The 114,819-nt window shown below is 63.5% G+C and carries 95 protein-coding genes and 14 tRNA genes (2 of these 109 only partly in view); 66 read left to right on the forward strand and 43 right to left on the reverse strand.

What is annotated here, in order from left to right; all coding sequences use genetic code 11:
• The 5 genes from SKZ59_RS18715 to cheY all read left to right on the forward strand — a co-directional run.
• On the forward strand, nt 1-1,031 hold the 3' portion of the coding sequence (locus SKZ59_RS18715) for a methyl-accepting chemotaxis protein (protein ID WP_319992603.1). Its footprint begins 697 nt before the window's first position; only the last 1,031 of its 1,728 coding nucleotides appear in the window; its start codon lies beyond the left edge, outside the window; the stop codon is at nt 1,029-1,031.
• 70 nt (nt 1,032-1,101) lie between these two features.
• Nucleotides 1,102-1,974 (forward strand): CheR family methyltransferase, encoded by an 873-nt coding sequence (locus SKZ59_RS18720; protein WP_319992604.1) that lies wholly within the window; start codon nt 1,102-1,104, stop codon nt 1,972-1,974.
• A gap of 9 nt (nt 1,975-1,983) precedes the next feature.
• Nucleotides 1,984-2,592 carry a chemoreceptor glutamine deamidase CheD gene (gene cheD, locus SKZ59_RS18725; RefSeq protein WP_034758343.1) on the forward strand — a complete coding sequence of 203 codons (609 nt, stop codon included), beginning with the start codon at nt 1,984-1,986 and terminating at the stop codon, nt 2,590-2,592.
• 108 nt (nt 2,593-2,700) lie between these two features.
• Nucleotides 2,701-3,771, forward strand: coding sequence for a protein-glutamate methylesterase/protein-glutamine glutaminase (locus tag SKZ59_RS18730; RefSeq protein ID WP_035826603.1), 1,071 nt, complete (start codon nt 2,701-2,703; stop codon nt 3,769-3,771).
• A gap of 147 nt (nt 3,772-3,918) precedes the next feature.
• Nucleotides 3,919-4,317: a chemotaxis response regulator CheY gene (cheY, locus tag SKZ59_RS18735; RefSeq protein WP_026132837.1), complete on the forward strand. Its 399-nt coding sequence runs from the start codon at nt 3,919-3,921 to the stop codon at nt 4,315-4,317.
• A gap of 75 nt (nt 4,318-4,392) precedes the next feature.
• Here cheY and SKZ59_RS18740 read toward each other — a convergent pair whose 3' ends face one another.
• Nucleotides 4,393-5,145 carry an SDR family oxidoreductase gene (locus SKZ59_RS18740; protein ID WP_319992605.1) on the reverse strand — a complete coding sequence of 251 codons (753 nt, stop codon included), beginning with the start codon at nt 5,143-5,145 and terminating at the stop codon, nt 4,393-4,395.
• Between the two features lie 12 nt (nt 5,146-5,157).
• On the opposite strand from SKZ59_RS18740, the gene SKZ59_RS18745 reads away from it, so the two are divergent.
• Nucleotides 5,158-5,340, forward strand: a complete 183-nt coding sequence (locus SKZ59_RS18745; protein ID WP_319992606.1) for a hypothetical protein — start codon at nt 5,158-5,160, stop codon at nt 5,338-5,340.
• 98 nt (nt 5,341-5,438) lie between these two features.
• Complete coding sequence (locus SKZ59_RS18750; protein ID WP_139248389.1) at nt 5,439-5,891, forward strand: hypothetical protein; 453 nt, start codon at nt 5,439-5,441, stop codon at nt 5,889-5,891.
• A 39-nt stretch (nt 5,892-5,930) separates the two neighbouring features.
• On the opposite strand, the gene panC is transcribed toward SKZ59_RS18750, so the two are convergent.
• From panC to metG, 5 genes are all read right to left on the reverse strand, one after another.
• The gene (gene panC, locus SKZ59_RS18755) at nt 5,931-6,770 is read right to left on the reverse strand and encodes a pantoate--beta-alanine ligase (protein ID WP_219329834.1); all 840 of its coding nucleotides are present in this window, start codon (nt 6,768-6,770) and stop codon (nt 5,931-5,933) included.
• Between the two features lie 54 nt (nt 6,771-6,824).
• The gene (locus SKZ59_RS18760) at nt 6,825-7,757 is read right to left on the reverse strand and encodes a ScpA family protein (RefSeq protein WP_319992607.1); all 933 of its coding nucleotides are present in this window, start codon (nt 7,755-7,757) and stop codon (nt 6,825-6,827) included.
• A 17-nt stretch (nt 7,758-7,774) separates the two neighbouring features.
• On the reverse strand, nt 7,775-7,984 hold the full coding sequence (locus SKZ59_RS18765; protein WP_035826611.1) for a DUF3460 family protein: 210 nt from the start codon (nt 7,982-7,984) through the stop codon (nt 7,775-7,777).
• A gap of 107 nt (nt 7,985-8,091) precedes the next feature.
• Nucleotides 8,092-8,571: a GNAT family N-acetyltransferase gene (locus SKZ59_RS18770; protein WP_034758490.1), complete on the reverse strand. Its 480-nt coding sequence runs from the start codon at nt 8,569-8,571 to the stop codon at nt 8,092-8,094.
• 19 nt (nt 8,572-8,590) lie between these two features.
• Nucleotides 8,591-10,747, reverse strand: a complete 2,157-nt coding sequence (gene metG / locus SKZ59_RS18775; RefSeq protein ID WP_072454786.1) for a methionine--tRNA ligase — start codon at nt 10,745-10,747, stop codon at nt 8,591-8,593.
• Nucleotides 10,748-10,907: 160 nt separating this feature from the next.
• Here metG and apbC point away from each other — a divergent pair, with 160 nt between their 5' ends.
• The 3 genes from apbC (at nt 10,908) to SKZ59_RS18790 (ending at nt 14,307) form a co-directional block, all read left to right on the forward strand.
• Nucleotides 10,908-11,996 (forward strand): iron-sulfur cluster carrier protein ApbC, encoded by a 1,089-nt coding sequence (gene apbC, locus SKZ59_RS18780; RefSeq protein ID WP_034758315.1) that lies wholly within the window; start codon nt 10,908-10,910, stop codon nt 11,994-11,996.
• 87 nt (nt 11,997-12,083) lie between these two features.
• Nucleotides 12,084-12,491, forward strand: coding sequence for a DUF4399 domain-containing protein (locus SKZ59_RS18785; RefSeq protein WP_319992608.1), 408 nt, complete (start codon nt 12,084-12,086; stop codon nt 12,489-12,491).
• 139 nt (nt 12,492-12,630) lie between these two features.
• Nucleotides 12,631-14,307: an alkaline phosphatase family protein gene (locus tag SKZ59_RS18790; RefSeq protein ID WP_319992609.1), complete on the forward strand. Its 1,677-nt coding sequence runs from the start codon at nt 12,631-12,633 to the stop codon at nt 14,305-14,307.
• A gap of 208 nt (nt 14,308-14,515) precedes the next feature.
• Here SKZ59_RS18790 and SKZ59_RS18795 read toward each other — a convergent pair whose 3' ends face one another.
• A complete protein-coding gene (locus SKZ59_RS18795) occupies nt 14,516-16,090 on the reverse strand; it encodes a phospholipase D family protein (protein ID WP_319992610.1) in 1,575 nt (524 codons plus the stop codon).
• Between the two features lie 62 nt (nt 16,091-16,152).
• Nucleotides 16,153-17,397 carry a diaminopimelate decarboxylase gene (lysA, locus tag SKZ59_RS18800; RefSeq protein WP_034758299.1) on the reverse strand — a complete coding sequence of 415 codons (1,245 nt, stop codon included), beginning with the start codon at nt 17,395-17,397 and terminating at the stop codon, nt 16,153-16,155.
• A 148-nt stretch (nt 17,398-17,545) separates the two neighbouring features.
• On the opposite strand from lysA, the gene SKZ59_RS18805 reads away from it, so the two are divergent.
• From SKZ59_RS18805 to aqpZ, 17 genes are all read left to right on the forward strand, one after another.
• Nucleotides 17,546-18,457: a LysR family transcriptional regulator gene (locus tag SKZ59_RS18805; RefSeq protein WP_319992611.1), complete on the forward strand. Its 912-nt coding sequence runs from the start codon at nt 17,546-17,548 to the stop codon at nt 18,455-18,457.
• Nucleotides 18,458-18,612: 155 nt separating this feature from the next.
• The gene (gene gltX, locus SKZ59_RS18810) at nt 18,613-20,019 is read left to right on the forward strand and encodes a glutamate--tRNA ligase (RefSeq protein WP_319992612.1); all 1,407 of its coding nucleotides are present in this window, start codon (nt 18,613-18,615) and stop codon (nt 20,017-20,019) included.
• A 124-nt stretch (nt 20,020-20,143) separates the two neighbouring features.
• Nucleotides 20,144-20,219: transfer RNA gene (locus SKZ59_RS18815), tRNA-Ala, on the forward strand.
• 67 nt (nt 20,220-20,286) lie between these two features.
• Nucleotides 20,287-20,362, forward strand: a tRNA-Glu gene (locus SKZ59_RS18820).
• A 132-nt stretch (nt 20,363-20,494) separates the two neighbouring features.
• Nucleotides 20,495-20,570: transfer RNA gene (locus tag SKZ59_RS18825), tRNA-Ala, on the forward strand.
• Nucleotides 20,571-20,606: 36 nt separating this feature from the next.
• Nucleotides 20,607-20,682 (forward strand) — tRNA-Glu (locus tag SKZ59_RS18830).
• Between the two features lie 47 nt (nt 20,683-20,729).
• Nucleotides 20,730-20,805, forward strand: a tRNA-Ala gene (locus tag SKZ59_RS18835).
• Nucleotides 20,806-21,133: 328 nt separating this feature from the next.
• Nucleotides 21,134-21,209 (forward strand) — tRNA-Glu (locus SKZ59_RS18840).
• A gap of 124 nt (nt 21,210-21,333) precedes the next feature.
• Nucleotides 21,334-21,409 (forward strand) — tRNA-Glu (locus tag SKZ59_RS18845).
• Between the two features lie 66 nt (nt 21,410-21,475).
• A tRNA-Glu gene (locus SKZ59_RS18850) sits at nt 21,476-21,551 on the forward strand.
• A gap of 94 nt (nt 21,552-21,645) precedes the next feature.
• The gene (earP, locus tag SKZ59_RS18855) at nt 21,646-22,815 is read left to right on the forward strand and encodes an elongation factor P maturation arginine rhamnosyltransferase EarP (protein WP_319992613.1); all 1,170 of its coding nucleotides are present in this window, start codon (nt 21,646-21,648) and stop codon (nt 22,813-22,815) included.
• A gap of 135 nt (nt 22,816-22,950) precedes the next feature.
• Nucleotides 22,951-23,526 (forward strand): elongation factor P, encoded by a 576-nt coding sequence (locus SKZ59_RS18860; RefSeq protein WP_034758247.1) that lies wholly within the window; start codon nt 22,951-22,953, stop codon nt 23,524-23,526.
• Nucleotides 23,527-23,725: 199 nt separating this feature from the next.
• A complete protein-coding gene (locus SKZ59_RS18865) occupies nt 23,726-24,832 on the forward strand; it encodes an amidase family protein (RefSeq protein ID WP_319992614.1) in 1,107 nt (368 codons plus the stop codon).
• Nucleotides 24,833-24,861: 29 nt separating this feature from the next.
• On the forward strand, nt 24,862-25,272 hold the full coding sequence (locus tag SKZ59_RS18870; protein ID WP_139143284.1) for a hypothetical protein: 411 nt from the start codon (nt 24,862-24,864) through the stop codon (nt 25,270-25,272).
• A gap of 65 nt (nt 25,273-25,337) precedes the next feature.
• Entirely contained in the window at nt 25,338-25,796 is a 459-nt protein-coding gene (locus tag SKZ59_RS18875; RefSeq protein ID WP_319992615.1) for an Ivy family c-type lysozyme inhibitor, read from the forward strand.
• Nucleotides 25,796-26,224 (forward strand): GNAT family N-acetyltransferase, encoded by a 429-nt coding sequence (locus tag SKZ59_RS18880; protein WP_319992616.1) that lies wholly within the window; start codon nt 25,796-25,798, stop codon nt 26,222-26,224. The genes SKZ59_RS18875 and SKZ59_RS18880 overlap by 1 nt, the downstream gene beginning before the upstream one ends.
• A 211-nt stretch (nt 26,225-26,435) precedes the next feature.
• The gene (aqpZ, locus tag SKZ59_RS18885) at nt 26,436-27,125 is read left to right on the forward strand and encodes an aquaporin Z (protein ID WP_058048505.1); all 690 of its coding nucleotides are present in this window, start codon (nt 26,436-26,438) and stop codon (nt 27,123-27,125) included.
• A 177-nt stretch (nt 27,126-27,302) separates the two neighbouring features.
• Here the strand turns inward: aqpZ and SKZ59_RS18890 are convergent, their stop codons facing one another.
• Complete coding sequence (locus SKZ59_RS18890) at nt 27,303-28,133, reverse strand: AraC family transcriptional regulator (protein WP_072454776.1); 831 nt, start codon at nt 28,131-28,133, stop codon at nt 27,303-27,305.
• Nucleotides 28,134-28,361: 228 nt separating this feature from the next.
• On the opposite strand from SKZ59_RS18890, the gene SKZ59_RS18895 reads away from it, so the two are divergent.
• The 4 genes from SKZ59_RS18895 (at nt 28,362) to SKZ59_RS18910 (ending at nt 32,275) form a co-directional block, all read left to right on the forward strand.
• Entirely contained in the window at nt 28,362-29,513 is a 1,152-nt protein-coding gene (locus SKZ59_RS18895) for an MFS transporter (RefSeq protein WP_319992617.1), read from the forward strand.
• A gap of 238 nt (nt 29,514-29,751) precedes the next feature.
• A complete protein-coding gene (gene cysS / locus SKZ59_RS18900; RefSeq protein ID WP_319992618.1) occupies nt 29,752-31,128 on the forward strand; it encodes a cysteine--tRNA ligase in 1,377 nt (458 codons plus the stop codon).
• A 42-nt stretch (nt 31,129-31,170) separates the two neighbouring features.
• Nucleotides 31,171-31,740 (forward strand): hypothetical protein, encoded by a 570-nt coding sequence (locus SKZ59_RS18905; RefSeq protein WP_319992619.1) that lies wholly within the window; start codon nt 31,171-31,173, stop codon nt 31,738-31,740.
• Nucleotides 31,733-32,275, forward strand: a complete 543-nt coding sequence (locus SKZ59_RS18910) for a hypothetical protein (RefSeq protein ID WP_319992620.1) — start codon at nt 31,733-31,735, stop codon at nt 32,273-32,275. Before SKZ59_RS18905 ends, SKZ59_RS18910 begins: the two co-directional genes overlap by 8 nt.
• Here the strand turns inward: SKZ59_RS18910 and dbpA are convergent.
• The 6 genes from dbpA to SKZ59_RS18940 all read right to left on the reverse strand — a co-directional run bounded on the left by dbpA (nt 32,262) and on the right by SKZ59_RS18940 (nt 40,136).
• Nucleotides 32,262-33,686 (reverse strand): ATP-dependent RNA helicase DbpA, encoded by a 1,425-nt coding sequence (gene dbpA, locus SKZ59_RS18915; protein WP_034758226.1) that lies wholly within the window; start codon nt 33,684-33,686, stop codon nt 32,262-32,264. The genes SKZ59_RS18910 and dbpA overlap by 14 nt on opposite strands.
• Nucleotides 33,687-33,796: 110 nt before the next feature.
• Complete coding sequence (locus SKZ59_RS18920) at nt 33,797-34,033, reverse strand: hypothetical protein (protein WP_034758223.1); 237 nt, start codon at nt 34,031-34,033, stop codon at nt 33,797-33,799.
• A gap of 205 nt (nt 34,034-34,238) precedes the next feature.
• Entirely contained in the window at nt 34,239-35,903 is a 1,665-nt protein-coding gene (locus SKZ59_RS18925; protein ID WP_319992621.1) for an acid phosphatase, read from the reverse strand.
• A gap of 105 nt (nt 35,904-36,008) precedes the next feature.
• Nucleotides 36,009-38,504, reverse strand: a complete 2,496-nt coding sequence (locus SKZ59_RS18930; RefSeq protein ID WP_319992622.1) for a TonB-dependent siderophore receptor — start codon at nt 38,502-38,504, stop codon at nt 36,009-36,011.
• Nucleotides 38,505-38,605: 101 nt separating this feature from the next.
• The gene (locus SKZ59_RS18935) at nt 38,606-39,616 is read right to left on the reverse strand and encodes a FecR domain-containing protein (protein ID WP_319992623.1); all 1,011 of its coding nucleotides are present in this window, start codon (nt 39,614-39,616) and stop codon (nt 38,606-38,608) included.
• A 1-nt stretch (nt 39,617) separates the two neighbouring features.
• On the reverse strand, nt 39,618-40,136 hold the full coding sequence (locus tag SKZ59_RS18940) for a sigma-70 family RNA polymerase sigma factor (protein WP_319992624.1): 519 nt from the start codon (nt 40,134-40,136) through the stop codon (nt 39,618-39,620).
• 228 nt (nt 40,137-40,364) lie between these two features.
• Between SKZ59_RS18940 and SKZ59_RS18945 the strand changes: the two genes are divergently transcribed.
• Nucleotides 40,365-41,033, forward strand: a complete 669-nt coding sequence (locus tag SKZ59_RS18945; RefSeq protein ID WP_319992625.1) for a hypothetical protein — start codon at nt 40,365-40,367, stop codon at nt 41,031-41,033.
• A 68-nt stretch (nt 41,034-41,101) separates the two neighbouring features.
• Here the strand turns inward: SKZ59_RS18945 and SKZ59_RS18950 are convergent.
• From SKZ59_RS18950 to SKZ59_RS18970, 5 genes are all read right to left on the reverse strand, one after another.
• A tRNA-Met gene (locus tag SKZ59_RS18950) sits at nt 41,102-41,178 on the reverse strand.
• 145 nt (nt 41,179-41,323) lie between these two features.
• Nucleotides 41,324-41,400, reverse strand: a tRNA-Met gene (locus tag SKZ59_RS18955).
• A gap of 56 nt (nt 41,401-41,456) precedes the next feature.
• Complete coding sequence (locus SKZ59_RS18960; RefSeq protein ID WP_319992626.1) at nt 41,457-42,635, reverse strand: class I SAM-dependent methyltransferase; 1,179 nt, start codon at nt 42,633-42,635, stop codon at nt 41,457-41,459.
• Between the two features lie 58 nt (nt 42,636-42,693).
• Complete coding sequence (locus tag SKZ59_RS18965; protein ID WP_319992627.1) at nt 42,694-43,557, reverse strand: hypothetical protein; 864 nt, start codon at nt 43,555-43,557, stop codon at nt 42,694-42,696.
• Nucleotides 43,558-43,618: 61 nt separating this feature from the next.
• Nucleotides 43,619-43,828, reverse strand: coding sequence for a hypothetical protein (locus tag SKZ59_RS18970; RefSeq protein WP_034755039.1), 210 nt, complete (start codon nt 43,826-43,828; stop codon nt 43,619-43,621).
• Nucleotides 43,829-44,005: 177 nt separating this feature from the next.
• Between SKZ59_RS18970 and SKZ59_RS18975 the strand changes: the two genes are divergently transcribed.
• Nucleotides 44,006-44,173: a hypothetical protein gene (locus SKZ59_RS18975; protein WP_166449232.1), complete on the forward strand. Its 168-nt coding sequence runs from the start codon at nt 44,006-44,008 to the stop codon at nt 44,171-44,173.
• Between the two features lie 4 nt (nt 44,174-44,177).
• Here the strand turns inward: SKZ59_RS18975 and SKZ59_RS18980 are convergent, their stop codons facing one another.
• The 3 genes from SKZ59_RS18980 to SKZ59_RS18990 all read right to left on the reverse strand — a co-directional run bounded on the left by SKZ59_RS18980 (nt 44,178) and on the right by SKZ59_RS18990 (nt 52,342).
• On the reverse strand, nt 44,178-47,936 hold the full coding sequence (locus SKZ59_RS18980; RefSeq protein ID WP_319992628.1) for an AAA family ATPase: 3,759 nt from the start codon (nt 47,934-47,936) through the stop codon (nt 44,178-44,180).
• Between the two features lie 16 nt (nt 47,937-47,952).
• Complete coding sequence (locus SKZ59_RS18985) at nt 47,953-49,179, reverse strand: exonuclease SbcCD subunit D C-terminal domain-containing protein (protein WP_319992629.1); 1,227 nt, start codon at nt 49,177-49,179, stop codon at nt 47,953-47,955.
• Nucleotides 49,180-49,321: 142 nt separating this feature from the next.
• Nucleotides 49,322-52,342: a PAS domain-containing protein gene (locus SKZ59_RS18990; RefSeq protein ID WP_319992630.1), complete on the reverse strand. Its 3,021-nt coding sequence runs from the start codon at nt 52,340-52,342 to the stop codon at nt 49,322-49,324.
• Nucleotides 52,343-52,624: 282 nt separating this feature from the next.
• On the opposite strand from SKZ59_RS18990, the gene SKZ59_RS18995 reads away from it, so the two are divergent.
• Nucleotides 52,625-52,996 carry a YajD family HNH nuclease gene (locus SKZ59_RS18995; RefSeq protein WP_034755042.1) on the forward strand — a complete coding sequence of 124 codons (372 nt, stop codon included), beginning with the start codon at nt 52,625-52,627 and terminating at the stop codon, nt 52,994-52,996.
• A gap of 20 nt (nt 52,997-53,016) precedes the next feature.
• Entirely contained in the window at nt 53,017-53,685 is a 669-nt protein-coding gene (locus SKZ59_RS19000; protein WP_319992631.1) for a response regulator, read from the forward strand.
• A gap of 63 nt (nt 53,686-53,748) precedes the next feature.
• Here the strand turns inward: SKZ59_RS19000 and SKZ59_RS19005 are convergent, their stop codons facing one another.
• Nucleotides 53,749-55,893 carry a TonB-dependent receptor domain-containing protein gene (locus SKZ59_RS19005; RefSeq protein WP_319992632.1) on the reverse strand — a complete coding sequence of 715 codons (2,145 nt, stop codon included), beginning with the start codon at nt 55,891-55,893 and terminating at the stop codon, nt 53,749-53,751.
• A gap of 184 nt (nt 55,894-56,077) precedes the next feature.
• Here SKZ59_RS19005 and SKZ59_RS19010 point away from each other — a divergent pair, with 184 nt between their 5' ends.
• Nucleotides 56,078-57,418: a sensor histidine kinase gene (locus tag SKZ59_RS19010; protein ID WP_319992633.1), complete on the forward strand. Its 1,341-nt coding sequence runs from the start codon at nt 56,078-56,080 to the stop codon at nt 57,416-57,418.
• 27 nt (nt 57,419-57,445) lie between these two features.
• Here the strand turns inward: SKZ59_RS19010 and SKZ59_RS19015 are convergent, their stop codons facing one another.
• Nucleotides 57,446-60,658 carry a di-heme oxidoredictase family protein gene (locus SKZ59_RS19015; RefSeq protein ID WP_319992634.1) on the reverse strand — a complete coding sequence of 1,071 codons (3,213 nt, stop codon included), beginning with the start codon at nt 60,656-60,658 and terminating at the stop codon, nt 57,446-57,448.
• Nucleotides 60,659-60,975: 317 nt separating this feature from the next.
• On the opposite strand from SKZ59_RS19015, the gene SKZ59_RS19020 reads away from it, so the two are divergent.
• From SKZ59_RS19020 to SKZ59_RS19055, 8 genes are all read left to right on the forward strand, one after another.
• The gene (locus SKZ59_RS19020) at nt 60,976-62,316 is read left to right on the forward strand and encodes a winged helix-turn-helix domain-containing protein (protein ID WP_413774574.1); all 1,341 of its coding nucleotides are present in this window, start codon (nt 60,976-60,978) and stop codon (nt 62,314-62,316) included.
• Entirely contained in the window at nt 62,313-63,305 is a 993-nt protein-coding gene (locus SKZ59_RS19025; protein WP_072454758.1) for a DUF2804 domain-containing protein, read from the forward strand. Before SKZ59_RS19020 ends, SKZ59_RS19025 begins: the two co-directional genes overlap by 4 nt.
• 106 nt (nt 63,306-63,411) lie before the next feature.
• Nucleotides 63,412-66,078: a bifunctional acetate--CoA ligase family protein/GNAT family N-acetyltransferase gene (locus tag SKZ59_RS19030; protein ID WP_319992635.1), complete on the forward strand. Its 2,667-nt coding sequence runs from the start codon at nt 63,412-63,414 to the stop codon at nt 66,076-66,078.
• 115 nt (nt 66,079-66,193) lie between these two features.
• Nucleotides 66,194-66,826 (forward strand): hypothetical protein, encoded by a 633-nt coding sequence (locus SKZ59_RS19035; RefSeq protein WP_319992636.1) that lies wholly within the window; start codon nt 66,194-66,196, stop codon nt 66,824-66,826.
• A 157-nt stretch (nt 66,827-66,983) separates the two neighbouring features.
• Nucleotides 66,984-69,596, forward strand: coding sequence for a DUF349 domain-containing protein (locus SKZ59_RS19040; RefSeq protein WP_319992637.1), 2,613 nt, complete (start codon nt 66,984-66,986; stop codon nt 69,594-69,596).
• Nucleotides 69,593-70,066 carry a molybdopterin synthase catalytic subunit MoaE gene (gene moaE / locus SKZ59_RS19045; protein WP_070304178.1) on the forward strand — a complete coding sequence of 158 codons (474 nt, stop codon included), beginning with the start codon at nt 69,593-69,595 and terminating at the stop codon, nt 70,064-70,066. Before SKZ59_RS19040 ends, moaE begins: the two co-directional genes overlap by 4 nt.
• Before the next feature lie 121 nt (nt 70,067-70,187).
• On the forward strand, nt 70,188-72,794 hold the full coding sequence (gene clpB / locus SKZ59_RS19050) for an ATP-dependent chaperone ClpB (RefSeq protein WP_034755055.1): 2,607 nt from the start codon (nt 70,188-70,190) through the stop codon (nt 72,792-72,794).
• Between the two features lie 170 nt (nt 72,795-72,964).
• Complete coding sequence (locus tag SKZ59_RS19055; RefSeq protein ID WP_139091292.1) at nt 72,965-74,080, forward strand: polyamine ABC transporter substrate-binding protein; 1,116 nt, start codon at nt 72,965-72,967, stop codon at nt 74,078-74,080.
• An 84-nt stretch (nt 74,081-74,164) separates the two neighbouring features.
• On the opposite strand, the gene SKZ59_RS19060 is transcribed toward SKZ59_RS19055, so the two are convergent.
• The 3 genes from SKZ59_RS19060 to ppk1 all read right to left on the reverse strand — a co-directional run bounded on the left by SKZ59_RS19060 (nt 74,165) and on the right by ppk1 (nt 77,069).
• Nucleotides 74,165-74,293, reverse strand: a complete 129-nt coding sequence (locus SKZ59_RS19060; RefSeq protein WP_256267160.1) for a hypothetical protein — start codon at nt 74,291-74,293, stop codon at nt 74,165-74,167.
• Nucleotides 74,294-74,491: 198 nt separating this feature from the next.
• A complete protein-coding gene (sixA, locus tag SKZ59_RS19065) occupies nt 74,492-74,950 on the reverse strand; it encodes a phosphohistidine phosphatase SixA (protein WP_319992638.1) in 459 nt (152 codons plus the stop codon).
• 25 nt (nt 74,951-74,975) lie between these two features.
• Nucleotides 74,976-77,069, reverse strand: coding sequence for a polyphosphate kinase 1 (ppk1, locus tag SKZ59_RS19070; protein ID WP_319992639.1), 2,094 nt, complete (start codon nt 77,067-77,069; stop codon nt 74,976-74,978).
• A 286-nt stretch (nt 77,070-77,355) separates the two neighbouring features.
• Here ppk1 and pstS point away from each other — a divergent pair, with 286 nt between their 5' ends.
• From pstS to SKZ59_RS19145, 15 genes are all read left to right on the forward strand, one after another.
• Nucleotides 77,356-78,390 carry a phosphate ABC transporter substrate-binding protein PstS gene (pstS, locus tag SKZ59_RS19075; RefSeq protein WP_413774575.1) on the forward strand — a complete coding sequence of 345 codons (1,035 nt, stop codon included), beginning with the start codon at nt 77,356-77,358 and terminating at the stop codon, nt 78,388-78,390.
• 199 nt (nt 78,391-78,589) lie between these two features.
• Nucleotides 78,590-79,561, forward strand: coding sequence for a phosphate ABC transporter permease subunit PstC (pstC, locus tag SKZ59_RS19080; protein ID WP_223278949.1), 972 nt, complete (start codon nt 78,590-78,592; stop codon nt 79,559-79,561).
• Nucleotides 79,558-80,445, forward strand: coding sequence for a phosphate ABC transporter permease PstA (pstA, locus tag SKZ59_RS19085; RefSeq protein ID WP_034755067.1), 888 nt, complete (start codon nt 79,558-79,560; stop codon nt 80,443-80,445). The genes pstC and pstA overlap by 4 nt, the downstream gene beginning before the upstream one ends.
• A gap of 38 nt (nt 80,446-80,483) precedes the next feature.
• Nucleotides 80,484-81,266 (forward strand): phosphate ABC transporter ATP-binding protein PstB, encoded by a 783-nt coding sequence (gene pstB / locus SKZ59_RS19090; RefSeq protein ID WP_373631409.1) that lies wholly within the window; start codon nt 80,484-80,486, stop codon nt 81,264-81,266.
• 42 nt (nt 81,267-81,308) lie between these two features.
• Nucleotides 81,309-82,019 (forward strand): phosphate signaling complex protein PhoU, encoded by a 711-nt coding sequence (gene phoU / locus SKZ59_RS19095; RefSeq protein ID WP_034755071.1) that lies wholly within the window; start codon nt 81,309-81,311, stop codon nt 82,017-82,019.
• Nucleotides 82,020-82,024: 5 nt separating this feature from the next.
• A complete protein-coding gene (locus SKZ59_RS19100; protein ID WP_034755074.1) occupies nt 82,025-82,714 on the forward strand; it encodes a response regulator in 690 nt (229 codons plus the stop codon).
• A gap of 11 nt (nt 82,715-82,725) precedes the next feature.
• Nucleotides 82,726-84,042: a phosphate regulon sensor histidine kinase PhoR gene (gene phoR, locus SKZ59_RS19105; RefSeq protein ID WP_034755076.1), complete on the forward strand. Its 1,317-nt coding sequence runs from the start codon at nt 82,726-82,728 to the stop codon at nt 84,040-84,042.
• Between the two features lie 77 nt (nt 84,043-84,119).
• Nucleotides 84,120-85,316, forward strand: a complete 1,197-nt coding sequence (senA, locus tag SKZ59_RS19110) for a selenoneine synthase SenA (protein WP_319992640.1) — start codon at nt 84,120-84,122, stop codon at nt 85,314-85,316.
• 35 nt (nt 85,317-85,351) lie between these two features.
• Nucleotides 85,352-87,298: a UvrD-helicase domain-containing protein gene (locus SKZ59_RS19115; protein ID WP_034755079.1), complete on the forward strand. Its 1,947-nt coding sequence runs from the start codon at nt 85,352-85,354 to the stop codon at nt 87,296-87,298.
• A gap of 93 nt (nt 87,299-87,391) precedes the next feature.
• Nucleotides 87,392-88,306, forward strand: coding sequence for an NAD-dependent epimerase/dehydratase family protein (locus SKZ59_RS19120; RefSeq protein WP_319992641.1), 915 nt, complete (start codon nt 87,392-87,394; stop codon nt 88,304-88,306).
• A 108-nt stretch (nt 88,307-88,414) separates the two neighbouring features.
• Nucleotides 88,415-88,696 carry a hypothetical protein gene (locus SKZ59_RS19125; protein ID WP_175560504.1) on the forward strand — a complete coding sequence of 94 codons (282 nt, stop codon included), beginning with the start codon at nt 88,415-88,417 and terminating at the stop codon, nt 88,694-88,696.
• A 2-nt stretch (nt 88,697-88,698) separates the two neighbouring features.
• A complete protein-coding gene (locus SKZ59_RS19130; protein WP_034755139.1) occupies nt 88,699-89,082 on the forward strand; it encodes a LiaF transmembrane domain-containing protein in 384 nt (127 codons plus the stop codon).
• The gene (locus SKZ59_RS19135; protein WP_319992642.1) at nt 89,072-89,887 is read left to right on the forward strand and encodes a LiaI-LiaF-like domain-containing protein; all 816 of its coding nucleotides are present in this window, start codon (nt 89,072-89,074) and stop codon (nt 89,885-89,887) included. The genes SKZ59_RS19130 and SKZ59_RS19135 overlap by 11 nt, the downstream gene beginning before the upstream one ends.
• Nucleotides 89,888-89,893: 6 nt before the next feature.
• A complete protein-coding gene (locus SKZ59_RS19140) occupies nt 89,894-90,970 on the forward strand; it encodes a sensor histidine kinase (protein WP_319992643.1) in 1,077 nt (358 codons plus the stop codon).
• A gap of 11 nt (nt 90,971-90,981) precedes the next feature.
• Entirely contained in the window at nt 90,982-91,719 is a 738-nt protein-coding gene (locus tag SKZ59_RS19145; RefSeq protein WP_319992794.1) for a LytR/AlgR family response regulator transcription factor, read from the forward strand.
• On the opposite strand, the gene SKZ59_RS19150 is transcribed toward SKZ59_RS19145, so the two are convergent.
• The 3 genes from SKZ59_RS19150 to SKZ59_RS19160 form a co-directional block, all read right to left on the reverse strand.
• Entirely contained in the window at nt 91,705-93,969 is a 2,265-nt protein-coding gene (locus SKZ59_RS19150; RefSeq protein WP_319992644.1) for an ATP-dependent DNA helicase, read from the reverse strand. The genes SKZ59_RS19145 and SKZ59_RS19150 overlap by 15 nt on opposite strands.
• Complete coding sequence (locus SKZ59_RS19155; RefSeq protein WP_319992645.1) at nt 93,966-95,618, reverse strand: VRR-NUC domain-containing protein; 1,653 nt, start codon at nt 95,616-95,618, stop codon at nt 93,966-93,968. The genes SKZ59_RS19150 and SKZ59_RS19155 overlap by 4 nt, the downstream gene beginning before the upstream one ends.
• A 90-nt stretch (nt 95,619-95,708) precedes the next feature.
• Nucleotides 95,709-96,413 (reverse strand): SMI1/KNR4 family protein, encoded by a 705-nt coding sequence (locus SKZ59_RS19160; protein ID WP_070304190.1) that lies wholly within the window; start codon nt 96,411-96,413, stop codon nt 95,709-95,711.
• Nucleotides 96,414-96,569: 156 nt separating this feature from the next.
• Here SKZ59_RS19160 and SKZ59_RS19165 point away from each other — a divergent pair, with 156 nt between their 5' ends.
• Nucleotides 96,570-97,799, forward strand: coding sequence for an MFS transporter (locus SKZ59_RS19165; RefSeq protein ID WP_219329798.1), 1,230 nt, complete (start codon nt 96,570-96,572; stop codon nt 97,797-97,799).
• A gap of 132 nt (nt 97,800-97,931) precedes the next feature.
• Here SKZ59_RS19165 and phaP read toward each other — a convergent pair whose 3' ends face one another.
• From phaP to SKZ59_RS19185, 4 genes are all read right to left on the reverse strand, one after another.
• On the reverse strand, nt 97,932-98,543 hold the full coding sequence (gene phaP, locus SKZ59_RS19170) for a TIGR01841 family phasin (protein WP_319992646.1): 612 nt from the start codon (nt 98,541-98,543) through the stop codon (nt 97,932-97,934).
• Nucleotides 98,544-98,651: 108 nt separating this feature from the next.
• Nucleotides 98,652-98,846, reverse strand: coding sequence for a hypothetical protein (locus tag SKZ59_RS19175; RefSeq protein ID WP_034755105.1), 195 nt, complete (start codon nt 98,844-98,846; stop codon nt 98,652-98,654).
• A gap of 46 nt (nt 98,847-98,892) precedes the next feature.
• Nucleotides 98,893-101,133: an ATP-binding protein gene (locus tag SKZ59_RS19180; RefSeq protein ID WP_319992647.1), complete on the reverse strand. Its 2,241-nt coding sequence runs from the start codon at nt 101,131-101,133 to the stop codon at nt 98,893-98,895.
• 102 nt (nt 101,134-101,235) lie between these two features.
• Nucleotides 101,236-101,664: a winged helix-turn-helix transcriptional regulator gene (locus SKZ59_RS19185; protein ID WP_070304194.1), complete on the reverse strand. Its 429-nt coding sequence runs from the start codon at nt 101,662-101,664 to the stop codon at nt 101,236-101,238.
• Between the two features lie 116 nt (nt 101,665-101,780).
• Between SKZ59_RS19185 and SKZ59_RS19190 the strand changes: the two genes are divergently transcribed.
• Nucleotides 101,781-102,632 (forward strand): SDR family oxidoreductase, encoded by an 852-nt coding sequence (locus SKZ59_RS19190; protein ID WP_319992648.1) that lies wholly within the window; start codon nt 101,781-101,783, stop codon nt 102,630-102,632.
• A gap of 91 nt (nt 102,633-102,723) precedes the next feature.
• Here SKZ59_RS19190 and SKZ59_RS19195 read toward each other — a convergent pair.
• From SKZ59_RS19195 to SKZ59_RS19210, 4 genes are all read right to left on the reverse strand, one after another.
• A tRNA-Leu gene (locus SKZ59_RS19195) sits at nt 102,724-102,808 on the reverse strand.
• A gap of 75 nt (nt 102,809-102,883) precedes the next feature.
• Nucleotides 102,884-102,968, reverse strand: a tRNA-Leu gene (locus SKZ59_RS19200).
• 69 nt (nt 102,969-103,037) lie between these two features.
• A tRNA-Leu gene (locus SKZ59_RS19205) sits at nt 103,038-103,122 on the reverse strand.
• A gap of 300 nt (nt 103,123-103,422) precedes the next feature.
• Nucleotides 103,423-103,507, reverse strand: a tRNA-Leu gene (locus SKZ59_RS19210).
• A 408-nt stretch (nt 103,508-103,915) separates the two neighbouring features.
• On the opposite strand from SKZ59_RS19210, the gene rnr reads away from it, so the two are divergent.
• From rnr to SKZ59_RS19230, 4 genes are all read left to right on the forward strand, one after another.
• Nucleotides 103,916-106,477, forward strand: coding sequence for a ribonuclease R (rnr, locus tag SKZ59_RS19215; protein ID WP_319992649.1), 2,562 nt, complete (start codon nt 103,916-103,918; stop codon nt 106,475-106,477).
• Nucleotides 106,478-106,491: 14 nt separating this feature from the next.
• Nucleotides 106,492-107,235, forward strand: a complete 744-nt coding sequence (rlmB, locus tag SKZ59_RS19220) for a 23S rRNA (guanosine(2251)-2'-O)-methyltransferase RlmB (protein WP_058048541.1) — start codon at nt 106,492-106,494, stop codon at nt 107,233-107,235.
• Nucleotides 107,236-107,427: 192 nt separating this feature from the next.
• Nucleotides 107,428-108,177: a serine O-acetyltransferase gene (gene cysE, locus SKZ59_RS19225; protein WP_034756915.1), complete on the forward strand. Its 750-nt coding sequence runs from the start codon at nt 107,428-107,430 to the stop codon at nt 108,175-108,177.
• Nucleotides 108,178-108,187: 10 nt separating this feature from the next.
• Complete coding sequence (locus SKZ59_RS19230) at nt 108,188-108,898, forward strand: YceH family protein (RefSeq protein WP_319992650.1); 711 nt, start codon at nt 108,188-108,190, stop codon at nt 108,896-108,898.
• A 15-nt stretch (nt 108,899-108,913) separates the two neighbouring features.
• Here SKZ59_RS19230 and SKZ59_RS19235 read toward each other — a convergent pair whose 3' ends face one another.
• Complete coding sequence (locus SKZ59_RS19235; protein WP_319992651.1) at nt 108,914-109,294, reverse strand: tetratricopeptide repeat protein; 381 nt, start codon at nt 109,292-109,294, stop codon at nt 108,914-108,916.
• Between the two features lie 315 nt (nt 109,295-109,609).
• Between SKZ59_RS19235 and udk the strand changes: the two genes are divergently transcribed.
• Entirely contained in the window at nt 109,610-110,254 is a 645-nt protein-coding gene (gene udk / locus SKZ59_RS19240) for a uridine kinase (protein ID WP_319992652.1), read from the forward strand.
• 12 nt (nt 110,255-110,266) lie between these two features.
• Here udk and SKZ59_RS19245 read toward each other — a convergent pair whose 3' ends face one another.
• The 3 genes in view from SKZ59_RS19245 to SKZ59_RS19255 are tightly spaced (at most 28 nt apart) and all read right to left on the reverse strand, a layout consistent with a single transcriptional unit that may run on beyond the window.
• Complete coding sequence (locus SKZ59_RS19245; protein ID WP_219329792.1) at nt 110,267-111,436, reverse strand: HlyD family type I secretion periplasmic adaptor subunit; 1,170 nt, start codon at nt 111,434-111,436, stop codon at nt 110,267-110,269.
• Entirely contained in the window at nt 111,433-113,565 is a 2,133-nt protein-coding gene (locus SKZ59_RS19250; RefSeq protein WP_200873061.1) for an ATP-binding cassette domain-containing protein, read from the reverse strand. Before SKZ59_RS19250 ends, SKZ59_RS19245 begins: the two co-directional genes overlap by 4 nt.
• 28 nt (nt 113,566-113,593) lie before the next feature.
• A protein-coding gene (locus tag SKZ59_RS19255; RefSeq protein ID WP_319992653.1) for a TolC family protein crosses the window boundary here: on the reverse strand, nt 113,594-114,819 show its 3' portion. 46 nt of this gene lie beyond the right edge of the window; the window shows 1,226 of its 1,272 coding nt (coding positions 47-1,272); the start codon falls outside the window, past its right edge — the gene reads right to left on this strand; the stop codon is at nt 113,594-113,596.

Consider the following 114,819-nt stretch of genomic DNA (forward strand, 5'->3'; position numbering starts at 1 on the left):
TGACGTCGCGCGTGGTGGTCGAAGGCAAGGATGAAACGAGCGCGCTGCAGCAGGCATTGAAGGACATGAACGAGAGCCTGGTGCAGACGGTCAGCGACGTACGCAAGGGAACGGAAACCATCACCGTGGCCTCGCGCGAGATCGCCAGCGGCAATGCGGACCTGTCGGCGCGCACGGAAACGCAGGCCAGTTCGCTCGAAGAGACGGCGTCGTCGATGGAAGAGCTGACGTCGACCGTGAAGCAGAACGCGGACAACGCGCGCCAGGCCAACCAGCTGGCCGTGTCAGCATCGTCGGTGGCGGAGCAGGGCGGCAAGGTGGTGGCGCAAGTGGTCGATACCATGGGTTCCATCAAGGACAGCTCGCGCAAGATCGTCGACATCATCGGCGTCATCGACGGCATTGCGTTCCAGACGAATATCCTGGCATTGAATGCGGCCGTCGAAGCGGCGCGCGCAGGCGAGCAGGGGCGCGGTTTTGCGGTGGTGGCGTCGGAAGTGCGCAATCTGGCGCAACGATCGGCCGGCGCAGCCAAGGAAATCAAGGGCCTGATCGGCGACTCGGTCGACAAGGTCGATGCCGGCAGCCGCCTGGTGGACGAGGCGGGGCAGACCATGGGCCTGATCGTCACGTCGATCCGGCAGGTGGCCGACATCATGGGCGAGATCACGGCGGCGACGCAGGAACAGAGCCACGGTATCGAGGAAGTGAACCAGGCCATCGCGCAGATGGACCAGATGACGCAGCAAAATGCGGCGCTGGTCGAGGAAGCGGCGGCGGCCGCCGAAAGCATGCAGGAGCAGGCGCAGAATCTCGGCGACGCCGTCAGCATCTTCAAGCTCGACGGCGAGAGCGCGGCGCAGGCGGCCATGCCCGCGCCCGCGCTGGTGCCGGTAGTAAAAGCGGCGGCACGGCCGGCACCGAGTGTGGCGGCAAATACACGGCGGTTGGCACAGACGGCGCAAGCCGGCTCGCCACCGCCCGCAAAAAAGCTGGCGGCGGCCGGCGGCGACGATTGGGAAGAGTTCTAACGCCAACCCGGTCCCGCTAGTTATACTTGCAAAGGCATTGGTCAGAGTAGTCATAGAGAGGTAAAAACAAATGCCGCAAACTAAAACGGATTCGGTCAAGGAATTTGATTTCACTGGCAAGGACTTCGAACGGGTCCGCGCCATGATTTACAAGCGGGCCGGCATCGCGCTGGCCGACAGCAAGCAGGAAATGGTCTACAGCCGCCTGGCCAGGCGATTGCGCGCGACCGGCATCTCCTCGTTCGTCCGCTACCTGGACGACCTGGAAGCGGGCCGCATGGGCGACGAGTGGGAAGCGTTCACGAATGCGCTGACGACCAACCTGACGTCGTTCTTCCGCGAGGCGCATCACTTCCCGCTGCTGGCCGAGCATGTGAAAAAATTGAGCGGGCCGATCACCATCTGGTGTTCGGCCAGTTCCACCGGCGAGGAGCCGTACTCGATCGCCATGACGGTGTGCGAGGCGTTCAATACGCTCACGCCGCCCGTCACCATCATCGCCACGGACATCGACACGAACGTGCTGGCCACGGCCGCCAATGGCGTCTACAACCTGGACCGGCTCGACAAGATGCCGGCCGACCGTGCGCGGCGCTTTTTCTTGCGCGGCAAGGGCGACCGCGAAGGACAGGTGCGGGTGCGCCCGGAACTGCGCCAGATGATCACCTTCAAGCCGCTCAACCTGCTGGCCGATGGCTGGCCATTGACGGGGCAGTTCGACGTCATCTTTTGCCGCAACGTGATGATTTATTTTGACAAGGCGACGCAGCGCAAGATCCTGTCGCGCTTTGTGCCACTGATGAAGCCTGATGCCCTGCTGTTTGCGGGCCATTCGGAGAATTTTCTGTACGTGTCGGATTCATTGAAGCTGCGCGGTAAAACAGTCTATGAGCTCGACCAGCCCCGGGGCGCCGCGCCCAAGGCAACGTCGCATCGTACATGAGAGTGAAATATGAGCCTGGAATCCAAAGAGCAATTCGCCACTAACGTCTATTACGACAGGACGTTCAACTGTGACGCCGCCAAGATCTTGCCTGGTGAGTATTACTTTACCAACAAGGACATGCTGATCGTCACCGTGCTCGGCTCCTGCGTCTCGGCCTGCATCCGTGACCGCGTCACGGGCCTGGGCGGCATGAACCATTTCATGCTGCCCGATGGCGGCAGCGATCCGAACAGCCCGATTTCCGCGTCGATGCGCTATGGCACCTACGCCATGGAAATCCTGATCAACGATTTGCTGAAGGCGGGCGCGCGGCGCGAGAACATGGAAGCGAAAGTGTTCGGCGGCGGCGCCGTGCTGCGCGGCTTCACGGCGATCAACGTCGGTGAACGCAATGCGGCCTTCGTCATCAACTACCTGAAAGCGGAAAAGATGCGCGTGGTGGCCGAAGACCTCAACGACATCCACCCTCGCAAGGTCTACTTCTTCCCCCGCAGCGGCAAGGTGCTGGTGAAAAAGCTGATGCAGACGCATAACGATACGCTGGTGCGCCGCGAACTCGATTACGCCAGCCGCCTCAAGGTCGCGCCGGTGGGCGGCGAAGTCGAACTGTTCTGACAAACACCCGACCAAACCTGCTGCGCGTCGCGCTGTGCGGCTTGCGGCGGTTTGTCCGGTGTACTAATTTAATAAAGAATACGGGCCGCAAGGCCTGGAAGGATAACTATGAAGATCAAGGTATTGATCGTGGATGACTCGGCGCTGATCCGCAGCGTCATGACGGAAATCGTAAACAGCCAGCCCGACATGGAAGTGGTGGGCGCGGCGCCCGATCCGCTGGTGGCGCGCGAGATGATCAAGCAGACCAATCCCGACGTGCTGACCCTCGACGTCGAGATGCCGAAGATGGATGGCCTGGACTTCCTGGAAAAACTGATGCGCTTGCGCCCGATGCCGGTACTGATGGTGTCGTCCTTGACCGAGCGCGGCTCGGAAATCACCATGCGCGCGCTGGAACTGGGCGCCGTCGATTTCGTCACCAAGCCGAAGATTTCGATCCAGAGTGGCATGCGCGAGTACACGGACATGATCGCCGACAAGATCCGCGCCGCCTCGAAGGCGCGCATCCGCGCGCGCACCCTGCCGTCGGCCGGCGACAAGGTGGCCGCGCCGCTGCCTGCCCTGCGCAGTCCATTGACGTCGAGCGAAAAGCTGATCATCGTGGGCGCCTCGACGGGCGGCACGGAAGCGATCCGCGAATTCCTCATGCAGATGCCGTCCGATTGCCCCGGCATCCTGATCACGCAGCACATGCCGGAAGGCTTTACGCGCTCGTTCGCGCGCCGCCTCGATTCGCTGTGCAAGATTTCGGTGCAGGAAGCGGCAGGCGGCGAACGCGTGCTGCCCGGCCACGCCTACATCGCGCCCGGCCATTCGCACCTGACCCTGACGCGCAGCGGCGCCAACTACATGACCAAGATCGACCAGGGCGAACCGGTGAACCGCCACCGCCCGTCCGTCGATGTGCTGTTCCGTTCGGCCGCGCAATCGGCCGGTAAAAATGCCGTCGGCGTGATCCTCACCGGCATGGGCAAGGATGGCGCACAAGGCATGTTGGAGATGAAGGCCGCAGGAGCGTATAATTTTGCGCAGGATGAAGCCAGTTGCGTGGTGTTCGGCATGCCGCGCGAGGCGATCGCTGTCGGTGCTACGCATGAGGTCGGCGCTTTGACGGCGCTGCCTGGCATGGTGCTGGGACACCTGGCGGCGCATGGTATGCGTGCTTTGCGCGTGTAAGCCACGTTTTATATGATCTGAGGCAAGTTTGTTCGCCTAAAAGCAACGAAAATGCTATCCTACAACTTGCTGCCGTAGTGTCGACCATAATGTCGGCATTCATGTCGATATTATTAACAAACCGCTACAGAAACAACGGAGTTATTCATGGCTGATCCAAAGATGAAATTTTTAGTCGTTGACGATTTTTCGACGATGCGCCGCATTGTCCGGAATCTGTTGAAGGAACTGGGTTACGCCAACGTCGATGAGGCGGAAGACGGCGTGATGGGCCTGGCCAAGCTGCGCGCGGAATCGTTTGATTTCGTCGTGTCGGACTGGAACATGCCAAACATGGATGGCCTGACGATGCTGCAGCATATCCGCGCCGATCCCGCACTGGCCAAGCTGCCCGTGCTGATGGTCACCGCCGAAGCGAAAAAAGAAAACATCATCGCCGCCGCGCAAGCTGGCGCCAGCGGTTATGTCGTCAAGCCGTTCACGGCCGCGACCCTCGATGAAAAGCTGAACAAGATTTTCGAGAAGCTGGAAAAAGCCGGCGCCTGATCCAGGCTTGACCGTTATCAAGAAAACGCTGCCCGTGCAAACCGGCAGCGTTTTTTTCGTCAGTTCGCGCCTTGCTTACACCACGCCGCCATTCGCACGTAACGTTTGTCCATTCACCCAGCGGCCATCCGGCCCGGCCAAAAAAGCCACGGCTGCGGCGATATCGTCCGGCGTACCCAGGCGTTCCAGGGGCGCCATCTTGGCCATGCGCGCTATCGTTTCTTCCGTCTTGCCGTTCAAGAACAGGGCCGTGGCCGTGGGGCCGGGGGCGATGGCATTGACGGTGATGTTCTTGCCGCGCAGTTCCTTGGCAAAGATATTCGTCATCGTCTCGATGGCCGCCTTGGTGGCGGCGTAGACGGCATAGCCGGGCAGGGCCAGGCCGATCACGCTGGTCGAGAAATTGACGACGCTGCCGCCGTGGCGCAAGCGCGTCGCCGCCTGGCGCATGGTGTTGAAGCTGCCCTTGACGTTGATGGCGAACAGGCTGTCGAAGGTGGCGTCGTCGGTCTCGGCCAGGGTGGGCAGTGCGGGCGGCATGATGCCGGCGTTGTTGACCAGCACATCGACGCCGCCGTAAGCCGCTTCGGCCGCATCGAACAGCGCTTGCACCTCGCCCGCATCGGCCACGTTGGCCTTGACGGCGATGGCGGCACCGCCTTCCGCGACGATGGCTGCCACCAGCTCGTCCGCCGCATCCTTGCCGCTGGCGTAGTTGACAACGACCTGGATGCCGTCGCGTGCCAGGCGGCGGGCGATGGCCGCGCCGATGCCGCGCGAGGCGCCCGTGACGATGGCTACCTTGGCAGAGTTGGATGTTGTGTTCATGGATGTTCTCCTGTGATGGTGGGAGGTCCGCATGCTGTTGCCGCGAGCCAGTGCCATCATTTTGATCTTTATTCATGGCTGGATAAAGATGGCGGTTTTGATTTCAATGTGCAAATTGCATTAACAATGATGCCTGGCCTGCCTGGCGGGACAGGCAAGATTCCGCAGGTTTTAGGAGATTGCGCAAAGGAATGAAATATTTCCTAAAGTTAACTTTACACGTCAAATAATTTGGCCCATGATCGCTGCAGTATTCCACCTCTGTCCCCGACCCCGACACGAAGGAGCGCACGATGCGTCGAGCACCCGTATTATTTTTCGCCCTGAGCACGGCCCTGTTGGCGGCCTGTGGCGTGAGCCTTGAGCAAACCACCGCTGCACCTGTCGCTTCTGTCGAGATGCAGGAGCCGGCCGCGCAGCCGCCTGCCGAAGGCGATGGCCGGCATGCCTATTTGCACCGTGTGGGCGGCCAGGATTATGTCAGCCTGAGCCAGAGCGGCCCCGAGGGCGGCTTGCCCATCCTCACGGGTACGCAGCGCCATGCGCGCGCCATTCGCCTGCTGGCGGCCGATCCTGCCCAGGTACGTGCCATTCTGCGCAGCCTGAGGCTGCCTGCGAACCAGCGCAAGCTGTGGGCGGGAGAGGAAATCGTGCTCGATGCGGCCAGCTACGACATGTTGCAAGCGGCGCGCGGCAGCAACAAGCCGCTGTTTGCCGAACTCAAGCTGGTGGGGATGGAGAAGTAGAGAAAGAAACGGGGCCGAATGGCCCCGTTGTGATTGCGCTTAGATTTCCAGGTTGTCGATCAATCTGGTTTGTCCCAGCTTGGCGGCGGCCAGCACCACCAGTGGCTCGCCGGCGGCCAGTTCGGCGGCGCTCGGTGCTTGCAGGTTGGCGCGCTTGCGCACGGCGATGTAGTCCGATTTCCAGCCGCGGCTGTTCAACAGCTGCATGCTGGCCTGTTCCAGTTCGCCCACGGCCAGATTGCCCTTGCGCACTTCCTCGGCCACGAAATTAAGTCCCTTGTACAGTTCCGGCGCTTCCGCGCGTTCGCTTTCCGATAAATACATATTGCGCGACGATAAGGCCAGGCCATCTTCCGCGCGGTAGGTTTCCGCAGCGATGATTTCCGTCGGCAGCGCGAACTGGCGCGCCATGTTGCGGATGATCATCAGCTGCTGGTAATCCTTCTTGCCGAACACGGCCACGCGCGGACCCACGCACGAGAACAGCTTGGTGACGACCGTGCACACGCCTTCGAAGAAGCCGGGGCGGAATTCCCCTTCCAGGGTATTGCCCAGGTCATCGGGCGGGCGCACGCGGTATTCCTGCGGCTCCGGGTACAGTTCCTTTTCCGTCGGCGCGAACAGCACGTACACGCCTTCCTTTTCCAGCTTGGCGATGTCGGCCGCCATGGTGCGCGGATATTTCTCGAAGTCTTCGTTCGGGCCGAATTGCAGGCGGTTCACGAAGATCGAGGCGACGACGGGGTCGCCATGCTTGCGCGCCAAACGCATCAGCGACAGATGGCCTTCGTGCAGGTTGCCCATGGTGGGGACGAACGCCGTGCGCAGCTGTCCGCTGAGCTGGTCGCGCAATTCTTCGATGTCGGAAATAATTTTCATGGATTGCTTTCGCTAAAACCCCGTTGTACGGTGGTCAGTGACAAAGGGAAGGGGTCAGGCGGGCGAATAGGCCAGCCGGACGTAGATGGGGGCAAACGGTTCTGCCTGCGTGATTTCGATCAGGGTTTCCTTGGCCAGTTCCAGCAGGGCCACGAAGTTGACCACCACCACGGGCACGCCGCCGGCAATGTCGAACAGCTCGCTGAACTCGACGAAACGCGACGATTGCAAGTGGCGCAGGATGCTCGACATGTGCTCGCGCACGGACAGTTCCTGGCGGCTGATGCGGTGATGCTGGGTCAGCTTGGCCCGCTTCAGCACGTCGAGCCACGCCTGCTGCAAGTCCACCGGTTCCACGTCGGGCCAGGTGGGCGTCAGGCTTTGCTCGATGAAAATCTGCGTGCGCACGAAATCGCGCTCGAACTGGGGGATGGCGTTCAGGTCGTAGGCGGCCAGCTTGATCTGCTCGTATTCGAGCAGCCGGCGCACCAGTTCGGCACGGGGGTCGCCGCCATCTTCCTCGACGTCGCTCTTGCGCGAAGGCAAGAGCATGCGCGACTTGATCTCGATTAGCATGGCGGCCATCAACAGATACTCGGCGGCCAGTTCCAGGTTGCGCACGCGGATCTGGTCGACATATTTCAGATATTGCAGGGTCACCTGCGCCATCGGAATATCGAGAATGTTGAAGTTTTGCTTGCGGATCAGGTAGAGCAGCAAGTCGAGTGGGCCTTCGAAGGCTTCGAGGAAGATTTCCAGCGCGTCCGGCGGAATGTACAAATCCGTCGGCATGCGCATCATCGGCTCGCCATACAGGCGGGCGATGCCCAGCGGGTCGGCGGCGGGCGCCGCGTCCGTTACCGTTGTTGCAGATGCTGCAGGGTCGCCGCTGCCGTCGCCGTCTGCGACAGGTGGGGGCGACTCGATGACTGCGCTGGCGCCGGAGGTGTCGGCTTCCGGCGTGACTGCAGAATCTTCAGGCAACATCGTGCCGGTTCCAGATCTTAGTTCTTGTTCTGGTAAACGTAAGCCTGTTGCTTGACGGCCGACGCCAGCTGGCGTTCCTGCTCATCGATGCTGACGGCCGGCTTGTCCCACAGCAGGGCGCGGCCCGCTTGCTGGCCCGCTTCCATGCCAGGGTTCTTGGCCTTCAGTTCGGCGATGAACAAGGTGTGGTCGGATACGTAGTTGGTGTGTTTTGCAGGCAGTTTCATATTCTCTTCTGAGTGTCTTATGGGTAAGGTCAGCCGGCCGTATTTTACCGCGCCGTGCGGCTTGGCGGGTTGTTGTATCGGCAAGTCCGGGGCGAAATTGCTAAAAATCAATAACGCAGCAAACGCCGCATCACCATCGGTGCCGGTTCTGCGGGGTTGGCGTGCGAATATTCCAGTTCTTCGGCCAGGTCGAATTCGAAGGCCGCATAAAAATCGATCAGCTTGCGCTGGTCGCGCCGCACTGCCAGGCGCAATTCCTCGGCCTGGCACGACAGGCCGTGATGAATGATGGCTTCGAGCAAGTGCTGCGAGACGTGGCTGCCCCGGTAGGCGGGCAGCACGCCCATGCGTGAAATCTTCCAGATGGCGGGGTCGCTGTCGAGCGGCATCCAGCGCAGCGAACCGGCTGGAATGTCGTCGATCAGCAACAGAAAACCGCCGCCGTGGCGCAATTGCTCCGCCACTTGCTCGGCCGTCTCGTGGTGTCCACTGGACGAGGCTGCCACCTTGCCGGCCCATGCGGCGCGGGTCAGCTCGGCCATCAGCTGTGCATCGGCATTTGTTGCTTCGCGCACCACGATATTCATCATCGGTCCTTGTGGGCGCTTAGCGGATGCGCATGCCAGGTTCGGCGCCCGGCCACGGGTTCAGGATGTAGATGCCCGGATTCGCTTTCTCGTCGGCGGCGGACGCGGCCATGACCATGCCTTCGGAAATGCCGAACTTCATCTTGCGCGGAGCCAGGTTGGCCACCAGCACCGTCAGCTTGCCGACCAGTTCTTCCGGCTGGTAAGCCGAGCGGATGCCGGAGAACACATTGCGCAAGCGGCCTTCGCCCGCATCCAGGGTCAGGCGCAGCAGCTTGTCCGAGCCGTCGACCAGTTCGCAGTTGACGATTTTCGCGATGCGCAGGTCGACCTTGAGGAAGTCGTCGATCTTGATCTCGGGCGCCAGTTCTTCGATGGCGGCAGCGGCTGCCACTGGAGCTGCGGCGTCATTCGCGGCGTCGCCGGCCGGCGCGGCAATGGCGGCGGCCGCTTGTGGCGCGTCGAACAGCGCTTCGATCATCTTCGCATCCATGCGCGTCATCAAATGGCTGTAGGCGCCGATGGTGCGGCCCAGCATGCTGTTCGAGACGGCGTCGCCGAACACCTGCGTGTCGGCCCAAGTAAACTCGGCGTCGTTGAGGAACGATGCCACGTTCTTCGCCACGCCCGGCAGGACCGGCGACAGCAGGATCGTCAGCTGGCGGAACAGGATCAGGGCCGTCGTGCACACGTCGTGCAGCTCCGCGGTCTTGTCCGCGTCCTTGGCCAGAATCCACGGCTTGTTTTCATCGACATACTGGTTGGTGATGTCGGCGATTTCCATGATTTCGCGCAAGGCCTTGCCGAATTCGCGGTTTTCGAAGTGCGCGGCGATGCTGGCCTGGCGCTCGACGATCACGCCGTTGGCGTCCACCGTCAGCGCGCGGTTGATCCAGCTTTGCGCGCCTTCCGATAGCGTCGATGCCAGCTTGCCGTCGAAACGCTTGGCGATGAAGCCGGCGCAGCGGCTGGCGATGTTCACGTACTTGCCGATCAGGTCGCTGTTCACGCGGGCGACAAAATCTTCGCCGTTGAAGTCCAGGTCTTCCACTTTCGAGTTCAGCTTGAAGGCGATGTAGTAGCGCAGCCATTCCGGGTTCATGCCCAGGTCCAGGTAGCGCAGCGGCGAGATGCCCGTGCCGCGCGACTTCGACATTTTTTCGTTGTTGACCGTCAGGAAGCCGTGCACATTGACTTTCAGTTTGTCGATCACCGGGTGATTGGCGAACTTCAGCATGGCGGGCCAGAACAGCAAGTGGAAGGAAACGATGTCCTTGCCGATGAAGTGGATCTGTTCCGTCGACGGGTCATTCAGGAAGGCGTCGAAATCGATGCCCTTCTTGTCGCAATAGTTTTTCAGGCTGGCCAGGTAACCGACGGGCGCATCCATCCACACATAGAAGAATTTACCTGGTGCATCGGGAATCGGGATGCCGAAATAGGGCGCATCGCGCGAGATATCCCAGTCGGCCAGCTTTTCACCGGCTTCGCCCAGCCATTCGCTGACCTTGTTGACCATTTCCGGCTGCAAGCGGCCTGGGGTATTGAGCCAATCCTTGAGGAATTCGAAGCAGCGCGGGTCGGACAGCTTGAAGAAATACTGTTCCGACGGCTTCATCACGGGCGTCGCGTTGGTAAACACGGAGAACGGGTTGACCAGGTCGGTCGGCTGGTAGGCGGCGCCGCACACTTCGCAATTGTCGCCGTACTGGTTCTTGGCGCCGCATTTCGGGCATTCGCCCTTGATGTTGCGGTCGGCCAGGAACATGCCTTTGACCGGGTCGAAGAAGCGGTCGACGGTTTTCGTGACGATCAGGCCCGTATCGCGCAGCTTGCGGTAGATCGATTGCGACAGGTCGACGTTTTCCGGCGAATCGGTCGAATACCAGTTATCGAAGGCGATATGGAAGCCATCGAGATACTGGGCGCGGCCGGCCGCGATGTTGGCGACGAATTGCTGCGGCGTGATGCCTTCCTTTTCGGCGGCGATCATGATGGGCGTGCCATGCGTATCGTCGGCGCCCACAAAGTGCACTTCACGGCCGGCTGCGCCATCGCGTTGCATTCGCTGGAACCGGACCCAGATATCGGCCTGGATGTATTCCATGATGTGGCCAATGTGAAAAGCGGCGTTTGCGTAAGGCAGGGCAGTGGTGACGAACAGCTTGCGAGTCATGATTGATGCACTTTTGGGATGGATAATAGGACATTTTAACAGCGGAAAGGCAATATGAGCAGATGCAGGGCCGGCAAGTGATGCTTTTGCCGCCATCGCACCATGCAAATTTGCGCTAGACTGCGCGTATTGCACATATGTAGTACACACGGAGATTTACATGAGCATCACAGTAGAAGACGTCAAGGCCGCGCTGGCCCAGGTTATTGATCCAAATACACATAAAGATTTCGTTTCCAGTAAAACCGTCAAGAATCTGAAGGTCGACGGCGATGATATTTCCCTCGACATCGAGCTCGGCTACCCCGCCAAAAGCCAGATCGACCTGATCCGCAAATCCGTGCTGGCCGCCTTGCGCGTGCTGCCGGGCGTGGGCAACGTCAGCGTGGGCGTGTCGTCGAAAATCATTTCGCACACGGTGCAGCGCGGCTTGAAGCCGATGAGCAACGTGAAAAACATCATTGCCGTCGCTTCCGGCAAGGGCGGTGTTGGCAAATCGACCACGGCCGTCAACCTGGCCCTGGCTCTGGCGGCTGAAGGCGCCACCGTCGGCATGCTCGACGCCGATATCTACGGCCCGTCGCAACCGATGATGCTGGGCATCAGCGGCCAGCCGAAGACCCTCGACGGCAAGAGCATGGAACCGATGGAAAACCACGGCCTGCAAGTGTCCTCGATCGGCTTCATGATCGATCCGGACGAGCCGATGGTGTGGCGCGGCCCGATGGTCACGCAAGCCTTGCAGCAATTGCTCGACCAGACCAACTGGCGCGACCTCGATTATTTGATCGTCGACATGCCGCCAGGCACGGGCGACATCCAGCTGACCCTGTCGCAGAAAGTGCCCGTCACGGGCGCCGTGATTGTCACGACGCCGCAGGATATCGCGCTGCTCGACGCGCGCAAGGGCTTGAAAATGTTCGAGAAGGTCGGCATTCCTATCCTCGGCGTGGTGGAAAACATGAGCACGCACATCTGCTCGAACTGCGGCCATGCGGAAGAAATCTTCGGCGCCGGCGGTGGCGCGAAGATGTGCGCGGACTTCGGCGTGGAATTCCTCGGCGCCTTGCCGTTGACCATGGCGATTCGCCAGCAAACGGATTCGGGCACGCCCACCGTCGTGGCCGAGCCGGAAGGCCCCGTCGCCGTGATCTACAAGCAGATCGCCCGCACCATCGCGATCAAGGTGGCGGAAAAGGCGAAGGATATGACGAGCAAGTTCCCAAGCATCGTCATCAAGAACGACTAATTGTTGTGCTTGGCGCTCCCATGCGCCAAGGTCAGCAGGAATATGGTTTCATGCAGTCCGTGTTGTTATTTAACAAGAGGAGACATCATGCAATTGAACACCGTATTCCTGCGTCAAGCAGCCGCCGTGATCGCCGGCAGCCTGCTGGCCGCCAGCGCGTTGGCGCAATCCGTTTCTTTCGTCGAGCCAGCCGATGGCGCGACAGTGACGAGCCCGTTCAAGGTCAAGTTTGCCGTCAGTGGCATGGACGTCAAGCCGGCCGGCGACATGACGGCCAAGACGGGCCACCATCATCTGCTCATCAATACGGGGCCGATGAAGGCGGGCGAAATGATACCCATGGACGAAAAGCATTTGCATTTCGGCAAAGGACAAACGGAAACGGACGTCACCTTGCCGCCGGGCCAGTACACCCTGACGATGCAGTTCGCCAACGGCGCACACCAGTCGTATGGTCCGGAGCTTGCCAAAAGCATCAAGGTGACGGTCAAGTAAGCCAGGCAAATTCATCTGTTTCGGCATCGGGCCGGGTTCCAGCAATGGGCCCCGGCCTTTTTCTTGTTATTGCTTCTGTCATCATTGCGTCATATAGTCGGCGTATGCTGCCCGGTGGCCTAACTTTTGATGAGCGGATATGACGAAACCTTTCTCCCTTTCCCGGCAGCTGGCACAGGCGCTGCTGCTGGCCGCTGGCGTGGCGGCGTGCCACGTGCATGCGGCCAAGGCGATGCCCAATACTGCGGCGCAGCCGAAGCTGGTCGTGGTGCTGGTGGTGGACGGCTTGCCGCAAGAGCAGGTGACGCGCTACCGCGACCAGTTCGGCCAGGGCGGTTTCCGCCGCCTGCTGGAACAGGGCGCGTGGTTCAGCGATGCGCACCAGGCGCATGGCATCACGGTCACAGCCATCGGCCACTCGGCCGTGCTGTCGGGCGCCTACCCGTACCAGCATGGCGTGATCGGCAATAACTGGATCGATCCCGTCACGAAGAAATCCGTGTACTGCACCGAGGATGGCAATTTCCATTACATCGGCGAAGAAACGCAACCCGACGACGGCACGGCGCCGACCAGGCTGCGCGTGAGCACCCTGGGCGACGAACTGCGTTATTCGACGGGTGACAAGGCCAAGGTCGTCACCGTGTCGGGCAAGGACCGGGGCGCCATCCTGCTGGCCGGGAAAACGGGCACGGCCTATATGTACATGGAAAAGACGGGCAACTTCGCCAGCAGCACCTACTATATGCAGCAGCACCCGCAATGGGTGCAGCGCTACCAGGCCTCCAAACCGCAGGACCGCTATTACGGCAAGAGCTGGACGCCGCTACTGGCCGATTCGGCCTATGCGCGCGACGCCCGTGATGATCTTGTTGCTGCCAAGCCGGGCACGCGCAACACCTTCCCGTTTGCCTACTACAGCGACAGCGGCAAGCTCGATGGCGAGTACTACAGCCGCCTGAAATCCGGCCCCTTCCTCGACGAGCTGACCCTGGAATTCGCCCGCGCCGCCATCGATGGCGAAAACCTGGGCCGCAACCCGGCCGGCGTGCCTGATATCCTCGGCGTGAGCTTGTCCGCGCACGACTACGTGAACCATGCCTACGGCCCGGAAAGCAAAATGTCGCATGATCACCTGCAGCGCCTGGACCGCATGCTGGCCGGCTTCTTTGCCGACCTGGATAAAAAAGTCGGCATGGATAACGTGCTCGTGGTGCTGACGGCCGACCATGGTTTCGCCAACGTGCCGGAATTTTCCGAAACGCGCGGCTTCTCCGCCAAGCGCATCGACGGCGCCAAACTGGTCTATGCGCTGAACCAGCACCTGGCCGCAACCTTGGGCATCGACAAGCTGGTGACGGCGTCGTCGCTGCCGAATATCTACCTCGATTACGCGCTGGCGGAAAAGAGCGGCGTCCATCGCGCCGCCCTGGAAGACGCGGCGGCCCGCTTTCTGATGCAGCAGGACGGCCTGGCTCAAGTCTACACGCGCACGCAGATGGAAACGGGAGCCGTCGCCACGCGCATGGACACCTTGATGCGTCGCGCCTGGAACCGCCAGCTGTCGGGCGACCTGATGGTCGTCACAAAGCCGGCCTGGTACTTCGGCAAGGGCAGTGGCGGCACCTCGCACGGCACGCCATACACCTATGACACCAACGTGCCGCTGATGGTCTTCGGCCCCCGCTGGATCAAGCCGGGCGCCTATGGCCAGTACGCGGAAGTGGTCGACATCGCACCGACCTTGGCCCATCTGCTGCGCATACGCCAGCCGTCGGCGTCGGAAGGGCGGATTTTGACGGAAGCGGTGCGCTAAGGCTCTTGGGCAGTGGTGTTGTCGGCTTACGCGCTGCGCGCTAAGCCGACCTACGGGGTTTGCATGTCGGCGCCGCCGCCAATTTGACCGGCGTTGTTTGCGTTTCGGTGCCGCCACCAACACGACCGGCCTTGGCCTTGTGAAGAGCGTAGGTCGGATTAGCGGGGCAAAGCCCCGCGTAATCCGACAACAACGTTGGCAAAACCGCTTACAACAACCAATCGATCGGCAGCACCGACAGAATCGCTACGCCCATGCGCTTCCACACGCTGGTGCCCGGTTCCGTGTCGTAGCGCGTGGTGGCGCCGCTGGCGTCGCGGGCGATCCAGTACAGTGCGCCGTCGTCGCCCAACAGTACCTGGTAGGCGCGCTGCGGGATCGTGGTGCGCATGGCTAGACCCAGCTGGCTGGCCAGCGCGGGGCTGTCGATGACGAGGCCCATTTCCGTATTCAGCTCGATCGAGCGCGGGTCGAAGTTGAACGAGCCGACAAAGATGCGCTGGTCGTCGACGGCAAAGGTCTTCGCATGCAGGCTCGATGCGGAGCTGCCGAAGCGGCCCGTCTGCTCGCGCGCATCGCCTGCTTCCCACGAGCGGCGCGATTCGTACAGCAGCACGCCCGCTTCCAGCAGCGGTTTCCTCCACTTCGCATAACCGGCATGCACGGCCGCCACGTCGGTCGCTTCCAGCGCATTCGTCAGGATGCGCACGCCCACGCCTTTTTTCGCCAGGTCGGCAAAGGCTTGCGTGCCCGATTTGCCGGGCACGAAATACGGCGATACCAGGTCCACTTCCTTTTTTGGCACGCCCAGCAGGTTTTGCAGGTTTTCCGCTACGCCCGTGCCTGGCCTGGCCTTGTCCAGCACCTTGGCCGGGTCGTCGCTGACCATGCGCGTCCTGGCCCATTCGAAGGGCAGGGTGCGTTCCATCATCTGCTTGACGAAGGGCGAGGTGCGCAGCGCCTGCACGTATTCCTCGGCCGCCTTGGTGTCGTCGATGCGGTCCGCCTCGGCGGCGATGGTGGCCGCGTCGCCTTCGACTGGGCTGGTCAGCAGCAGCCTGGCCGGGTAGGCCGAGGCGCTATTCCAGTAGCGGTCGAAATCGTGCGAGACGTCATCGACAACGGGGCCGATGGCCAGCACGTCCAGGTCGGCAAACAGCACGTCGCCGGCCGCGCCAAAATATTCGTCGCCCACATTGCGCCCGCCGACGATGGTGGCCTGGTTATCGGCCGTGAACGATTTGTTGTGCATGCGCCGGTTGAGGCGGGAAAAATCCGTGGCAAAGGCCAGCGCGCGCGGAGCGCGGGGCAGGAAGGGATTGAACAGGCGGATTTCCAGATTCTGCTGCTTGCCCAGCATGGTCAGGATCTGGTCCAGGCCCGCCGTGTTGTTATCGTCGAGCAGCAGGCGCACGCGCACGCCCCGTTCGGCCGCCTGGCGCAGGGCGTCGAACAGCAGGGTGCCCGTGATGTCCTTGTGCCAGATGTAGTACTGCACGTCCAGGCTGCGCTGGGCGGCGGCGGCCAGCAGGGCGCGCGCGGCAAAGGCGTCGCGCCCGTCGACCAGCGGATAGATGCCGGACACGCCCGGATGCTGCGCCACCATGGGCGCAATGGCCGTGGCCAGTTGGGTGTGCGCGGTATCGGTGACGACTTGGGAAGGGACGCGGCCTTCCAGCGAGGGCAGTGAAGCGCAGCCGGCGAGGACGGCGGACAGCAGCAGGGGCAGCAGAGGCAGCAGCCGCAGGCTGGCGCTGCGTGAGGGTAGTGCGGGAACGGGCATGGCGGGCTTTCATCGAGTTGCACGATGTTAGCAGATGCGCATGCCCGCACGCGGGCGCGGTTTTACAGTTGTTCCAGCGCGATCAGTTCGGCCACCGTCTGGCGGCGGCGGATCAGGCGGGATTGCTCCCCATCGACCAGGTATTCGGCCGCATGGGGGCGGCTGTTGTAGTTCGACGACATGGACGCGCCATACGCGCCCGCGCCTTCGAAGACCACGTAGTCGCCCACCTGCGCTGCTGGCAGCAGACGTGTTTCGACCACGCCGCCATCACGCTGGGTAAACACGTCGCCCGATTCGCACAAGGGGCCGCCGACGACGGTGGCGCATGCGGGGCTGGCGTCCAGCGCGCGGCCGTCATGCGCGATCACCGACATTTCATGGTAGCTGCCGTACATGGCGGGGCGCATCAGTTCATTGAAGCCCGTGTCGAGCAGGGTGAAGTGGTTGCCGCCCATTTGCTTGGTGGCGCGCACTTCGGCCACCAGCAAGCCCGCGTCGGCCACGAGGAAGCGGCCCGGTTCGATTTCCAGGTGCACGGGATGGCCCAGGTGCGCCTCGATCTGCTTGCGCGCCGCATCCCACAGCTGGAAGTAGTGGTCCGTGTCGACCGGCTGTTCGCCTTCGCGGTAAGGCACGGACAGGCCGCCGCCCGTGGAAATGGCTTCGATGTCGTGGCCCATGTTCTTGACCAGGTCGACCATGGTGCCGCAGACGGTTTCCAGGTGGCTGTAGTCGACGCCCGAGCCGATGTGCATGTGCAGGCCCACCAGGTGCAGGCCATGCGCGCGGATGACGGCCAGCGCCTCCGGCAGCTCTTCATGCCAGATACCGTGCTTGCTGTTTTCGCCGCCCGTGTTGGTCTTGTTGCTGTGGCCATGGCCATAACCGGGATTGATGCGCAGCCAGACGCGGTGGCCGGGCGACACGGGGCCCAGCTGGCGCAGCATGTCGACGGAGCCGCAATTGACTTCGATTTTTGCCGCCGCCACGCGCGCCAGCGTGGCGCGGTCGAACAGGTCGCAGGTGAACACCACGCCGGCGGCGCCATGCGTTTGCGCCGGCGTAAAGCCTGCCTGCAGCGCGCGTTCGATTTCGCCCAGCGAGACGGCATCCACGTGCACGCCCGCTTCACGCATCAGGGTGAGAAGATGGATGTTCGAATTGGCCTTTTGCGCGAAGCGCACGGTGTCGAACTGCGCCAGTTGGGCGATGCGCGCGCGGATGGTGGCCGCGTCATACACCCACAATGGCGTGCCGTGTTCCTGGGCGAGTTGGGCGAGGGTGGCGTCTGGCACTGGTTTCATGGTGGCTGTCTTTGTCATGTTGTGGGGTGGTGTCGGATTACGCGGGCTTTGCCCGCCAATCCGACCTACGATGCTGGCCATGATGCGGGTTTTTTCGCTAAACATAAAATATCCATTTAAGCTGACCTTATTCATTTATGATATGGACATGACTATCTCCCTGCGCCATATCGAAGTCTTTCGCGCCATCATGACGACGGGCAGCGTGACGGCCGCCGCCGCCATGCTGCACACGTCGCAGCCCACCGTCAGCCGCGAGCTGGCGCGCCTCGAGCATTTGACGGGCTTGACCCTGTTCGAACGCGAGCGGGGGCGGCTGCGTCCGACGGCCCAGGCGCTGCAGCTGTTCGAGGAAGTGCAGCGCGCGTACTTCGGCCTCGAACGCATCGTCAGCACGGCGGCGGCCCTGCGCCAGTTCGACCAGGGGCAGTTGTCGATCGCCTGCCTGCCCGTGTTTTCCCAGTCCTTGCTGCCGCAGGCGTGCAAGCGCTTCGTCGCCGATTTTCCCAAGGTGAGCATCAGCATCACGCCGCAGGAGTCGCCGCTGCTGGAAGAGTGGTTGTCGGCGCAGCGCCACGATATCGGCCTGACGGAAGTGGACAATGCCCCGCCGGGTACGGCGCTCGCCACCCTGATGTCCGTCGATGAAGTGTGCGTGCTGCCCGACGGCCATTCGCTCGCCGGCAAGGCCGTGCTGCAGCCGGCGGACTTCGCGGGCCAGCCTTTCATCAGCCTGGCCGCCGTCGACCCGTATCGCCAGCAGATCGACGCCATCTTCGCGCAGGCCGGCGTGGAGCGGCGCCTGGCGCTCGACACGCACAGCGCCGCTTCCGTCTGCGCGATGGTGCGCGAAGGCGTGGGGCTGGCCATCGTCAATCCGCTCACGGCCCTCGATTATGCTGGGCAGGGCTTGCAGATTCGCCGCTTTGCCGTGTCCTTGCCGTTCACCGTGAATCTGGTCAAGCCTTTGCACCGGCCCTTGTCGCAACTGGTGGCCCTGTTCGAGCAGGCGCTGCATGCGCAGGCGGACGAGGTGAAAAGGCGGCTGCTGGCACTATAAGACAAGCCCCTTGAAGGACCGGGGTCAGACCCTCAGGGGAAATGGGACCCAGTGGGCCCCATTTCGATCACGAAGTGACTGACCCCCGGGGTTTGCCTTAGGGCTTTGCTTAGGTAGTAAAATGGCGTTTTACTTATTCAAGCCTGATTACTTCGATGACCACAACCGCTACTCCCGTCCGTACCCGTTTCGCTCCCAGCCCGACCGGCTATCTGCACCTGGGCGGCGCCCGCACTGCTTTATACAGCTGGGCGTATGCCCGTCACTTCGGCGGCACCTTCGTGCTGCGCATCGAAGACACGGACGTGGAGCGCTCCACGCCGGAAGCCGTGCAAGCCATCATCGAAGGCATGAAGTGGCTGGGCCTGGACCACGACGAAGGCCCGTTCTACCAGATGCAGCGCATGGACCGCTACCGTGAAGTGGTGGCGCAGATGCTGGCCGAAGGCACTGCATACCACTGCTACTCGTCGCCGGAAGAAGTCGAAGCGATGCGCGAACGCATGCGCGCCGCTGGCGAAAAGCCGCGCTACGACGGCACCTGGCGCCCGGAACCGGGCAAGACGCTGCCTGCCATTCCTGCCGACCGCAAGCCCGTCGTGCGCTTCAAGAATCCGCTCGATGGCGATGTGAGCTGGGACGACGTGGTCAAGGGCACGATCACGATCTCGAACCGCGAGCTGGACGACCTGGTGATCGCCCGTCCGGATGGCACGCCGACGTACAACTTCTGCGTGGCCGTCGATGACTGGGACATGCAGATCACCCACGTGATCCGCGGCGACGACCATGTCAATAACACCCCGCGCCAGATCAATATCCTGCGCGCCATCGGCGCACCGCTGCCGCTGTACGGCCACCTGCCGATGATCTTGGGTGCGGATGGCGAAAAGCTGTCGAAGCGCCACGGCGCCGTCAGCGTGATGGATTACCCGGCGCAGGGCTTTCTGCCGGAAGCGATGCTGAACTACCTGGCGCGCCTGGGCTGGAGCCATGGCGACGATGAAGTTTTCTCGACCGAGCAGTTCTGCGAGTGGTTCAACCTGAACCACCTGTCGAAATCGGCGGCCCAGTTCAACAATGAAAAACTGGCCTGGCTGAACAACCACTATATCAAGCAGGCCGACAACAGCCGCCTGGCTGACCTGGCCCGTCCGCAAATGGTCGCTGCCGGCGCCGTCTTCGAAGGCGCGCCGGACCTGGCACAAGTGCTGGGCATGATGAAAGAGCGCGCCAACACGGTTAATGAACTGGCTGCCGCCTCGATGCTGTTCTTCCGCGAGCCGCAGCCGGAAGCGGAACTGGTGGCGCAGCACATCACGGATGCCATCAAGCCCGTGCTGGCGCAATTCGCCGAGCGCATCGCCATGGTGGAGTGGAGCAAGGAAGCCGTCGCCGCCATGATCAAGGAAGTGCTGGCCGCCAATACCATCAAGATGCCGCTGCTGGCCATGCCTTTGCGCTTGATCTTGACGGGCCAGTTGCAGACCCCGGCCATCGACCAGGTAGTGGTGATCTTCGGCCGCGACACCGTGCTGGCGCGCCTGGCAAAGTGGCTGTAATCGCCGCTCTTAAATACGCGTAAAAATACGGTGCGGAAACCGCCCCTATGAAAAGTTGCTCATAGACGAAAAAGGGTATTTGCAGAGTGAAACTTCTTTGCTATACTCTTGTTTCTGCACCAACGGGGGTATAGCTCAGCTGGGAGAGCGCTTGCATGGCATGCAAGAGGTCAGCGGTTCGATCCCGCTTACCTCCACCAGCAGCAAAATCGCAGTCAGGTTTTGTTAGTTGTTGAAGTGGTGCAGATGTTGTTTGGAAGTTCCGCGGTCCCCATCGTCTAGAGGCCTAGGACATCACCCTTTCACGGTGAGTACAGGGGTTCGAATCCCCTTGGGGACGCCAGGTTGTTGTGGTATAGTAGTGGCAGTTGTTTGTACTGATTGTTGTAAGTTCAGGCCCGTAAAAACGGAACCTGGATGGAAAGCAAGTAGTGGAACAAAGTCGCCAAGTGCGGCTTTTATTATTTCTGCGCCCGGGGGTATAGCTCAGCTGGGAGAGCGCTTGCATGGCATGCAAGAGGTCAGCGGTTCGATCCCGCTTACCTCCACCAACAGCGCAGAGGTAAAGAAGTAAATGTAGTGCCGAGGTCCCCATCGTCTAGAGGCCTAGGACATCACCCTTTCACGGTGAGTACAGGGGTTCGAATCCCCTTGGGGACGCCAGTTCAGTCTGGTGTTGTAGTAAAGAAGTAGCAGTGTTTCTGCGCCCGGGGGGTATAGCTCAGCTGGGAGAGCGCTTGCATGGCATGCAAGAGGTCAGCGGTTCGATCCCGCTTACCTCCACCAACAGCGCAGAAACAGGTAGTGAATAAATCAAAGTCGCCTCGAGCGGCTTTTTTATTTTGGCGAAGTATTTCCACCATACCCTCGGGGGAATATGGCGTAGGTCGGATTAGCGCAGCGTAATCCGACAACACCGTCGACCCAAATCAACATCCATATATATCGCACGAGCATCTTCTGCCTCATAGCGGGATCCCTGCAAATAAGATGGAAAATAAAACCCCCGGCAGTTGATTTCGTGAATCACCCCATGCTATACTTCGCGCACGCTTTTTTGAGGGGCTAAGCAAAGCCTTCAACGAAGAGTCCGCTGAGAGTAAAGCCAGCACAGGTCCCCATCGTCTAGAGGCCTAGGACATCACCCTTTCACGGTGAGTACAGGGGTTCGAATCCCCTTGGGGACGCCAGGATTTCGTTGTAAAGTAAGAGTGCAGTGCTGAACGGGCCTGACAAGTCAGGCTTTTTTTGTTTCTGCAATATTGCTGCAGTACCGGGTCAGGATGCAAAGTAGCGCATTCAGGACAGATTTCTGTCCCCATCGTCTAGAGGCCTAGGACATCACCCTTTCACGGTGAGTACAGGGGTTCGAATCCCCTTGGGGACGCCAGATTCGCAAGCAGTAAGACAAGCAACAGGTCGGGATGCAAAGCAGCGCATTCAGGACAGATTTTCTGTCCCCATCGTCTAGAGGCCTAGGACATCACCCTTTCACGGTGAGTACAGGGGTTCGAATCCCCTTGGGGACGCCAGACCGGCTGAATCAGCCAACAACAAAGCCGCCTGGTAACAGTGCGGCTTTTTTGTTATGGGTTGCCATGTCACCTTTTCTCTTCTCCTTTGAATATGCCATTAGCTACCGATCGCGCGCCATCCCTGGCCATTTTCTGCAAAGTCGTCGACAACTACGGCGATATCGGCATTTGCTGGCGCCTCGCGCGGCAGTTGCAGCGCGAGCACGGCGTGGCCGTCACCCTGTGGGTCGACGATCTTGTCAGCTTTCAGCGCATTTGCCCCGCGATCGACGTGGCAGTTGAGGCGCAGCAGGTGTCCGGCGTCACGATACGCCACTGGCGCGGCCAGGATGGCGTGTTTGCGCCCGCCGATATCGCCGATATCGTCATCGAGTTCTTTGCCTGCGACATTCCGCCCGGCTATATCGCCGCCATGGCGCAGTGTTCGCCGCAGCCCGTGTGGCTGAACCTGGAAGGCTTGACGGCCGAAGAGTGGGTCGAGGGCTGCCATGCGCTGACGTCGCCGCGCCACGGCATGATCAAGCATTTCTTCTTCCCCGGCTTCACGGATAAAACGGGTGGCTTGCTGCGCGAAGCGGCGCTCGACGAGCAGCGGCTGGCGTTCCAGGCCGATGCCGCCGCCATGGCGGCATTCCTCGGGCAATTCGGCGTGACGGCGGCGGACATGCGCGCCTTGAAAGTGTCGCTGTTCTGCTATCCATCGGCTCCCGTCGCCGAGCTGTTTGCTGCCTGGCAGGCGGGCAGCGAGCCCATCACGTGCCTGGTGCCGGAAGGCGTCGCGCTCGATGCCGTTCAAGCGTTTATCGGCGACGATGCGGCGGTGCCCGGTGCGGCGCGCACGCGCGGCGCGCTTACCGTGCGCGTGCTGCCTTTCGTGCCGCAAGACGATTACGACCGCCTGCTATGGGCCTGCGACGTGAACCTGGTGCGCGGCGAGGACTCGTTCGTGCGCGCGCAATGGGCCGGTCAGCCGTTTCTCTGGCATATCTATTTGCAGGATGAAAACTTGCATCACGTGAAATTGCGCGCCTTCCTGCAGGGCTATGCGGCGGATGCGGACGGTCCCATCGACAGCCTGGTGCAGGCGGCGCTGGCCTGGAATGGCGCCAGCGCGGACGCCTTGCCGTGGGCGCAGCTGTGGCCTGCATTGCAGGCCGATCTGCCACGCATCCGGGCGCGCGCGCATTCCTGGCAGCGGCAGATGCAGGCTAATGGCGATCTGGCAAGTAACCTGCTGGCGTTCGCTGGCGCGACGAGATAGGCGCTTGCCCAAAATTAAGGTAAAATGCCCGGTTATTTCTAACGTATTTTTAACCGATCAAACGCAAGCTTGCGGCGCTGATGGCGCACAGGCGGCAGATGGTCTTCATGCAACCCACTTTTTACGTACATTCCTATGAAACCCGCAAAAGAAATTCGTGTTGGCAATATCATCATGGTCGACAGCAAGCCAATGATCGTGTTGCGTTCTGATGTCAACGGTTCGAGCCGCACGGGCTTCACCTACAAATGGAAGATGAAAAATCTTCTGACGAACACCCCGATGGAAAACGTGTTCCGCGGCGACGACAAGTTCGACGTTGTTGTTCTGGATAAAAAGCCAGTGACGTATTCGTACTTCGCCGACCCGCTGTTCGTGTTCATGGACACCGAGTACAACCAGTACGAAATCGAAGAAGAAAACCTGGGCGAAGCGCTGAACTACCTGAAAGATGGCATGGAATGCGAAGCCATTTTCTACGACGGCAAAGCTATCTCCGTTGAACTGCCTACGACCATCGCCCGTCAAGTGGTGTACTCGGAGCCAGCGGTCAAGGGCAACACCTCGGGCAACGTCCTGAAAGAAGCCAAGATCGAAAACGCCATCGACGCGCACCGCCACACCGTGCAAGTGCCGCTGTTCGTGGCACAGGACGACGTCATCGAAATCGACACCCGCACCAACGAATACAAGCGTGTCGTACGCAACTGATTTGCTCCAGTACTGGACCATCAAGAAACGCTGCCTTCGGGCGGCGTTTTTTTTGCTTGGAAAATAATTCCTTATCACAACTATTAGCTTGCAAGGACTGCTATGCTATGGCTAGCACATTATTGCGTTAGAAACATTGAGGTTTCCTGGAGATACGATGCAGCGCAGTCAGATGTTACGCAGTGGCGCGTCCCGGAGCGTGCCGCGCTCCGTACTGGCCCGTGCCACGGCGCCGGCCAGTCCCATGGCCCATCTGCTCGACGCCGGCGTCTTGCCGCAACAGCAGATGATGCAGGCAGGCAAACTCAGTTCCCATGCGCTGACGTCGCAGTACCTGGCCCGCATCCGCTCCCTGTGCAGTATCGGCGCGCGCGCCTATCCCGGCATTGAAATCAATCCCGACGCCTTGAAAATCGCCCTGGAAATGGACCGCGAGCGGCAAGTGCACAAGGTGCGCGGCCCCTTGCACGGCATCCCCGTCGTCTTGCGCGACAACATCGCCACGGGCGACCGCATGAAGACGCGCACGCAGGCGCCCCTGGCCACGCATGCCAGCTGCGATTCCTTCGTGGCGGCGCGCTTGCGCGCGGCCGGCGCCGTCATCATCGGCAAAAGCAATTTGCGCCAGTGGGCCGCCGTCAGCGTGCCGCACGCCAGTACCAGCTGGGCCGGGCTCACCATCCTGGCCGTCGACAGCGCGGTGGACGGCTCCATCGTCGCGCCTGCTTCAAACTGCGGCCTGGTTGCCATCAAGCCCACAGGCAGGGCCGCAGGCGGGCAGGGGGGCGAGCCGGCCACTGCCGGACCGATGGCGCCCAGCGTGCGCGAGGCGGCTTGGCTGCTTGCCGCCTTGAGCGGCGAGCGCCTGACCGATGGCGTGGTGTTCGATGCCGCCGGCTTGCGCGGGCGCCGCATCGGCGTGACGCGCAGCCTGTTCGGCCTGTGCGCCGGCACCGATGCCCTGATCGAGCAGGCGCTGAACGTGTTGCGCGAGCAGGGCGCGGAACTGATCGAATTGCCTCCCGCGCCCGGGCCGGGCGGCATCGAAACGCTGCTGCGCTCGCATGGCCTCGATGCGCTGGTGGGGCCGACCTGCCACGGCGTAGCGCAGCCGCAGTCCGACTTGCCGCACATCACGGTGCCTGCCGGCGTGCTCGGGGGCTTGCCGGTCGGCTTGTCCTTCATCGGTCCTGCCCACGGCGAGAAGCCGCTCATTGCGATGGCGTATGCCTACGAGCAGGCGACTTTGCACCGGCGTACGCCCGCACTGCCATCAAGCATCACCCTGGCGCTGCGCCGACCATGATGATTCCTTTCGTTTTCTTTCGATAAACTATGCTTGCAACCTTGCTGCTGAGTGCGGCCGTGGCCGCCACCCCGACTCCTTTCGATGCCGAGCAACTGTCCGGCAGCTGGTCCGACAGCGTGAATACAAATAGTGTGTGCGAAGAAGCGCGCCACTTCACGCGCATGCAGCTGTCAGACGACCATCAGCGGCTGGCGATCTTCAACGACCGCACGTGGAAAAGCAAGCTGGGCGAAACCAACCGCTTTGCCGCGACGGTGGTGGCGGAAACGGAGCGTAGCCTGACGTTACGCTATGACAATGAAACCCGCCTCAATGCCGCCGGCAAGCTGGTGGAATGGCAATTGATCATCGTCGCGCCCGGCGTGTACCGCTGGCGCGAGACGGGCTGGCCCGAAGGCAAGGTCAACGGGGTGGTCGGCATCCGCTGTTCTCCCTGAGGCGCGCGCACAAGCATGCCATTCTGCTATGCTTTCGGCATTATTCGATATTGTTAGGAAATTGCATGTCCGCACGTTTGCTCCTGCCCCTGTTCCTGGGCGCTGCCGTGGCGCTGGCCGCCATGCCGGCGCAGGCCCGTACGCCGAGGCTGTCGCTGATCGAGCAGGCGCAAAGTTGCGACGGCGGCGCTACCTGTCCGTATTTCCCGGATGTCTACAAGGCGGATTACGCCTTTCGCAAGGCTTTTAATGTCGGCTTGAAAAAGGCGGGCCTGAAGCGGCAGCGCTGGGTGCCCGATGGCGTGGCCAGCCCGCTCAAGCCGGTCGAGATCGACGGCAAGGCGCGCCTGCTGAGCAGCGTCTGCGAACCGCACAATTGCGGCCACCGCTATTCGATTTTGTACGACCCGGCCGCGCGCAGCATGACGGGCGTGTACATGGGCAGCGATGGCAAGGGCGGCGTGCGCACCGTCTACTTCGGCGAGCCCAGCATCGCAGAAGCCGAACTGCTGTACAAGAACTGATGCACGCGCCACTGCACATTTCCAGCGAGCGCGACGAACTGGACGTGCCCATGATTCACCGCTACCTGAGTGAGCAGTCGTACTGGAAGCGCGGTGTGGCAATCGACACGGTGCGCAAGGGGATCGCCAACGCGCTGTGTTTCGGCGGCTATGTGGATGGGCAGCAAGTGGCGTTCGCCAGGGTCGTCACCGACTACACGGATTTTGCGTACCTGCGCGACGTGTTTGTGTTGCCGCAATACCAGGGGCGCGGCTATGGCAAGCAGATGGTGGCCGCCGTGCTCGGCGATGCGCGTTTGCGCGATGTCGCCTGGATGCTGGGCACCGACGATGCGCATGGCCTGTATGCTGGCTTTGGTTTTACGCCGCTGGAGGCGCCGCAAAAGTACATGCGGCGCCCGGCGCCAGTAAAATTATCAAAAGAATAGTTGATTCCATAAAAACTATTGATATTGTCGTATCAGATTAATATTGCCTTGATAATGACAATATGTCATTATGCGCGCTCTGCTGCAATTGCGCAGCCGTACTTTGCTGGTGTTTTGCCTTGCCATCGCCATACGGTGAGGGCGAGCTGAATGAGCGGTCTGACTGGTCGTCCCCTGGGTACGTTTTTTCGACAATGTAAAGGAATACATCATGAAACAATATGGCGCCGAATTTCTCGGCACGTTCTGGCTGGTACTGGGCGGTTGCGGCAGCGCCGTGCTGGCCGCGGCCTTCCCTGGCCTCGGCATCGGCTTTGTCGGCGTGGCGCTGGCGTTTGGCCTGACGGTGCTGACCATGGCTTACGCCATCGGCCACATCTCGGGCTGCCACCTGAATCCTGCCGTCTCGATCGGCCTGTGGGCAGGCGGCCGTTTCCCTGCCAATCAACTGTTGCCATACATCATCGCGCAAGTGCTGGGCGCCATCGTGGCTGGCGGCGTGCTGTACGTGATCGCCAGCGGCCAGGCCGGTTTCGATGTGAGCAAGGGCTTTGCCTCGAACGGTTTCGGCGCCCACTCGCCGGGCGGCTATTCGATGCTGTCGGCGCTGGTCATTGAAATCGTGCTGACGATGTTCTTCCTGATCGTCATCCTGGGCGCCACCGACAAGCGCGCACCGGCCGGCTTCGCCCCGCTGCCGATCGGCCTGGCGCTGACCCTGATTCACCTGATCAGCATCCCCGTCACCAATACCTCCGTCAATCCGGCCCGCAGCACGGGCGTGGCCCTGTACGTGGGCGACTGGGCGACGAGCCAGCTGTGGCTGTTCTGGCTGGCACCGATCATCGGCGCATTGCTGGGTGCGCTGGCCTACCGCCTGATTGCTGGCGAAAAAGAGTAGGCCGGCTTGGCCCGCAGGGCGTAAGCCGACAATGCCGGCAACGCAGCTTGTCGGCTTACGCGCGGCCTTGCCACGCTAAGCCGACCTACGCGGCGCCCGTCATTGGCGCCTTGCCCGATGTGCCGACAATGCAGGCAAACGATTTGACGAAAGCAGCCCATGGGCTGCTTTTTTCGTTTACTCGGCCGCGCGCCACTCGCTCAGGTAGTGCTGCGGCGTGCGACCCAGGATGCGGCGGAACATGGCGCTGAAGGCGCTGGGGCTGGCGTAGCCCAGCGCATAGGCGATGGCGGCCACGCCTTCGCCCCGGTCCAGGCGGCAGAAGGCCTCGGCCAGGTGGACTTGCTGCAGCCATTGGCGGTAGTGCAGACCCGTTTCCTTGGGGAATAAACGGATCAGGGTGCGCGCGCTGGCGCCCGCATCCTGCGCCCAGTCCTCGATGCTGCGCCGGCTGCCGGGCGCGTCCATGATGGCCGAGCACACGGCCACCAGGCGGCGGTCGCGCGGCCAGGGGATAGCGAGGGGCACGGTATCGGCCGCCGCCAGTTCCGACAGGATCAGGTGCGCCAGCCAGTCGCCGCGGCCCTCTAGCGCATATTCGACCGGTTCGGCCAGCAAGGCCAGGATCAGTTCGCGCAGCAGCCGGCTCACTTCCAGCACCTTGCAATCGGCGCCATATCGGGCTGCCACCTGTGCGTCGATGTACACGGTACGCATGCTCAGTTCGCTCAAGATGTGGACTTCATGCACGATGCCCACGGGGATCAGCAGGGCGCGCCGCGGCGGCAATATCCACACGCCATGCTCGGTGGACACGCGCATCACGCCTTCCGTCGCATACAGCAGCTGCGCCCGCACGTGGCTGTGCGGCGCCGTATAGTCGCCCGCCGCATATTGCCTGGACATGGCCGTCACGGGGCGCGGCACGTGCTGGTAATCGTGCGAGCTGGTGCTGCGGCTGAACGGCACGCCATCGGGGTGGGTCTGGACGAGGGGTTGGGTGTACATGCTGGTCGTTGGATGCGCTCTTAATTGTCACCTAGTTGTCACTTGGGCGACGATTATTGGAAGTTATCAGTTCAGTGACCATACTATACTGGCTTCTTTGCCGGGCCGCCCGCCGAGCCCGATTATTGCGGATGACACATGCACACAACCACAACTGCTCCAGCATTGGCCAAGTCCGTGCCGGCGGCTCCTTCGCTTCATAGTTCCCAACAACAATCCGGTCTGGCCATGCACATCCTGGGCGCCGTCGCCTTCGTGCATTTGCTCAATGACTTGATCCAGGCATTATTGCCGTCGATTTATCCGATGCTGAAAGCCGAGTTTTCACTCAGTTTTACCCAGGTCGGCCTCATAACCCTGACGTTCCAGTGCACGGCTTCCTTGCTGCAGCCCTGGATCGGCTTGTACACGGACCGCCGTCCGCTGCCATTCCTGCTGCCCGTCGGTATGTGCTTTACCCTGGCCGGCGTGCTGATGCTGTCCGTCGTCTCGACCTTTCCCACCCTGTTGCTCGCCTCGGGCCTGATCGGCGTTGGTTCCTCGACCTTCCACCCGGAAGCGTCGCGCGTGGCGCGCATGGCCTCGGGCGGGCGCTACGGCTTTGCCCAGTCGCTGTTCCAGGTGGGCGGCAATGTCGGTTCCGCGCTGGGTCCGCTGCTGGCGGCCGCCGTCATCGTCAACCGTGGCCACGGCAATATCGCCTGGTTCGGCCTGCTGGCCGTGCTGGCCATCGGCGTGCTGTACAAGGTCAGCCACTGGTACAGCGGCCACCTGGCCAGCTTCAAGCCGAAGGCGGGCGGCCACGGGCCGAACTTGTCGCGCAACAAGGTGATGGGGGCGCTGGGCGTGCTGGCCCTGCTGGTGTTTTCCAAGTACATCTACATGGCCAGCCTGTCGAGCTACTACACGTTCTACCTGATCGACAAATTCCACCTGTCGCTCGGCGATGCCCAGCTGTATTTGTTCCTGTTCCTCGCCGCCGTGGCGGCCGGCACCTTCATGGGCGGCCCCATCGGCGACCGCATCGGCCGCAAGCGCGTGATCTGGATTTCCATCCTGGGCGCCGCGCCATTTACCCTGCTGCTGCCCTACGTCGACCTGTTCTGGACGGCCGTGCTGACGGTGATCATCGGTTTCGTGATTTCATCCGCGTTTTCCGCCATCGTCGTTTTCGCGCAGGAACTGGTGCCGGGCAAGGTGGGCATGATCGCGGGGATTTTCTTTGGCCTGATGTTCGGCGTGTCCGGCATCGCCGCCGCCGCGATGGGCCACCTGGCCGACGTGGAGGGCATCGCCTATGTGTACAAAATCTGCTCCTACCTGCCGCTGCTGGGCATATTGACGGTGCTGCTGCCGCATATCGAACAGGCGAAAAAATAAGCCAGCGCCGCGGGAGGGCTTGACGGCCCGCCCGCGCGCATGCGATATTGTCTCCATGATCTCTTCCATCCTCCCTCCAGTCCTTGCATACCGCGCCGCCGCTGCGCTGTGTCCGTGTACCTGGCTTCGCGAGGATGCGGCCCGGCGCCGTTAAACTTTTTACTCCTCATTCCGATGGCCACAGCGTTGAAAAACCTGTGGCCATTTTCTTTTTCCGCAACGCTTATGAAAGTCCCGCATGACACTTCATTTGTACGACACGTATAGCCGCAGCCTGCGGCCCTTCGAGACCATCGCCCCGGGCGAGGCAGGCCTGTATGCCTGCGGTCCCACCGTCTACGATTACGCGCACATCGGCAACCTGCGCACCTATCTGTTCGTCGACGGCTTGCGCCGCGCGCTCGAATTCAATGGCTTGCAGGTGCGCCACGTGATGAACATCACGGACGTCGGTCATCTGACGTCGGATGCGGACAGCGGCGACGACAAGATCGAGGCGCGCAGCGCCCGCAGCGGCAAGTCCGCCTGGGACATCGCTGCCGAATTTACCCGCGCGTTCGAGGGCGATCTGCGCCAGCTCAATATCCTGCCGCCCACCGTCTGGTGCCGCGCCACGGACCACATCGCGGAGCAGATCGCCTTCATCCTCGACCTGGAAGCGAAGGGCTATACCTACCGCACGGACGACGGCATCTATTTCGACACGACGCGCCAGGACAGCTATGGCAAACTGGCGCGCCTGAACCGCGACGGCCTGCAGGCGGGCAAGCGCGTGGACCTGGGAGATAAACACGACATCTGCGACTTCGCGCTGTGGAAGTTCAGCGGCGTGCCGGGACAGCGGCAAATGGAGTGGGACAGCCCGTGGGGCCTGGGTTTCCCGGGCTGGCATATCGAATGCTCGGCCATGGCGGAAAAGCACCTGGGCGCGTACTTCGACATCCATTGCGGCGGCGAAGACCACGTGGCCGTCCACCACAGTAACGAGATCGCGCAAACGGAGGCGCGCCACGGCACGCGCCTGGCCAACTTCTGGCTGCACGGCGCTTTCCTGAAAACACAGGATGCGAAGATGTCGAAATCGTCGGGCGACTTTTTACGCCTGCAAAGCTTGGTGGAGCAGGGCATCGATCCGCTGGCCTACCGCTACCTGTGCCTGGGCGCCCACTACCGCAGCAGCCTCAATTTCACGGATGAAGCGCTGCGTGCCGCCAGCAGCGGCCTGGCGCGCCTGCGCGTCAGCGTGCATGGCCTTGGCAAAGCACAGGGGGAGGCTGATCCCTCGTGGCTGGCGCGCTTTGCGGCGCAGGTCAACGATGACCTGAACTTTCCGCGTGCATTGGCCGTGGCCTGGGAGCTGCTGAAAAGCAGCCTGCCGGACGCCGTGAAAAAGGCCACCATGGCCCGCTTCGATGCGGCCCTGGGACTCGATCTGCTGGCCTGGCAGCCGGCGCAGGTAGATGTGCCGCAGCCCGTGCAGGCGTGGATGGCGGAACGGGCCATCGCCCGCGCGCAGCGCCAGTGGGCCGAGGCGGACCGCTTGCGCGCACTGGCGCGCGCGGCCGGCTATGACATCGACGATACGCCGCAGGGGCAACAGGCACGGCCTTTGTGAAGATGTCCGGCATAATGGCCGCTTGATGACACTGGAGATGCCGTGAAGCGCCGTTTGCTGCTATTGAGTTGTTGCCTTGCTTTTTCTGCCGCCCGGGCGGCCAGCGAATGCCCGGGCTTTCCCGCGCTGGCCACTTCCAGCGAAACGCTGCTGGCGCAAGTGCGCGCGCTGCCGCCCGTCGGCATCGACCGCGAACGGCAGGCGTGCGCGCCGGCGACCGTCATCGATTTTGCCTACAGCGGCGGGGTGCTGTGCAGTTTTGGCAGTGAAGTGGAGGCGGCGACATCCGCCGTCACGCGCCTGGCCGATGGCGGTGAACTGGTCGAATACCTGTATCTGTTCCCGTATGCGCCGGCCACGCATGCGCGCTTGCTGGCGCTGCTGGCCGCGCGTTTTACACCGGTCGACAGGGCGGCCTGGCCCGCCTTCCTGCAGGGGGCCAGGCCGGGCAAGGAAACCACGGCCCTGTTCACGCATGGCGGCTTTTATATCTCGCTGGGCAAGCCCACCGAAGGCGATCCTGCTGAATGGTATTCGAATGTGATCTTTGAAAAGGTGGACAAGCCTGCGCTGGGCGTGCGCAAGGTGTGCAAGGAAGCTCGCGATGGCTGAAGCGGATGCCTTTCCGGCCGCATTGGCCGGCACTGTGGCGCAGCTGTTGCCTGCGCTGGGCAGTAACCACGCACACCCGCCATTTGCCGTGCGCCAGGATGGCGAGACTTTGCTGATCCCGACGCGCACGTATTACGATAGCGAGCGGCTGCTGGCTTGTACGCGGCTGCCCGGCGACGCGGGCGTGATCGCCCTGTGCCTGGGCGCGCGCCACCATGACGGCCATGTGCGCGAAGCGTGTGCAAGGCAGCTGTTGCTGCAGGAGCGGGCGTGGACGGTGCCGTTCGTCGTGCACCTGTGCGGCGAATACGTGCTGGAGATTATTGAGATAATTGGCGCGGCGCTGCCGGCCTGGAATACGCAGGCGCTGGCGCGCTACCTGCGGGAGAACCCCGCCTATGTGGACACGCTGGAGCGGCGCACGATCAGTTACTGGAGCTGCTACTACCGCGGGCGCCATCCCGCATGGGATAGCTACCCGGGACGCAGGACCATGGCGGCCCTGCGTGCATTGCAGCAGCTTACGCCTCGATAAAGCGCATCTTGAAGCTGCGGCCCTTGATATTGCCGAAGTCGCGGCCCAGGGAGTTACCGGCGTTGAGGCGCTTGAAGGCCGCTTCGGCCACCTTGCGGTCCAGCGCCACGTAGGTCATGAACTCGAACACGTTGATCTTGCCCACCTGCTCCTTGGTGAGGCCAGCGTCGCCCGTCAGCGCGCCCAGCAAGTCGCCCGGGCGCAGCTTGTCCTTCTTGCCGCCCATGATGCACAGGGTGACCATCGGCGCCGGCAGCGCCTCCATGCCGTCATCTTCCGCCAGTTCCTTCAGGTCGTGCCATTCGGCGGCGCTGTTCTGGTATTGCTCGATCAGCTTGACCCATTTTTTCTCGTTCGGCGCGCACAGCGACAGGGCCAGGCCCTTCTTGCTGCCGCGGCCCGTGCGGCCGATGCGGTGGATGTGTACCTCCGTGTCCTTCGACACGTCGACGTTGATCACGGCGCCCAGGTCGGAAATATCGAGGCCGCGCGCGGCCACGTCGGTGGCCACCAGCACGGAGCAGCTGCGGTTGGCGAACAGCACGAGGATTTCATCGCGCTCGCGCTGTTCCAGTTCGCCGTACAGGGCCAGCGCGGAAAAGCCTTGCTGGCGCAGCTCGTCGGCCAGTTCGCGGCAATGCACCTTGGTGTTGCAGAAGGCCAGCGTGGATTCCGGCTTGAAGTGTTTGAGCAGTTTGCCGACGGCGCTATTGCGCTCGTCGAAGCCGATTTCATAGAAGCGCTGCTCGATCTTGTCGTTGTCGTGCTGCGCCTCGACCGTCACTTCCAGCGGATTGACGAGGAACGACGCCGTGGCGCGGCGGATATCTTCCGGGTACGTGGCCGAGAACAGCAGGGTCTGGCGACGCGCCGGGCAGGCGCTGACGATGCCGGCGATTTCTTCGTAAAAGCCCATGTCCGTCATGCGGTCCGCTTCATCGAGCACCAAGGTTTGCACGTGATTCAGGTTGATGGTGCCGCGGCCCAGGTGGTCGCGCAAACGGCCCGGCGTGCCGACGACGATGTGCGCGCCGTGTTCCAGCGAGGCGATTTGCGGGCGCATCGGCGCGCCGCCCGTCAGGGTCAGGATCTTGATGTTGCCGGCCGCGCGGGCCAGGCGGCGCAGCTCATTGGCCACCTGGTCGGCCAGTTCGCGGGTGGGGCACAGCACCAGGCCCTGCACGGCAAACCAGGCCGGATTGAGCTTGTGCAGGATGCCGATGCCGAAGGCGGCCGTCTTGCCGCTGCCCGTTTTCGCCTGGGCGATCAGGTCGCGGCCATCGAGTACCGCCGGCAGGCTTTGCGCCTGGATGGTCGTCATCTCGTGGTAGCCGAGCGAGTCCAGGTTGGCCAGGAAGGCGGGCGTCAGCGGCAGGCTGGAAAAAGAAGTGGTGGCGGATGTGGTGTTCATAAGGGCGGAGCCGGTAAAAAGCGGGTGGATGGGCACAGTCTACAGGCGTTATACGCCCTTGTGCGGATGGTTGTGGAAGCTGGCGGCAAACGGCCGCCGGCGTTGGGGTACTAGTTGTCGGGCGCCCAGATGGGCAAGCCGGTCAGATCGAGGCCGGCGTCGCGCGTCCATACGGGCAAGCCCGTGGCGTCGGTCGGCTCCAGCAACTCGAGCTGCACCTGCTTCAGCGCCACCTTGCGCGCGCGCGTGCGCCGTTGCGGTTCCGGCGCCGGCTCTGGCGCCTCGTGCGCTGGCGGCGGGCCGAAACCGGGCAAGTCGATGGTGGCGTTGTCTTTTTTATCTCTCATTTGCTAACCTCTTTCCCTGGCTTGCGAAAGCCAGGGGGCGGGCAAGGTGCTGCCCGCCTATGTCTATACGCTTTAACTTCATCCACAAAACAAAAGCCCGGCTACTGGAGTCGGGCTCATTGTTGGAACAACCGTCAGGAATACCTGTCCTGCGGATTTAAGTGCGGCACGCAGTGTATCACAGGCGTGCCGCATTGTGGGTGGCTTAGCGGAAGCTCAGAGCGCCCGTCAGGTCGCCCGGCGGCAGCGCGCCGCGCGACGCAAAGGCGTCGTTGCGCACTTTCAGGCCTTCGAGCAGCGGCAGGTCGTGCAGGCGCGTGATCAGGCGCAGGATCGACGTCGTGTCATAAAAACTGTGGTCGACGGCGCCTTTCTTCGCGTACGGCGAGACGACGATGGCGGGAATGCGCGTGCCCGGACCCCAGCGGTCGCCTTTCGGCGGCGCCACGTGGTCCCACCAGCCGCCGTTTTCGTCAAACGTGATCACGACGATCATGTCCTTCCACTGCGGCGATTCCTTCAAATGCTGGATGACGTTGGCCACGTGCTGGTCGCCCGATTCGATATCGGAATAGCCGGCGTGCAGGTTCAGATTGCCCTGCGGCTTGTAGAAGGTCACGGCCGGCAGCTTGCCCGCCACGGCGGCGGCGAGGAATTTGTTCGAGATCGGGCTGTCGCCTGTGCCGCCATCGCGCAGGTGCTCGGCGCGCGCAGCCGTGCCTGGCGCGAACTGCTTGAAGTAGTTCAGCGGCTGGTGGTGGAACTGGAAGTTCGGCTTGCTGCCGCCGCCTTTGTGGTCGAGCGCCGCTTGCCAGCCGCCGCCATACCACGCCCAGCTGACGCCCTTACGTGACAGCAGGTCGCCGATGGTGTCATAGGTTTGCGGCGGCAGGGTGTTCGCGTCGGCCGGGTCGGCATGCAGCGGGTCGCCGTCGAAGGCGGGGCGGATGTAGCTCGGTTGATATGGCGGGGCCATGGTGTTGACGGCATAGCCGTCCGGCGTGATGGCGCCGTCATTGACGTATTTCGGCTTGCCGTCCAGCGCCGAGGCGGGGCAGTCGGGCGAGATCGCCAGGCGCACGCCTTGCGGGCCGTCGGACAGCACGGCGATTTTTTTCTTCGCCGCCGTTTCGGCCGCGTTGAAGTATTCGTTGGCGCGGCCCGTGACGAGGAACTGGTGGTTCATATAGGAGCCGCCGAAGGCCGCCATGAAGAAGTTGTCGCACAGCGTGTATTGCTCGGCGATCTGCCACAGGTTCAGGTTTTTCGACGTTTCGCCGTAGTGGCCCATCACCAGGCCGCCGCTGTCGGCCCACGCGGCAAAGCCGTCGTTCTTGCCGCCGTTGATCTGCATCTGGTTGTTATAGAAGCGGTGTACGAGGTCGCGCGTGATGATGCTCTCGGGCAGGGGTTTGCCGGCCGCGTCGCTCAATTTGTAGGGCGCGTTGGGCAGGCCGGAAATCTGGTCTTCCTTGATCAGGTAATCGGTGCCGCCGATATTTTGCTGGTTCGGCACGAGGCCGCCCCAGATCTTCGGCAGGGTGGCCAGCGGCTTGCCGTCGCGGTCCAGCTGCTGCGCCTGTTCGGCCGTGACGGCGGACAGGGGCGCGCTGGTACCGGGGAAGTTGGCGAACAGGTTGTTGAAGCTGCGGTTTTCCAGGTAGATCACGACCACGTTCTTGACGTGCGCCTTGAGTTTCGCGTCGAGCGAACCCTTGGCGATGGTCTTTTTGGCGAGCGCGGCGTCGGCCAGCGCCGGCAGGCTGGCGGCCAGGCCGACTGCGGAAGCAGCCTGGAAAATGCGCCGGCGCGAGGGATTGGCGGGTTGGTCGGCCGGATCGGCTGGCAGGGCGGGGGCGAGGTCCTTCACACATTCTCCTTGGGTGTCTCTATGGGCACGGGCGTTGGCGGCAATGGCCGGCAACGCCCGTGAAGCGGGAAAATTGTATCACCGGCCCTGCGCCGGTGTGAAATGCTAGAACTGGTAACGCACGCTCAGCGCCACCTTGCGCGCCGGACCATACATGCCCGAGTACCACCAGTCCGACACGGAAGCCGTGTATTTTTTGTCGAACAGGTTGGCCACGTTGACGGTGGCAGACAGCTTGTCGTTGACGTCGTAGCGCGCCATCAGGCTGGCCACCGAGTACGCCTTCTGTTCCCAGTGCAGGGTACTGTTGATCTGCCACGCGTCAATCTCCGAATACACGCGGCTTTGCCAGTTCACGCCGCCGCCGATGGTCAGGCGATTCAGGTCGCCGGGCAGGCGGTAGGTGGTCCACAGTTTCACCAGGTGGCGCGGGAAGGTGGTCAGGATAGCCTTGCCGGCATTGTTTTCCGTCTGGCTGTACGACCACGATGCCGAAATATTCCAGTCCGGCGTGATGGCGCCCGTCGCTTCAACGTCCACGCCCTGGGTCTTGGCGCCCTTGATGGCGCGGTTGGCAGGATTGTTCGTGCCAGGCACGGTGTAGCCAGGGTCCGATTCGGACAGATTGCTCTGGCGGATCTGGTACAGCGCGGCAGAGGTGTTCAGGCGGCCATCGAACCAGCCGCTCTTGATGCCCGCTTCAAAGGTCTTGCCCTCGCGCGGCGCCAGCAGCTTGCCGTAGCGGTCTTGCGATGCTTGCGGCTGGTAGATGGTGGAGTAGCTGGCGTAGGCGCTGTGCGTGCCGTCGATATCGAATACGAGGCCGCCATACGGCGTGAAGACACGGCTCTCCGAGGCGGGGGACGCGCTGTAAAAATTCACGGACGGCGCGTCCGAGATGTAGTTCTCGCTGTAGCGCAGCACCTTGGCGCCAGCGATCAGCTTCAGGCGTTCGGAGAGGTTGAAGCGGCTGGCCGCGTAGGCGCTGGCCTGGCGGCGCGTGCTGTCGTAGATGACGGTGGTGCCGCCAAACACGGGCGTTGCCGTGCGATTCCAGCTGTACAGGTTGACGGGCGTGTTTTCGACGCCCCTGTCGAAACGACCATCGGTCGTGCTTTGAAATTCGCTGTAGTCCATGCCCAGCACCAGCTCGTGCTGGCGGCCGAATGCGCTGAACGGCCCGCGCACATTGACGTCCACGCTGTTGACCTGAAGCTGGTAGTCGCGGAAGTCGGCGTTCAAGCTCAGGCCATCGCCCGTGGCCTGGTCGGGAAAGCCGCCACTCACGCTCAGGTAGACGGCGCGTTCTTCCTGCGACGATTGCACGCGGTTGGCCGAGATTTTCAGCTTCCAGTCGTTGGCCAGCGCGTGCTCCACGGTGGCGAAGAGGTCGGTCGAATTGGTATCGAAGCGGTTCGACTTGGCGGCCGGGCTGAAAGAGCGTGGCAGGTCCGTCATGACGCCATTGCTGTAGAACAGGGGGAAGCCCAGGTAGGACAAGGATCCGTTCGAGCGCTTGCGCTGGTGCGTGACGCCGGCCGTCAGCTTCGTGTCGCGTGACAGATCCGCTTCGACCACGCCGTAGACCACTTTCTTGTTGCGGCTGTAGCCGTCGATGATGCTGTCGCCTTCTTCGTACACCGTCACCAGGCGGCCGCGCACGGTGCCAGTCTCGTTCAGCGGACCCGAGACGTCGGCCATGGCGCGCCGCTCATCGTAGGAAGCCAGCTCGCCCTCGACGGAGGCCTGGAACTGCGCCGTCGGCTTCTTGCGCACCATGTTGATGGCGCCCGACGCGTCGCCCGCGCCCGTCATCAGGCCCGAGGCGCCGCGCAGCACTTCGATGCGGTCGTACAGCGCCATGTCGGCCAGGCTTTGCGACGGTATCGCATTGAGGCCCAGGTTTTCCGAATGCGTGCTGACGCCATCGAGCTGGTAATTGGTGATCGAATAGCCGCGCGAAGTAAAGCCCGTGCGTTCGCTGCCCAGCGAGAACAGCGTGATGCCCGGCGTCTGCGCCATCACTTGCGCGATCGTGTTCAAGCCCTGGTCCTGCATGCGCTGCTGCGTGATGACGCTGACCGACTGCGGCGTTTCCCTGACCGACAGGCCCAGCGGCGTGGCCGTGGCGATCGGCAGGGTGGAGACATACGCGCCCGAGCCTTCCGTCGCATCCTGCTGCGCTTTGACTGATACTTCCGGCATCATGGCCATCGCTTCGCCGCCTGCCGCCGCATCGGCCGGGCGCAGCACATAGCTGCCGTTGGCGCTGCGCTCGGCCTTCAGGCCCGTGCCGCGCAGCACGCCGTTCAGTGCGGCCAGCACGTCGTGGCGGCCGCTCAAGCCGGCCGAGGTCTTGCCGCGCGTCTGCTCCGGCGTGAAACTGAGGATGACACGCGACTGGCTGGCGACCTGGCGCAGCGCCGTGGCCAGGTCGCCGGCCGGCACTTGGAAGTCGAGGCTGGCCGCAGCGGCGGCCGCGCTTTCCTGCGCCAGGGCTGGCGTCTGGACGTTCAGCAGCAGGGCCGAACCGATGAAGACGAGCTCGATGGCATACGCCATGGGTTTGATACGCGGCTTGGAATGAATGGCAGGAGACATGGTTACCTTGTGGTGTAGTCGTCAAAAAGAACGTTGCCTACACAGGTCACGCGAGAATCGGAAGCGGGTACTTTTTTTTGCGCCAGCGTCAAAATATATTTTCAGCGCAGCTGGCGCGCCTCGACCTGCACCCAGTAGCGCGTGCGCAGGCGCACGTCCACGGGCAGGGAGTCGGGCAGCGACAGCAGCACGGCATCCAGGTCGGCCAGCGGGAAGACGCCGGAGATGCGCAGGCCGGCGACGGCGTCGTCACAGCTCAGCAAGCCGTGGCGGTAGCGGCTCAGTTCATGCAGGAAGTCGCGCAGCGGCATGGCGTCGGCCAGCAGCAAACCCTGGCGCCAGGCCCAGACATCGGGCGAGACGGCGTGCGCGGGCAAGGTATTCTGCGCCGTCATGCCGCCGCCCTGGCCCGCGCGGAGCACCGGGCTGGCGTTGCCATGGCGCGGCATCAGCCGTACGGCGCCTTCCTCGACGGCGACCAGGGTGCTGCCGTTCGCCTGGCGCACCGAGTAGCGCGTGCCCAGCGCCTGCGCGTGGCCTTGCGCCGTTTCGACGAGGAAGGGGCGGTAGGGCATGCCCGTTTCGCGGGCCGTGGCGATGAACACTTCGCCCTGCACCAGTTGCAGCAGGCGCTGCGTGCCCGTGTAGCGGATGTTGACGGCGCTGCCGCTGTTCAGGTGCAAACGGCTGCCGTCGGGCAGGGTCAGCTCGCGGCGTTCGCCCACGTCGGTAGACAGGTCGGCCAGCGCGGCGCGGGCCATGTCGGGCGCATATTCCGAGCGCGCGCCGAACCAGCCCGTGAGGCCGATGGCCGATACCCACGCCAGCAACTGCAGGCTGCGGCGGCGCGAGATGGTCGAGGCAGGGCGGGAGCGCTGTGTCAACGCCGTGCGGCTGGCCTGTGCATCGAGTTCGCGCAAGCCGCCGCTGACGCTTTCGATGTGTTTCCACGCCCGTTCATGGTCGGGGTGCGCCTGGCGCCACTGCTGCCAGGCCGTTTTTTCTGCCGGCGTCGTTTCGCCGCTCATCAGGGTGGCCAGCCATTCGGCTGCCTGCATGGCGATGGCCAGGTCGATGGGCTGGCCCTGTGCGTAGACGGTGGCGCCGCGCATGTCAGGAGGCGGCAAAATCGGGCACGGCAAAAAAGCACAGCAGGTTGGCCTTGCTCAGGTATTTTTTGACGGAATGCGTGGTGGTGCCCAGTTCGGCGGCGATCTCGGCGTAGGTCATGCCGTCCAGGTGGGCCAGCAGGAAAGCGGCCCTGGCCTTGGCGGACAGCTGGTCCAGCGCGCGGTCGACCAGCTGCAGCGATTCGAGCACCATGGACATCGCTTCCGGCGACGGCGTGCTCGCTTGCGGCTGGTGCAGCAGGGCGTCGAGGTAAGCCCGTTCCAGCTCTTCGCGCCGGCAGTGGTTGGCCAGCAGGCGCTTGGCGATGGTGGCCAGGAAAGGGCGCGGCTGCGCGATCCCCGCACTGCTGCGCGCAACGAAGATCTTGATGAAGGTATCCTGCGCCAAGTCGCCGGCCAGCCCCGCATCGTGCAGGCGGCGCTTCAGCCAGTGCAGCAGCCAGGAATGGTGCTCGGCATACAGGGTCTGGAAGTCGGACGGAGGGGAAGGGGCGGACAGCATGCGAAGAGGGTGGGATAGCTTAATCTAAATGAGAATTGTTCTCATAATAACGCAGCGGCGCGCGCCAGGCAATCAGGAAAACGCGGCGTTGCTGAAATGCGACTGCGCGCCCGGGCCGCGCGCGGTGCCGGATTTGCGCCTGAGCACGGCAGATGTAAAAGTTTCCTTAGCGCAAGCTTTCATGTGAGAAAATGCGGCTTGTCGATGTGGTGCGGAGCGGAGCGAAAAATGATGTGGATGGTTGGCGGTGCCCTGGTTCTATTGGTCGCCAGATTTTTATGGCTGGCCTATTTTCATCGGGTCAACGCGATGTCGCGCCAGGCGGAATTGATGAACTGGCTCGATATCGGCCGGGTGTCGAACCCCGATGGCGGCAAGGATATTCTGTTGGCGAGAAATGAGCGCGGCGCCCGGATCGACTGGCGCACGGGCGAAGTCTGGCTGATGAATCCCAAGGTGGCCGAGCCGTTTGCCGATTTTCTCGCCGTCGAGCGCTGGCTGACGATGCGCGACATGCCGGCGGCGGGCAAGCCGGCCGCAGCCACGCCTGCGCCAGTGGAACCGGAACCGGAAGCGGCGCAGGACGCCGGACCCGTGCGCGACACCTTGCCGGCCTTCCAGCAAAAAGTCGATGCGTGTTTGGCCAAGGCCGAAGGCGGCCAGGAATTGCTGGAAACCAAGCAGGCGTTCGAGGCGGGCAGCGAGCCCTATCTCGAGGCGTCGACGGAACTGAGCAAGACGGCGCTCGAGCTCGAAGTGTCGCCAGCCATGGTGGCGACGTTTCATATCAGCGCGTTCGCCGCCCTGGCCGAAACGGCGGGCGCCGACAAGCTGGAACGGGTAGCGGCCAGCCTGCACGCGGCGGCCAGGCAGATCAGGGCCAGCGTCGCCGTGTAAAAAGCGGGCCTGACCCGGAATGAAAAAAACCGCTGACTCCCTTGCAGGAATCAGCGGTTTTTATGTATTGGTTGCGGGGACAGGATTTGAACCTGTGACCTTCGGGTTATGAGCCCGACGAGCTGCCAGACTGCTCCACCCCGCAGGCGAATTATAACCGAGTTTGTTGCATTGCGAAAGAGCGGATTGACACGAAGGGCATTTGCTTTGCATGAGGGCGGTAGGCATGCTGCGCCGCAATGGAAAAAGCCGCTGATCCCTTTGCAAGAATCAGCGGCTTTTTATATATCTGGTTGCGGGGACAGGATTTGAACCTGTGACCTTCGGGTTATGAGCCCGACGAGCTGCCAGACTGCTCCACCCCGCAGGCGAATTATAGCGGGGTTTGCTGCAATGCGCAATGGCCGGGTTTCAGACCTTCGATTACGCCGCCGCCAGGCGCCACAGCGAGGTGACTTCCTTCGAACGGGCCGCATGCAGGCTGTCGGTGGCGTCCTGCGCGCGCGGGTGCGTGGGTTTCACGTCCAGGCGGTCGATGACTTTCAAGCCCGCCTGTTCTATCCATTCGAGCAATTGCGCGCGCGGGCGCAAGCCCAGGTGCTCGGCCAGGTCCGACAGGATCAGCCAGCCTTCGCCGTTTGGCTCCAGGTGGTCGGCCAGGCCGGCGAGGAAGCCGCGCAGCATGCGGCTGTCCGGATCGTAGACGGCGTATTCGATCGGCGAGCTGGGGCGGGCCGGTAGCCAGGGCGGATTGCACACGACGAGCGGCGCGCGGCCGGCAGGGAACAGGTCGGCCTGCACCACCTCGACCTTGTCGATCACATCGAGGCGGGCCAGGTTTTCGCGCGCGCAGGACAGGGCGCGCGGGTCCTGGTCGGTGGCGACGATGCGGGCGACGCCGCGCTGCGCCAGTACGGCGGCCAGCACGCCCGTGCCGGTGCCGATGTCGAAGGCCAGGCTGGCGCGCGCGGGCAGCGGCGCTTCCGCCACCAGGCCCACGTATTCGCCGCGGATCGGCGCGAACACGCCGTAGTGCGGATGGATGCGCTGGCCCAGGGCCGGCAGTTCCACGCCCGTGCGGCGCCATTCGTGCGCGCCGATCAGGCCCAGCAGTTCGCGCAAGGAGGCGATAAACGGCTCTTCGCCGCGGCCATACGCTTCATTGCACGCCAGTTTCACGTCCGGCGCGCGGCGCAGCGGGATCGTGTAGTCGGCATCGAAGGGCAGCAGCAGCATGGCCAGGGTGCGGGCGCGCTGCGACTGGGCCTGGCGGTGCAGATGGAACGCTTCCGTGGCGGACGGTTCCGGCTTGGCCAATTTGGCGGCCTTGGCCTTCTTGCTTGGTTTGTCGTTCTTGTGGTCGGCGCGGCGCGCCAGCGCCTGCAGCAACTGGCGCGCATTCTGGAAGTCGCCGCGCCACAGCATGGCTGTGCCTTCGCAGGCCAGGCGGTAAGCCTGGTCGGCCGTCGTGCGGTCATCGGCGATGACGACGCGCTTGGGCGGCGGCATGCCGCTTTCCGAACGCCAGCGGGCCGAATGCTCGGCGCCGTTTTCGCTCCAGTGGATCTGCGGATGAACGGTAGGTGAAGAGGTGTCGGACATGGGATTCAATCGATAGAAGGGGGCGCGCGGCATGGTCGCCTGCGCAGGCCGTCTTCCATTATACGTTGCTGGCCGTGCCGTCTGTGCTGCCGGCGCTGTCCGTGCCATAGGCGAGTGCCAGCGCACGGGCGCGCGCCTGCTCTTCCGGCGTGGCTTCCACGATTTTCTTGCCGGCGTCGGCCACCGCGTCCGGCTGCACCAGCTTGAGCAAGCGCAAGCTCAGGCTGCCCGCCAGGTCGCCATCGTTGCCGCTGGCGCTGGCGCTGGCGCCATCGGACATGCCCTGATAGAGATTGCTTTGCAATTGCTGGCCCAGCAGCTTGAACAGGTCGTGCAGATTGCCGCCGAAATGCGTGTCGGGCAACTGTTTGGCGGGCAGGACGCCGTCATCGGATACCGGGGCTTCCGGCGTTTCATTTTGCGTTTGCTCAAGCACGCCCGCGCTGATATTCGATTGATATTGCACTTCCACTTCGAAGTCGAAGGTCTGGCCGTCGGCCGTCGTGATCTTGCCCTTGCCGATGAAATGCGCGTTTTCATCGAGGCTGAAGGCGGCCGCGCGGCTGCTGCCATTGGGACCCGAGACGCTGGCGCTGCCGCTGCTGAAGCTGGAGCCGGCTTGCAAATCGACCGAATCGAAGGCGATGGTGGCGCCGTCGCCGAACAGCTGGCGCGTCATGTGGCTCAGGAAATCTTGCGCCACGTCGACGGTGGCGTTGCCCAGCGCATCGGTGCGTTGCGAGAGCCGTTTGGCCGACAGGTCCAGGCCATTTTTCGACAGCGCCACCACGTCTTGCGCCGTGCGCTGCATCAGGGGTGAGCCGGCCAGGCCCGTGGCGCTGTTGCCCGTGCGGGACGGCTGCTGGCCAGCCAGCGTATTCGAGGCGGGTTGACGGCTGGCGAGGGCGGGAAGCTGGGACATGGCGGTTTCTCAATGAGCGAAGTACCGTTATTAACGGCGTTCTACGCCCATTCTTTAACCATTAGTGGTGGTGCGACCAGCTACCGTCCGCCGATTCCAGGTAGGACTTGACGGCATCGGCCTGGCCCGTGGCGTGGCGCTTGAGTTCGCCGCATGCGCAAATGCCCTGGTATGGCTGGATATGCGAGCAGGCGGAGACTTTTTGCAGGTAGACCTGCATGGATTTGTGACATTTGACGCACTTGAAGGTGAGGCTGCGGGCGGCTTTCATGGGCTTCCTTGAACTGTTGCGGGGCATACGGGAACATATGCGAAGGGCGGGATTTTACCCCACTCCGCCTGCTGTTACATACTGTTGCAACTGCGCCACGCGGAAGTCAACTGAATCAGGTCTATCACGTTGAGAGAGTACGGAGGCCATCTGGTATCCATTGAACGAGGTAGCACCATGGACAAGCATGACAAGGAGAAGCCTGCACAGCCCGCCAAGGAGCTGGTCAGGAAGTGGCTGAAAGCGGAGCTGGAACAGCGCCGGCCGCCGCCCGACCCCGAGCAGATCCGCCGCGAGCTGGGCTGGGATATGCTCAGGCTGTGCCGGGAGCCGGCCAGCCGTTAGCGACCTAACGCACCGTCACCACGCTCTTGCCGCCGGACCCCGGCTGCACGAGGATGCGGGTGGCGATGCGTTCCGTCATTTCCTGTACGTGCGAGATGACGCCCACCTTGCGGCCCATCGCTTGCAAGCCGTCGAGCGCATCCATGGCCACGCGCAGGGTTTCCGTGTCCAGGCTGCCGAAGCCCTCGTCGATGAACAGCGATTCCACGCGCACGCGGTTCGAGGACAGCGAGGCCAGGCCCAGCGCCAGGGCCAGCGAGACGAGGAACGATTCGCCGCCCGACAGCGAGTGCACGGAGCGCAGCTCGCCGCCCATGTCCTGGTCGCGCACCATCAGGCCCAGCGATGGATTGTTCGGGTTGTCGATGCGTTCCAGCTGGTAGCGGCGCGCCAGGTGGTTCAGGTGCGCGTTGGCATAGCCGAGCAGCACTTCCAGGGTGAATTGCTGCGCGTAGTTGCGGAATTTCTTGCCGTCGGCCGAGCCGATCAATTCATTCAGGCTGGCCCAGCGCCGCTCGATGACGGCTTGCGCCTCGATTTGCGCCAGCATCGCTTGCGCGCTGTGGCGCCGGGCGTCGTCCTGCGCGATGGCCAGGCGCAAGCGCGTCGCTTCCTCGTTGGCCGCCTGGCGTTCCAGCGCCAGTGCATCGAGCGCGGCCTGCAGCGCGGCCACGTCCATTTCCAGCGCCTGCGGCGGCTGCTGCACGTGCGCGGCCAGCTGCTGCCGCCGTTCGGCCAGCACGGAAACGGCCGCCGTGTGGCGGTCGGCGATCACTTGCAGGGCGTCGCGTTCGGCGCGCATGGCGTCCGGCGCGATGGCCAGGTGCGCGCGCAGCTCGTCGAGCGTGGCAGGCGCGTGGGCCGGATGGGCATCCTGGAACTGGCGCAGCCAGTCGTGCAGGGCGGCGGCGGCGCCGTGTTCCTGTTCGCGCATGGCGGCCAGGCGCTGCGACAGCTGCGCGCACGCTTCGTCGAGGCGCGTGCGTTGCTGGCTGGCCGACTGCGCCGCCGTTTGCTGCCGCGCCAGCTGTTCTTTGGACTGCGCGATGGCCGCTGCCAGGCTGCGCTCGACCTCGGCCACGCTCTGGCCCTGCCATAGCGCGTGGCGCTGCGCTTGCAGTGCCGTTCGCTGTTTGTCGGCGGCGGCAAAGACGGCATGGGCTTCCTGCGCCGTGTGCCGCGCCTTGCCGGCGGCCAGCAGCGCCGCTTCCAGTTGCGCGGCCAGGGTCGCCAGTGCGTGGCCGCGCTTGTCCTGGTCCGCCTGCTGTTTCAGCCATTGCCGGCTTTCCGATTCACGCGCCGCGCGGAAGTCGGCCGGGCCGGCGCGCCAGCTGTCTTTCCAGTCCTCGGCGCCGTCGGCGTCGGCAAAGGCGCCATCGAGCTGCGCCAGCAAGGCATCGAGCGTGGCGCGCGCCGTCTCGCCCTTGTCGGCGTTGCCCGCTTGCTGCGCCTGCAGCTGCACCAGCTGCGCTTGCGCCTCGGCGACGGTGCTGGTGCAGCGCGCGTGCTCGCTGGATGCCAGTTCGTGCGCCGCCTGCGCCTGCTCGCGCCGCGCGCTGGCCTGGCGCAGCACCGTTTCCTGCTGCGCCAGCGCCTGCAAGCCTGCCGCATTGGCCGCCAATTGCTGCGTGAACCAGTCCGCGCGCTCGTCTACCGGCGGCAGCTGCAGGGTGTCCGCGTGCGGCTGCCATTGCGCATTCAGGCCGTCGATGATGGACGGCAGTGCCGATAGTTCTTCCGCCGTTTGCGCCTGTTCGCGCATATGGGCGGCCAGTGCCGCCTTGTGCGTGGCCAGCCGTTCCAGATTGCCGCGCACCTGCGTTCGGCAGGCCAGCACGTCATCCTGCAAGCTGGCCAGCATCGCCTGCAAGGCGTCGTCGGCGTGGCTGTACGGGTGTTCCAGCGCGCCGCAGACGGGGCAGGGCTGGTCATCCTGCAAATTGGCCCGCAGCTGCTCGACGCTGGCCGCGCATGCCGCTTCGGCGCCCTTCAACGATTTTTCCGCCTGCGCCAGGCGAGCCTCCAGCAGCGCCGTTTGCGCCGCTTCCGCCGCCAGTGCCGTGCTTTCCGTTTGCGCGGCCTGCGCCAGCTGGGCCGCCTTCGCTTGCCAGTGCGCCAGCGCCTGCCGCTGGCGTGCCAGTTCGTTCCAGGTTTTTTCCGCGTTGCTCAAGATGCGCGCGTGTGCCTCCAGCTGGCCGCGCTGTTCCTGCAGCCCCTGGCCATCGATGGCTTGCACGGCCGCCAGCGCCTCGCGCCGTTCGGCATCGCGCAGCGCCAGCGCGGCAGCGGCGCTGGCTAGCGCCGCTTGCGCCGCCTGCGTGGTGTCAAGGGCCTGGCGCACCTGCCGCGCCGATTCGGCCATGCTCGCGTCGGCCGCATCGGCTTGCGCGGCCGCTTGCCCGGCCTGGGCAAACAATTGATCCCATAATTGCCACGATTGCGCCAGCGCCTGCCACTGCTGGTGCGATGCCAGCCACTGACTGCCCGCTTCCTGTTCCGCCTGCGCGGTCTGCTGGCGCTGCTGCAGCGTGTGCAGCGCGGCGCGCGCAGCCTCGTTGGCCTGGTCGGCACCTTGCGCCGCTTGCTTTGCCTGCTCATGCGCGGGCAGCTGGGCCAGGATACCGGCATCGAGCGCCTTGGCCTGGTCGAGCAGGGGAGCCGCGTCGCGCTGCGCCGCTTCTTTGGACAGCAAGTCCGCTGCCGCCAGCTGCACGGCCTGCGCCAGTTGCGCTTCGCTGGCCACAGCCTGCGCCGCCTGCGCGCGCGACGCTTCCAGCGCGGCGCCCGTACTGGCGATGTCGTTCGCCAGACGCGCCACGTCGTCGATCAGGGGCCGCGCCGGCTGCAGCAATTCCCACTGCGCCAGCGCCGTGCGGCGCGCTTCGGCAGCGGCCCGTTCGGCATCCGCGCCATCGAGCGCCTCTTGCGCCGCCGCCATCTGGGTTTGCAGCTTGTGCGTCTCCTGGTGCCAGCGCTGCTGCAGTTCCAGCACGGCCTTGCGCAAGTCGATGGTGTGCAGGGCGGTGTCGGCCGCGCTGCACAGCGTTTCGGTATCGGCCCGTTCTTCCGGCGACAGGGGACGCTGGTCGGCCAGTTTTTCGCCCAGGCGTTCGAGGACCTGTTTTTCCTTTTTCGCCCGCTCGAAGGCGCGCATGGAAATGTCCGTATAGATGCTGCTGCCCGTCAGGGTTTCGAGCAACTCGCCCCGTTCATTGTCTTCCGTCTTGAGGAAGGTGGAAAACTCGTTCTGCGCCAGCAGCACGGCGCGCGTAAACTGGTCGAACGACAGGCCGATGCGCTTTTCGATCTCTTCCTTGACTTCCGTCTTGGTACCGCCGATGGCTTGCAGCGCGGGCAGCTGGTGCAAGCTCATGGCGGTGGCCTGCAGCGCGCCTTCCGCCTTGGTGCGCGAGCGGCGCACGCTCCAGCGCGCGCGGTAGCTTGCGCCGTCGTTGCCGACGAAGTCCACTTGCGCGTAACCGTCGGGCGTGCCGCGCCGCAGCAGGGTGCGCGTATCCTGGGCATTGACGGTTTCCTTGCCCACGTCGGGCAGGGCGCTGCCCCGGCCCAGCACTTTCAGCAAACGCGGCGTGGCGTCGTACAGGGCCAGGCACAGGGCGTCGAGCAGGGTGCTCTTGCCCGCGCCCGTGGGGCCGCTGATGGCGAACAGGCCGGAAGACGCCAGCGGCTCCTGCTGGAAGTCGACTTCAAATTCGCCGGCCAGCGAGGCCAGGTTCTTGCCGCTGATGTTCAGTATTTTCATGGTTCTTCAGTTTCGCTCACGCGCCGGGCAGCAGCAGTTCGGCCAGGGCCGACAGTTGTTCGGGGGGCGCTTCCTTGCCGTATTTTTGCAGGTACAGGCGGCGGAAGATGTCGTCGGGCTGCAGCTGTGCCAACTGGTCGAGCGTCAGGTTCTCGGGCGCGCTGCTGCGCGCGGCGCTCGACGTTTCGATCTTCGCCAGACGCACGTGCTTGCCGTCGAGCGCCGTTTCGATGCGCGTGCGCAGGCCCGGTTCCGGTGCATCGAGGCGCACGCGCACTTCCAGGAAGGGCTGCGCTTCAGGTGGTGTGGCGGGCACGTCGAGGGCGGCCAGCTGCGCCAGTACTTCGTTGATGGGCGCCGGCGTGGCGGGCACGCGCAGCAGGGGCACGGCGCGCGGCACTTCGATGGCGCGCACGGATTGCAGCGCTTCGCCGTCGATATCGAGGCACAGCACCTGGTGGCGGTAGTGTACTTCGGCGAACGACAGGGGAATCGGGCTGCCGCAGTAGCGGATGTGCTCCTGACCGCCCACGGCCTGCGCCTTGTGCAAATGGCCCAGCGCCGCATAGGCGATGGACGTATCGAAGATCCCCGACGGAAGCATTTCCGTGCCGCCGATGACGATGCGGCGTTCGGAGTCGTTCGACATTTCGCCGCCCACCATGTGGCAGTGGCCCATGGCGACGATGGCTTGCCCGGGCTGGCGGCGCGCCAGCGCCAGGTCCGTCAATTGCCGGTACAGCAGGGCGATGCCGCCCAGGTAGGCGTCCTGCGTGTCGCCGGCCGGCAGTTTCGGCACGTCGCCGGGGCGCAAAAAAGGCACGGCCAGGCACCAGGCCTGCACTTGCCCGTCGCCGCCGGCGAGCGGCAGCAGCAGGCGTTCCAGGTCGATATTGCCTGCCTCGTCGCGCAGCAGATGGCCGATTACGTGGGTGCCATGCGCGGCCAGCAGGGGGCCGGGCGCTTCGAGACGGCCGGCCGAATCGTGGTTGCCGGCGACGACCACCAGCTGCAGCGCGGGCAGGCGCGCGCGCGCCTGCTGCAGGAAGACATATAACTGCTTTTGCGAGGCGGCCGACGGGTTGGCGTTGTCGAATACGTCGCCCGCCACCAGCAACACGTCGACCTGTTCGACCACAAGCGTGTCGAGCAGCCAGTCGAGGAAGCGCTGGTGCTCGTAGCCCCTTTCAAAATTGTGCAGGGTCTGGCCCAGATGCCAGTCGGAAGTGTGCAGCAGGCGCATGGTGTGGCAACGGTAGGGAGGACAGGCGCCAATATAGCAGGAATGATAGGGGTCAGACCCGTTGGGGGCATGTTTCCTGGTAGGGAACTTGCCGATCGCGAAGCGACTGACCCCAGCCTTCAGTTGGGCTTGCCCTCAGCCATCAAGCCGTCAATGCGCCAGCTCTGTATGTATTGCGTCCATCCTGCTTGGCCTTGTACAGCAGCACGTCGGCGCGCTGCAGCAGCACGGCGGGGGAAATGTCTTCGTCGCGGTAGAAGGCCAGGCCGATGCTGGCGGAAATGCGCACGGTGATGCCATCGAGTTCGAACGGCTGCTGCATGGCGGCGACGATTTTTTCCGCCAGCACGGCCGCGTCTTCTGGCCGGGTGATCTGTTCCATGATGATGGTGAATTCATCGCCGCCCAGGCGGGCGATGATGTCGGTGGCGCGCATGGTGTGCGTCAGGCGCTGGGCGAAGGCGCGCAGCAGGGCGTCGCCGGTGCCGTGGCCGTGCGTGTCGTTGACGGGCTTGAAGCGGTCGATATCCATGTACATGACGGCCATCAGGTGCTGCTGCTGGCGGCTCGCGTGCATGGCGTCGCTGAGTTTTTGCTGGAAGCCGGCGCGGTTCGACAAGCCCGTCAGCGCATCGACCTGGGCCAGCTTCAGCAGGCGCTGTTTTTCGCGCTTTTGCACGGTGATATCCTGGCGCATCACGTGAAAGCCCACCACCTGCAGCTTGTCTTCGCCGATCTGCGGGATGTAGATCACTTCCAGGCAGCGCTCGATGCCTTCCTTCTCGTCTTCTTCCTCGAAGCTCAAGGTTTCACCGGCCAGCACTCTTTCGATATACGGCGCCACCGTGCGGTAGCGCGCCTCGCCCACCGTGTCGCGCACGCGCTTGCCCAGCGCCTGGCGGCCCGTCAGGCCGAATTCGCGTTCATAGGCGATGTTCAGGAAGCGGTAGACCTGGTCGGCGTCGATGTAGGCGATCATGGCCGGCAAGGTGTCGGCGATGGTGCGCAGGCGCGCTTCGCTTTCCAGCAGCGCCACTTCCGATTCGCGCAAGGTGGTGATGTCGTCCAGGGTCCCCACGTAGCCCTCGATCTTGCCGTCGATGAGGATGGGCGCGATTTTGACGGAGACCCAGACCAGCCGGCCGTCGCGCTGCAGGCAGCGCAGGGTCGACTGGAATGGCGCATGGCTGCGCGTCAGCTGTTCCAGCGCCACGTGCATCAGCGGATAGTCGTCCGGATGCAGGGCGCTGGTCCAGCCGGCGCCCAGGGCGGCCGCGCGCGGCAAGCCCGTGATCGATTCGAAGGTGCGGTTGACGTAGGTGCAGCGGCGCTGGCGGTCCAGGCGCACCAGGCCCAGCGGCGAGGCGTCGTTGACGGCGGCCAGCTCGGCCTGTTTCTGGCGCAGTTCCAGTTCCTGCTGGCGGCGCTGCGAGATATCCTCGGCGATGCACAGGATATGTTCGATCTGCTGGCGCTCGTCGAACACGGGCACGGAGACGGCGCGCAGGTAGCGCAGGCTGCCGTCCGTCAGGCGCAGCGGCTTTTCCGTATGGTCGATGACGCCGTGCTCGGCCAGGATGGCGCGGTCGTCCTCGGCGTCGTGCAGGCCGAAGTCGGGCGGGAATGCCTGGCAATCGGTCTTGCCGATGACGTCGGCGGCCAGGTGGCCGGTGATGTCCTCGGCCGCCTTGTTCCACACTTCCATCTGGCCGAAGTTTTCCGGTCGCGCGCTTTTCACGTAGACCAGCACGGGCAAATGATCGATCAGCGATTGCAGGAAGCTGCGGTTGTCCTGCAGCGCCAGTTCGTCGTGCTTGCGCGCGCTGATGTCGCGCGAGGTGACGGCCACGCCGTCGGTGATTGGCACCACCTGGTGGCGCAGCCAGCGCGTGGCGCCCGAGGCCAGTGTCAGCTCGAATTCATCTTCCAGCGGCTGGCGCGTTTCCATCACCAGCACGAAGCGCTGGAAGAAACGCTCGCCGCGCAGCAGCGGCATGTGCTGCAGCACGCGCTGGCCCAGCAGCTCGGAGCGCGGCTTGCCCAGCATGTCGGCGGCCCGCTCGTTGACGTCGGCGAAAATGAAGTCTTCCACCGGCTTGCCCTGGGCGGGGCGCCAGGCTTTCAGCAGCAGCACGGAGTCGAGGCTGCCGTGGTGCGCCGCGCGCAGCAGCGCCTGCGTTTCCGTCGCCTGGCGGATGCTGCGGCGCAGGCGTGCGCTCTGGCGCATCAGCAGGGTCGTAAAGCCGGCGATGAGCACGCTGGCGGCGAGCAGCGCGCCGATATACACGAGGCGGCGGTGTTCGAAACGGGCCAGGGCGACGGTACGGCTCACGCCCACCACGGCCAGCAGCGGGTAGCGTGGCAGCTCATGATAGCTGTAGATGCGCGGCGTCGCGTCGACGGGCGGCTCGATCAGCAGTTCCTCGGAAGCGTGCTGCGGCGGTCCCGGCATGCGGAAGTCGATGCGGTCGCTGAGGATCAATTGCTCGCCGATGCGGCCCACCGTCAGGCCGCTGTCGCGCGCCACCAGCATCAGCGCGCCATGCTCGTCGAGGTTCAGGCGGTCGTAGTCGTCGACAAAATACGTGGGGTCGACGTGGATGACGATGGCGCCGGCAAAGCGGCCCCGCGCATCGTTCAGGCGGCGCGCCAGGCGGATGGTCCAGCGCTTGCCGTCCGCGTCGAGCATCGGTGTATCGACCAAAACCGTGTCGGATGCATTGGCGGCCAGCGCCCTGAAAAATGGCTGCGCGGCCAGGTTTTCCGGCAGATAGGCGTGGGCGCTGTCGATGACGTTGCCCTGCGCGTCGATGAGGGCGATCGGCAGTTCCAGCTTCGATGGCAGCACGCTGTCGAGCAGGCCCTGGCGGCGCGTGAATTCATTGAGGCGCAGGCCGCCGTCCGTTTCCTCGTATTTGAGCTTGAACAATTGCGTGGCATGGTCGGTCTGGCGCAGCGTGAAACTGGTATGGTCGGCCAGGGTACGCGCCAGCGACTGGCTCGCGGCCACGGCGTCGCGCACGGCGCTGGCCCGCTCCTGGCCCACCTGATAGTAGACGGCCGCCCACAGCGCCAGCAGCAGGATGAGCGCGAACAGGGGCACCAGACTGATGCGGTACAGGCGGCGGGCAAGGCGTTGCAGGGGTCTCGTTATCGCTATCACGGGCGCTTGCAGGCTAGATTCATGGAAAAAGGGAAGGGCGGCGTGGCGCGCATGATAGCCGAAATCGGCTGCCTTGCGCATAAGCCCGTCGCCGCCACGCCCATCGTCTGTTCGCGGTCTGTCGCTGGGCTTATTTTGCGTTAAATCAAGTATCTGTGGTGCCGCGCACGCTAAAAAAGGTGCGCCGGTGGCGACACGGGCTGGCGGCGTGGCAGAAAAAGTACAATTGCGCCCCCATCCTCATTAAAATGGATGCTTCTACCTCCCATATCGAAAGTTGTCATGCAGAGTAAAAAGCCCGATGCGGCACGGCTGGACAAGATCGTGGCCGAAGCGCGCCGCGCCGCCGACCAGCGCGAGAGCGGCTACCGCGAGCGCTCGCTGAAGATGTACCCGTGGGTCTGCGGCCGCTGCATGCGCGAATTTACGCGTGCCAACGTGCAGCAGCTGACCGTGCACCACCGCGACCACAACCACGACAACAATCCGCCCGATGGCAGCAACTGGGAACTGCTGTGCCTGTATTGCCACGACAATGAGCACTCGCGCTACCTGGAAGCGGACCGTGGCGCCGGCTTGCTGTCGGCCGAGGTGGCGCCGGCCACGCACAATCCGTTTGCCGCGCTGGCGGGCCTGATCAAGAAAAAGGACTGAGCGGGCCGCGCCGCTTCCCCATGCGCATCTTGCTGACCGAAGACGACCCGCAACTGGGCCGCGCCACGCAGATCGGCCTGGAGCAGGGCGGCTATGCCGTCGACTGGGTCACGAGCGCCGAACACGCGCACACGGCCGTGCGCCTGCACGACTATGGCTGCATCCTGCTCGACCTGGGCTTGCCCGGGCAGGACGGCATGCAGGCGCTGGGCATGCTGCGCGACAATGGCTATAGCGGCGCCGTGCTGGTCGTCACGGCGCGCGACACGGTGGGAGAGCGCATCGCCGGCCTCGACGCGGGCGCCGACGACTTCATCGTCAAGCCGTTCGACCTCGACGAACTGGCCGCGCGCATCCGCAGCGCCTGCCGCCGCGCCGCCGGCCGCCTGCGCGAGCACCTCGTGCACGGCGACCTCGTGCTCGATATCGCGGACCGGCAGGTGACGCAACGGGGCTTGCCCGTGACCCTGACGGTGAAGGAATTTCGCATCCTGCAACTGCTGCTGGAGCACGGCGGCCGGGTGCTGAGCCGGGAACAGCTGGAGAAAAATCTGTATAGCTGGGGCGGCGAAGTGGAAAGCAACGCCGTGCAAGTGCACATCCACCACCTGCGCAAGAAGCTGGGGCGGGACTTGATACGCACCGTGCATGCGATCGGTTATTGCATCGACAAGCCGAAAGCGGCCTGACAAAGAAAACGGGCCGCCCTGAGGCAGCCCGTTGTGCTCTATGGCTGGTCAGCCATCAACTCATCAGAAATCGACGGTGGCCGACAGCCACAGGCGGCGTCCGTCCAGGCTGTTGACATAGCGGTTGGCGTAGTTCAATGCCGGTGCGCGGTACGGCTGGTAGTCGATAAAGTCCTTGTTGAGCAGGTTGTACACGGCCGCGTTCAGGGTCACGCGCTTGTTCAACTGGTAGCTGGTGCCCAGGTGCAGCATGGTGTAGCCCTTGTAGTCTCCCAGCGCAGCCTTGGCGGCGCGCGTGGAAGCCGAGGTGCCCGGATCGCGGAAGCGCTCGCTGCGGTACTCGGCGCGCAGCCAGCCATTCCATTCGCGCGAGATATCCCACGAGAGGCGCGCATTGACGGCGTGCTTGGGCGTGTCGCTCAGCGGCTTGCCCGCGTTGCTGCCACTCTTCTGTTCGCTTTCCGTGTAGGTGTAGTTGGCGCTGGCCGACAAGGTCTTGCCCAGCGGGAAGCGCGTGTTCAGCTCGACGCCGCGCGTGACGGCCTCATCCACGTTGACGGACTGGCCAAACGCATCGACGTTGGGCCAGTTGCCGAAGCTGACGCAGCCTGGACGGTTCGGCGACGGACGGTAGTCGCAGTTGACGAGGCCGGTGCCCGTCGTGATCTTGTCCTTGAACTCATTGTTGAACAGGGAGCCGCTGGCCGTCCAGCCGGCCAGGTTGTCGAAGTAGGCGCCGATTTCCGTGGTCGTGCTCGTTTCCGGCTTCAAGTCCGGACTGCCGACGAGGGGGACCGTGCCCTGGCCGCCGAAACCGTTGATGCCGGGCGACAGTTGCTCCACGCGCGGCGTCTTGTAGCCCTTGCTGACGCCGCCCTTGACGGTCCAGCTCGGCGTCGCGTTCCACACGGCATACGCGCGGGGGCTGGTCTGGCCGCCGAAGATGCTGTGATCGTCATAGCGGGCGCCAAAGGTCAGCGCGACGTTCTCCAGCACCTGCCATTCGTCTTCCACGAACAGGGCTTTTTGCGTGAATTCGAATTTTTTCGGCGCCACGCCGTCCGTCATTTCCGCCTTCCACCATTGCGCGCCGACGGTCGCCATGTGCTTGCCTAATGGCATGACCAGCTTGGTGTCGAACACCTGGCTTTCCACTTCCAGCGTGCGCGCGCTGCCGGCGACGGCGCCCGGCGTGCCTGGCGGGATCGTGCGGCCCAGGGTCTCCGTCTTGTTCACCATGTAGCTGCTGTCCACAGTGCCGAAGCCGAAGCGGCCCGTGTGCGACAGGGTCCACTGGTCGCGGTTATATTTTTGTTCCGGGCCGTAGCCGCCCTGCAAGCCCAGGGTGCCCAGCTGTTTCTTCGAATTATCGTAGGTCTGGCGGCCCGCATCCGCGTCGAGGATGACGGTGTGGTAGCGGTTCGGCGTGAAGGCCAGGCGCGCGCCAAAGTTTTCAATGTCCGCACGCACGGGGTTCGCGCCCATGTTCGGCACGACTTCCGTACCGGTACCGTCGTTGTAGCGGATGTCGGCGGCGTCGCGTCGCTGCTTGCTGCCGCGCAGGGACAGGCCCAGCAGGTCGGTGGCGATGGGGCCGCTCAGGTAGAAGCGGCCGTTTTTCACGTCGCCGAAATCGGATTCTTCCTGCACGGTATAGTCGGCCGAGACGGAGCCCATCCACTGCTTGCCCACCTTGCGCGTGATGATGTTGATCACGCCGCCCATGGCGTCCGAGCCGTACAGGGTCGACATGGGGCCGCGGATGATCTCGATGCGCTCGATGGCGGCCAGCGGCGGCATGAAGCTCGTTTGCGTGCCGCCGAAGCCGTTCGGCGTGACATTGCCGGCCGCGTTCTGGCGGCGCCCGTCGATCAGCACCAAGGTGTAGTCGCTGGGCATGCCGCGGATGCTGATGTTCATGCCACCCGTCTTGTCGCCCGCCGCGCCCACGTCGATGCCTTCCACGCTTTCCAGCGCCTGCGTCAGGTTGCCGAAGCGCTCCTTCGACAGCTCCTGGCGCGTCAGCACCGTGATCGAGGCGGGCGCTTGCTTGATGTCCTGCTCGAAACCGGAAGCGGAAACCACCACTTCCGGCATGCTGGCAGGCGCGCCCGTCTGGGCGTGCGCCGGCAGGCAGGACAGGGCGGCCACGGCCAGGGCCAGGGTGGTGGGACGCGGCAGGCGCGCGCGGCGGGTGCTGTTGGACATGCAAACTCCTGATGGTGGATGAGTTATTGGTGTGTGTTGCTGTGCAAGCTAATGGGAATCATTGAGGCAATAAGAATCATTTACAATTGCGGACATGGCATCCCAAAAAATATTTCGCTCCGGATCTTGCGCAGAAGTTCTTAAGAGATTCTTAACGGCTGGCGGCGGCCTGCAAACCTGGTCCTTGCGGCGCACCCTGCTGGCCGTGCTGCTGGGCCTGACCCTGACCCTGTGGGTGGGCAGCGCCGCCATCGTGTACGTGGAAGCGCGCCGTGAAAGCCAGGAATTGTTCGACCAGTCGCTGATCGAGACGGGCCATCTGCTGCTGTCGCTGGTGGAAAAGGATGCGCGCAAACACGGCTTGACGGGGCCGATCGACGTGCCGCTGCGTGGCCATCCGAATCCCCATCAGTATTTGCTGTTCAAGGTGCGCGACGCGCAGCAGCGCGTGCTGTACCGCAATGACGCGGCGTCCGATATCGCCCTGTCGCGCAGCGCGCCGGACGGCCTGTCCTGGACCAGCATAGCCGGCCAGCGCTGGCGTTTGTTCTCGCTGTGGGACCCGCAGCGCACTTTGCAACTGCTGGTGGCCGAGCCGACCAGCCACCGCGACGACATCAGCCGCGGCTTCTTTTACCGCATCGCGCTGTTCGGCCTGCTGCTGGTGGCGCTGGCCACGATCGCCATCTGGTGGAGCATCCACCGCGTGTTTCGCGTGCTGCAGGCGTCGGCCGATGAAGTATCGGCGCGCACGCCCGATGAACTGGCCGACGTCAGGCTCGCGGGCGCGCCCGCCGAACTGCATCCGCTGCTGCTGGAAATAAACCGCCTGTTTGGCAGGGTGCGGCAAAGCCGCGACAACGAGCAGCGCTTCACGGCCGATGCGGCGCACGAGCTGCGCACGCCGCTGGCCGCCATCAAGACCAATCTGCAAGTGCTGCAGCGGGCCCGCAGCGCGGACGAACGCGAGGAATTCATCGCCGCCCTGGGCGCCAGCGTGGAGCGCGCCACGCGCCTCGTCAACCAGTTGCTGGCGCTGGCGCAGCTCGATCCGCAGTCGCAGGCGCAGGATACTGTACTGGCGCTGGCGCCGGGCGACCTGGCGCACCTGCTGGCGCAGCAGGGCGCCCAATGGCAGGCGCTGGCCGCGCAGTACGGACTGTCGCTGAGCGTGAACATGGCGCTGGCGCCGTGCGCGCTGCATGGGGACAGCCTGCAGCTGCTGCTGCGTAACCTGGTCGAGAATGCGCTGCGCTATACGCCTGCGCCGGGCTTTGTGGCCGTCAGCTGCGGCGTGGAGGCGGGAGGCAGCTATCTGCGCGTGGCCGATACGGGGCCAGGCATCGCCGAGGAACTGCACGAGCGCGTGTTCGAACGCTTCGTGCGCCTTGGGAGCACAGCACTGCCCGGCAGCGGCCTGGGACTGTCCATCGTGCGCCGCATCGCCGAACGGCATGGCGCGCACATCATCCTTGGCGAAGGGCTGCAGGGCAGGGGGCTGGCGGTGACGGTCGTGTTTCCATGACAGCAGCGCCAGCCGTGCTTCACATGCTTACAGCGACTTCAGGAAAGCCAGTAGCGCGTCGCGGTCCGTCTTCGACAGATTCTCGAAACGCTGGCGCGCTTTTGTCCCTTCGCCGCCGTGCCACAGGATCGCTTCCGTCAGGCTGCGCGCGCGGCCGTCATGCAGGTAGCCGGCCTTGCCGCCATTGCCCATGACTTTTTCCGTGTAGCCGATGCCCCACAGGGGCGCCGTGCGCCACATGCTGCCTTGCGCCTGGCCTTCCGTGAAGGTGTCGGCCAGTTCGGGGCCCATATCATGCAGCAGCAGGTCGGTGTACGGGCGGATGGTCTGGTTGCGCAGTTCCGCAAACAGATGTCCCGCGCCCGTCTTCATTTCCACCGTGTGGCAGGCGGCGCAGCGCATGCCCTGGAACAGCTTCGAACCGGCGGCCACCTGCTGCGGGTCGACCTTGAGTTCCTCGATCGGCGCCACGCCTTTCGGGAAACCGCTGGCGATGCTGCGCTGTGCCGGCACGGCCACCAGGGCCAGGTATTGCGTGATCGACTGCAGGTCCGCTTCCGAGATGCCCGGCTGGGCGCCGCCCGCCGCGCAGGCCACCGGCCCCGCCATGCAGGCGCGGTTGCGGTACACGGGCGAGGTGACGGCCATGTCCAGCAGCAGCGCGTCGGCGGCCTGGTGGCGCAAGGTGGCTTTCGCGGCTTTCCAGCCGAAGCGGCCCAGGCGCACGGCGCCCGTCTCCGGTTCATACACATAGTTGGGCAGGCCCATGACGCCGTCGGCATCCGGCGTGCTGCGCGCGCGCGCCAGGATGTCGGCTTCCGGCACGGCTTCCAGCAAGCCCGTGCCGATCATCGGTGGCGCCGCGCGCAGCGAGACGATTTGCGGCACGGGGCCTTCGAAGGCCAAGGTCGGCTTGCGCAGTTCGACCTGCGTGCCATCTGCCAGGGTACTCTTGCGTGTCGTAAAACCGCCCACGCTGACGCTGTTGCCCCAGTTTTGCGGCACGCCGGACGGCGACACGGCATTCATCTGGATCGCCGTGCCGTATTGCGGGTGCGGCACCTGCTGGCCCGCCGCATTGATGCTGGCGACGCGCACGGCCATCGTGTCGAGGCGCTGGTTCACGGCCATCGGCGCGGGGCTGCGGCCATTGTTGACGTGGCAGGCGATGCAGGCCGACTGGCCGTAGCGCTGTCCCTGCAGGCCGACGGCGGGCGCGTAGCGGTCGTTGCCGCCTTCGTTGTGGTCACCGGTGGTGAAGTTGGTGTGCACCAGGCGGCGGCCCTCGACAAAGCGCTGCATGTTCTGCATGCCGATGTTGTTGTGCGGCTGCTGGAACATGAACAGGGCGTTGTCCGAGTAGTTATACGACACGGAACCGAGGCCGCCGGACAGCGTTTCTTCCGGCAGGGGCACGCCATTGAGGCGCGGCTGCACGCCATACCACGGCCGCAGTCCCGCGCCCACCACATACGTCCATTCGTACGAGTAGTAGCGGATGCCGCCATCATCGCCTTTCGATGCCATTGACGCAGTGGTGGAAAACATCGATGGCGACACTTCGATGATGTCGCCGGCCGTTAGCGCGCGCGCCTTGACGTCGGTGCCATTCGGCATGCCGCCGGCATCGAGGCCGCCATGGCCCGGATATTCCTTGATCAAAAGGGTGCAGGCGCCGTTGATGCCGTTGGCGTTCGTCAGCCTGTCGTTGGCCGGATAGGCCATCGGCTTGCAGACGGGGACGTTGCGGTCCACCAGTTCGCCGGGCGACATCCAGCCATAGCCCGTCACGCCGGGACGGTCGAAGCCGCGGAAGAAGGCCACGCCGCCGGACAGGAAATCGACGGTGGTGTACTGGTTGACGATCAGCGTAGGCTTGGTGACGCCGCGGACCTTGCTGTTGTCGATGATTTCCACGCCCCAGGTGCGGTTCTTGAAGTACTGCGGCACGAAAGTGAGGTAATTGCCCGGACCCTTGTCCTGCGGCAGGCCCGTGACGGGATCGACCGTTTCATTCGGACCGTAGCCGATCTCATTCCATTCCTCGCCCCGCTCGCGGCCATGGCGCGCCAGGCCGCGCGCGCCGAAGCGCGTCACCAGCGTGCCGTCGGCGAGCGTGAATTGCAGGCTTTCCAGCGGCTGCGCGGCGGCGGGCAGCGGCGTCCAGCCGGCGCCGTTGGCGGGGAATTTCAGCGCCGACGTCGCGGTCGACGGCAGGCTGTTGTCGCTACCCGGCGTCTTGAAGCTCACTTCCAGCAGCGAATAGCCATACTGTGTGGCGCGCGCCACGCCCTGCAGGCGGATGTAGCGGGCATGGATGCCCAGGTTGAAGAATTCCTCGGTGCCGCCGTGGCCATTGCTCACATAGCGCACTTGCGACCAGTTCTGCCCGTCGTCGGATACCTGTAGCGCGTATTGCTTGCCGTACGCGTTTTCCCACAGCAGTTTCATGTAGCCGACGGGCGTCTTCACGCCGAAGTCGAACTGGATCCAGGCACCGTCCTCGAACTTGCTGGCCCAGCGCGTGCCCGTCTTGCCGTCGATCGCCATGGCGGCCGACATGCCGTTGTTTTCCACGGGCGAGGAAGTGGCGGCCACGGGCGAGATGGCCACGCCGGGCTGGCCCGGATCGATGGTGACCGGGGGCGGTTCGGTGACGGGCGGCGTCACGGGCGGCAGTACGGGTGTGCCCGAAAATGCCTGGATTTCAAAGATGGAGTAACCATACTGGCCCGCGCGTTTGACGCCCTGCATGCGCAGGTAGCGTCCTTGCGCGTCGAACCCCGTGATGTCCTCGATGCCGCCCTTGCTGTCGCTGACGTTCTGGATGGTGGTCCAGTGCGTATTGTCGTCCGATACCTGCAGCAGGTAGGCGCTGGCGTGCGCGTTTTCCCAGGCGATATGTACGCGCGTGATGCGCTGCGAGGTGCCGAAATCGAGGGTCAGATATTCGTTGTCGGTAAAGCCGCTGCCCCAGCGCGTGCCGTCGTTGCGGTCGATCGCGGCGCCGGCCGACAGGTCGCCCCGTTCCGCCGAGCTGGCCGTGGCGGCGACTGGCATCAGTGCCGTTTCGGCCGATGCCTGCGCCAGCAGGTGCTGCGCCATGGCGGGCGTGGCCGGCTTGTCGCCGCCACCGCCGCACGCCGCCAGCAGCAGGGCCAGGGCCAGCGGCAGGCGCCGCCTGGAAAAGTGGATAAAGCCGGCCTGGTGCTGCCGGGGCCGAAGCAGGGATGTGTGCATGCGATCTTCCTTGTTTTTATTGGTTATGCGAGATTGGACAGACGGGCTACCTCCGCATCCCCGTCTATGGTGTTGCGCGTGCTTCACCGCCACGGCAGCGCCTTGCGGGGCAAAGATAGGGGAACAATTTAATTGCCTTATGGCAATATTATTCTTAAGTTATAGAAGCGCATGAGGCATGTCAAGAAGTCTCGTGCGCTTGTCATCAACTGTTCATATAGTCCGGTTTTTTTGCACTATGCTGGTGCGCAAGGTGAGTAAAAATGTGCGAAAGCATGAATAAAATTCAAGAAAAAAATGCATGGTGCGCGACGGGAATGCGGTATCTTCCTGAAATGCCTGCCGCCGACGCGTCCCCTTTTTTTGAGGAAGAACTGACCTTGCCGATTCCGCCCGCCGCACCGATACTCGCGCCCCTCTCCCTGGCCGCCGCGCGCGCCTTGCACCTGGCCGCACAGGGCTTGCTGCAGGCGCGGCGTAAAAAGGCCGTGAAGGCCGACGTGCTGGCCGCCATCCGCCAGATGGGCGTGCTGCAGATCGACACCATCCATGTGGTGGCGCGCAGCCCGTATCTGGTGCTGTGGAGCCGGCTGGGCGACTATCCGCAGCCGTGGCTCGAGCAATTGCTGGCCGAGGGCGCGCTGTTCGAATACTGGGCGCATGAAGCGTGCTTTGTGCCCATTGAAGACTATGGCTTGTACCGCCACCGCATGCTGGACCCGGCCGCCATGGGCTGGAAATACTCCGTCAAATGGATGGCCGAACAGGGCGAAGCCGTCGCTTCCGTGCTCGAACATATCCGCGCCAACGGCGCCGCGCGCTCGGCCGATTTTGAGCGCACGGATGGCCAGGCGGGCGGCTGGTGGAGCTGGAAGCCGGAAAAGCGCTCGCTCGAAGTCTTGTTTACCTCGGGCGTGCTGATGATCGCCAAGCGTCATCAGTTCCAGCGTTATTACGACCTGGCCGAACGGGTGCTGCCGGGCTGGCACGACGGCTTGCTGCCGCCGGAAGAACAGGTGCGCCGGCGCCTGCTGCTGGCCAGCGTGAAGGCGCTGGGCCTGGCGCGCGCCAGCTGGATCAGCGACTACTTCCGCACCAAACAGTCACGCGCCAGCCTGGCGCACGATTTGCAGGCGCTGGTGGACGAGGGCGCGCTGCTGCGCTGCACGGTCGATGGCTGGATGGACGCCGTGTACGTGCATGCCGATCACGCGGAACTGGCGTGTGCGGCGGCCGCCGGCAAGCTGGCGCCCACCCTGACGACGATATTGTCGCCGTTCGACCCTGTCGTCTGGGACCGCCGCCGCGCCCTGGAATTGTTCGGCTTCGACTACCGGCTCGAATGCTACACGCCCGCTGAAAAACGCCGCTACGGCTATTTCACCTTGCCGATCTTGCGCCGTGGCGCGCTCGTGGGACGCCTGGACGCCAAGGCGCACCGCGCGCTGGGGCGCTTCGAGATCAAGTCGCTGGCGCTGGAAGACGGCGTGCGCGTCAGTCCCCGCCTGGTGCAGGACGTGGCTGGCGCCGTGCGGCGCCTGGCGCTGTGGCATGCGTGTCCGCAGGTCGAGATAGCCCAGGCGCAGCCGGCCGCTTTTGGCGCGCTGCTGGCCGAGGCGCTGCACGACGGCGGCGCCGCCGCAAGGCAGGCCGCATGATGCTGCCGCCGGCTCCGCCCGCGCTGCTCGACGCCGACGGCCAGCCATGTTTCGGCCGCTATACGGGCCAGCTGGATGCTTTCGACTGGGCCGCGCTGGCGCCGCCGTACGCGCGCGGCGGCCTCTGGCGCCTGTTCCACCACAAGCGCTGGCATTACGTGGCCCTGTCGACACCGGCCGTGTTCTGCGGCGTGGCCATCGTCGACCTGGGCTGGACCAGCACGGCGTTCGCCTATGCCTTCGACCGCCATAAGGGCAAGATCGTGGCGACCTTTTCGCAGGATGGCGTGCCCGGCCTGTGCGCATCGGTGGCGCCGCATGCGGGCGCCAGCAGCCGTTTCCGTTTTTTGTCGCAAAAAATCAGCATCGAGGCCCAGCCCCAGCAGCGCTACCGTTTGCGGCTCGATTGCGGCCATTTCGGCATCGATGCGGAATGGGGCCCGCCCGTGGCGCCCACCCTGCTGGCCATCGGCCCTGTGGGCGAGGGGGGCAGCGTGCATGCGACGCAAAAGTCGGGCGGCTTGCCCTTGTGGGGCACCGTGCGCTGCGGCGCCGTCGGCTACAGTTTGGACGACGGCGTGGCCAGCTTCGATTATTCGAACGGGCTGCTGGCGCGCGAGACGGAATGGCGCTGGGCTTCGGCGCACAGCCTGGACCTCGGTTTCAATCTGCAGGCCGGCTATTTCGGCGCGCATGAAAATGCGCTGTGGCTCGATGGCCAGCTGTATCCGCTGGGCCGCGCGCATTTCGATTTCAATCCCGACAATCCGCTGGCGCCGTGGCATGTGTGGACGGACGACGATTTGCTCGACCTGCACTTCAAGCCGGAAGGCGCGCGGCGCGAAGACAAGAACCTGTGGATCGCCGCCAGCCGCTACATCCAGCCTATCGGCACGTTCAGCGGCTGGGTGCGCACCAGCGCGGAGTCTCCCAAGCGCATCGTGGCGCAACTGGCGGGCGTCACGGAAAGCCACCGTTCGCGCTGGTAGGGGCGTGATTTTTTGCGAAACGCGTGACAAGGTCAAGTTTTTTTGGCAACGCATCCTATACACTGGGACGTGACCAAGCCGCTTCGGCAAACCATGAGGCCAGAACATGAGTATCCGTAATCTCGACAAGCTGTTCAAGCCGGCCTCGGTGGCCCTGATCGGCGCCACGGCGCGCGAGCGCAAGCTGGGCGCCATCGCCCTGTACAACCTGCTGGGCGGCGGCTACCAGGGAGAGATTTGGCCCGTCAATCCCAAGTACGACGAACTGATGGGCCTGAAATGCTACCGCAAGCTGGCGCACTTGCCGAAGGCGCCGGACCTGGCCATCATCTGCACGCCGCCCGCCACCATCACGGCCCTGATCCGCGAACTGGGCGCGCTGGGCACGCGCGCGGCCATCGTCATGACGTCGGGCCTCGATCCCGTGCGCGAACAGTCGCTGCGCATGGCCATGCTGAAAGCGGCCAAGCCGCACCTGCTGCGCATCCTGGGGCCCAACAGCATGGGGCTGCTCGTGCCGAAACTGGGCTTGAACGCCAGCTTCGCCCATGTCGGCGCGACGAGCGGCAAGATCGCCTTCGTGTCGCAATCGGGCGCGCTGGTGTCGGGCGTGCTCGACTGGGCCAACGCGCACGGCGTGGGCTTTTCCAAGTTCATTTCGCTCGGCGCCAGCTACGACATCGATTTCGGCGACCTGCTCGACTACCTGGCCGGTGACATCGACACGGCCGCCATCCTGCTGTACATGGAAGATATCCAGGCCGCGCGCAAGTTCATGTCGGCCGCGCGGGCGGCCGCGCGCAGCAAACCCGTGATCGTCCTGAAAGCGGGGCGCGAGGCGGAAGGCGCGGCCATGGCGGCCTGGCACACGGGCGCGCTGGCTGGCTCCGACGCCGTGTACGACGCCGCCATCCGCCGCGCCGGCATGCTGCGCGTGTATTCGGCCGAAGAGCTGTTCGACGCCGTGGAAACCCTCACGCACATCCGCTCGCAGCGCGGCGAGCGCCTGGCGATCCTGTGCAACGGCGGCGGCCTGGGCGTGATGGCGACCGACGCGCTGGTGAGCAGCGGCGGCAAGCTGGCCGAGCTGTCGCCCGACACCGTGATCGCGCTGGAAAAGGCGCTGCCACGCGGCTGGTCGCACGACAACCCCGTGGGCTTGCCCGGCGACGCGGCCGTGCAGCGCTATGCGGACGCCATCAAGCCGCTGCTCGACGAGCCGCAGGCGGACGCCTTGCTGCTGCTGCACGCGCCAACGGCCATGGTCTCGTCGATCGACATCGCCGAAGCCGTCACGCCGCTGATCAAGGCCACTTCGCGCACGGTGCTGTCATGCCTGCTGGGCGGCACCACCGTGGCGCCCGCGCGCCAGGTCTTCAACCGGGCCGGCATTCCCACCTACGACACGCCGGAAAAGGCCGTGCATGGCTTCATGCAGATCGTGCAGTACCGGCGCAACCAGGAAACCCTGATGCAGGTGCCGGCGCAGCTGCCCATGTCGGCCACGCCGCGCCGCGCCAGGGTGCGCGAAATCGTCGCCGCCGCGCTGGCGGCCGGCCAGACGGTGCTCGGCGAATGCCGCTCGAAAGAGATTTTGGCCGCCTACGGCATTCCCGTCGCCACCACGCGCATGGCGGCCGACGTGGAAGAGGCGCTGGCCGTGGCGGCCGACATCGGCTATCCCGTCGCGCTGAAGATCCATTCGCCCGACATCGCCCACAAATCCGACGTGGGCGGCGTGGCGCTCGACCTCGACACGCCCGACATCCTGCGCACGGCCGCCGCCGCCATGCTCAAGCGCGTGCGCCGCATGCGCCCCGACGCGCTGATCGACGGCTTCACGGTGCAGCAGATGGCGCGCCGGCCGCAATCGCATGAACTGATCGTCGGCGTGACGACCGACGCCGCCTTCGGCCCCGTGATCCTCGTGGGGCAGGGCGGCATCGCCGTGGAAGTGACGGCCGATCACGCCATCGGCCTGCCGCCGCTGAACATGGTGCTGGCGCGCGACATGCTGGCGCGCACGCGCGTGTCGAAACTGCTGGCCGGTTACCGCAACCAGCCGCCGGCCGACATCGACGCCATCTGCTATACGCTGATCCAGGTGGCCGAACTGGTGGCCGACATCGGCGAGCTGGCCGAACTCGACATCAACCCGCTGGTGGCCGACGCCGACGGCGTGATCGCCCTCGACGCGCGCATCCGTTTGCAACCGGGCCAGCAGCGCGACCGCCTGGCCATCCGCCCGTATCCGCAGGAACTGGAGGAGCAGGTGACGTGGATGGACCAGCCGATTCTGCTGCGCCCCATCCGCCCCGAAGACGCGCCGCAGCACATGGACCTGTTCCACGCGCTCGACCCGGACGACGTGCGCCTGCGCTTCTTTACTTCCATGCGCGAGCTGCCCGTGTCGCAGCTGGCGCGCCTGACGCAGATCGATTACGACCGCGCCATGGCCTTCATTGCCACGCACACGGGGCCGGACGGCAAGCCGGAAACCCTGGGCGTGGTGCGCGCCGTGGCCGACCCGGACAATATCCACGCCGACTTCGCCATCGCCGTGCGCTCGGCCCTGAAAGGCAAGGGACTGGGCCACATCCTGTTTGAAAAGCTCGTCGATTATTTCCGCAGCCGGGGCACGGAAGCGCTGGTGGGCGAGGCCATGGCGCGCAACAAGGGCATGCAGCGGCTGGTGAAAAGCTTTGGCGGCGACGTCACGCCGTCGGAAGAGCCTGGCGTCGTCAACCTGCATATCGGCTTGCGCGCGCCGTAAAGAAAGCGCGGCTGGCCCGTCGCGGGTTTGTGCAGGATCAAACCGGCCGCTGTCGGTAGTCTTTACACTTTCACTTCCAGGATCAGATATCCAGCCCATTTTCGGGAGTGAGTGCATGCTTACGGCAACATATATATTGGTTTCCCTGTCGGTGGAACAGGCCAGCATCCGCATGAGTCTGCTGGCTTTTCAGAAATACATGCATGTGCAGCTGCGCCACCAGAGCAGGCTCAATCTGGCCCAACTTCAGTATGCGGGCGACTGGCTGAGCCGGCTGTACCAGGGCGGCTACTGGCGCAAGGTGGAGATGTATCTGATCCCCGCCATCCGCCAGGCCGCGCCGCATGCGGACGGTTTGCTCAATGAGCTCAACGGTTTGAACCATGCGGCGCTGGAAAGCATCAACGTCGTGCAGCAGCGCGCGGGCGCCGCCATCGACCATTCCGAATCGCAGGCCGAGCAGCTGTGCGCCGCCATCGACGCCTTTTGCGCGGCCTTGCTGCAGCGCCTGGAAAAAGAAGAGCGCGAGCTGTTCGCGCTGGCGCGCAAGGTCATCGTCGGCGAAACATGGTTTGCCATCGCCTACCAGTTCCTCGCCCACGATGCGCGCGCGCAGGAAGCGCGCCGTGGCAAGGCGCAGGTGCTGCCCTTTGTTTTGCCGGCAGCCGGCGGCAGCGCCGAAACGATAGCGGATGGCACAGAGTCCGCGCCGCCCGTGCCGCCGCAGCCGCTGCGCGCGCAGGCTTGAACGGGGAGCGAGCGCACACCCCGTTCTCGCGTTTGCGCCGGGGACGCGTCCGTGGTTTTGCACTGGCGCTCTCATAGGAGAAATGCCAGCTTGCTTACTATGTTACTGATTTGGTAACTTGTACATACCTGTCCGATGCAATACCCCGGGCTTTGTTATGATGGTGGTTTTGATCCACGCGAAACCCGTCATGTTCGAATTTCTCTTCAAGCGTTCTGCCAGCAAGACTGCCGCACCCGATCCTGTCGTGGCAGAACAGGCCGCCGCCTCGGCGCAGAGCGCATCGCGCCGCGCCGAACAGGTTGCGCGTGCCCATGCCGTGGCTGGTGACGAAACCGCCGCTGCCGATTTCATCATGTCCAGCGAATTTGCCGATGCCCGTCTGATCGCGGCCGAACACGTCCATGCCTTGCCCTTGCTGGAAAAAGTCCACCACGCCATGCGCAATACGGACCGCCGCGTGGCCAAGCTGATGCAGGGCCGCATCGACCTGATCCGCCACCAGGCAGCCGAGACGCAACGCGCCCAGGCCAGCATCGACACGGCACAGCGCCTGTTGAACGATGAAAAGCTGAGCCCGAACCAGGTGGCCGAGCTGGACCGCCAATGGCAAGTCATCAAGGCCACGCCCGAGCTGGCGACGGCGTTTGCCGCCGCGCGCGCCGCGCTGGCCGCCCGCCTGGAAGCGCAAGTGGCGCTGCAGCGCGCCGTGATTGACGCCGTCGCCGCCGCGCGCGCCTTGGCTGCCAGCGGCCAGTCCGCCGGCGAGCTGGCGCAGGCGCTGGCCCGCCTCGACGCGGAACATGCGCAGCATGCGCAATCGCCCGAGCGCGCCTCCGTGCCGAAACACCTGGAAACCGATTTCACGCAGGCGCGCGAGCAGGCGCAGTCCGCCTTGCAAGCGCTGCAGCAGCACCAGGCCGTGTTCGACGCGCGTCAGGCCGCGCTGGCCGAATGGCAGGCGCAGGACGCCGCCACTCTGGACGTGGATGTCTTGAAACGCGCTTGGCAAGCTTTGCCGCGCCTGCCCGAGTCGCCATTGTCCGACAGCTTGCAGCAGCAATTTGCGGCCGTGCTGGCCAGCGCGCCGGCGCCCGTGCACGCGGTGCCAGAGGCCGCAGCGGCCCATGCCGAGCCTGTACCTGTACCGCGCAAGCCGCGTCAGGAACACGCACCCGTGTCGAAAGAAGCGACAGAGCAATTCTTCAAGGTGCTCGACGCCATGGAAGCGGCCCTGCAGGATGGCTTGCTGCACGTGGCTTCCGAACACGACAAGACTTTGCGCGACACCAAGCACGGCCGTTTGACGCCGGCGCAAGCTGACCGCCTGGCCCATGTGCGCGCAGAGTTCAAGCGCCTGGCCGACTGGGCGCGCTGGGGCGGCAACGTGTCGCGCGAGGAACTGGTCAAGGCGGGCGAGGAATTGCCGGCGCAGCAACTCCCAATGGCCGAGCTGGCCAAGAAAGTGGGCAGCCTGCGCGAGCGCTGGAAGTCGCTCGACACCTTGTCCGGTCCCGCACCGAAGTCTTTGTGGGAGCGTTTCGACGCGGCCTGCAGCGTGGCCTATGCGCCGGCGGCCCAGCATTTCAAGCAGCTGGCCGAAGAGCGCCACGGCAATGCGGCGAAGGCCCAGGAACTGATCGCGGAAACGGCGGCCCTGGCGGCCGAAGAGAGTACCGACTGGAAACACGTCGCGTCCGCCTCGCAGCGCTTGCGCCAGGCATGGACGCGCCTGGGCACCATCGACCGCAAGGAAAAGAAACGCCTGGACGCGGAATTTGGCGCCGCGCTGGACGCCCTGTCGAAGCCGCTCGATACGCAGCGCCAGATCGAGACGGCGCGCCGCGAACAATTGATCGTCGAAGTGGGCTTGCTCAAGCCTTCGGAGCGCAACACGGTCGACATGCTGAAAGCCTTGCAGGATAAATGGCAGGAACTGGCGAAAGCCTTGCCGCTCGAGCGCCGCGCGGAACAGGCGCTGTGGCAGCGTTTCCGCGCCGCCTGCGACGACATCTTCGCCAAGCGCAAGGAAACGGCCCACGCGGCGGACCACGAGCGCCGCGAACACCTGCATGCGCGCGAAGCGCTGTGCGCGGCGCTGGAAACGGCCGTCGTGCCCGAGGGCGATGACAAGAGCCGCACCGCCTTCATCAACCACTTGCTGCGCGACACCCGCGCCGCCTGGAACGCCACGGGCCCCGTGCCGCGCGCCAGCGAAGCGAAGATCGAGCAGCGCTACCAGGCGGCCGTCGCCGGCGTGCAAGCGCAAGCGGACGCCATCGCCGAACGGGCTGGCGCGGCCCAGGCCAATGCCCTGCGCGACAAGCTGCGCCTGGTGCAGTCGCTGGAAGCGGCACTGGCTGATGGCGCTGGCACCGATGCGCAAGCATGGAGCGAGCGCTGGAGCGCCTTGCCGCCGCTCGACGCACAATACGAACGCAGCCTGCAGCAGCGCTTTGCCGCCGCCCAGGCCGCGCTGGGCGAGGGCAGCGCCGCCTACGTGCGGCAATTGCAGGCCAACCAGGAGCGCTTGCTCGATGAAGTGTTGCGCCTGGAAATCGTCGCCGGCGTCGACAGCGGCGCCGAATTTGCCCGCGACCGCCTGAAAATGCAGGTGGAGGTGCTGCAATCGTCGCTGAAATCGGGCCAGAAGCCGCTCACGCAAGCGTCGCAGCTGATGCAGCTGTGCGCTATCGCGGCCGCCACCGATGCGCGCACGGCCAGCCGCATCGAAACCTTGTTGCGCCGTATCGGAGGCAACGTCAAATGAGTACCACCGTCCGCGTCCAGCAGGCTGATTTTGACTTGAGTCAAGAAATCGCACAATTGCGTGCAGGCAACCCCAAGGTGGGCGCCGTCGTCGGCTTCGTCGGCACGGTGCGCGACATGAACGAAGGACTCGACGTGGCCGCCATGGAGCTCGAGCACTATCCGGGCATGACGGAAAAGTCCATTGTAGCCATCGTCGAGCAGGCGCGGGGCCGCTGGCCCCTGTCCGGCGCGCTGGTGATCCACCGCGTGGGGCCCCTGCTGCCGCAGGAGCAGATCGTGCTGGTGGCGGTCTCGTCCGCCCACAGGGGCGAGGCCTTCGCCGCCTGCGAGTTCATCATCGACTACCTGAAGACGGAAGCGCCATTCTGGAAGAAGGAAGACACGCCCGAAGGGGCGCGCTGGGTCGATGCGCGCGACAGCGACGAGACGGCGTTAAACAAGTGGGCCGCAAAAGCAAGCGCCATTTGAATCGTACGGGTCCCGCACCGTAGCTTTTGCCCAAATGCATCGGTTTTCTGCTTTGTGTATGCTTGAAAAGTACTCTCTCACCCCAATTTGGTTAACAACTAATTAACCGGGAGCGCTTTTCATGCGACAAGACAAACTCACTACCAAATTACAGGAAGCCCTGGCCGATGCGCAAAGCTTGGCCGTGGGCAACGACAACCCCTATATCGAACCAGTCCATTTGCTGACGGCCCTGCTGAACCAGGACGACGGCGGCGCCCGCTCGCTGTTGCAGCGTGCCGGCGTCAACGTGGGCGGCCTGTCGAAAGCCCTGGGAGCCTCGATCGAACGCTTGCCCAAGGTGTCTGGTACGGGCGGCGACGTGCAGGTCAGCCGCGAATTCGTGGCCTTGCTGAACCTGGCCGACAAGGAATCGCAAAAGGCGGGCGACCAGTTCGTCTCCAGCGAAATGGTTTTGCTGGCCATGACGGACGACAAGTCCGACTGCGGCAAGCTGGCGCGTGAAAACGGCCTGACCCGCAAGGCACTGGAAGCGGCCATCGACGCAGTGCGCGGTGGTAACAAGGTCGACTCGCAAGAGGCCGAAGGCCAGCGCGAAGCCTTGAAAAAATACACCTTGGACCTGACGGAGCGGGCGCGCAAGGGCAAGCTCGACCCTGTGATCGGCCGCGACGATGAAATCCGCCGCACCATCCAGATCCTGCAGCGCCGCAGCAAGAACAATCCCGTGCTGATCGGCGAACCGGGCGTGGGCAAGACGGCCATCGTCGAAGGCCTGGCGCAGCGCATCGTCAATGGCGAAGTGCCCGAGTCCCTGAAAGGCAAGCGCGTACTGTCGCTGGACATGGCCGCCTTGCTGGCCGGCGCAAAATTCCGCGGCGAGTTCGAGGAACGCCTGAAATCCGTGCTGAAAGAACTGGCCATGGATGAAGGGCAGACCATCGTCTTCATCGACGAGATGCACACCATGGTGGGCGCGGGCAAGGCCGAAGGTGCGATGGACGCGGGCAATATGTTGAAGCCGGCTCTGGCGCGCGGCGAGCTCCATTGCGTGGGCGCGACGACCCTCGACGAGTACCGCAAGTACATCGAGAAGGATGCCGCGCTGGAACGCCGTTTCCAGAAAGTGCTCGTCGACGAGCCGACCGTGGAAGCGACGATCGCCATCCTGCGCGGCTTGCAGGATAAATACGCGCTGCACCACAAGGTGGAGATCACGGACGCGGCCATCATCGCCGCCGCCGAGCTGTCGCACCGCTACATCACGGACCGCTTCTTGCCCGACAAGGCGATCGACCTGATCGATGAAGCGGCGGCGAAGATCAAGATCGAGATCGATTCGAAGCCGGAAGTGATGGATAAGCTGGAACGCCGCTTGATCCAGCTGAAGATCGAGCGCGAAGCCGTCAAGAAGGAAAAGGACGAAGCGTCGTTGCGCCGCCTGGGCCTGATCGAGGAAGAGATCGTCAAGCTGCAGCGCGAATACAATGACTTCGAGGAAATCCTGAAGGCGGAAAAAGCCGTGGTGCAAGGCAGCACGCACATCAAGGAAGAGATCGAAAACGTCAAGCTGCAGATGGAGCAGGCCACGCGCGAGAGCAACTGGCAGAAAGTGTCGGAGCTGCAATATGGCAAGCTGCCGCAGCTGGAAGCCCAGCTCAAGCAGGCTGACAGCGGCATCCCGAAACTCGACCCCGACCAGCCGAAGCTGCTGCGCACGGAAGTGGGCGCCGAGGAAATCGCCGAAGTGGTGTCGCGCGCGACGGGCATACCCGTGTCGCGCATGATGCAGGGCGAGCGCGACAAGCTGCTGCATATCGAAGAGAAGCTGCATGAGCGCGTCGTGGGCCAGGATGAGGCGATCACGGCCGTGGCGGACGCCATCCGCCGCTCGCGCGCCGGCTTGAGCGATCCGAACCGTCCGTACGGTTCCTTCATGTTCCTGGGGCCGACGGGCGTCGGCAAGACGGAATTGAGCAAGGCGCTGGCCACTTTCCTGTTCGATACGGAAGAATCGATGATCCGCATCGACATGAGCGAGTTCATGGAGAAGCATTCGGTCGCCCGTTTGATCGGTGCGCCACCGGGCTACGTGGGCTACGACGAGGGCGGCTACCTGACGGAAGCCGTGCGCCGCAAGCCGTACAGCGTGATCCTGCTCGACGAAGTGGAAAAGGCGCATGCCGACGTCTTCAACGTGCTGCTGCAGGTGCTCGACGACGGACGCATGACGGATGGCCAGGGCCGTACGGTGGACTTCAAGAATACCGTCATCATCATGACCTCGAACCTGGGTTCGCATAAAATCCAGGCCATGGAAAGCGATGATCCCGGTGTCGTGAAGCTGGCCGTGATGGCCGAGGTACGCTCGCACTTCCGTCCCGAGTTCGTCAACCGCATCGACGAAATCGTCGTGTTCCACGGCCTCGACGAGAAAAACATCGGCGCGATCGCGAAGATCCAGCTGAAGATTCTCGAAGAACGCCTGGCGCGCATGGACATGCAGCTGAGCCTGACCGACGCGGCCTTGCAGCAAATCGCCGAAGCGGGCTACGACCCGGTGTATGGCGCCCGTCCATTGAAACGGGCGATCCAGCAGCAGATCGAAAATCCGCTGTCGAAGCTGATCCTGGAAGGCAAGTTCGGCCCGAAAGACGAGATCCGCATCGACGCCCAGAACGGCAACCTGGTGTTTACCGGGGCGCAAGTGGGGCTGGACAAGGTGTAATGTCGCAAAGGCCGGGGTCAGACCCCCGTCATTGTTAGCGCTGAATTTTGCGTTGGCGGTGTTGGGGGTCTGACCCCAGCGGTGAAAGCAGGGCGGTATCAGGCTAGACCTGATGCCGCCCTTCTTGCTATCATCGTCACTATTTTCTGACTAATTCCGGAGGCGGTACGATGGCAAACACATGGCAAGCAGGGCGGCGCATTGGAGTGGGATTGGCCTTGGCGGCGGCCGTACTGGCCTTGCCTGCGCACGCTCAGGAAGAGAAAGTCCTGAACATCTATAACTGGTCCGACTATATCGGCGACGATACGATCAAGAATTTTGAGAAGGAAACGGGCATCAAGGTACGCTACGACGTTTTCGACAATAACGAAATCCTCAATGCGAAACTGGTGGCTGGCAAGTCCGGCTACGACATCGTCGTGCCGACGGCCCAGTGGGCGCGCTTGCAGATCGATGCGGGCCTGCTGCGTAAACTCGACAAGAGCAAGCTGACGAACCTGGGCAACCTCGACCCGAACCTGCAGGCCAAGCTGTCGAAGATCGACCCGAACAACGATTACCTGGTCGACTGGCTGTGGGGCTACACGACGGTGGGCATCAACGTCAACAAGGTCAAGGCCGCGCTGGGCGGCATGCCCATGCCCGACAACGCTTGGGAACTGATCTTCGACCCGAAATATGCAGCCAAGCTGAAATCGTGCGGCGTATCCTTCCTCGACTCGCCGTCGGAAGTGCTGCCGGCCGCCCTGCAATACCTGGGCAAGCCCGCGTACTCGAAAACGGCCGCCGATTACCAGGAGGCGGGCAAGGTGCTGCAGGCGATCCGTCCCTACGTGACCCTGTTCAGCTCCTCAGGCTACATCAATGACATGGCCAACGGCTCCGTCTGCGTGGCGCTGGGGTGGTCGGGCGACATCAATATCGCGCGCCAGCGCGCCATCGATGCGAAGAACGGCAACGTGATCCAGGTGCTGGTGCCGAAGACGGCCGCCTTGATGTTCGACACCATGGCCATCCCGGCCGACGCGCCGCACCCGAACAATGCGCACCTGTTCATCAACTATATTTTACGCCCGCAAGTGCATGCCAGCCTGAGCAACAAGGTGTTTTATGCGAATCCGAATCTGGCCAGCATCAAATATGTGCGCAAGGACATCGGCGAGAACAAGGCCATCTTCCTGTCGGACGCCGACAAGCAGCGCATGGCGGCGCCTGAAGCGACCACGGCCGATATCCGCCGCTTGATGACGCGCATCTATACGAAGTTCAAAACGGGAGTGTAAGACGGGAGTATAAAAACGATGATGGCGCGAGGGACGGGCCTGTTTGGCCGTCGCTGGCGCCATGCGATAGTGCCGAGGTGAGCGCTACTCGTGATAGCGGTCCATCAGCTTATGGTGGCTGCCGCGCATTTCTTCGACCAGTTCAAAGGCGACAAAGCCGATGATGGCGGCGAAGATGGCGATGAAGAGAAAAACGAGGAAGGTGATTAACATGGTCTTTCAGCCGCCGTTGGACGGCTGTCCGCTGGGTTGCTCAATGTGCGGGAGCAGGGCTCTTGCACGTAGTTGATGCAATTAAACTCTAGCAGATCGGCAGCGCTTTACAAGGCTGCTGAGTTGCGAACGCCACTAGTATTTGTCCCAGCGCACTTTTTGCGCATTTCCCCGTTTCGCCCCCTTATTTCACGACCCTTACTTCACCACCAGGTCATGCGCCATCACCGCCTTCAAATAGATGCTGACGGGGTCGCCTGGCTCGCGCTGTGAAAACCACCAGGCGCTGGCCTTGCGCATTTCCCATTCCTGTTCTTCGCCCGTCAGCAGCAGGGCGGCCGCCTGGCCCAGGGTGGGCTGGTGGCCGACGATGAGCACGGTTTCCTTGCCGCTGGGCCAGTTGGCCGCCTTGAGGATGTCTTCCGCCTCGGCGCCGGGCGCCAGTTCCGGCATCAGCTTGAACTTGCGCCCCAGCGCCTCCGCCGTTTGCAGGGTGCGCAGGGCGGGGCTGACGAGGATGCGGCAATTTTCCGGTAGTTGCGAGGCCAGCCATTCCCCCATGCGGCGCGCCTGTTTCTGGCCTTTGACGGTCAGGGCGCGTTCGAGGTCGGGGACGCCCGGCTCGGCTTCTGCGTGTCGCCACAAGATGAGATCCATGCTGTACTCCTCTGTGTAGAATTGCCTATTCGCCGACCTCCGCGCCCGGCGTGCCCAGTGTGTGCATCAGGTATTGCTGGGCGCTGAACGGCGTTTGCTTGCCGCGCGGCTTGCGGCGCGCGTAATGACCGGTCGGCTCCAGTTCCCATGCATTTGTATTATCCTTCAAATACGGATTCAAGCCCTCGGCGATCACGCGCCGTTTCAGCGCCCGGTCAAGCACGGGGAACGCCACTTCCACACGGCGGAACAGGTTGCGGCTCATCCAGTCGGCGCTGGCCAGGTAGACATCGTGCGCCAGGTCGTTGCGGAAGTAATAGATGCGGCTGTGTTCGAGGAAACGGCCGATCACGGAGCGCACCTTGATGTTTTCCGACAGGCCAGGCACGCCCGGCTTCAGGGTGCAGGCGCCACGCACGATCAGGTCGATCTTCACGCCATCGGTCGAGGCCGCATACAGGGCGCGGATCACGGATTCGTCGACGAGCGCGTTGACTTTCACGATGATGCGCCCGCGCCGGCCCGAACGGGCGATCTTCGCCTCGTTGCGGATGGCCTTGATGATCTCGCTTTGCAGGCCGAACGGCGCCAGCCACAAATGATTCAGGTTGTGCGGCTTGGTCAGGCTCGTCAGGTGGATGAAGACTTCATTGACTTCGACGGCCAGGTCCTGGTTGGCCGTCAGCAAACCGAAGTCCGTGTACAGTTTGGTCGTCGTCGGGTGATAGTTGCCGGTGCCCAAGTGGGCGTAGAAGCGCAGCGCGCCTTCTTCGCGGCGGATGACGAGCGCCACCTTGGCATGGGTTTTCAATCCCACGACGCCGTACACGACCTGTGCGCCCGCCTGTTCCAGCTTGTCGGCCCAGTTGATATTGGCTTCTTCGTCGAAACGCGCCATCAATTCCACGATGACGGTCACTTCCTTGCCCAACTTCGCCGCCGTGATCAGCGACTCCATCAGGTCCGAGTTCATGCCCGTGCGGTAGATCGTCTGCTTGATGGCGACGACGGACGGGTCATAGGCGGCGCTGCGGATGAAGTCGATCACCGTTTGGAACGACTGGTAGGGATGGTGCAGCAGGATGTCGTGCTTGCTCAGCGCGGCAAAGATGTCGTTGCCGATGACTTTGTGCGCGAGGCCGGGGAAGAACGGCGGGAAGCGCAGCTCGGGCTGCTTGACGTGGTCGATCATTTCCGACAGGCGCACGAGGTTCACGGGGCCGTTGACACGGTACAGCCGGCTTTGATCCAGGCTGAACTGGTCGAGCAGGAATTGCGACAATTCTGGCGGGCAATTGCGCGCCACTTCCAGGCGCACGGAAGTGCCGAACTGGCGGCCGACCAGCTCGCCCTTCAGGGCCTGGCGCAGATTCTTGACTTCGTCCTCGTCCACCCACAGGTCGCTGTCGCGCGTGACGCGGAATTGCGAATAGGCAATCACTTCGCGCCCGGCGAACAGGTCGGAAATGTGCGCATGGATGACGGACGACAATAAACAGAAGGACACGCCATCGCCGGAAATCTCGTCGGGCAGTTTGATGACACGCGGCAAGACGCGGGGCGCCTTGACGATGGCGATCGCCGTGCCGCGGCCGAACGCATCCTTGCCGCTCAGTGACACGATGAAGTTGAGACTTTTATTGACTACCTGCGGGAACGGGTGGGCCGGGTCAAGGCCGATGGGCGTCAGCAGGGGGCGCACTTCGCGGTCGAAATACTGCTTGACCCAGGCGCGCTGCGCCTCGTTGCGGTCGCTGTCGCGCAGCAAATGCACGCCCGCTTCGCGCAGGGCCGGCAAGACTTCGCTATTTAATATCTCGTACTGGCGCTCCACCAGCGCATGGCATTCCTTGCCGATGCGCTCCAGGTTGGCCGCCAGGGCAGGGTGGCCGGCCAGCGAACCGCCGATGCTGCCGGCCGCCAGCAGGCTGGCCACGCGCACTTCGAAGAACTCATCCATATTGCTGCTGACGATGCACAGGTAGCGCAGGCGCTCGAGCAGCGGGATGTTCGGGTCTTCCGCCTGGGCCATCACGCGCCGGTTGAAAGTCAGTTGCGACAGCTCGCGGTCAAGCAGGATGCCCGATTTGGTCACTTCCGTGTGCAGTTCAGGTTTCATATTCTTTTGTCTTTGCAGATAGTTAATTCTAGCCGTATTTCATCATGTATGACGCGTTGTGAGTGTAATCATGAAATATGACGTAAGCGTGACATAAGCTGTCATAAAGCGTCCTCGGTCCTGTCATTTTTCGCGCCGAAAATGGCAATTCCCCGGGCGTAGGCAATTATTTCAGGATTTTTTAGCCATGTCATAAAGCTGTCATATTCGCTTGCTAGACTGCGCAGCATTCAACCGGGACTTTGAGCCCTAACAACCCTGAGGACTTGATATGCAAATGAAGCAAATGTTCAAATTTATCGTCGTGGGTGCTTCGGCAGCGATGGCATTTTCTTCCGCTTCCGTCATGGCGGCAGATATGACAGGTGCTGGTGCAACCTTCCCGTACCCGATCTACGCCAAGTGGGCCGAGACGTACAAAGCCAACACGGGCAACGGCCTGAACTACCAGTCCGTCGGTTCCGGCGCCGGCATCAAGCAAATCAAGGCCAAGACTGTTGAATTCGGCGCTTCGGACATGCCTTTGAAGGCGGAAGAGCTGGAAGAAGCGGGCCTGATGCAGTTCCCGGCCATCATGGGCGGCGTGGTTACCATCGTCAACCTGGACGGCGTCACCCCAGGCCAGCTGAAAATGACGGGTAAAGTCGTTGCCGACATCTACCTGGGCAAGATCACCAAGTGGAGCGCGCCTGAAATCGCCGCCCTGAACAGTGGCGTCAAGCTGCCGGACACGGAAATCACCGTGGTGCACCGCGCCGACGGTTCGGGTACGTCCTTCCTGTTCACCGACTTCCTGTCGAAAACCAACCCGGAATTCAAATCGAAAATCGGCGCTGGCTCGGCTGTGAAATGGGCCGTGGGCGTGGGCGGCAAGGGTAACGAAGGCGTCGCCGCCAACGTGCAGCGTATCAAGGGTTCGATCGGCTACGTCGAGTGGGCTTACGCCAAGAAAAACAAGATGTCGCACACCCAGCTGCAAAACAAGGACGGCAACTTCCTGCAGCCTGACGACGAAAACTTCAAGGCAGCAGCCGCTTCGGCACCTTGGACGCAAACCCCAGGCTTCGGCGTGGTCCTGACCGACCAGGCTGGCAAGAACAGCTGGCCTATCACGGGCGTGTCGTTCATCCTGATGCACAAAGTCCAGGCTGACGCAGCCAAGGCCAAAGAAGTCCTGAAATTCTTCGACTGGGCCTACAAGAACGGTGGCGCCGCTGCCGTTGAACTGGACTACGTGCCGATGCCGGCATCGGTCGTGAAACTGGTGCAGGAATCGTGGAAAGCCAATCTGAAAGATGCTTCCGGCAAGTCGATCTACTAATCGCATAGCCTGAGTCATTCATCCTTGCCCCGTCAGCAACACGGCGGGGCAGGGAGTTAGCCAGGACCGCCCGCAAGCCCTTGCAGGCGTTCCCGGCTAAAAGAGCACGATAAAAATAGCAGTACCTGCAGTACCACCCATATGGCACACTATGAGCGCACAATCTACCTCCTCCACGATCCCCATGCCAGGCGGCACCATGACCGATTCCATCAGTCACGCGCAAATGCTTTCCACCATGCGCAAGCAGCGCTTCCAGGATTTCATGTTCCACAAGGTGACGATGCTGTTCGCCCTGTCGGTGCTGATCGTCCTGGTCGGCATCATCATTTCGCTGATCATGGAATCGATACCGGCCTTCAAGACCTTCGGCCTGCATTTCATCGTGTCCGCGGAATGGGACCCCGTCAATGACCAGTACGGCGCCCTGATCCCCATCATCGGCACCCTGGTGACGTCGATCATCGCCTTGCTGATCGCCTTTCCCGTCAGCTTCGGCATCGCCCTGTTCCTCACGGAAATCTGCCCGGCCTGGCTGCGCCGCCCGCTGGGCACGGCTGTCGAGCTGCTGGCCGGCGTGCCATCGATCATCTACGGCATCTGGGGCCTGTTCGTGTTTGCGCCCCTGTTTGCCGACCACGTCCAGCCCATCCTGAAAGCTACCCTCGGCAACGTGCCCGTCATCGGCCAGCTGTTCAGCGGCCCGATGATGGGCATCGGCCTGCTGACGGCCGGCCTGGTGCTGGCCATCATGATCATCCCCTTCATCGCTTCCGTGATGCGCGACGTGTTCGAGATCGTTCCTGCCGTGCTGAAGGAATCCGCATACGGCCTGGGCTGCACGCGCTGGGAAGTGGTGCGCAAGATTGTCTTGCCATACACCAAGACCGGCGTCGTCGGCGGCGTCATGCTGGGCCTGGGCCGCGCGCTGGGCGAAACCATGGCCGTGACCTTCGTCATCGGCAACGCGAATAAACTGTCGTGGTCGCTGTTTGCCGCCGGTAACAGCATCACCTCCCTGCTGGCGAACGAATTCGGCGAAGCGCAATCGGCGCTGCACGTATCCTCGCTGTTCTCGCTGGCCCTGATCCTGTTCGTCATCACCTTTATCGTCTTATCCGCCGCCAAGCTGATGCTGGCTGGCATGTCCCGCAAGGAAGGCACGAAATGAGCCAAGTAAGCACTCTCGACGCTCCGGCCAAGCCGGCCATGAACCCCGTGTACCGCAAGCGTTTGCTGATGCACCGTGTCGGCATCGCCCTGTCGGTGGCCGCCATGGCCCTGGGCCTGGCCGTGCTCGTGTGGATTCTGTTCACCTTGGTGATCAAGGGTTTCGGCGCACTGTCCATCGACCTGTTCACGCAAACGACGCCGGCTCCCGGCAGCGAAGGCGGCGGCTTGATCAATGCCATCGTCGGCAGCGCGCTGATGGTGGGCCTGGCGACTGTCGTCAGCACCCCGATCGGCATCCTGGCCGGCATTTACCTGGCCGAATACGGCGAAGAAAACAAGCTGGCGCAAGTGACGCGTTTTGTGACGGACATCATGCTGTCGGCGCCATCGATCGTTATCGGCCTGTTCGTGTATGCGCTGTACGTGGCGCATGTGAAACATTTCTCCGGTTACGCGGGCGCCATCGCGCTGTCGCTGATCGCCGTGCCCGTGGTCGTGCGCACGACGGACAATATGCTGCGTCTGGTACCGAACAGCCTGCTGGAAGCCGCGTTTGCCCTCGGTGCGCCGCGCTGGAAAGTCGCCACCCTCGTGCGCTTGCGCGCCGTGAAAGCTGGCGTAATCACCGGCGTACTGCTGGCATTGGCCCGCATCGCCGGCGAAACGGCGCCGCTGCTGTTCACGGCCCTGAATAACCAGTTCCAAAGCTTCAACATGAATGCGCCGATGGCCAACTTGCCGTCCGTCATCGCATCGTTTGCGATGAGCCCGTACGACAACTGGCGCTCGCTGGCCTGGGGCGGCGCACTGCTGATCACCTTCAGCGTGCTGGCCTTGAATATCCTGTCGCGCACCGTGTTCAGCCAAAAAGTCCCTAATTAAACAGATACCGAGCGAAGCGAACCCATATGAATACGCAAATGAATCCAGCACAAGACCTGGCACCAAAGAAAAAAACCATCGAGATTTCGGGCCTGAACTTTTTTTACGGCAAAACGCAAAGCTTGCATAACGTCAACCTGGACATCCACGAGAAGAAGGTCACGGCCTTCATCGGCCCGTCCGGTTGCGGCAAGTCGACCCTGCTGCGTACGCTGAACCGCATGTACGACCTGTATCCGGGCCAGCGCGCGGAAGGCTCGATCCTGTACCGCGGCCGCAACGTGCTCGACGCGGACCAGGACGTCAACATGTTGCGCGCCAAGGTCGGCATGGTGTTCCAGAAGCCGACACCGTTCCCCATGTCCGTCTACGACAACATCGCCTTCGGCGTGCGCCTGTATGAAGACCTGTCGAAGGGCGAGATGGACGAGCGCGTCGAGTGGGCCCTGAAAAAGGCCGCGCTGTGGGGCGAAGTCAAGGACAAGCTGACCAAGAGCGGCCTGTCGCTGTCGGGCGGTCAGCAGCAGCGTTTGTGCATCGCGCGCGGCGTGGCCGTCAAGCCTGACGTCTTGCTGCTCGATGAGCCGACCTCGGCGCTGGACCCGATCTCGACCTCGAAGGTGGAAGAACTGATCAGCGAACTGAAACAGGATTACACGATCGCCATCGTGACGCACAATATGCAGCAGGCGGCGCGCTGCTCCGACTACACGGCCTATATGTATCTGGGCGAGCTGGTGGAATTCGGCGAAACGGACCAGATCTTCATGAATCCGGCCCGCAAGGAAACGCAGGATTACATCACGGGCCGCTTCGGCTGATCCGCCCCGCGCATACACAACAACTGAATACGGAGAGACAGCATGATAGGCGAACATTCATCCAAGCAATACGACAACGAACTCGAAGCGATCCGCTCGAAAGTGCTGCTGATGGGCGGCATCGTTGAAACCCAGTTCCTCGACGCGATGACGTGTTTCCGCATCGGCAATGCCGAGCGCGCGGATCGCGTGATGCGCGAAGACGACGTCGTCAACCAGCTCGAAGTGTCGCTCGACGACGCGTGCAGCCACTTGATCGTGCGCCGCCAGCCGGCCGCCAACGACTTGCGCACCATCATGGCCACCATCAAGGTGATTACCGACCTCGAGCGCGTAGGCGACGAGGCGACCAAAATCGCCCGCGTGGCGAAGAATCTGCACAAGCGCGGCAACGGCGTCGTCAATCACTACGAGATGGTGCGCGGCATTGCCAATACGGCCACCGACATGCTGCACGACGCGCTCGACGCATTCGCGCGCAACGATGGCAAACAGGCATTACAATTAATTGCGCAAGACGCCATCATCGACCATGAGTTTCGGTCTATCATGCGCAACCTGATTACCTTTATGATGGAAGACCCGCGCACGATTTCGGCGGCGCTCGATACCCTGTGGGTGGCCAAGGCCATCGAACGGATCGGCGACCATGCGAAAAACATCGCCGAATACGTGATTTACGTGGTTGAAGGCAAGGACATCCGCCACACCAAGGTGGCTGCTCCCGCCATTTCCGAGGAGCTCCCTGAGTAAGCTTTATGGCATCTGATAAAACCACGGTATTGATTGTTGAAGATGAGCCGGCCATCGTTGAACTGGTGACCTATTCGTTGCGCGAATCCGGCTGGAATTGCTGTTCCGTACAAAACGTCGCCGATGCCTGGGAATTCATCCAGCATCGCACGCCGCACCTGATCCTGCTGGACTGGATGTTGCCGGATCAAACAGGCTTGCGCCTGCTGTCGCGTATCCGCGCCGACCGCAATTTCGCCGCCATCCCCGTCATCATGCTCACCGCCAAGAGCATGGAAGAAGACAAGCTGGCCGGCCTGAACAGCGGGGCCGACGATTACGTCACCAAGCCGTTCTCGCCGCGCGAGCTGCTGGCCCGCGCCAAGGCTCTTTTGCGACGCAAGAGTCCGGAACACGCGCAGGCGCCCATGCGCGCCGGCAACGTGGCGCTGGACCCCGTCAGCTGCACCGTGATGATGGATGAACAGAAGATCGATATCGGCCACGCCGAATACAAGCTGCTGAAATTCCTGCTGGCCCATCCGGAGCGCGTGTTTTCGCGCAGCCAGCTGCTCGACAAGGTGTGGGGCGACCATGTGGTGATCGAGGAACGCACGGTCGATGTCCACGTATTGCGCTTGCGCAAAGCCTTGAAAGAGGCGGAAAGCCTGATCAAGACGGTGCGCAGCGTCGGCTACATGTTGTCTGAAAAGTAAAGCTTGACTCTATGAATCCGAAATTGCTGTTCTGGGTACCGGCCGCCTTGCGCATGGTGCTGGCGCTGCTGGGCGTGGCCGTCGTCTGGTATCTGTTTGGCGCCACGTATGCGCTGGGCATCGCCTTCGTGCTGATGGCCATGATGGTGTTCGTGCAGCTGTCATATCTGTTCCAGCTGAGTAACTGGCTGGACAATCCGCAAAGCGCCAAGCTGCCCGACGGCTGGGGCGCCTGGACCAGCATTTTCGCGCGCCTGTACCGCATGCGCCGCGACGACGAGAAAAACCAGGCCGAGCTGACGGAATGGCTGGCGCGTTTCCGCCAGGCCATGCACCTGCTGCCCGACGGCGTCGTCATCATGGACGACGTGCTGTTCCTCGAATGGTGCAACCCGGCCGCCGAGAAACACCTGGGTCTCACGCACGAGCGCGACAAGGGCATGCGCGTGACGAATTTGATCCGCAGTCCCGAGTTCATGGATTACATCATCCTGGGCCGCTACGACCAGCCGCTGACGATCACCTTCCGCAACCGCAAGCTGATCGTGCAGATCATTCCATTCGAGAACCGCCGCCAGATCCTCGTCACGCACGATGTGACGGAGACGGAACGCATCGAAATGATGCGCCGCGACTTCATCGCCAACGCCTCGCACGAACTGCGCACGCCACTCACCGTCATCGTCGGCTTCCTGGAAATCGCTTCCGCCGAGCTGGATCTGGACGCCACCACGCGCGCCTCCCACCTCAAGCTGATGACGGAGCAGGGCCACCGCATGCAGCATCTGATCGAGGACATGCTGACCCTGTCGCGCCTGGAATCGGTCGATTATCCGCTGCGCCCCGAGCCCGTGGATATCAAGAAACTGATGCAGCAAGTCTTGCGCGACGCCAAGGGCTTGTCAGCCGGCAAGCATGAAGTGACCATGGAATGCGACGGCCCCGACGTGCTGGGCAGCTATGACGAGCTGTACAGCGCCTTCGGCAACCTGGCGTCGAACGCCGTGCGCTACACGCCGGCCGGCGGTACCATCACCTTGCGCTGGCAGGATGGCCCGGCGGGACCGCAATTCATCGCGCAAGATACGGGCATCGGCATCAGCCAGGAACATATTTCGCGCCTGACGGAACGTTTCTACCGCGTCGACAAGAGCCGCTCGCGCGAAACCCAGGGTACGGGCCTGGGCCTGGCCATCGTCAAGCACGTGCTGCTGCGCCATGGCGGTACGCTGGCCATCCAGTCCGTGGCCGACAAGGGCAGCAGCTTCATCGTCAGCATGCCCAAGTCCGTCGTCACGCCGCTGCAGGGCGAGTTGCTGGTCAAGTAAGCGAGGGAAGGGGAGGACTTCTTCCCTGTTTCCTCTGCGACTAGTGCAAGGTTGGCATAAGTCGTTACAATCAGGCCATGACTTTAATCAACACCTCTTTTCGCCACGCCGGCGCGCAACAACTGGCCCAGTCGCTGCAGGCTGCGCGCCACGCTACTTTATCGCTGTTCGACTGTTACGTTACTGCCGGCCTGGACGTGGTGGCCGGCATGCCCCGTCATCCGCGCCTCAATCCGCCCTTGTGGCAACTCGCACAGATCGCCTGGTTTGCCGAATGGTACATCCTGCGCGAAGCCGCTTCCAGCCATCCGGCCGACGCCATTTATAACTCGCTACTGACGCGCGGCGACGACTTGTTCGACGCCAACATGGTGGAGCACCGTACGCGCTGGAAGCTGGAATTGCCCAGTCCGGGCGCCGTGAAGACGTATTGCCGCGAAGTGCTCGACCGGGTGCTCGATAAACTGTCGCGCGAAGCCAATGTCGACAGCGCCCTGGCGCCGTACCGTCTGGCCTTGGTGCACGAAGACTTGTGTGGCGAGGAAATGCTGGCCGGCCTGCAATGGCTGGGCCTGGAAGCACCGGAATCGCTTGCTGCCAGCCCGGCCTTGCCGCCAGGCGCGGGCGAGATTGCTTTTCCAGGTGGCACCATCGAACTGGGCTCGCCGCGCGGGGCCGGGTTTGCCTTCGACAATGAATCGCCGCCTTATGCCTGCTACGTGCCGCCGTTTTCCATCGATGCCTGCGCCGTCTCGAACGCCCAGTTTGCCGATTTTGTCGCCGACGGCGGCTACCAGAACCGCCAGTTCTGGAGCGCGGCCGGCAGCGCCTGGCTGATGCAGCAGGAGCGCTCGTCGCCCCTGTACTGGCTGCGCGAAGCAACACAATGGCGTACCATGCGCTTCGGCCAGCGCACGACCTTGCCGCCGAACGAGGCCGTGCGCCACATCAACCTGTATGAAGCGCAGGCGTACTGCGCCTGGGCGGGGCGCCGCCTGGCGACCGAGGCGGAATGGGAGTATGCTGCGCTGTCCGGCCACCCGCGCTTTCACTGGGGCCAGGTGTGGGAGTGGACGGCGACGCCGTTCGAACAGTATCCGGGCTTTGCGGTCGATGCCTGGCGCGAATATTCGGCGCCGTATTTCATGCAGCACCAGGTGCTGCGCGGCGCCGCCTTCGCCACGCCGCCGCGCCTGCATTCGCCCCGCATGCGCGCTTTCCACGCGCCCGAACGGGGCGACGTCTTTGCCGGCCTGCGCACTTGCGCCTGGTAACGGCGCAGAGAGTAGCAACCATTTCAGGAATTCTTTTGAGTACAGATAACGCCCCGCAGTTCATTCCCAAACGCATCACGCCCACGCCGGAGCAGGTCGCCATCCAGACGGCGCAAAAGAAGGTGGTCTTGATCGACGCCAATGCCGGCGCGGCCAAGACGACGACCCTGGCCCTGCGCCTGGCCGAAGCGCTACACCGGGGACGTGCGCCCGAACGCATGCTGGCCCTCGTCTTCACGGAAGCGGCGCGCGTGGCCCTGCGCCAGCGCCTGCTGGAGGTGGGTGTGCCGCTCGGTGTCGTCAAGCGCTTGACGGTCGACACCTTCGACGCCTTTGCCGCCAAGGTGCTGTTGCAGCTGGAAAACATGCAAGTGGCAGCCATGCGCAGTGATGAAGAGCTGCGCCCGATTGCCTGGGAAGCGCTGGAAGTCGTGTCGGAAAAATATGCTCACCGCTATCCGCTGGAAATCAACACGACGAACGGGGCCATCGCCGAATTCTTGAAATTGCAGCTGCGCACCAAGGCGCGCCTCGATTTCCAGAATCCCGACTTCGAAAGCAATTCCCTGGACGACAACCTGGAGCTGCTGGGCATGTCGCGCACGCATTACCTGTGGCTGCGCGAATACGAGGGCTTGCGCGGCGCCGACACGGGCGACATCCAGTTCCGCGCGCCGTTCGACGCCACCTACGACCTCGTGCGCATGCTCGACGGCGACGAGCCGCTGCGCCAGCAACTGCCGGCTTTCCAGATCATCGTGGCCGATGAATTGCACGATTTGAATGAAGCGTCGTTCCGCCTGTTGACCATGCTGATACGCCGCGGCAACGCGTTTTTCTGCGGCGCCGGCGACAAGGATCAAGTGATTTACACGTGGTCGGGCGCCGACCACCGCTTCCTGCGCCAGCGCTTCGAGCAGGAATTCCCCACCTTGCAGCGCTTGCCATTGACGGCATCCTACCGCTACGGCCCGCAATTGGCGCAGGCCGTGGGCGTGCTGAAAAACAAGGTCAGCGTGTCGGCTCTCACGCGCGCCACCCACATCGAGCTGCTCGAATATGACCACGCGCAGCCGCAGGCGTGCAGCGCCCAGCTGATCGCCGCGCTCGAACACGCGCATGCGGGCACGACGGCCATTTTGCTGCGCGACCGCGACCAGGCCATCCGCGTGGAAACGGCGCTGTTCCAGAGCGGCATCGCGTATGGGCTGGTGGATATGAACAGCTATCTGCTGAGCCTGGAAGTACTTATGCTGCGCGGCATGGTCGCCATCGCCCGCAAGGATTTGCACGCGATCAAGAGCGGCCCGCGCCGCGGCGAAATCCTCGAAGCCCTGGTGGCGTTCGCGGAAATCCCGTTTACACGCGCGGAACTGCAGCAAGCCAAGGCCGACGTGGCCAACTATCCCGACTTGCTGGAAGGCTTCTTGACGAACCAGCTGGCCAAGTCACAGAACCAGGACAAGGCGGCGCTGACCCTGGCCGCCGTCGATTATCTGCGTGCGCTGCCTCCCGATGCGCTGGCGGGCGACGCGCTGCAGCACATCTTTGGCTTGATGCAGCTGGAACAGACGGCGCGCCGCATCTACGTCGATCCGGCCCAGGCGCGGGTTGTCGCCCGCTCCCTGCACGGTTTTATCGCCGTGTGCAGCGAAGCGGGCGTGGCGCTGGGCGGCTTTGCCGGCTGGCTGGGCGAGATGGAAGAGGCCGTGACGGTCTCGACCGGCAAGGCCAAACTGGTCATCGCCTGCATCGACCAGATCAAGGGCCTCGAATACAACCATGTGATCTTGCCCTACCTGGCCGTCGACGAATTCCCGCGCAGCAAGACCGACCCGCTGGAAGAAGAAAACCGTTTCTACGTGGCCGCCACCCGCGCGCGCGACAGGCTCACCTTGCTCACGCCGGAAGACCCTGCTTACCGGAGCCGCTACATCGCCGCCCTGCAGCTGAAACAGAGGATTGTTGCGCCGAAGTCATAGATCTTTTGCCGCGTGGCCGCTTTTTGCGAAAGACGAAAGCGGGCATACTGGACTGGTGTGATTGAAAGCAATCTAACCAGACAGGAGTGAAGCATGAAGATTTTCTTGACAGGCGCGGCAGGTTTCATCGGCAGTTCCATCGCGGCGGGCCTCGTGCGCGCCGGCCACCAGGTGACGGGCCTCGTACGCAAGCCAGAGCAGGTGGCCGAGCTGGCCAAGGTCGGTGTGTTGGGCGTGCACGGCGATTTGAACGACCGCGCATTGCTCATCGAACAGGCGAAGGCGGCGGACGCCGTCATCAATGCGGCCAGCAGCGACCACCGGGGCGCCGTCGAGGCGATCCTTGAAGCGCTGGCCGGCACCAACAAAGTGTTTCTGCACACGAGCGGCTCGTCCATCGTGGGCGATGCGTCGGGCGGCGAGGGCACGGAACAGATTTATTTTGAAGACAAGCTGCCGGCGCCGACGGCCGACAAGGCGGCCCGGGTCGCCATCGATGATCTGGTACTGGCCAGCGCAGGCCAGGGCGTGCGCGCGAGCGTGCTGTGCAACACTTTGATCTACGGCCATGGCGCCTTGCCGCGCGACAGCGTGCAGCTGCCCCGCTTATTGAAACAGGCGCGCAAGAGCGGCATCGTGCGCCATGTGGGTCCGGGCCGCAATAGTTGGTCCAACGTGCACATCGACGACGTCGTCAGCCTGTATTTGCTGGCGCTGGAAAAGTCGCCCGCCGGCACCTTTTACTTCGTCGAATCGGGCGAAGCGGCTTTCCGCGACATGACGGCCGCCATCGCCACCGCACTGGACCTGGGTTCCGCGCAGGACTGGCCGTTGCCCGAGGCCATTGCCGAATGGGGCTACGAGATGGCTTCCTACGGCCTCGGTTCCAACAGCCGCGTGCGCGGCGAGCGGGCACGCAAGCTGCTGGGCTGGCAGCCGCAGGGGCCGTCCGTGCTGGCATGGATCGAGAACGATATGCTCAATCCGCCGCACGCCACCGCCGGTTGATGCAGCTCAGCAAAACCGCACCAGTGTGCGCTAGCGAACGGTGCTGTTTTGCGATCGGGAGTATGATTGCTTTGCTTGGTTGAGACGCACTGCCGTGAAGTTGGCGGCATGTTCGATCTTCCAGCAGGTCAGCCGGTCGCCTCAAGGATCGGCACCAGATTTCCGCCGCCGGCGCCGTTTGCGCTCTGCGGCTGTGCACTGCAACTCCAGGTCGCGGTGTGTGCTGCGAACCCCTTCAAGGCCGGCCTAGCCGGTCTTTTTTTTGCCTGTTTTTGGCTGTTGTTTCTGCCGTTGCGCCATTCACCGCCACCTGTCCGCCATTCGCCGAAGCGCTGTTTTCGCGCGCCCGAAATCCGCGTATCTTTACGATCAACCAACTTCAAGGGGTGACCGTGAAACCTGAACCAGCGTATTACCGCCGTACCCAGCTGCTGTGGGGCGTGCTGCTGATCGCCATCGGCGCCATCATCCTGCTGGACCGGCTCGATGTGATCTATCTCCATGACTACTATGCACTATGGCATTATTGGCCAGTGATACTGGCCGTCTTTGGCCTCAACAAGCTGCTCACGCCCGTGTCCGCCAAGCAGGTGCTGAGCGGCCTGTGGCTGATCTTCTTCGCCGCCTGGTGGTATGTGTCGTATGAAGAACTGTGGAACTTGAATTTCTACAATAGCTGGCCCGCCTTGCTGATCGCCTGGGGCGTGGGCCTCGTGCTCGAACCGCTGTTGAACAAACATTTTATTGCCTACCGGGAGTCCGAGCATGAAAAATAGACCGCCGCTGCACTCGCCATCGCAGATCGTGCTGGGCGTCATCGTCATCGGCCTGGGGCTGCTGTTCCTGCTCGATAACCTCGGCTTCATCAATGTGCGCTATACCTTCCGCTTCTGGCCGACCATCCTCATCATTTTCGGCTTGCTGAAAATATCGCAAAGCCATTCCCGCTCCGGCTACATCGTCGGCGGCGTGATGGTCTTGCTGGGCCTGAGCTGGACCTTGAAAGCCATGGGATTGTTCTATATCAACTGGAGCATGCTGTGGCCGCTGCTCATCATTGCCGCCGGCGTGGCCGTCGTGTCGAAATCCCTGCCCGGCGGGCGGCAGCGACAGCGCCGCCGGCACTTTGCCGCGCCGCCCGATGGCAGCGCCGCGCCTGACGCCTTCGGCCAGGCCAGGAATGGCGCCGTATCGCTCGACAAGGAAGCCGCCGATACCACTGCAGCGCCCGGCGCCGGCGGCCAGGCGGACGACGACAGCATCATCGAAGTGACGGCCATCCTGGGCGGCTACGTGCGGCGCGTATCGTCGCAGCGCTTCAGGGGCGGCGATATCAACGTCATCATGGCAGGCTGCGAAATCGATCTGCGCCAAGCCTCGATCGAAGGCGAAGCCGTGCTCAACGTATTTGCCCTGTGCGGCGGCGTCACCATCAAGATTCCGCCCGACTGGAGCGTGGTGCTGCAGGGCACGCCCATCCTTGGCGGCTTCGAAGAAAAGACCATCGTGCCGCCGAACCAGAACAAGCGTTTGTACGTGACGGGCTACGCCATCATGGGCGGCCTGGAAATCCGCAACTAGGCGCGCATGTCCGGACCCTTGTCGAAGCGGCGCGGCGCCGTGGTGGCGTTCCTGGTCTGCATCGCGCTGGGCCTGGCCCTGGCCGCCATCCTGGCCAGGGTGGCGCACGCGCCCTGGCTCAATGCCGTCCTGCTGGTGGCGCCCGCCACTCTCGTGTATGCGATCGGTTCGGGGTTTTCCGCGTTTTATTTGTGCCGCGCCTATCCCTTGCACGCCCGCCATCCGCTCGCCATTGCCGGCGTGATGGGCGTGGCGGCCCTGTTCGCGGGCTTGCTGTGGGCGACCCTGCTGCAATTTTTGAACAGCGTCAGCCAGTTGATGGAGCAGCACTGGCTGGGCGTGAACCTGACGCCATCGCTGCTGGCCCTGTTCTTCGGCCTGGGCGCGCTGCTGTATTGCCTGGCCGCCGCCGTCCATTATCTGCTGCTCGAATTCGTGCGCGCCAGGATGGCCGAGCAGCGGGGCCTGGAAGCGCAGCTGATGGCGCAGGAAGCGCAACTGCGCATGCTGCGCACGCAGATCGATCCGCATTTCCTGTTCAACAGCCTGAACTCCATCAGCGCCCTGACGTCTATCGATGCAGCGGGCGCGCGCCAGATGACGGTGCAGCTGGCCAGTTTCTTTCGCCAGAGCCTGAGCCTGGAAGCGCACAAGCACATCACCGTGCAAGAGGAACTCGTGCTGATCCGCCACTTTCTCGCCATCGAACAAGTGCGTTTCGGCGCGCGCCTGCAGGTGGCGGAAAGCATCGACACTGCCGCGCTGGCGTGTCTGTTGCCGCCCATGCTGATACAGCCGCTCGTGGAAAATGCCGTCAAGCATGGTATCTGCGGCTTGACGGAGGGTGGCCTGATCGCCATCGAGGTCCGGCGCGCGGGCAGCTTGCTGCAGATCGCCGTGCGCAACCCCGTCGATGCGGATCAGGGGCCGGCGCGCGGCAACGGCGTGGGCCTGGAAAATGTGCGCCAGCGCCTGGCCGGTGCGTATGGACACGAAGCGGGCGTGCATTGGGCGCGGCGCGGCGCGGCGTTTGAAGTAACGCTATCGATGCCGGCACAGACCGGCGACACGGAGGAAGCATGATGCAGGCAAGAATGCGGGTAGCCATCGTCGATGACGAATTGCTGGCGCGCAGCGTGTTGCGCGAATACCTGGCGCGTCACGACGATATCGAGATCGTGGCCGAGTGCGCCAACGGCTTTGACGCCGTCAAGGCCATTGCGGAACTGGAACCGGAACTGGTGTTCCTCGACATCCAGATGCCGCGCCTGGACGGTTTTGAAGTGGCGGAATTGATCGGCGCGAAGACGCGTTTGATCTTTGTCACGGCCTACGACCAGTACGCCTTGAAAGCGTTCGAATGTCATGCCCTCGACTATCTGCTCAAACCGTTCAGCGAACAGCGCTTCGACCAGGCGCTGGCCCATGCGCGCGCCAACCGCAGCACGCCGGCCGCGTCCACTGCTGTACAAACGCTGGCGCGCGAGGCGGCCACGCGCGCCGCGCCTTTGGACCGCGTGCTGATCCGCGACGGCGCCAAGGTGCACGTCATCGCCAGCGCGCGCATCGACTACATCGAGGCGCAGGACGATTACATCAGCATCTGCTCCGAAGGCAAGTCCTACCTGAAAAGCCAGACGCTGGCGGAGCTGGAAACCCAGCTCGATCCCGCCAAGTTCCTGCGCGTGCACAGGTCGTATCTGCTCAATATCGACGGCATCCGCCGCATCGAGGCGGCAACGAAAGACAGCCACGTGGCCATCCTGCGCGATGACACGCGCATTCCCGTGAGCAAGGCGGGCTACCAGAAGCTGAAGTTACTGGTTGGCTAGCTGCACATCCCACCAGGTGGGCAAGAGTTGCCGGATTTCCGGGCGCGAAAAACGGTCGTCGATCAGGTAGACGACGCCCTTGTCCGACTGCGTGCGGATCACCCTGCCGGCAGCCTGCACCACCTTCTGCATGCCCGGATACAGATACGTGTAGTCGTAGCCGGCGCCGAAGATGTCGCCCATGCGCTGGCGGATCTGCTCGTTGACGGGATTGATCTGCGGCAAACCCAGGGTGGCGATGAAGGCGCCGATCAGGCGTGCGCCGGGCAAGTCGATGCCTTCGCCGAACGCGCCGCCGAGCACGGCAAAGCCGATGCCGCGCGTGTCCAGGCCGAAACGTCCGAGGAATTGTGCGCGGGCACTGTCATCCATGCGGCGCGGCTGTTGCCACAGGGGCACGTCCGGATAATGCTGGGAGAACAAGTGGGCCGTCTTTTCCATGTAGTCGAAGCTGCTGAAGAAGGCCAGGTAGTTGCCCGGCGTTTCCGCGTATTGCTTCGCCATCAGCTGGGCGATGGGCAGCAGCGAGGCGGCGCGGTGCTGGTAGCGCGTGGAAATCGTGTCGGCCACGCGCACGGACAATTGTTCCGCCTGGAATGGCGATTCCACGTCGACCCAGGCCGTGTCGGCCGGCATGCCCAGGGTGTCGCTGTAGTAATTCCACGGACTCAGGGTGGCGGAAAACAGGGCCGTGCTGTGACTGGCCGCGAAGCGTTCCTTGAGAAACGGTGCCGGCACGATGTTGCGGATGCAGACGGTGGAGCCAGTGTCTGTTTTGCTGACGTCGAACAGCGAATGCTCGCCGAAACTTTCCGCCAGGCGGTTGATCAGCAGCACGTCAAAGTAAAAGCGCTGCAAGTCCTCGTCCAGGGCCGTAGCGTGTTCGGCCATGTAGTCGCCGATGGCCGTGGCCACGCCCTGCAGGGCGCCAAAGAATTTGTCGGGCAAGGCCGCATGCACGTGGTAATCGCCATCCTGTTCTTTCAACAAAGCCGTCCACTGGCGCGAGAGGCGGTCGAGCGGCTTTTTCAAGGTGTCGGGAGCGAACTTGCGCAGCATCTTCAGGTCGATCTGCGCCAGTTCGGCGGTATACATGCTGCGCGCGCGCGACACCATATTGTGCGCCTCGTCGACCAGCACATTGACTTTCCAGTCGTGGGCCAACGTCATGCCGTACAGCATGGCGCTGAGGTCGAAATAGTAATTGTAGTCGCCGATGACGACGTCGCTCCAGCGCGCCAATTCCATGCCCAGGTAGTAGGGGCAAATACCTTGCTGCAAGGCGACGGCGCGCACGGCTTCCTTGTCGAGGATCAAACCGCTGGCCAGGGCCACCTCGCGCGCCAGTGGCAGGCGGTCGTAAAAACCCTTGGCCAGCGGGCACGATTCGCCATGGCAGGCTTTGTCCCGATGTTCGCAGGCGCTGGTCTTGGCGCTCAATTCCAGCACGCGTAGCGGCAGCAGCGGGGCGCTGTCCTTGAGGATGACGCAGGCGTCGAGCGCCATCTGCCGGCCGGGCACCTTGGCGGCCAGGAAAAACAGTTTATCGAGGCCATGCGCGGCCGTCGCTTTCAACATGGGGAACAGGCTGCCCACCGTCTTGCCGATGCCGGTCGGCGCCTGCGCCAGCAAGCCGCAGCCGCGGCTGCTGGCCTTGTACATGGCTTCGGCCAGCTGGCGCTGGCCCGGGCGAAAGTCCGCATGGGGAAAGGCCATGGCCGTGAGCTGTGCGTCGCGGCTGGCGCGGTGCGCCATTTCCTGCTCGGCCCAGTCGAGGAACAGCGCGCAATGCTGTTCGAAGAAGGTGCGCAGCGCCTCGGCCGTGCACTCCTCGTGCATGACGGTTTCCTTCTGGCTCACGATATCGAAATACACGAGCGCCACGCGCAGCATGGGCAAGTTCAGTTGCTGGCACAGCAAGTGGCCGTAGATGCGCGCCTGCGCCCAGTGCAACTGGCGATGGTTGGCGGGCATGGCGTCCAGTTCACCCCGGTAGGTCTTGATCTCTTCCAGCTGGCGCCGCGCCGGGTCGTAGCCATCGGCGCGGCCCCGCACGTGCAGGGGGCCGAAGTCGCCGGAAAGACTAATTTCACGCTGGTAATCATCATCGCGCCGGCCCGTGACGGTGGCGTGGCCGGCCATGCCTTCCTGCGCCGTGGGGGACGGTGTGAAACGCAAGTCCAGGTCGCCTACCTTGGCCGTGAATTCGCACAGGGCGCGCACGGCGATGGTGTAAGTGTTGCGGCTCATGTGGCCGCCTGCCACTGCAGGTAGCACACGCTGACGGGCATGGCGTGTTCGGCGCAATACGCGATCCAGCGCAGCTGGTTGTCTTGCAGGCGGTCGCCGGGACCCTTGACTTCGATCATGCGGTAGCGCTGTTCCTGTGGCCAGAACTGGATCAGGTCGGGAAAGCCGCTGCGGTTGCTTTTGATGTCGAGCAAGATGCGCTCGAACGCCTTCTTCAGGTGGACTGCCGGGATGCAGGCCAGCGCCAGGTCCAGCAAGCCGTCGTCCAGCACCTCCCAGCTGACGAAGGGCGAGACGATGCCGTGCTTGGCGGCAAGCGTGGCGCGGATGGCCGCGTGGTAGCGGCCGTCGTCCAGTTGCGCCAGGCAGGCGGCAAAGTCCGTGCTGCGGCGCTGGTAAAAATCGGCGCTGTGCAAGTCGGCCGGGCCACGGTGGAACGGGTGGAAGAAGGCGCCCGGCATGGGCTTGAAGATGGCGGGCCAGCACAGCAGGCCGAACAGCGAGTTGATCAGGGTGTTTTCCACGTAATACACGGGCGCATCCTCCCGCATCAAATGCTGCTGCACCACGCCTTCCACGTAGCACGCCAGTTCCGGATAGGGCAGCAGCAGGTCGATGCGCTCCACGGCGGCGGCCGCATTGGCCGCCTGCTTCGCATGGCCCAGCTTGCGCCGCAAACGGGGCGCCATGCGCAGCAGCAATTGCTGTTCCGCCTCGCTTTCCGGCGCGGCCAGGGCGATCGTCAAGCGTTCGTAGGCCGCTTGCGGCTGCTCGTCTTTTTCCAGCACGCGGATGGCGCGGCCACGCGCGCCCGGATAGCGGCAATCGGCGTAGGCACGGTAGGCGGCCGGCCAGTCCTGGCATTTTTCCAGGTGCTGGGCGATCTGGAAGCGCAGCTTGTCGCGCCGGCTGGCCAGCCAGGTATTGTTCTCGGACAAGGGCAGCGCAGCCAGTTCCTGCAGCACTTCGTCGGCCGGCGCGCTGTCGTTGTAGCGTTCGCGGCACTGGTGCAGCACTTCATAGTGCTCGATATCCTGGCGCGTGCGAAACCCGCGCGACTGCGGCGAGAATTCCACTTTTTCATACTGGTACACGCCGAGGTCGGACAGCACGAATTCCGACCAGTCCTGGTGATAGTTGCCAAAGTAAATCAGGCGCAGGCGGTCGCACAGCACTTGCAAGCCGATGCGGTACAGCACGTCGGTGCAGGCCGGATGCCATGCTGAGAATGGTTTGCTTTCCGCATGCTGCTCGCGCAAGGCGTCCAGCTGCTCGGCCTTGCGTGCCGCTTTCAGCGGGGCGGCGAGGTCGAAGGCCTGGACGATTTCCGCCTTCAGCAGCAAGTCGAACAGCTCATCGAGCGCAATGGCTGGATCGGCTTCGACCCAGCCCGTGGCCAGCAAGGGCAGGGCGGCCGCGCGCGCGTCGCCGATTTCCGGGTAATTGAGCTTGCTGGCGCGAAACAGGCAGCCCTTGCGCATGACGAGGCGCACGAACAGGGCGCGCGACGGCTGCGGCAGTGCGCTGAAGGCGGCGATGAACTGCGTTTCTTCAACGCTCAGCAGATCGGCGTAACGCGCGCTGATCCAGTTCAGCACGTCCTGGAAATTATCCAGATAGTACAGGGGATTTTCCAGGACTCTCAACATGGGGGGGGGGCAATAGGGCAAGGTGAACGGTTTTACTGTGTTTATATACAGTTTAAACCTTCAGCCGCCGCTTGCCCAGCGATTTTATGTTCAGTCAGCCGTGCTGTAGGCAAAATAGCTGTCGAACTTTTCACAGGGAATCAGTTCTGCGCGCAGGCTGGCCAGTTCGATATCGGTCAGCAATCCCCTGTGCGTTTCCGTGCGTCCCTTCGGCAGCGCCACCTCGTAATCGATGATGTCCCTGGCCAGCAAGGCGTGCAACACTTCGGCTTGCCGCGCCGTCAGGTAGCGCGCGTGCGTGCCCAGGGTTTTTGCCAGTTGCTCCTTGAATGCTTCGTCGCTGACGTCGTTGTACGTATCCTGATCCGCCATGCTGTTCAACAACATGTGAACCATGAAATCTTGCAGGTTTTTTGCCAGGTACTGGGCTTCATTCTCGTCATGCCACAGCAGCACGATGGGCATCTCGCCGTCTTGCTCGCTTGACGCGAAAAAGCAGTAGTGGTCGCCTGCGCCCGTTTGCGCAAACGGGATAAACTGGAAGGCGGGATCGATCTGCCGGTAATCGTCCGTATCCAGCAAGGTTTCCGCTTCCGCGGCGACGGCCTCGATGTTGAGCAATTCGAAATCATCCGCATGCAGCAGCAGGGTGGGCCGCTCCGTCAATGTGGGATAGACCAGCTTGTACCAGTCGGGGCCGTATTCGCCCACGGCCAGCATGCCGTCGCGCTCCAGCTGCCGATACAATGCGGGATAGGTGAAGCCGTGCTGCTGTTCAATTTCTGACAGTGTCATGTTTGCCCCGTTAAACGTGATTCGTCTGGGCATGATAGCCGAGGTCGTGTCTCGCACGCTTCACGGCAGCAACGACGGACATCATTAATAAACATTTAAGTTTGCTTATGTGGCATGGTCACGTATGCTTGCCAGACTAACATCCGCCGAACCCGCATGAAAAACATCATCCTGATTTCCGCCGCTTGTCTGCTGGCGCTGCTGTCGACCATCGGCGCCTCGCTGCCATACCCGATCCTGCCACCCCTGTTCGCGGCCGAGGCGCCGAATGCCTTCAACAATTTCCTGGGCTTGCCGTCCAAATTGCTGTTCGGCCTGGCGCTGACCATCAACCCGCTGGGCTTGCTGATCGGCTCGGCCTTGCTGGGCCCCTTGTCGGACCGCTATGGCCGCCGTCCCTTGCTGATGCGTACGGCCGTGGGCGCCGCCATCGGCCACGCCATCACGGCCTGGGCGCTGGTGATCCAGTCCTACCCTCTGTTCATCGTGGCCCGTTTCATCACGGGTTTGCTGGAAGGGAACGGCGCCGTGGCGCGCGCCATGCTGGCCGACCAGTTGACGGGGCCGCTGCGCCTGCGCGCCATGTCGTGGCTGAATGGCGCGTTTTACCTGGGCTGGCTGGTGGGCCCGATCCTGGCGGGCGCGACCCTGCATTGGGGTGTGACGGTACCGTTCTGGATTGCCGCCGCCGCCCTGATGCTCGTCGCCGTGCTGGTGGCCGTGGGTTTACAGCGTGAAACGCCCTCGCTATTGACGACGTCGTGGTGGCAAGTGGCGCGCGACCGCCATTCGCTCAATTTGCTGCGCCATGAGGAGCTGCGCACCCTGTTCATCGTGCAATTGGCGTTTACGTGCGGCGTGGCCAGTTTTTACGAGTTCTATCCGCTGTGGCTGGTCGAGACGGCCAATTACCATGCACAGGAGATTGCCTGGGTGAATGTGGGCCTGTGCGGCACGATGACCATCACGTCCTTGCTGGCGGGCGGTCCCAGCCGCCATGCGCCGCTGCTGCGGGCCTGCTGGTATGCGTGCGGCGTGGCGCTGGCCGTAGGGATATTGGCGCTGGGTAATATCTGGGTAGGCATCGCCGCCATCGTGCTGTTCGGCATTCCGAATGCCCTGTACAACACGGTGATACAGGGCTGGTGCGCCGAGCGCTTCAGCGCGCACGGACAGGGCGCCGTGATGGGTTTGCTGGCCACGACGTTTTGCATCGCCAACATCGTCGTCGCCCTCAGCGGTTCCGTGCTGACCCTGATCGATACGCGGCTGATCCTCGTCGCGGGTGCCTTGTCCGCCGCCTGGGCCGCGTGGCGCATGGCGGCCTGGCGCCGCCAGCTGGACGGCGCCGTCGAGGCGAAGGCGTGCCAGGATTTCTGCAGCTAGGCGGTGGCTATTTCGGGGGGATGGGAGGGGGCGAATACCGGACCTTGCCGGTGAATTCTTGTAGGTCGGTAGGTCGGATTAGCGCGCAAGCGCGTAATCCGACATCACCATTAACGCCAACAATGCGTCGGATTACTTTTTGGCAGCCTTCGGCTTGGCCGCCGGCGCCGCTTTTTCAGCTGTTGCCGTAGCGCCGTTTGTCGCCTTTTCCGTAGCCTGCGCCACTTGCGCGCTGGCCTTGGCGATCTGCTCTTCCACGGTCTTCACGGCCTGTTTCGTGGCCTTGGTCACTTGCTCGTAGCCGAGGAAGGCATTGTCGATGGCGGCCTTGACGATGGCGACGGCGTTTTCCGAGCCTGGCGGCACGTTTTTCGTGACGTCGTAGATCAGGGCGCTCAGATTGCTTTTTGCTTCGGCCACGTGGGCTTCGGCGGCCGTGGTGAATTCCGTGTGGATTTCCTTGATGATGTCGTCGAGTTGCTGTTTATACGCTTTGGCGCCGGCCACGCCCGGTTGCAGCTGGGCAGCGGCGGCGGCCATGGCGGCCTTCGGATCCTTGGCCTGGCTGATTTCCTTGCCGGCGGCGATGCCATCCTCGATGCCGGACTTAGCGGTGGCCATGTTCAATGCCAGCACCTGTTCCACGCCTTGCACGGCCTTCGAGGTGAGGGTGTTGAAGGTCATCAGCTGAAATTCAAACAGGGCCTTGGTGGCCGATGCGAATTGTTCGGGATTCGTAAACATGTGGTCTCCTCGGTTTGAATAGATACGTTCTTATCGTTCCATACTCTTTCGACGCCGCAATGCCATCGCTTGCAATCAAGCCGGTGCCCCCGTGTGGTCATGGCCCCATTATTTAACAAGCGCCGGTTTTTCGCAACGGCTATCTTTGTACGGTCCCGAGGCCAGTTCCCAGCCAAATCCCAGGGTCGATTGGGCGCACGACAGGGTGCCGTCGATCTTGCTGCGCCATTTGTACCAGGGGGCAGGTCCGGCCATTGCGCAGGCGCACACTGCCAGCAAGGCCGTGGCGATCAGGTATTTCATGGGTGCTCCGAAAGAATGCTTGCGGGCATTGTAGCGCGCTTGCCGCTCAAGGCGCGGGCGATTGCGGCGCCACGGCGGGCAGCTGTAGGGTGAAGGTGGTGCCGCTGGCGTCGCCCGTGCTGCTGGTAGCGTCGATATGGCCGCCCAGCACGCCCGTGATGATGTTGTGCGCCACATGCAGGCCCAGGCCCGAGCCGCCCGAACCGAGCTTGGTCGTGAAGAAAGGGTCGTAGACGTGCACGAGGTCGTCGGCGGCGATGCCCACGCCCGTGTCGGCGATGGACATGGTGATCGTCTTGCCGTCGTCGCTGCCGCGTGCCCTGATGTGAATGGTGCCGCCGCTGCGGCCCTCGAAGGCGTGGCGCAGGCAGTTTTCCAGCAGGTTGCTCAGCACCTGGCCCAGCGGACCCGGATAGCTATCCATGGCCAGGCCCTCGGGCACGTCCTGCGTCAGCGTCAAGCCGGCCGCCTTGAGCTGCGTGGACAGGGGCAGCATCAGCTCGGCCACGAACTGGCGCAGCAGGAACTGGCGGCGCTGCGAGCTGGCGCGGTCGACGGCGATCTGTTTGAAGCTCGAGACGAGGTCGGCGGCGCGCTGCAGGTTGCGCAGCATGATGGCGTCGGCCTCGCTGGCCTGCGTCAGGTAGGCGCCCAGTTCGGAGCGGCGCAAGCCATCGAGGAAGCTGGCCTGGATTTCGCGCGTGCGTTCGGCCATCGTGGTGGCGACCACCAGGCCGTTGCCGATCGGCGTATTGAGTTCATGCGCGATGCCGGCCACCAGCGCACCGAGCGCGGCCAGCTTGTCGCGGCGCACCAGTTCCTCCTGCGTGATCGACAGGTTTTCCAGCGCGGCGGCCAATTCGCGGTTCGTCTGTTCCGAGTGTTCCTTGGCCTGCGTCAGGGCCGCCGTGCGTTCGGCCACCAGCTCTTCCAGGTGGGCGCGGTGGCGCTCCAGTTCGCGCTCGTGGCGCATGCGGCCAATCGCGATGCCTGCCAGGTCGGTCGCCGTGTCGATCAGCTCGAGGTCGCGCGCATCGGGCTTGCGCACATCGCGGTAGTACATGGCGAAGGAACCGAGTACGGCGCCATCCTGGCCGAAGATGGGGCGCGACCAGCAGGCGCGCAAGCCGAACGGCGCGGCCAGTTCGCGGTAGGGCGCCCACAGCGGATCGCACATGATGTCGCTGACCACCACCGGTTCGCGCAGGAACATGGCCGTGCCGCAAGAACCCACGCCGGGGCCGATGGCCACGCCTTCGAGCAGGGCCATGTAGTCTGGCGGCAGACTGGGGCCGGCCGCGCTGTGCATGTGGACGCCGTCGTCGTCGAGCAGCATGATGGAGCAGAGCACGCCGCGCGACTGGCCTTCGATTAACAGCAGCAGCTGGTTCAGGGTCGGGATCAGCGGCGCGCCCTTGGCGACCATTTCCAGCAGGGCGCTCTGGCCCGAGCGCATCGCTTCGGCGAGGTTGCGTTCAGTCAAGTCGATGATGCGCGCATGCACGAGCTGGCGGCCCGGCACGGACAGGCGCATCAGCCGGATTTCGCAGGCGATCGGGCGGCTGTCGCGGTGGCAGCAGCTGGCGCGGAAGACGACGATCTTGCCTTGCAAGGTATCGCGGATCTTTTCTTCCAGCAGTTGCGGCGAGGCGCGGCCGTCGCTCTGATGCTGGGGGAACAGCGGCTCCATGCCGCCTTGCAGCAGCTCGGCCAGCGGCATGCCGAACAATTCTTCGGCCAGGTGGTTGGCGTCGATCAGCAGGCCGTTGTCGATATCGAACAGCAGCACGGCGTCGGGCGAGCCGGCCAGGATCGAGTGGTAATTGACTTCCAGCGTTTGCGGATGCAGGGGGCGTGGCGGCGTGGCCGCACGCGGCGCGGGCGCCTCGGCCTTGTGCAGCGCCAGTTCCATGAGGATTTTTTCCGCCACGTCGCGCGCGTTGAAGGGCATCTTGATGTAGTCGGAGGCGCCGGCGCCCACGCTGCGGCCCTGTTCCTCGGCGCTGGGCGTGGCCGACATCAGCAGCAGGGGCACGCTGTGGCGTCCGCCCGCATTGCGCAGGCGCATGCAGGTGGCGCCGATATTCGAGCCCGCCAGGGCCGCGTCGAGCAGGATCAGGTCCGTGCCGCCGGCCGCCAGTTCCACGCCTTCGTCGATATCGCCCGCCAGTCCCGTGCCCAGATTATGCCTGTCCAGCACATACAGCAGTTCGCGCACATCGTTCGGCGAATTGCTGACCAACAGCACATTGGCCCGGTCGGTGATGGAAGAAATCAACTGGTTCATGGTGTCGCGCCCTTACGCGTTTCATGGGCCTAGTATTACATCAAGGCAAGTAGGAGTAAACGATAATTCTTGATGACTCAAGGCAATGCGGATGGGTCTCGTTCACGCGGCGTTTTGTGCCGCGGGCGCCGTTGCCAGATCGGCGCGCGCCTGTTCGATGCGCGGGTAATTATCCTCGATCCAGTCGACCAGCACGGCCAGGCGTTCGGCCGCCTCGCGTCCCAGCGGCGTGAGGCTGTATTCCACCTTGGGCGGTATCACCAGATACGCCTGGCGCAGCACGAAGCCGTCGCCCGCCAGCGCTTCCAGGGTTTGCGCCAGCATTTTTTCGCTGACGCCGCCCACTTCCCGGCGCAGTTCGCTGAAGCGCCGGGTGCCGCTCAGCAGCAGTACCAGCACCAGCACGGCCCAGCGGCTGGTCAGGTGGCTGAGCACGGCGCGCGACGGGCAGGTGGCCGCCAGCAGGTGGGCGTCCTGGGTTTGCCGGGCGAGGGCGGCGCGCAGGCTGGCGCCGGGAGTGTCTGTGGACATGATAGTTGGCCTTGTTGAGGTGGATTGCATTCATACTTACCAAAAGGTACGTACTTACAATAAGTAAGTAATAGTCCTATTATAGGGTTTTACCACCCACGTACCAAGGAGAAATCATGATCGTCATCACCGGCGCCACAGGCAATCTGGGCCAGCACGTCATCGCCAGCCTGCTCAAATCCGTTCCTGCAGCCAACATCATCGCCGCTGTGCGCAACCCGGCCAAGGCCGCCGACCTGGCCGCCCGGGGCGTGCAAGTGCGCCAGGCCGATTACAACGATGGCGCCAGCCTCGACGCGGCGTTCAAGGGCGCGACGAAGATCTTGCTGATCTCGTCGAGCGAAGTGGGGCAGCGCGCGCAGCAGCACCAGAACGTCATCGATGCGGCCAAGCGCGCCGGCGTATCCCTGCTGGCCTACACCAGCGTCTTGCGCGCCGACACGTCGCCGCTGGGCCTGGCCGCTGAGCACGTGATCACGGAAGCGGCCATCCGGGCATCAAGCCTGCCTTACAGTTTCCTGCGCAACGGCTGGTACCTGGAAAACCATACGGAACACCTGGCACCAGTGCTCGAGCATGGCGTCGTGCTGGGTGCGGCGCAAAACGGGCGTTTCTCGTCCGCCGCGCGTGCCGACTACGCAGCGGCAGCTGCCGCCGTGCTGACGACGGCCCAGCCGCAGGCCATCTATGAACTGGCTGGCGACCAAGGGTTCACCCTGGCCGAGTACGCGGCCGAAGTGGCGCGCCAGTCGGGCAAGGCGATCGTGTACAAGGATTTGCCGCAGGCGGATTTCAAGGCGGCGCTGGTGAGCGTGGGCGTGCCGGAAGGCTTTGCCGATCTGCTGGCCGACTCCGATGCGGGCACGGCCAAGGGTGGCCTGGAAGACCATGGCAAGCAATTGAGCGCGTTGATCGGCCGTCCGACGACGAGCCTGCTTGACGCCGTCAAGGCGGCGCTGGCGAAGTAAGGGGAGGGAGGATGCCGTGGCAGCACGGCATCCGGAAATGAAAAAAGCCGCAAACTCGTGAAAGTTTGCGGCTTTTTTGCGAATTAGGTAATGGTGCCCACGAAGGGACTCGAACCCCTACACCCGAAGGCACATGGACCTGAACCATGCGCGTCTACCAATTCCGCCACGTGGGCACTGATGCTGCTTGTTGCTTACTGCTATATCTCACTACTGTACTGCGGACTACAACGAAAACAACTCGTTGCTGGTGGTGCCCACGAAGGGACTCGAACCCCTACACCCGAAGGCACATGGACCTGAACCATGCGCGTCTACCAATTCCGCCACGTGGGCATTGTGCTGCTTGTTACTGCAATCTTACTACTTTTCTGCGGATCACAACGATGAACAACTCGTTGCTGGTGGTGCCCACGAAGGGACTCGAACCCCTACACCCGAAGGCACATGGACCTGAACCATGCGCGTCTACCAATTCCGCCACGTGGGCATTGTTACTGCTTGCTGCTTGTCGCTACGTGTTCTGCAGCGAGGACAAAATCATAAGGGCTGGCGCGCATTCGGTCAATCAACATTTTGCACTTTTCTTCAAGAAACATGTTTTTTCGCCTGAAAAGGGCTGTTCCCTATGAAGAAAGGCTGAGGCTGCCTATTTTTTCAGCGGTTTCCGCAGCTTTTTGTCCGCAGCCATGCCAAGTGAGTTGCTTGCCGGAAGGAGAGGGCTTTTCGCTGCGGAAATGAAAAAAGCCGCAAACTCGTGAAAGTTTGCGGCTCTTTGCGAATTAGGTAATGGTGCCCACGAAGGGACTCGAACCCCTACACCCGAAGGCACATGGACCTGAACCATGCGCGTCTACCAATTCCGCCACGTGGGCACTGATACTGCTATTGCTTATTGCATTGCTGCTTGAGTTCTTGTTGCCAAATAACTTGGCAACAATTCTGCTATTATAGCGACTTGAAGAGTTTTGCGCCAGATGAGCTTTCGCTCCATACTGCACATCAACCCTGTACCGCTTTCCTGTAGCTGCATTCCCGTGAAGGTTTGTCGCTGCAAGAGACCGAGATTATAGAGCAATATTTGCCGAAGTCAAATGCATTGCGCAGCTTTTCTCCTTTTTTTCATCGGCGGGGCACTTGTTCGGTTTCCGCTACGCTGTCCGTTAGGCAAACCAAGGCGTCCTCCGGTACACTACCGGACATCACCGTGTCAATATTGACGGTGATGTCATCGGTCTTTGTCTTCCGTTTGATCACTGTCAATAACAACTATAGAAATACTTTTGAGCCAAAATACCCACACCATCCCCAGCCGGGAGGACATTCTCGGCATATTCCGCAGCGTCAACGCGCCTCTCGACCCGCAGTCTCTCGGGAAAACGCTGCAAGTGCATGCCGATTCCATGGATGTCCTGGTCCGTCGCCTGAAGGCGATGGAGCGCGACGGCCAGCTCAAGTCTGACGCCAGCGGTGTTTTCAGCCTGGCCGACCAGAGCGCGCTTGTCGCCGGTCGCGTCACCAGCCACCGCGATGGCTTCGGCTTCGTCATTCCCGATGACGCCAGCGCCGACCTGTTCCTGCCTGAGAAAGAAATGCAGAAAGTACTGCATGGCGACAAGGTCATGGCCCGCATCGTCGGCACGGACCGCCGCGGCCGCCCCGAAGGCACGATCGTCGAAGTCACCTACCGCGCCAATACCCACGTCATCGGCCGTCTGATCCAGGAAAACGGTACCTGGGTCGTCGCGCCGGAAGACCAGCGCATCGGCCAGGACATTCTCGTCACCGGTTCGGTCGGCAAGGCAAAAGCCGGCCAGATCGTCAGCGTCGAGTTGACCGAGCAACCAATGCGCTTCAAGCAGCCGGTCGGCAAGATCGTCGAAGTGCTGGGCGCTTTGGATGATCCCGGCATGGAAATTGAAATTGCCGTGCGCAAATTCAACGTGCCGCACATCTTTTCCGCCGCCGCCCTCAAGCAAGCTGAAAAGCTGCCGTTCGAAGTACGCGCCGCCGACCTGAAAGACCGTGTCGACCTGCGCGACGTGCCTTTGGTGACCATCGATGGCGAGGACGCGCGCGATTTCGACGATGCCGTGTATTGCGAGCCCGTCAAGATCGGCCGTGCCAACTGCTTCCGCCTGATCGTGGCGATTGCCGACGTCAGCCATTACGTGAAACCGAACGACGCGCTCGATATCGACGCGCTCGAGCGCAGCACGTCCGTCTACTTCCCGCGCCGCGTGATCCCGATGCTGCCGGAGAAACTGTCGAACGGCCTGTGCTCGCTGAACCCGGCCGTCGACCGCCTGACCCTCGTTTGCGACGCCGTCGTCAGCGACAAGGGCGAGCTGAAGGCTTACCAGTTCTATCCGGCCGTCATCCATTCGGCCGCGCGCCTCACGTATGACGAAGTCGCTGCCGTGCTGGGCAACACCAAGGGTCCCGAAGCGGCACGCCGCGCGGACATCCTGCCGCACCTGCAAAACCTGGAAGCCGTCTACCGCGCCTTGCTGAAAGCACGCACGGAGCGGGGCGCCATCGATTTCGAGACGACGGAAACGTATATCGTCTGCAATAGCGCCGGCAAGATCGAAAAGATCATTCCCCGCACGCGCAACGAAGCGCACAAGATCATCGAAGAGTGCATGCTGGCGGCCAACGTCTGCGCGGCCGATCTGTTGCTGCGTAACAAGCACCCAGGCACCTACCGCATTCACGCCAGCCCGACCAAGGAAAAGCTCACGCAAGTGCGCACTTTCCTGAAACAGGTCGGCCTGAACCTGACGGGCGGCGACACGCCATCGGCATCCGATTACCAGACCCTGATGCAGCAGATCAAGGCGCGTCCCGACGCGGCCCTGCTGCAAACGATGCTGCTGCGCTCGATGCAGCAAGCCGTCTACAGCCCGGACAATATCGGCCACTTCGGCCTGGCGTACGAGGCGTATGCGCACTTCACCAGCCCGATCCGCCGCTATCCCGATCTGCTGACGCACCGCGCCATCAAGGCCATTTTGCAAGGCAAGAAGTACGAGCCGAAGCTGTCCGAAAAGACCGTGCTGAATACGAACGTGTCGAACGCCACGCGCAAGCAGCAGGCCAAGGACAAGGCCGACGGCAAGCCGAAGAAGACGGATCTGACGATCTGGGACGCGCTGGGCGTGCATTGCTCGGCCAACGAGCGCCGCGCCGACGAAGCATCGCGCGACGTGGAAGCCTGGCTGAAGTGCTACTTCATGCAGGACAAGCTGGGCGAGGAATTCACCGGCACGATCACCGGCGTGACCACCTTCGGCGTCTTCGTGCAGCTGGACACCCTGTTTGTCGAAGGCCTGGTGCACGTCACCGAGCTGGGCACCGACTACTTCCAGTACGACGACGCGCGCCATGAATTGCGCGGCGAACGTACGGGCAAGCGCTACCAGCTGACCGACCGTCTGACGGTGCAAGTGGCGCGTGTCGATCTGGAAACGCGCAAGATCGACCTGCGCCTGGTCACCGATGCGGAACTGGCGGGCGAAGAAGCGCCAGCCAAGCAAGCTGGCGGCAAGCGCAAGGGCGAAAAGAAATCGATGGTCAAGCCCGGTCCCGCGACCGAGCAGCGTCACGAGATCAAAACCAGCGTCAATGGCGGCGGCAACAATGGTGGCAAACCCGGCAAGGGTTCCGGCGGCCGTTCCAATGGCGCCAAGGCGCAAGCCAAGCCTGCAGCCAAGGAAGCCCCCAAGGCGGCAGCCCCCAAGGCCGCCGCGCCGAAGCGCAGCAAGAAACCAGCCGCGGCACCCGCTGCGGCGGCACCACGTGCAGCAAAAACTGTATCAAAATCAAGCAAGAACAAGCGATAAGCGATAGATAGATAATGAAGAATAAAATGATTTTCGGCTTCCACGCCGTCACCTCGCGTCTGCGTCATGAAGCGTCGTCCGTGGAAGAAATTTTCGTCGATGCCAGCCGCGTCGACGGCCGCATGAAGGACATGATCGCCGCCGCCAAGGCTGCCAACGTGCGCGTCATGCCCGTCGACTCGTCGCGCCTGGACAAGATCGTCGGCACGCGCCGCCACCAGGGCGTGATCGCGTTTGCCTCGCAACTGTCGCTGGCGCGCAATCTCGATGAGCTGCTGGACGCCATCGACGGCCCGCCGCTGCTGTTGATACTCGACGGCATCACCGACCCGCACAACCTGGGCGCCTGCCTGCGCGTGGCCGACGGCGTCGGCGCACATGCCGTCATCGTGCCGAAGGACCGTGCCGTGGGCTTGAACGCCACGGCGGCCAAGGTCGCCAGCGGCGCCGCCGAAACCGTCCCGTACATCACCGTGACGAACCTGGCGCGCACCATGCGTGAATTGAAGGATCGCGGCATCTGGCTGATCGGCACGTCGGACGACGGCGAAAAAGGCTTGTACGAAGCCGATTTCACGGGCCCGACAGCTCTCGTCATGGGTTCCGAAGGCGAAGGCATGCGCCGTTTGACGCGCGACACCTGCGACATCCTCGTCAGCATCCCGATGTTCGGCTCCGTCGAGAGTCTGAACGTGTCCGTGGCATCGGGCGTATGTCTCTATGAAGCCCGCCGCCAGCGCATCGCGCTGGAAGCCTAAAAAACGTCCATGGCGGCGTTGCATTGCCTCGCCGTACATTCGTACTGTCTTCGGCAATGCGCCTTGCCCTGAACGTTTTGTAACGCTTCCAGAATCAGCCGCCGCCCTTGAGGCGGCGGTTGTTTATCTGCCTCTCCGGCAGCACGCCTCCGAATACGCTACCATTTGCGTTCCACCTTATCCATTTTCATTATGTTCCACCACCTGCGCGAAGACATCAACAGCATCATTGAACGTGACCCGGCCGCCCGCAATGGCTGGGAGGTGCTGACCTGTTATCCGGGTTTGCACGCCATCGTCATGCATGGCTGGGCGCACTGGTGCTGGACGCGGCGCATGAAGTGGGTGGGGCGCTTCATTTCCTATATCGCCCGCATCATCACGGGCATCGAGATCCATCCGGGCGCGGTCATCGGCCGGCGCGTCTTCATCGACCATGGCTTCGGCGTGGTGATCGGCGAGACGGCCGTCGTCGGCGACGACTGCACCATCTACCAGGGCGTGACCCTGGGCGGCACGTCGCTGCACAGCGGCGCCAAGCGCCATCCGACCCTGGAGCGCGGCGTCATCGTCGGCGCCGGCGCACAGGTGCTGGGCAGCTTCACCGTGGGCGAGTACGCCAAGGTGGGCTCGAACGCCGTGCTGTTGAAACCCGTGCCGTCCGGCGCGACAGCTGTCGGCAACCCCGCGCACATCGTGCAAAAGGATGTCAGTGCCTTGCGCGAGGGCAGCACGGCCCATTTGTTCGCCGCGTACGGCGTCACGCCCAACGGCGACGATCCGCTGTCGAAAGCCCTGCAAGGCTTGATCACGCACGCCGTGGCGCAGGAACAGCGCATCGAAACCATCCTCGCCACACTGAAGGCGGCGGGCATCTGCTGCCAGGGCGTGCCCGAGTGTGATAAATTCGATTCCGAGCAAATGAACAAGCTGGTTGACTAAGGATACAGGCATGACTACAGACGTAAACATAGCTGAAAACGCGGCAGAAAAAAGCACTGACAATCCGAATCTGCTCGACCCGTTCGAGATCCGCGTGCTGGCCGTGCTGGCGGAAAAGGAAGCGCTGACGCCGGACAGCTATCCGCTGTCGCTCAACGCGCTGACGAACGGCTGCAACCAGCTTTCCAGCCGCGATCCCGTCATGGCCCTGTCCGAAGAAACCGTCTACGACGTGCTGCAGCGCCTGATGCAGCGCAAGTTCGTCAACGGCATCACGCAGGCGGGCGCGCGGGTCGCCAAGTACGAACACCGCATGCGCATCAAGTGGTCGCTGGAACAAGATAAACTGGCCATCCTGACGATCCTGATGCTGCGCGGCTTGCAGACGGCGGGCGAGATCCGCAGCCGCAGCGGCCGCGTACATGAATTCAAGTCCGTGGCGGAAGTGGAGTCGGGCCTGCAGTTCTTGATCGACAAATATCCGCCGCTGGTGGCCAAGCTGGCCGTCGCGCCCGGTGCCAAGGAACCGCGCTACGGCTATCTGCTGGGCGGAGAAGAGGCGCTCGCGCAGATCGAGACGGCGGCAGGCTACGCCGGCGCCGTCAGCGCGCCGCAGCAGGGCAGCCGTGTCGCCCAGCTGGAGCAGGAAGTGCTGCAATTGCGCAGCGACTTCGATGGCCTGGCGGCGCAGTTCGAGGCGTTCCGCAAGCAGTTCGAGTAATTTCCGGGCAAGCGCCTATTGGGCTTGCGGGTCGAAATAGGCGGTCCAGGTCAGGCTGGATGCGGCAAGGCCCTGCGCCTTGCCAAATTGCGCCATGGCCTTGCGCGGTTTTGCCAGTCCCGCCAGAGCCACCCCCAGGTTGTAATGGGTATGGCCGTCCGTCGAACCCAGCGTGAGCGCCGTTTCCAGCACGTTGACGGCTTCCCTGTACTTGCCCTGGTCACACAGCACGGCGCCCAGGCAAGTGAGCAGGGCGGTGTCTTGCCGATCCGTTTGCCGATTCGCTTGCAAGGCGCCGCGCAGCACGGCTTCCGCTGCCGCCATGTGCATATCCCATTGCCCGGCATCGCCTTCGGCCAGCCTGATATGCGCCTTGCTTGCGGCGATGGCGTCCATTGCCGTTAGCTGGTTCAGGCGGCGCAATTGCTTCCGTCTTCCAGGGCTTCACGGCCGATTTGCTCTATCAGTTGCCAAAATTTTTCTTCGTTCATTGTCCATTCCAGGTAAATAGTCAATCGATACTGAGAGCGGTCAGGCATGCAATGCCGGCGCGATGCGTCCCGTCTGCGCATCTTGAGCTTGTTTAGAATACCATCTTGCCAAGCGTTCGCCTATCGGCCCCTTCTTCGGCTGGCTTGTGCCTGCCGCGTGACAGGCCCGGCTTTGCCGCCGCGCCCTGTCGGTCCGCTCGCGTTTCCGGTATCATTCGGCATGAATAATATTTCCTTCCAACCGTTTGTTATTGGTGTCGCTGGCGGAAGCGGCAGTGGCAAGTCCACCGTATCCCAGCAAGTGCTCGCGTCCTTCGGCGCCGACATGGTCTCGGTCGTGATGCAGGACGACTACTACTGCGACCAAACCCATCTCTCCCCTGAAGTCCGGCGCCAGCAGAATTACGACCATCCGCAGGCGTTCGAGTGGCCATTGCTGGTGCGGCATATCCAGGCCTTGCGCAATGGCGAAGCGATCGAGATGCCCGAGTACGACTTCACGCTGCACAACCGCTCCAACAGGACCATCCCCGTCAAGCCGGCGCCCGTGATCGTGATCGAAGGCCTGTTTGCCTTGTATGACGAAGACTTGCGCAACATGATGTCGCTGAAGATCTTTGTCGACACGGCCTCCGACGTGCGCTTCATCCGCCGCATGCAGCGCGATATCACGGAACGTGGCCGCTCCGTGGAAAGCGTCATCGAGCAGTATCTGGAAACGGTACGCCCGATGCACAAGCAATTCATCGAGCCGACCAAGCGCAATGCCGATGTCATCTTGCCGCATGGCGCCAACGGCCCCGCGGTCGACATGATCACGGCCAAGGTGGCCAGCGTCATTGGCCGCCTGAAGCCTGCCGGTTAACAGCCCGCCAGCTTACCGCTCCCCCATCGATTCCGAGAATGTCTTGGTGATCGGTTTCGTCAGGTAGCGCAAGACCGTCTTGCGGCCCGTGTTGATTTCCACGGTGGCCGTCATGCCGGGCTGGATCAGGATCGGCTCGCCATTCTTGCCCATCAGGTTGCGCCCGCTGGTCTTGATCTGCACGCGGTAGTACGGCTGCTCGTTGCCCTTGTTATCTTCACTTAAGGTGTCCGCGCTGATGTAGCTGACGGTGCCGCGCAGGCGCCCGTAGATGCCGTAGTCGTAGGCGTCGAGCTTCACGGCCGTGGGCAGGCCCGGCTTGATGAAGGCGATGTCGGCCGGTTTGACTTTCGCCTCGATGATCAGGTCATCGTCCGTCGGCACGATCTGCAGGATTTCCTCGCCCGGCTTGGCCACGCCGCCCAGGGTAGTAAGGCGCACGTTGCGCACGATGCCGTCCGTGGGCGCGTAGATATCCGTCGAACCCAGCTGCTCCTTGCGCTGGGTGACCGTCTGCAGCACGCCGGCCAGGTCTTCCTGGGCTTTCACCAGATCCGTCTGGCTATCCTGCAGATATTTGTTGCGCCGGTTGGTGATCTGCGCCTGGATGTCGACCACTTGCCGCCGCAGTTTCAGCACTTCGGCGCGGCTGACGTCTCCCGTTTCCAGCAGCGGCAGGTTCATTTCCAGTTCTTCCTTGATCAGCTTCATGGCGCTTTCCAGCGAGCCCACCTCCGCCTGCACGGCGCCCTGGCGCTTGCTGAACAGGGCCAGCTGGTTGGCGCGAAACTCCGGAAACGCCTGCAGTTCGGGCGGGAACTTCGGCGCGCCGCCAAACACCTCGGCTTGCAAACGCGCCACGGCCGCCTTCAGCCCTGCCGCCTTGGCCGTGCTTTCCAGGTAGCTTGTCTCGGCCCGCGTGCGGTCGAAGCGCGCCAGCAATGCTCCCTTTTTCACCACGCTGCCTTCGTGCACACGCAGTTCGGCCAGCACGCCGCCATCGGCCACCTGGATGATCTGGTTGCGCGAACTGGCGATCACCTGGCCGTTGGCGCGCGTGACCTGGTCCAGCTCCGCCCACGAAGCCCAGGCGATGATGCCGGCCAGGGCCGCCGTGCAGCTCCAGATCAGCACCCGGCCCCGTTTCGCTTCCTCTTTCGCTTCGACCTTGGCCAGTTTCATGCGACGGCTCCTTGCGCCACCGGCGCCGTTGCGGAACTGGGCACGGCCTGCGGCTTGCCCGACAGCTTGGCCAGGACAAAGTCGCGCGGGCCGTCGAGCAGCACCCGGCCCGCCTGCAGCACCACCAGGCGGTCGAGCAGCGGCAAGAGGGCGTTCTTGTGCGTGGTGGCGACCATGGTCACGCCTTCAGCCGCCAGTTCTCCCAGCAGCCCCACGATGCGTGCTTCCGTCTTCGCGTCCATGGCGCCCGTCGGTTCATCGAGCAGCCAGATGCGCGGCTTGGCCAGCAGCAGGCGCGTGACGGCGATCAATTGCCGCTGGCCGCCAGACACGCCGCGCCCGCCTTCGGTGATGCCCAGCGCCAGTCCCCGTGGCTGGCCCAGTATCAGCTCGATCAGGCCCGTGCGCTTTGCCGCCGCGAGGATCGCTTCCTCGCCCGGGTCGGCCAGTCCCAAGAGCAGATTGTCGCGCAGGGTGCCGCTGAACAGCCGCGTTTCCTGCGGCAGGTAGCCGACCATTTCGCGCACCACGGCCGGCGCCAGCAGGGCCATGTCGACGTCGCCCAGGTACACCTTGCCTTCGGCCGGCTGGTACAGGCCCGAGGCCAGTTTCAGCAGGGTGCTCTTGCCCGAGCCGATGGCGCCCACCAGGCCGACCCGTTCGCCGGGGAGGATGGCGAGATTTTCCACTTCCAGCGCCACCTTTTGCGCGCCGCCGTACGTAAAGCGGATGCGCTCGAAGCGCAATCCCGTATCGAGGCTGCGCGGCGTCAGCGCGAACTGCGCGGTGTCGGCTTCGTTGGGCAGGCTGATGACCTGTTCCAGGCCGTCGATCGAGGCGCGCGCATGCGCCCACTGCACCATCACGGCGGGCAGCTGCACGATGGGCATCAGGGCGCGGTTGCTGATGATGGTGCACGCCATCAGGGCGCCCATGGTCATCTGGTTCTCGGCCACGAACCACGCGCCCATGGAGATCAGCGCCACGTTGGTCAGTTGCTGGAAGGCGGCCGTGATGTTTTGCGACAGGGCAGCATAGTCGCGGATATTCTGCTCCGCGTGGCTCGTTTCGGCCACCAGCTCGGCCCAGCGCGCCTGCATCATCCATTCGGCGCTGCTGCCCTTGAGCGTTTCCACGCCATCGACGGCTTCCACCAGCAAGCCCGCCTTGCGGTTGCTGGCGTTGAGGTTCTTGCGCGTATGGATCTGGATGGCGCGCTGGAACATCAGCCCGCACACGAGGGCCAGCGGCAGGGCCACCAGCGGCACCACCACGAGCCAGCCGCCGATGATGGTGATCATGGCGAGGAAAATCACGGCGAAGGGCACGTCCGTCAGCACGAACAGCGATGTCGACGTGAGCACGCCGCGCACCATTTCAAAGCCCTTCACTTGCGCCGCCAGGGTGCCGACGGAAGCGGGGCGCGCCTCCATGCGGATGCCCAGCATGCGCTGGAAAAACCATTCGGACAATTCATGGTCGACGTCATTGCACGAGTGGTCGACGATGCGGCTGCGCACCTGCTTGAGGATGAATTCCAGGCCAATCGACAGCGCCACGCCCACCACCAGCACCCACAGGGTGCTGAAGCTCTGGTTCGGGATCACGCGGTCGTACACCTGCATGGAAAACAGCGAGGTGGCCATGGTCAGCAGGGTCACCAGCGCGGTGGCCAGCACGGCGTCGACAAACACGCTTTTCTTCAGCCACAGGGCCTTGCGCACCAGGCTTAGCGCTCCGGGGCGGGCGCCGCTTTTTTCGCTGCGGCGCGGCAGGCCCACGCAAGCTAAACCTGCCAGCGAGGCCAGTTGCAAGGCGCGCCCATCGATGCCTTCGCCGCGCCAGGCGCCGTCGGCGCCGCGCGACTGCAGCAAGCCCCAGCCCGTGCTGGCGCTGTAGACGGCGAATGGCAGCTCACCCGGCGTCGGCTCGTGCAGCGGGCGCGCCGCGCCTTCCAGCCCGGCCGCCTGCCAGATGGCGGTAAGCACCATGGCGGGTGCGCCGCTGCCGTCGATATCTTCGAGCTGGCGCTGCAGGTCGGCCAGGCGCGCAGCCGCCAGATGCTGGCCTGTCAGGCGGGCGGCCCGTTCGACGAGTGTCAGCAAGCCATGTTTGATGGAGGTATCCACGCTGTCTCCTGTCTGCATCATGTCGGTGTCAATTCGCGCGCGCCAGGCCCGGCGGCGCCGTGCGCCCGGCCAGGGTGCCCGTCTGCGCGGCCAGGCGCAGGCTGGCGGCAATCGCCTGCGCGCGCGTGTCTTCCAGCGAAAACCGCGCCTGGGTTGCTTCGCGCACGGCGTTGAGCACATCGTTCCAGCTCTTGCGGCCGATCACGTACTGGCGTGCATACGATTCGAATACCTGCGTCGAGGTGGTGCTGGCCTCGCCCGCGTTGCCCAGGCGCTGGCGGCTTGCCTCGGCCTCGTTCCAGTCCAGGGTGAAACGCTCGCGCACCTCGCGTTCGGCCACGTCGTGCGCGGCGCGCGCGCCTTCGCGGCGGGCCACGGCCGCGTCCACGCCGGCCTTGGCCGACAAGCCGGCGCCCGGCTGCGCCTGCAGCACCAGCATGGCGCGCGCGCGGTTGTCGGCATTGATGCCGCCGCCCGTGGGCTTTTCCATGCGCAGCACCACCTTCGGCATGTAGGCCGAGCGCTGCATGGTGATCTCGGAATCGGCCGCCTGCGCTTCGAAATCGAGGCGCTGCAGGGTAGGGGAGTAGCCGATGGCCTGGCGCATGACCCGTTCCAGGCTGGCGTCGGGCAGCGGTTCGCCCACGCCGATGCCGGCGGCGGTGACGAGGCGCACGGGTTTGCCGGCCAGCTGCGACAGCTGCGCCAGCGCGTTTTCCTGCGCCTGGCGCGCATTCGACACGTCGTTGGCCGCCTGGTAGGCGCGCGATTCGGCCAGGCGCTGGTCCGTTTGCGAACTGACCGACTGCGCCACGCGGCGCTTGATCATGTCCAGCAGGCGCTGGTGCTCGGCCAGTCCCTCTTCGGCCGAGCGCATGCGCGCCGTCTGGCGCAGCGCTTCCGTGTAGGCGGCGATCACGCGCAGCGAGAGGGTCAGGCGTTCTTCCTCGATGGCGGCGCCGGCCGCGTCGACCCGGCTGCCGGCCGCATCGATGCCGGCGTCGATGCGCCCGCCGCTCCACAGCGGCTGCTCGAGGCGCACCACGCCGCCCGTTTCCTGCGAACCCGTGGGGACTTCGGCCGACAGGCTGGGGAAGCGCTGCCATTGCGCGCCATCGAGGTCGGCGCGCGCGGCAGCCTGCGCCGAACGCTTGCCCTGCACGGCGGGATGGCTTTGCAGCGCCTGCTGCAAGACCTGGTCGAAGCTCCAGGCGGTGCTGCCCTGGGCCTGGACGAAGGAGCTGATGGATGCCA

Origin of the sequence: Janthinobacterium sp. GMG2, assembly GCF_033949445.1 — a bacterium.
GTDB lineage: Bacteria > Pseudomonadota > Gammaproteobacteria > Burkholderiales > Burkholderiaceae_D > Janthinobacterium > Janthinobacterium aestuarii.

Bases quoted from the DNA above. Each gene is read 5' to 3' on its own strand.
- SKZ59_RS18930 (WP_319992622.1), bottom strand. From the start codon at position 38,504: ATGTCTCCTGCCATTCATTCCAAGCCGCGTATCAAACCCATGGCGTAT.
- SKZ59_RS18805 (WP_319992611.1), top strand. From the start codon at position 17,546: ATGACTATCTCCCTGCGCCATATCGAAGTCTTTCGCGCCATCATGACG.
- pstB (WP_373631409.1), top strand. From the start codon at position 80,484: ATGAATCCAGCACAAGACCTGGCACCAAAGAAAAAAACCATCGAGATT.
- senA (WP_319992640.1), top strand. From the start codon at position 84,120: ATGACTTTAATCAACACCTCTTTTCGCCACGCCGGCGCGCAACAACTG.
- SKZ59_RS19245 (WP_219329792.1), bottom strand. From the start codon at position 111,436: ATGAAACTGGCCAAGGTCGAAGCGAAAGAGGAAGCGAAACGGGGCCGG.
- SKZ59_RS19120 (WP_319992641.1), top strand. From the start codon at position 87,392: ATGAAGATTTTCTTGACAGGCGCGGCAGGTTTCATCGGCAGTTCCATC.
- metG (WP_072454786.1), bottom strand. From the start codon at position 10,747: ATGACTCGCAAGCTGTTCGTCACCACTGCCCTGCCTTACGCAAACGCC.
- SKZ59_RS18765 (WP_035826611.1), bottom strand. From the start codon at position 7,984: ATGAAACTGCCTGCAAAACACACCAACTACGTATCCGACCACACCTTG.
- SKZ59_RS18975 (WP_166449232.1), top strand. From the start codon at position 44,006: ATGGACAAGCATGACAAGGAGAAGCCTGCACAGCCCGCCAAGGAGCTG.
- apbC (WP_034758315.1), top strand. From the start codon at position 10,908: ATGAGCATCACAGTAGAAGACGTCAAGGCCGCGCTGGCCCAGGTTATT.
- SKZ59_RS18870 (WP_139143284.1), top strand. From the start codon at position 24,862: ATGCTTGCAACCTTGCTGCTGAGTGCGGCCGTGGCCGCCACCCCGACT.
- SKZ59_RS19145 (WP_319992794.1), top strand. From the start codon at position 90,982: ATGCGGGTAGCCATCGTCGATGACGAATTGCTGGCGCGCAGCGTGTTG.
- SKZ59_RS19150 (WP_319992644.1), bottom strand. From the start codon at position 93,969: ATGAGCCGCAACACTTACACCATCGCCGTGCGCGCCCTGTGCGAATTC.
- lysA (WP_034758299.1), bottom strand. From the start codon at position 17,397: ATGAAACCAGTGCCAGACGCCACCCTCGCCCAACTCGCCCAGGAACAC.
- sixA (WP_319992638.1), bottom strand. From the start codon at position 74,950: ATGGATCTCATCTTGTGGCGACACGCAGAAGCCGAGCCGGGCGTCCCC.
- phoR (WP_034755076.1), top strand. From the start codon at position 82,726: ATGAATCCGAAATTGCTGTTCTGGGTACCGGCCGCCTTGCGCATGGTG.
- SKZ59_RS19100 (WP_034755074.1), top strand. From the start codon at position 82,025: ATGGCATCTGATAAAACCACGGTATTGATTGTTGAAGATGAGCCGGCC.
- pstC (WP_223278949.1), top strand. From the start codon at position 78,590: ATGACCGATTCCATCAGTCACGCGCAAATGCTTTCCACCATGCGCAAG.
- dbpA (WP_034758226.1), bottom strand. From the start codon at position 33,686: ATGAACACCACATCCGCCACCACTTCTTTTTCCAGCCTGCCGCTGACG.
- SKZ59_RS19005 (WP_319992632.1), bottom strand. From the start codon at position 55,893: ATGTCCAACAGCACCCGCCGCGCGCGCCTGCCGCGTCCCACCACCCTG.
- SKZ59_RS19040 (WP_319992637.1), top strand. From the start codon at position 66,984: ATGATGGTGGTTTTGATCCACGCGAAACCCGTCATGTTCGAATTTCTC.
- SKZ59_RS19175 (WP_034755105.1), bottom strand. From the start codon at position 98,846: ATGAAATACCTGATCGCCACGGCCTTGCTGGCAGTGTGCGCCTGCGCA.
- rlmB (WP_058048541.1), top strand. From the start codon at position 106,492: ATGAAGAATAAAATGATTTTCGGCTTCCACGCCGTCACCTCGCGTCTG.
- aqpZ (WP_058048505.1), top strand. From the start codon at position 26,436: ATGAAACAATATGGCGCCGAATTTCTCGGCACGTTCTGGCTGGTACTG.
- SKZ59_RS19155 (WP_319992645.1), bottom strand. From the start codon at position 95,618: ATGTTGAGAGTCCTGGAAAATCCCCTGTACTATCTGGATAATTTCCAG.
- SKZ59_RS18760 (WP_319992607.1), bottom strand. From the start codon at position 7,757: ATGTTGCCTGAAGATTCTGCAGTCACGCCGGAAGCCGACACCTCCGGC.
- SKZ59_RS18995 (WP_034755042.1), top strand. From the start codon at position 52,625: ATGCAGAGTAAAAAGCCCGATGCGGCACGGCTGGACAAGATCGTGGCC.
- moaE (WP_070304178.1), top strand. From the start codon at position 69,593: ATGAGTACCACCGTCCGCGTCCAGCAGGCTGATTTTGACTTGAGTCAA.
- SKZ59_RS19060 (WP_256267160.1), bottom strand. From the start codon at position 74,293: ATGTTAATCACCTTCCTCGTTTTTCTCTTCATCGCCATCTTCGCCGCC.
- SKZ59_RS18770 (WP_034758490.1), bottom strand. From the start codon at position 8,571: ATGAATATCGTGGTGCGCGAAGCAACAAATGCCGATGCACAGCTGATG.
- cheY (WP_026132837.1), top strand. From the start codon at position 3,919: ATGGCTGATCCAAAGATGAAATTTTTAGTCGTTGACGATTTTTCGACG.
- pstS (WP_413774575.1), top strand. From the start codon at position 77,356: ATGTTCAAATTTATCGTCGTGGGTGCTTCGGCAGCGATGGCATTTTCT.
- SKZ59_RS19030 (WP_319992635.1), top strand. From the start codon at position 63,412: ATGAGTATCCGTAATCTCGACAAGCTGTTCAAGCCGGCCTCGGTGGCC.
- SKZ59_RS18750 (WP_139248389.1), top strand. From the start codon at position 5,439: ATGCGTCGAGCACCCGTATTATTTTTCGCCCTGAGCACGGCCCTGTTG.
- SKZ59_RS18740 (WP_319992605.1), bottom strand. From the start codon at position 5,145: ATGAACACAACATCCAACTCTGCCAAGGTAGCCATCGTCACGGGCGCC.
- SKZ59_RS18920 (WP_034758223.1), bottom strand. From the start codon at position 34,033: ATGAGAGATAAAAAAGACAACGCCACCATCGACTTGCCCGGTTTCGGC.
- SKZ59_RS18980 (WP_319992628.1), bottom strand. From the start codon at position 47,936: ATGAAAATACTGAACATCAGCGGCAAGAACCTGGCCTCGCTGGCCGGC.
- SKZ59_RS18890 (WP_072454776.1), bottom strand. From the start codon at position 28,133: ATGTACACCCAACCCCTCGTCCAGACCCACCCCGATGGCGTGCCGTTC.
- cheD (WP_034758343.1), top strand. From the start codon at position 1,984: ATGAGCCTGGAATCCAAAGAGCAATTCGCCACTAACGTCTATTACGAC.
- udk (WP_319992652.1), top strand. From the start codon at position 109,610: ATGAATAATATTTCCTTCCAACCGTTTGTTATTGGTGTCGCTGGCGGA.
- SKZ59_RS19125 (WP_175560504.1), top strand. From the start codon at position 88,415: ATGTTCGATCTTCCAGCAGGTCAGCCGGTCGCCTCAAGGATCGGCACC.
- SKZ59_RS18895 (WP_319992617.1), top strand. From the start codon at position 28,362: ATGCACATCCTGGGCGCCGTCGCCTTCGTGCATTTGCTCAATGACTTG.
- SKZ59_RS19015 (WP_319992634.1), bottom strand. From the start codon at position 60,658: ATGCACACATCCCTGCTTCGGCCCCGGCAGCACCAGGCCGGCTTTATC.
- SKZ59_RS18970 (WP_034755039.1), bottom strand. From the start codon at position 43,828: ATGAAAGCCGCCCGCAGCCTCACCTTCAAGTGCGTCAAATGTCACAAA.
- ppk1 (WP_319992639.1), bottom strand. From the start codon at position 77,069: ATGAAACCTGAACTGCACACGGAAGTGACCAAATCGGGCATCCTGCTT.
- SKZ59_RS18875 (WP_319992615.1), top strand. From the start codon at position 25,338: ATGTCCGCACGTTTGCTCCTGCCCCTGTTCCTGGGCGCTGCCGTGGCG.
- SKZ59_RS18720 (WP_319992604.1), top strand. From the start codon at position 1,102: ATGCCGCAAACTAAAACGGATTCGGTCAAGGAATTTGATTTCACTGGC.
- SKZ59_RS18985 (WP_319992629.1), bottom strand. From the start codon at position 49,179: ATGCGCCTGCTGCACACTTCCGACTGGCATCTGGGCCAGACCCTGCAC.
- earP (WP_319992613.1), top strand. From the start codon at position 21,646: ATGCCATTAGCTACCGATCGCGCGCCATCCCTGGCCATTTTCTGCAAA.
- SKZ59_RS18910 (WP_319992620.1), top strand. From the start codon at position 31,733: ATGGCTGAAGCGGATGCCTTTCCGGCCGCATTGGCCGGCACTGTGGCG.
- SKZ59_RS18790 (WP_319992609.1), top strand. From the start codon at position 12,631: ATGACGAAACCTTTCTCCCTTTCCCGGCAGCTGGCACAGGCGCTGCTG.
- phaP (WP_319992646.1), bottom strand. From the start codon at position 98,543: ATGTTTACGAATCCCGAACAATTCGCATCGGCCACCAAGGCCCTGTTT.
- SKZ59_RS18880 (WP_319992616.1), top strand. From the start codon at position 25,796: ATGCACGCGCCACTGCACATTTCCAGCGAGCGCGACGAACTGGACGTG.
- SKZ59_RS19000 (WP_319992631.1), top strand. From the start codon at position 53,017: ATGCGCATCTTGCTGACCGAAGACGACCCGCAACTGGGCCGCGCCACG.
- SKZ59_RS19230 (WP_319992650.1), top strand. From the start codon at position 108,188: ATGACTACAGACGTAAACATAGCTGAAAACGCGGCAGAAAAAAGCACT.
- SKZ59_RS18965 (WP_319992627.1), bottom strand. From the start codon at position 43,557: ATGTCCCAGCTTCCCGCCCTCGCCAGCCGTCAACCCGCCTCGAATACG.
- gltX (WP_319992612.1), top strand. From the start codon at position 18,613: ATGACCACAACCGCTACTCCCGTCCGTACCCGTTTCGCTCCCAGCCCG.
- SKZ59_RS19190 (WP_319992648.1), top strand. From the start codon at position 101,781: ATGATCGTCATCACCGGCGCCACAGGCAATCTGGGCCAGCACGTCATC.
- panC (WP_219329834.1), bottom strand. From the start codon at position 6,770: ATGAAAATTATTTCCGACATCGAAGAATTGCGCGACCAGCTCAGCGGA.
- SKZ59_RS19160 (WP_070304190.1), bottom strand. From the start codon at position 96,413: ATGACACTGTCAGAAATTGAACAGCAGCACGGCTTCACCTATCCCGCA.
- SKZ59_RS19035 (WP_319992636.1), top strand. From the start codon at position 66,194: ATGCTTACGGCAACATATATATTGGTTTCCCTGTCGGTGGAACAGGCC.
- SKZ59_RS18945 (WP_319992625.1), top strand. From the start codon at position 40,365: ATGATGTGGATGGTTGGCGGTGCCCTGGTTCTATTGGTCGCCAGATTT.
- SKZ59_RS19025 (WP_072454758.1), top strand. From the start codon at position 62,313: ATGATGCTGCCGCCGGCTCCGCCCGCGCTGCTCGACGCCGACGGCCAG.
- SKZ59_RS19135 (WP_319992642.1), top strand. From the start codon at position 89,072: ATGAAAAATAGACCGCCGCTGCACTCGCCATCGCAGATCGTGCTGGGC.
- SKZ59_RS18935 (WP_319992623.1), bottom strand. From the start codon at position 39,616: ATGCGCGGCGCCACCGTCTACGCACAGGGCCAGCCCATCGACCTGGCC.
- pstA (WP_034755067.1), top strand. From the start codon at position 79,558: ATGAGCCAAGTAAGCACTCTCGACGCTCCGGCCAAGCCGGCCATGAAC.
- SKZ59_RS18785 (WP_319992608.1), top strand. From the start codon at position 12,084: ATGCAATTGAACACCGTATTCCTGCGTCAAGCAGCCGCCGTGATCGCC.
- SKZ59_RS18860 (WP_034758247.1), top strand. From the start codon at position 22,951: ATGAAACCCGCAAAAGAAATTCGTGTTGGCAATATCATCATGGTCGAC.
- SKZ59_RS18940 (WP_319992624.1), bottom strand. From the start codon at position 40,136: ATGCTGTCCGCCCCTTCCCCTCCGTCCGACTTCCAGACCCTGTATGCC.
- cysE (WP_034756915.1), top strand. From the start codon at position 107,428: ATGTTCCACCACCTGCGCGAAGACATCAACAGCATCATTGAACGTGAC.
- SKZ59_RS19020 (WP_413774574.1), top strand. From the start codon at position 60,976: ATGCGGTATCTTCCTGAAATGCCTGCCGCCGACGCGTCCCCTTTTTTT.
- SKZ59_RS19235 (WP_319992651.1), bottom strand. From the start codon at position 109,294: ATGGACGCCATCGCCGCAAGCAAGGCGCATATCAGGCTGGCCGAAGGC.
- SKZ59_RS19055 (WP_139091292.1), top strand. From the start codon at position 72,965: ATGGCAAACACATGGCAAGCAGGGCGGCGCATTGGAGTGGGATTGGCC.
- SKZ59_RS19180 (WP_319992647.1), bottom strand. From the start codon at position 101,133: ATGAACCAGTTGATTTCTTCCATCACCGACCGGGCCAATGTGCTGTTG.
- clpB (WP_034755055.1), top strand. From the start codon at position 70,188: ATGCGACAAGACAAACTCACTACCAAATTACAGGAAGCCCTGGCCGAT.
- SKZ59_RS18960 (WP_319992626.1), bottom strand. From the start codon at position 42,635: ATGTCCGACACCTCTTCACCTACCGTTCATCCGCAGATCCACTGGAGC.
- SKZ59_RS18795 (WP_319992610.1), bottom strand. From the start codon at position 16,090: ATGCCCGTTCCCGCACTACCCTCACGCAGCGCCAGCCTGCGGCTGCTG.
- cysS (WP_319992618.1), top strand. From the start codon at position 29,752: ATGACACTTCATTTGTACGACACGTATAGCCGCAGCCTGCGGCCCTTC.
- SKZ59_RS19140 (WP_319992643.1), top strand. From the start codon at position 89,894: ATGTCCGGACCCTTGTCGAAGCGGCGCGGCGCCGTGGTGGCGTTCCTG.
- phoU (WP_034755071.1), top strand. From the start codon at position 81,309: ATGATAGGCGAACATTCATCCAAGCAATACGACAACGAACTCGAAGCG.
- SKZ59_RS19185 (WP_070304194.1), bottom strand. From the start codon at position 101,664: ATGTCCACAGACACTCCCGGCGCCAGCCTGCGCGCCGCCCTCGCCCGG.
- SKZ59_RS18730 (WP_035826603.1), top strand. From the start codon at position 2,701: ATGAAGATCAAGGTATTGATCGTGGATGACTCGGCGCTGATCCGCAGC.
- SKZ59_RS19165 (WP_219329798.1), top strand. From the start codon at position 96,570: ATGAAAAACATCATCCTGATTTCCGCCGCTTGTCTGCTGGCGCTGCTG.